The 113,941-nt window shown below is 71.8% G+C and carries 106 protein-coding genes and 1 riboswitch (2 of these 107 running past the window's edge); of the genes, 39 read left to right on the plus strand and 67 right to left on the minus strand.

Annotated elements, in window-relative coordinates; genetic code table 11:
* Positions 1-1,162: the 3' portion of an MFS transporter gene (locus tag ABD286_RS13450; protein ID WP_344194290.1), read on the plus strand. 239 nt of this gene lie to the left of the window's left edge; only the last 1,162 of its 1,401 coding nucleotides appear in the window; its start codon lies beyond the left edge, outside the window; it ends in the stop codon at positions 1,160-1,162.
* A gap of 4 nt (positions 1,163-1,166) precedes the next feature.
* On the opposite strand, the gene purD is transcribed toward ABD286_RS13450, so the two are convergent.
* Positions 1,167-2,450 carry a phosphoribosylamine--glycine ligase gene (purD, locus tag ABD286_RS13455; RefSeq protein WP_344194292.1) on the minus strand — a complete coding sequence of 428 codons (1,284 nt, stop codon included), beginning with the start codon at positions 2,448-2,450 and terminating at the stop codon, positions 1,167-1,169.
* Positions 2,451-2,739: 289 nt separating this feature from the next.
* Between purD and ABD286_RS13460 the strand changes: the two genes are divergently transcribed.
* Positions 2,740-3,741, plus strand: a complete 1,002-nt coding sequence (locus ABD286_RS13460) for a helix-turn-helix transcriptional regulator (protein ID WP_344194294.1) — start codon at positions 2,740-2,742, stop codon at positions 3,739-3,741.
* 168 nt (positions 3,742-3,909) lie between these two features.
* Entirely contained in the window at positions 3,910-6,144 is a 2,235-nt protein-coding gene (locus ABD286_RS13465) for a HelD family protein (RefSeq protein WP_344194297.1), read from the plus strand.
* A gap of 107 nt (positions 6,145-6,251) precedes the next feature.
* Here the strand turns inward: ABD286_RS13465 and ABD286_RS13470 are convergent, their stop codons facing one another.
* Together ABD286_RS13470 and ABD286_RS13475 are read right to left on the minus strand one after the other, a co-directional pair.
* Positions 6,252-7,553 carry an adenylosuccinate synthase gene (locus tag ABD286_RS13470; RefSeq protein WP_344194299.1) on the minus strand — a complete coding sequence of 434 codons (1,302 nt, stop codon included), beginning with the start codon at positions 7,551-7,553 and terminating at the stop codon, positions 6,252-6,254.
* Positions 7,554-7,638: 85 nt separating this feature from the next.
* Complete coding sequence (locus ABD286_RS13475; protein WP_344194301.1) at positions 7,639-8,478, minus strand: helix-turn-helix transcriptional regulator; 840 nt, start codon at positions 8,476-8,478, stop codon at positions 7,639-7,641.
* 349 nt (positions 8,479-8,827) lie between these two features.
* Here ABD286_RS13475 and ABD286_RS13480 point away from each other — a divergent pair, with 349 nt between their 5' ends.
* Positions 8,828-9,385, plus strand: a complete 558-nt coding sequence (locus ABD286_RS13480) for a hypothetical protein (RefSeq protein ID WP_344194303.1) — start codon at positions 8,828-8,830, stop codon at positions 9,383-9,385.
* Between the two features lie 84 nt (positions 9,386-9,469).
* Here ABD286_RS13480 and ABD286_RS13485 read toward each other — a convergent pair whose 3' ends face one another.
* The 5 genes from ABD286_RS13485 to ABD286_RS13505 form a co-directional block, all read right to left on the minus strand.
* Positions 9,470-9,874 carry a DUF3151 domain-containing protein gene (locus tag ABD286_RS13485; protein WP_344194305.1) on the minus strand — a complete coding sequence of 135 codons (405 nt, stop codon included), beginning with the start codon at positions 9,872-9,874 and terminating at the stop codon, positions 9,470-9,472.
* Complete coding sequence (gene fbaA, locus ABD286_RS13490; RefSeq protein WP_344194307.1) at positions 9,871-10,896, minus strand: class II fructose-bisphosphate aldolase; 1,026 nt, start codon at positions 10,894-10,896, stop codon at positions 9,871-9,873. Before fbaA ends, ABD286_RS13485 begins: the two co-directional genes overlap by 4 nt.
* Positions 10,897-10,982: 86 nt before the next feature.
* Positions 10,983-12,242: an RNA polymerase sigma factor gene (locus tag ABD286_RS13495; RefSeq protein ID WP_344194309.1), complete on the minus strand. Its 1,260-nt coding sequence runs from the start codon at positions 12,240-12,242 to the stop codon at positions 10,983-10,985.
* The gene (locus tag ABD286_RS13500; protein ID WP_344194311.1) at positions 12,239-12,601 is read right to left on the minus strand and encodes a YciI family protein; all 363 of its coding nucleotides are present in this window, start codon (positions 12,599-12,601) and stop codon (positions 12,239-12,241) included. The genes ABD286_RS13495 and ABD286_RS13500 overlap by 4 nt, the downstream gene beginning before the upstream one ends.
* Positions 12,598-12,960 carry a YciI family protein gene (locus tag ABD286_RS13505; RefSeq protein WP_344194313.1) on the minus strand — a complete coding sequence of 121 codons (363 nt, stop codon included), beginning with the start codon at positions 12,958-12,960 and terminating at the stop codon, positions 12,598-12,600. Before ABD286_RS13505 ends, ABD286_RS13500 begins: the two co-directional genes overlap by 4 nt.
* Before the next feature lie 139 nt (positions 12,961-13,099).
* Here ABD286_RS13505 and ABD286_RS13510 point away from each other — a divergent pair, with 139 nt between their 5' ends.
* Together ABD286_RS13510 and ABD286_RS13515 are read left to right on the plus strand one after the other, a co-directional pair.
* Positions 13,100-13,636, plus strand: a complete 537-nt coding sequence (locus tag ABD286_RS13510; protein WP_344194315.1) for a SigE family RNA polymerase sigma factor — start codon at positions 13,100-13,102, stop codon at positions 13,634-13,636.
* Positions 13,633-15,045 (plus strand): hypothetical protein, encoded by a 1,413-nt coding sequence (locus ABD286_RS13515; protein ID WP_344194317.1) that lies wholly within the window; start codon positions 13,633-13,635, stop codon positions 15,043-15,045. The genes ABD286_RS13510 and ABD286_RS13515 overlap by 4 nt, the downstream gene beginning before the upstream one ends.
* Here ABD286_RS13515 and ABD286_RS13520 read toward each other — a convergent pair.
* Positions 14,993-15,688: a TrmH family RNA methyltransferase gene (locus tag ABD286_RS13520; protein ID WP_344194319.1), complete on the minus strand. Its 696-nt coding sequence runs from the start codon at positions 15,686-15,688 to the stop codon at positions 14,993-14,995. The two genes, ABD286_RS13515 and ABD286_RS13520, sit on opposite strands and share 53 nt — an antisense overlap.
* Before the next feature lie 124 nt (positions 15,689-15,812).
* On the opposite strand from ABD286_RS13520, the gene ABD286_RS13525 reads away from it, so the two are divergent.
* Complete coding sequence (locus ABD286_RS13525) at positions 15,813-16,502, plus strand: DedA family protein (protein WP_344194737.1); 690 nt, start codon at positions 15,813-15,815, stop codon at positions 16,500-16,502.
* A 14-nt stretch (positions 16,503-16,516) separates the two neighbouring features.
* On the opposite strand, the gene ABD286_RS13530 is transcribed toward ABD286_RS13525, so the two are convergent.
* The 7 genes from ABD286_RS13530 to ABD286_RS13560 form a co-directional block, all read right to left on the minus strand.
* A complete protein-coding gene (locus ABD286_RS13530) occupies positions 16,517-17,161 on the minus strand; it encodes a response regulator (protein WP_344194321.1) in 645 nt (214 codons plus the stop codon).
* Positions 17,158-18,381, minus strand: a complete 1,224-nt coding sequence (locus tag ABD286_RS13535) for a sensor histidine kinase (RefSeq protein WP_344194323.1) — start codon at positions 18,379-18,381, stop codon at positions 17,158-17,160. Before ABD286_RS13535 ends, ABD286_RS13530 begins: the two co-directional genes overlap by 4 nt.
* Positions 18,382-18,388: 7 nt before the next feature.
* Positions 18,389-19,192, minus strand: a complete 804-nt coding sequence (locus ABD286_RS13540) for an ABC transporter permease (protein ID WP_344194325.1) — start codon at positions 19,190-19,192, stop codon at positions 18,389-18,391.
* A complete protein-coding gene (locus ABD286_RS13545; protein ID WP_344194327.1) occupies positions 19,189-20,088 on the minus strand; it encodes an ABC transporter ATP-binding protein in 900 nt (299 codons plus the stop codon). The genes ABD286_RS13540 and ABD286_RS13545 overlap by 4 nt, the downstream gene beginning before the upstream one ends.
* Positions 20,089-20,258: 170 nt before the next feature.
* Positions 20,259-20,957 carry a LemA family protein gene (locus ABD286_RS13550; RefSeq protein WP_344194329.1) on the minus strand — a complete coding sequence of 233 codons (699 nt, stop codon included), beginning with the start codon at positions 20,955-20,957 and terminating at the stop codon, positions 20,259-20,261.
* A 41-nt stretch (positions 20,958-20,998) separates the two neighbouring features.
* Positions 20,999-21,553: an orotate phosphoribosyltransferase gene (gene pyrE / locus ABD286_RS13555; protein WP_344194331.1), complete on the minus strand. Its 555-nt coding sequence runs from the start codon at positions 21,551-21,553 to the stop codon at positions 20,999-21,001.
* A gap of 83 nt (positions 21,554-21,636) precedes the next feature.
* A complete protein-coding gene (locus ABD286_RS13560; RefSeq protein WP_344194333.1) occupies positions 21,637-22,422 on the minus strand; it encodes an SDR family NAD(P)-dependent oxidoreductase in 786 nt (261 codons plus the stop codon).
* 37 nt (positions 22,423-22,459) lie between these two features.
* Here ABD286_RS13560 and ABD286_RS13565 point away from each other — a divergent pair, with 37 nt between their 5' ends.
* Positions 22,460-23,242: an exodeoxyribonuclease III gene (locus ABD286_RS13565; RefSeq protein ID WP_344194335.1), complete on the plus strand. Its 783-nt coding sequence runs from the start codon at positions 22,460-22,462 to the stop codon at positions 23,240-23,242.
* A gap of 1 nt (position 23,243) precedes the next feature.
* The gene (locus tag ABD286_RS13570; RefSeq protein ID WP_344194337.1) at positions 23,244-24,101 is read left to right on the plus strand and encodes an alpha/beta fold hydrolase; all 858 of its coding nucleotides are present in this window, start codon (positions 23,244-23,246) and stop codon (positions 24,099-24,101) included.
* Positions 24,102-24,228: 127 nt separating this feature from the next.
* Here the strand turns inward: ABD286_RS13570 and ABD286_RS13575 are convergent, their stop codons facing one another.
* Together ABD286_RS13575 and ABD286_RS13580 are read right to left on the minus strand one after the other, a co-directional pair.
* A complete protein-coding gene (locus ABD286_RS13575; protein WP_344194339.1) occupies positions 24,229-25,884 on the minus strand; it encodes an MFS transporter in 1,656 nt (551 codons plus the stop codon).
* The gene (locus ABD286_RS13580; protein WP_344194341.1) at positions 25,865-26,560 is read right to left on the minus strand and encodes an LppX_LprAFG lipoprotein; all 696 of its coding nucleotides are present in this window, start codon (positions 26,558-26,560) and stop codon (positions 25,865-25,867) included. Before ABD286_RS13580 ends, ABD286_RS13575 begins: the two co-directional genes overlap by 20 nt.
* 106 nt (positions 26,561-26,666) lie before the next feature.
* Between ABD286_RS13580 and ABD286_RS13585 the strand changes: the two genes are divergently transcribed.
* Positions 26,667-27,500 (plus strand): C40 family peptidase, encoded by an 834-nt coding sequence (locus tag ABD286_RS13585; protein ID WP_344194345.1) that lies wholly within the window; start codon positions 26,667-26,669, stop codon positions 27,498-27,500.
* A 73-nt stretch (positions 27,501-27,573) separates the two neighbouring features.
* Here the strand turns inward: ABD286_RS13585 and ABD286_RS13590 are convergent, their stop codons facing one another.
* From ABD286_RS13590 to ABD286_RS13600, 3 genes are all read right to left on the minus strand, one after another.
* Positions 27,574-28,023: a hypothetical protein gene (locus ABD286_RS13590; protein WP_344194347.1), complete on the minus strand. Its 450-nt coding sequence runs from the start codon at positions 28,021-28,023 to the stop codon at positions 27,574-27,576.
* 17 nt (positions 28,024-28,040) lie between these two features.
* Positions 28,041-30,644 (minus strand): ATP-dependent chaperone ClpB, encoded by a 2,604-nt coding sequence (clpB, locus tag ABD286_RS13595; RefSeq protein WP_344194349.1) that lies wholly within the window; start codon positions 30,642-30,644, stop codon positions 28,041-28,043.
* A gap of 107 nt (positions 30,645-30,751) precedes the next feature.
* Positions 30,752-31,027 (minus strand): ribonuclease E inhibitor RraB, encoded by a 276-nt coding sequence (locus ABD286_RS13600; RefSeq protein ID WP_344194351.1) that lies wholly within the window; start codon positions 31,025-31,027, stop codon positions 30,752-30,754.
* A gap of 33 nt (positions 31,028-31,060) precedes the next feature.
* On the opposite strand from ABD286_RS13600, the gene ABD286_RS13605 reads away from it, so the two are divergent.
* On the plus strand, positions 31,061-32,335 hold the full coding sequence (locus tag ABD286_RS13605; protein ID WP_344194353.1) for an MFS transporter: 1,275 nt from the start codon (positions 31,061-31,063) through the stop codon (positions 32,333-32,335).
* A 68-nt stretch (positions 32,336-32,403) separates the two neighbouring features.
* Here ABD286_RS13605 and ABD286_RS13610 read toward each other — a convergent pair whose 3' ends face one another.
* The 6 genes from ABD286_RS13610 to ABD286_RS13635 form a co-directional block, all read right to left on the minus strand.
* Complete coding sequence (locus ABD286_RS13610) at positions 32,404-32,868, minus strand: heat shock protein transcriptional repressor HspR (RefSeq protein WP_344194355.1); 465 nt, start codon at positions 32,866-32,868, stop codon at positions 32,404-32,406.
* A gap of 6 nt (positions 32,869-32,874) precedes the next feature.
* Positions 32,875-33,906: a DnaJ C-terminal domain-containing protein gene (locus ABD286_RS13615; RefSeq protein WP_344194357.1), complete on the minus strand. Its 1,032-nt coding sequence runs from the start codon at positions 33,904-33,906 to the stop codon at positions 32,875-32,877.
* A gap of 119 nt (positions 33,907-34,025) precedes the next feature.
* The gene (grpE, locus tag ABD286_RS13620; RefSeq protein ID WP_344194359.1) at positions 34,026-34,652 is read right to left on the minus strand and encodes a nucleotide exchange factor GrpE; all 627 of its coding nucleotides are present in this window, start codon (positions 34,650-34,652) and stop codon (positions 34,026-34,028) included.
* Positions 34,649-36,547, minus strand: coding sequence for a molecular chaperone DnaK (gene dnaK / locus ABD286_RS13625; RefSeq protein WP_344194361.1), 1,899 nt, complete (start codon positions 36,545-36,547; stop codon positions 34,649-34,651). The genes grpE and dnaK overlap by 4 nt, the downstream gene beginning before the upstream one ends.
* Positions 36,548-36,872: 325 nt before the next feature.
* Positions 36,873-39,422, minus strand: coding sequence for a glycoside hydrolase family 65 protein (locus ABD286_RS13630; protein ID WP_344194363.1), 2,550 nt, complete (start codon positions 39,420-39,422; stop codon positions 36,873-36,875).
* Entirely contained in the window at positions 39,419-40,138 is a 720-nt protein-coding gene (locus ABD286_RS13635; protein ID WP_344194365.1) for an HAD family hydrolase, read from the minus strand. Before ABD286_RS13635 ends, ABD286_RS13630 begins: the two co-directional genes overlap by 4 nt.
* A gap of 230 nt (positions 40,139-40,368) precedes the next feature.
* Between ABD286_RS13635 and ABD286_RS13640 the strand changes: the two genes are divergently transcribed.
* From ABD286_RS13640 to ABD286_RS13650, 3 genes are read left to right on the plus strand one after another with little or no spacing between them, the layout of a single operon-like run.
* Entirely contained in the window at positions 40,369-40,875 is a 507-nt protein-coding gene (locus tag ABD286_RS13640) for a 2Fe-2S iron-sulfur cluster-binding protein (RefSeq protein ID WP_344194367.1), read from the plus strand.
* On the plus strand, positions 40,872-41,921 hold the full coding sequence (locus ABD286_RS13645) for an FAD binding domain-containing protein (RefSeq protein WP_344194369.1): 1,050 nt from the start codon (positions 40,872-40,874) through the stop codon (positions 41,919-41,921). The genes ABD286_RS13640 and ABD286_RS13645 overlap by 4 nt, the downstream gene beginning before the upstream one ends.
* Positions 41,918-44,116, plus strand: a complete 2,199-nt coding sequence (locus ABD286_RS13650) for a xanthine dehydrogenase family protein molybdopterin-binding subunit (protein ID WP_344194371.1) — start codon at positions 41,918-41,920, stop codon at positions 44,114-44,116. Before ABD286_RS13645 ends, ABD286_RS13650 begins: the two co-directional genes overlap by 4 nt.
* A gap of 158 nt (positions 44,117-44,274) precedes the next feature.
* Here the strand turns inward: ABD286_RS13650 and ABD286_RS13655 are convergent, their stop codons facing one another.
* Positions 44,275-46,545 (minus strand): ATP-binding cassette domain-containing protein, encoded by a 2,271-nt coding sequence (locus ABD286_RS13655; protein ID WP_344194373.1) that lies wholly within the window; start codon positions 46,543-46,545, stop codon positions 44,275-44,277.
* 13 nt (positions 46,546-46,558) lie between these two features.
* Positions 46,559-47,272 (minus strand): ECF transporter S component, encoded by a 714-nt coding sequence (locus ABD286_RS13660; RefSeq protein WP_344194375.1) that lies wholly within the window; start codon positions 47,270-47,272, stop codon positions 46,559-46,561.
* A 99-nt stretch (positions 47,273-47,371) separates the two neighbouring features.
* Positions 47,372-47,474: riboswitch (TPP riboswitch) on the minus strand.
* An 82-nt stretch (positions 47,475-47,556) separates the two neighbouring features.
* Between ABD286_RS13660 and ABD286_RS13665 the strand changes: the two genes are divergently transcribed.
* Positions 47,557-47,835, plus strand: a complete 279-nt coding sequence (locus ABD286_RS13665) for a DUF4235 domain-containing protein (protein ID WP_344194377.1) — start codon at positions 47,557-47,559, stop codon at positions 47,833-47,835.
* Here ABD286_RS13665 and ABD286_RS13670 read toward each other — a convergent pair.
* The 5 genes from ABD286_RS13670 to ABD286_RS13690 form a co-directional block, all read right to left on the minus strand.
* Entirely contained in the window at positions 47,832-48,227 is a 396-nt protein-coding gene (locus ABD286_RS13670) for an ankyrin repeat domain-containing protein (RefSeq protein ID WP_344194379.1), read from the minus strand. The genes ABD286_RS13665 and ABD286_RS13670 overlap by 4 nt on opposite strands.
* Positions 48,224-49,420 carry an imidazolonepropionase gene (gene hutI, locus ABD286_RS13675; RefSeq protein ID WP_344194381.1) on the minus strand — a complete coding sequence of 399 codons (1,197 nt, stop codon included), beginning with the start codon at positions 49,418-49,420 and terminating at the stop codon, positions 48,224-48,226. The genes ABD286_RS13670 and hutI overlap by 4 nt, the downstream gene beginning before the upstream one ends.
* The gene (locus tag ABD286_RS13680) at positions 49,417-50,742 is read right to left on the minus strand and encodes a formimidoylglutamate deiminase (RefSeq protein WP_344194383.1); all 1,326 of its coding nucleotides are present in this window, start codon (positions 50,740-50,742) and stop codon (positions 49,417-49,419) included. The genes hutI and ABD286_RS13680 overlap by 4 nt, the downstream gene beginning before the upstream one ends.
* Entirely contained in the window at positions 50,739-51,953 is a 1,215-nt protein-coding gene (locus ABD286_RS13685) for an allantoate amidohydrolase (RefSeq protein ID WP_344194739.1), read from the minus strand. The genes ABD286_RS13680 and ABD286_RS13685 overlap by 4 nt, the downstream gene beginning before the upstream one ends.
* A gap of 171 nt (positions 51,954-52,124) precedes the next feature.
* Entirely contained in the window at positions 52,125-52,517 is a 393-nt protein-coding gene (locus ABD286_RS13690) for a DUF2237 family protein (protein WP_344194385.1), read from the minus strand.
* Positions 52,518-52,597: 80 nt separating this feature from the next.
* Between ABD286_RS13690 and ABD286_RS13695 the strand changes: the two genes are divergently transcribed.
* Positions 52,598-53,071 (plus strand): aminoacyl-tRNA deacylase, encoded by a 474-nt coding sequence (locus tag ABD286_RS13695; protein WP_344194387.1) that lies wholly within the window; start codon positions 52,598-52,600, stop codon positions 53,069-53,071.
* Positions 53,072-53,120: 49 nt separating this feature from the next.
* Here the strand turns inward: ABD286_RS13695 and ABD286_RS13700 are convergent, their stop codons facing one another.
* From ABD286_RS13700 to ABD286_RS13745, 10 genes are all read right to left on the minus strand, one after another.
* A complete protein-coding gene (locus tag ABD286_RS13700; RefSeq protein WP_344194389.1) occupies positions 53,121-54,158 on the minus strand; it encodes a metallophosphoesterase in 1,038 nt (345 codons plus the stop codon).
* Between the two features lie 76 nt (positions 54,159-54,234).
* Positions 54,235-55,722, minus strand: coding sequence for a metallophosphoesterase (locus ABD286_RS13705; RefSeq protein ID WP_344194391.1), 1,488 nt, complete (start codon positions 55,720-55,722; stop codon positions 54,235-54,237).
* A 249-nt stretch (positions 55,723-55,971) separates the two neighbouring features.
* Positions 55,972-58,227 (minus strand): right-handed parallel beta-helix repeat-containing protein, encoded by a 2,256-nt coding sequence (locus ABD286_RS13710; RefSeq protein WP_344194393.1) that lies wholly within the window; start codon positions 58,225-58,227, stop codon positions 55,972-55,974.
* Between the two features lie 229 nt (positions 58,228-58,456).
* Positions 58,457-60,115 carry a urocanate hydratase gene (gene hutU / locus ABD286_RS13715; protein ID WP_344194395.1) on the minus strand — a complete coding sequence of 553 codons (1,659 nt, stop codon included), beginning with the start codon at positions 60,113-60,115 and terminating at the stop codon, positions 58,457-58,459.
* 28 nt (positions 60,116-60,143) lie between these two features.
* Positions 60,144-61,727 (minus strand): histidine ammonia-lyase, encoded by a 1,584-nt coding sequence (hutH, locus tag ABD286_RS13720; protein ID WP_344194397.1) that lies wholly within the window; start codon positions 61,725-61,727, stop codon positions 60,144-60,146.
* A gap of 73 nt (positions 61,728-61,800) precedes the next feature.
* Positions 61,801-63,207, minus strand: coding sequence for an aldehyde dehydrogenase family protein (locus ABD286_RS13725; RefSeq protein WP_344194399.1), 1,407 nt, complete (start codon positions 63,205-63,207; stop codon positions 61,801-61,803).
* Entirely contained in the window at positions 63,204-63,638 is a 435-nt protein-coding gene (locus ABD286_RS13730; protein ID WP_344194400.1) for a cupin domain-containing protein, read from the minus strand. The genes ABD286_RS13725 and ABD286_RS13730 overlap by 4 nt, the downstream gene beginning before the upstream one ends.
* Positions 63,631-64,707 carry an isocitrate/isopropylmalate dehydrogenase family protein gene (locus ABD286_RS13735; protein WP_344194402.1) on the minus strand — a complete coding sequence of 359 codons (1,077 nt, stop codon included), beginning with the start codon at positions 64,705-64,707 and terminating at the stop codon, positions 63,631-63,633. Before ABD286_RS13735 ends, ABD286_RS13730 begins: the two co-directional genes overlap by 8 nt.
* Positions 64,704-65,027, minus strand: coding sequence for a putative quinol monooxygenase (locus ABD286_RS13740; RefSeq protein ID WP_344194404.1), 324 nt, complete (start codon positions 65,025-65,027; stop codon positions 64,704-64,706). The genes ABD286_RS13735 and ABD286_RS13740 overlap by 4 nt, the downstream gene beginning before the upstream one ends.
* Positions 65,024-66,160, minus strand: a complete 1,137-nt coding sequence (locus ABD286_RS13745; RefSeq protein ID WP_344194406.1) for an Ldh family oxidoreductase — start codon at positions 66,158-66,160, stop codon at positions 65,024-65,026. The genes ABD286_RS13740 and ABD286_RS13745 overlap by 4 nt, the downstream gene beginning before the upstream one ends.
* Before the next feature lie 101 nt (positions 66,161-66,261).
* Here ABD286_RS13745 and ABD286_RS13750 point away from each other — a divergent pair, with 101 nt between their 5' ends.
* Positions 66,262-66,921, plus strand: coding sequence for a GntR family transcriptional regulator (locus ABD286_RS13750; protein ID WP_344194408.1), 660 nt, complete (start codon positions 66,262-66,264; stop codon positions 66,919-66,921).
* Between the two features lie 7 nt (positions 66,922-66,928).
* Here the strand turns inward: ABD286_RS13750 and ABD286_RS13755 are convergent, their stop codons facing one another.
* Both ABD286_RS13755 and ABD286_RS13760 read right to left on the minus strand, forming a co-directional pair.
* The gene (locus ABD286_RS13755) at positions 66,929-67,603 is read right to left on the minus strand and encodes a response regulator transcription factor (protein ID WP_344194410.1); all 675 of its coding nucleotides are present in this window, start codon (positions 67,601-67,603) and stop codon (positions 66,929-66,931) included.
* The gene (locus ABD286_RS13760; RefSeq protein ID WP_344194412.1) at positions 67,600-69,255 is read right to left on the minus strand and encodes a sensor histidine kinase; all 1,656 of its coding nucleotides are present in this window, start codon (positions 69,253-69,255) and stop codon (positions 67,600-67,602) included. Before ABD286_RS13760 ends, ABD286_RS13755 begins: the two co-directional genes overlap by 4 nt.
* A gap of 145 nt (positions 69,256-69,400) precedes the next feature.
* Here ABD286_RS13760 and ABD286_RS13765 point away from each other — a divergent pair, with 145 nt between their 5' ends.
* From ABD286_RS13765 to ABD286_RS13795, 7 genes are all read left to right on the plus strand, one after another.
* A complete protein-coding gene (locus ABD286_RS13765; protein ID WP_344194414.1) occupies positions 69,401-70,405 on the plus strand; it encodes a Bug family tripartite tricarboxylate transporter substrate binding protein in 1,005 nt (334 codons plus the stop codon).
* A complete protein-coding gene (locus ABD286_RS13770) occupies positions 70,405-70,911 on the plus strand; it encodes a tripartite tricarboxylate transporter TctB family protein (RefSeq protein WP_344194416.1) in 507 nt (168 codons plus the stop codon). The genes ABD286_RS13765 and ABD286_RS13770 overlap by 1 nt, the downstream gene beginning before the upstream one ends.
* Positions 70,911-72,476 carry a tripartite tricarboxylate transporter permease gene (locus tag ABD286_RS13775; RefSeq protein WP_344194418.1) on the plus strand — a complete coding sequence of 522 codons (1,566 nt, stop codon included), beginning with the start codon at positions 70,911-70,913 and terminating at the stop codon, positions 72,474-72,476. The genes ABD286_RS13770 and ABD286_RS13775 overlap by 1 nt, the downstream gene beginning before the upstream one ends.
* A 2-nt stretch (positions 72,477-72,478) precedes the next feature.
* Positions 72,479-72,886, plus strand: coding sequence for a universal stress protein (locus ABD286_RS13780; RefSeq protein WP_344194420.1), 408 nt, complete (start codon positions 72,479-72,481; stop codon positions 72,884-72,886).
* Positions 72,883-73,362 (plus strand): ribonuclease E activity regulator RraA, encoded by a 480-nt coding sequence (gene rraA, locus ABD286_RS13785; RefSeq protein ID WP_344194422.1) that lies wholly within the window; start codon positions 72,883-72,885, stop codon positions 73,360-73,362. Before ABD286_RS13780 ends, rraA begins: the two co-directional genes overlap by 4 nt.
* Positions 73,363-73,461: 99 nt before the next feature.
* Positions 73,462-74,223, plus strand: coding sequence for an IclR family transcriptional regulator (locus tag ABD286_RS13790; protein WP_344194424.1), 762 nt, complete (start codon positions 73,462-73,464; stop codon positions 74,221-74,223).
* 108 nt (positions 74,224-74,331) lie between these two features.
* Positions 74,332-74,970: a D-alanyl-D-alanine carboxypeptidase family protein gene (locus tag ABD286_RS13795; RefSeq protein WP_344194426.1), complete on the plus strand. Its 639-nt coding sequence runs from the start codon at positions 74,332-74,334 to the stop codon at positions 74,968-74,970.
* A 71-nt stretch (positions 74,971-75,041) separates the two neighbouring features.
* On the opposite strand, the gene ABD286_RS13800 is transcribed toward ABD286_RS13795, so the two are convergent.
* Positions 75,042-76,619: a PhoX family protein gene (locus ABD286_RS13800; protein WP_344194428.1), complete on the minus strand. Its 1,578-nt coding sequence runs from the start codon at positions 76,617-76,619 to the stop codon at positions 75,042-75,044.
* Positions 76,620-76,711: 92 nt separating this feature from the next.
* On the minus strand, positions 76,712-76,936 hold the full coding sequence (locus ABD286_RS13805) for a hypothetical protein (protein ID WP_344194430.1): 225 nt from the start codon (positions 76,934-76,936) through the stop codon (positions 76,712-76,714).
* 108 nt (positions 76,937-77,044) lie between these two features.
* Here ABD286_RS13805 and mobA point away from each other — a divergent pair, with 108 nt between their 5' ends.
* The 9 genes from mobA (at position 77,045) to ABD286_RS13850 (ending at position 86,235) form a co-directional block, all read left to right on the plus strand.
* Positions 77,045-77,638 (plus strand): molybdenum cofactor guanylyltransferase, encoded by a 594-nt coding sequence (gene mobA, locus ABD286_RS13810; RefSeq protein ID WP_344194432.1) that lies wholly within the window; start codon positions 77,045-77,047, stop codon positions 77,636-77,638.
* A 9-nt stretch (positions 77,639-77,647) separates the two neighbouring features.
* Positions 77,648-78,625: an NAD(P)H-quinone oxidoreductase gene (locus ABD286_RS13815; RefSeq protein ID WP_344194434.1), complete on the plus strand. Its 978-nt coding sequence runs from the start codon at positions 77,648-77,650 to the stop codon at positions 78,623-78,625.
* Positions 78,626-78,657: 32 nt separating this feature from the next.
* Positions 78,658-79,020: a DUF1304 domain-containing protein gene (locus ABD286_RS13820; protein WP_344194436.1), complete on the plus strand. Its 363-nt coding sequence runs from the start codon at positions 78,658-78,660 to the stop codon at positions 79,018-79,020.
* Positions 79,021-79,202: 182 nt separating this feature from the next.
* Entirely contained in the window at positions 79,203-80,480 is a 1,278-nt protein-coding gene (locus ABD286_RS13825; protein WP_344194438.1) for an MFS transporter, read from the plus strand.
* 114 nt (positions 80,481-80,594) lie between these two features.
* Entirely contained in the window at positions 80,595-81,254 is a 660-nt protein-coding gene (locus ABD286_RS13830; protein ID WP_344194440.1) for a PadR family transcriptional regulator, read from the plus strand.
* Entirely contained in the window at positions 81,251-81,991 is a 741-nt protein-coding gene (locus ABD286_RS13835; RefSeq protein WP_425565383.1) for an ABC transporter ATP-binding protein, read from the plus strand. The genes ABD286_RS13830 and ABD286_RS13835 overlap by 4 nt, the downstream gene beginning before the upstream one ends.
* A gap of 9 nt (positions 81,992-82,000) precedes the next feature.
* On the plus strand, positions 82,001-84,853 hold the full coding sequence (locus tag ABD286_RS13840) for an ABC transporter permease (RefSeq protein WP_344194442.1): 2,853 nt from the start codon (positions 82,001-82,003) through the stop codon (positions 84,851-84,853).
* An 87-nt stretch (positions 84,854-84,940) separates the two neighbouring features.
* Entirely contained in the window at positions 84,941-85,549 is a 609-nt protein-coding gene (locus ABD286_RS13845; RefSeq protein WP_425565384.1) for a bacterial proteasome activator family protein, read from the plus strand.
* Between the two features lie 170 nt (positions 85,550-85,719).
* Entirely contained in the window at positions 85,720-86,235 is a 516-nt protein-coding gene (locus ABD286_RS13850) for a DUF2306 domain-containing protein (RefSeq protein ID WP_344194446.1), read from the plus strand.
* Here the strand turns inward: ABD286_RS13850 and ABD286_RS13855 are convergent.
* From ABD286_RS13855 to ABD286_RS13870, 4 genes are all read right to left on the minus strand, one after another.
* Positions 86,190-87,476, minus strand: coding sequence for an MFS transporter (locus ABD286_RS13855; RefSeq protein WP_344194448.1), 1,287 nt, complete (start codon positions 87,474-87,476; stop codon positions 86,190-86,192). The two genes, ABD286_RS13850 and ABD286_RS13855, sit on opposite strands and share 46 nt — an antisense overlap.
* Complete coding sequence (locus ABD286_RS13860; protein WP_344194450.1) at positions 87,473-88,369, minus strand: DUF6498-containing protein; 897 nt, start codon at positions 88,367-88,369, stop codon at positions 87,473-87,475. The genes ABD286_RS13855 and ABD286_RS13860 overlap by 4 nt, the downstream gene beginning before the upstream one ends.
* Positions 88,370-88,507: 138 nt before the next feature.
* Positions 88,508-90,163, minus strand: coding sequence for an FAD-binding dehydrogenase (locus ABD286_RS13865; RefSeq protein ID WP_344194452.1), 1,656 nt, complete (start codon positions 90,161-90,163; stop codon positions 88,508-88,510).
* Positions 90,164-90,173: 10 nt separating this feature from the next.
* Positions 90,174-90,866 (minus strand): HAD-IA family hydrolase, encoded by a 693-nt coding sequence (locus ABD286_RS13870; RefSeq protein WP_344194454.1) that lies wholly within the window; start codon positions 90,864-90,866, stop codon positions 90,174-90,176.
* A 110-nt stretch (positions 90,867-90,976) separates the two neighbouring features.
* On the opposite strand from ABD286_RS13870, the gene ABD286_RS13875 reads away from it, so the two are divergent.
* Positions 90,977-92,557: a metallophosphoesterase family protein gene (locus ABD286_RS13875; RefSeq protein WP_344194456.1), complete on the plus strand. Its 1,581-nt coding sequence runs from the start codon at positions 90,977-90,979 to the stop codon at positions 92,555-92,557.
* A gap of 35 nt (positions 92,558-92,592) precedes the next feature.
* Positions 92,593-93,240, plus strand: a complete 648-nt coding sequence (locus ABD286_RS13880) for a DUF5701 family protein (protein WP_344194458.1) — start codon at positions 92,593-92,595, stop codon at positions 93,238-93,240.
* Positions 93,241-93,286: 46 nt separating this feature from the next.
* Here the strand turns inward: ABD286_RS13880 and ABD286_RS13885 are convergent, their stop codons facing one another.
* From ABD286_RS13885 to ABD286_RS13900, 4 genes are all read right to left on the minus strand, one after another.
* Complete coding sequence (locus ABD286_RS13885; protein WP_344194460.1) at positions 93,287-94,204, minus strand: ferredoxin family protein; 918 nt, start codon at positions 94,202-94,204, stop codon at positions 93,287-93,289.
* Complete coding sequence (locus ABD286_RS13890) at positions 94,201-95,415, minus strand: cupin domain-containing protein (RefSeq protein ID WP_344194462.1); 1,215 nt, start codon at positions 95,413-95,415, stop codon at positions 94,201-94,203. Before ABD286_RS13890 ends, ABD286_RS13885 begins: the two co-directional genes overlap by 4 nt.
* A 60-nt stretch (positions 95,416-95,475) precedes the next feature.
* Positions 95,476-95,781 carry a hypothetical protein gene (locus ABD286_RS13895; RefSeq protein WP_344194464.1) on the minus strand — a complete coding sequence of 102 codons (306 nt, stop codon included), beginning with the start codon at positions 95,779-95,781 and terminating at the stop codon, positions 95,476-95,478.
* Positions 95,782-95,895: 114 nt separating this feature from the next.
* Positions 95,896-96,303, minus strand: coding sequence for a YkvA family protein (locus ABD286_RS13900; protein ID WP_344194466.1), 408 nt, complete (start codon positions 96,301-96,303; stop codon positions 95,896-95,898).
* 120 nt (positions 96,304-96,423) lie between these two features.
* Between ABD286_RS13900 and ABD286_RS13905 the strand changes: the two genes are divergently transcribed.
* Positions 96,424-97,506: an SGNH/GDSL hydrolase family protein gene (locus ABD286_RS13905; RefSeq protein ID WP_344194468.1), complete on the plus strand. Its 1,083-nt coding sequence runs from the start codon at positions 96,424-96,426 to the stop codon at positions 97,504-97,506.
* A 69-nt stretch (positions 97,507-97,575) separates the two neighbouring features.
* Here ABD286_RS13905 and ABD286_RS13910 read toward each other — a convergent pair whose 3' ends face one another.
* The 11 genes from ABD286_RS13910 to ABD286_RS13960 form a co-directional block, all read right to left on the minus strand.
* The gene (locus tag ABD286_RS13910; RefSeq protein ID WP_344194470.1) at positions 97,576-98,853 is read right to left on the minus strand and encodes a sugar ABC transporter permease; all 1,278 of its coding nucleotides are present in this window, start codon (positions 98,851-98,853) and stop codon (positions 97,576-97,578) included.
* Complete coding sequence (locus tag ABD286_RS13915; RefSeq protein WP_344194472.1) at positions 98,850-99,719, minus strand: ATP-binding cassette domain-containing protein; 870 nt, start codon at positions 99,717-99,719, stop codon at positions 98,850-98,852. The genes ABD286_RS13910 and ABD286_RS13915 overlap by 4 nt, the downstream gene beginning before the upstream one ends.
* Before the next feature lie 100 nt (positions 99,720-99,819).
* Positions 99,820-100,905, minus strand: coding sequence for an ABC transporter substrate-binding protein (locus ABD286_RS13920; protein WP_344194474.1), 1,086 nt, complete (start codon positions 100,903-100,905; stop codon positions 99,820-99,822).
* A gap of 94 nt (positions 100,906-100,999) precedes the next feature.
* A complete protein-coding gene (locus ABD286_RS13925; protein WP_344194476.1) occupies positions 101,000-102,196 on the minus strand; it encodes an ROK family transcriptional regulator in 1,197 nt (398 codons plus the stop codon).
* A gap of 68 nt (positions 102,197-102,264) precedes the next feature.
* Positions 102,265-104,124, minus strand: coding sequence for a glycoside hydrolase family 3 protein (locus ABD286_RS13930; protein ID WP_344194478.1), 1,860 nt, complete (start codon positions 104,122-104,124; stop codon positions 102,265-102,267).
* A 171-nt stretch (positions 104,125-104,295) separates the two neighbouring features.
* Entirely contained in the window at positions 104,296-105,966 is a 1,671-nt protein-coding gene (locus tag ABD286_RS13935; protein ID WP_344194480.1) for a glucoamylase family protein, read from the minus strand.
* Between the two features lie 96 nt (positions 105,967-106,062).
* Positions 106,063-107,001: a carbohydrate ABC transporter permease gene (locus tag ABD286_RS13940; protein ID WP_425565385.1), complete on the minus strand. Its 939-nt coding sequence runs from the start codon at positions 106,999-107,001 to the stop codon at positions 106,063-106,065.
* Between the two features lie 5 nt (positions 107,002-107,006).
* The gene (locus ABD286_RS13945; protein WP_344194482.1) at positions 107,007-107,969 is read right to left on the minus strand and encodes a carbohydrate ABC transporter permease; all 963 of its coding nucleotides are present in this window, start codon (positions 107,967-107,969) and stop codon (positions 107,007-107,009) included.
* A gap of 2 nt (positions 107,970-107,971) precedes the next feature.
* Positions 107,972-109,252 (minus strand): sugar ABC transporter substrate-binding protein, encoded by a 1,281-nt coding sequence (locus ABD286_RS13950; RefSeq protein WP_344194484.1) that lies wholly within the window; start codon positions 109,250-109,252, stop codon positions 107,972-107,974.
* An 84-nt stretch (positions 109,253-109,336) separates the two neighbouring features.
* The gene (locus tag ABD286_RS13955; RefSeq protein ID WP_344194486.1) at positions 109,337-110,389 is read right to left on the minus strand and encodes a LacI family DNA-binding transcriptional regulator; all 1,053 of its coding nucleotides are present in this window, start codon (positions 110,387-110,389) and stop codon (positions 109,337-109,339) included.
* Between the two features lie 110 nt (positions 110,390-110,499).
* Positions 110,500-111,441, minus strand: coding sequence for a sugar-binding transcriptional regulator (locus tag ABD286_RS13960; protein WP_344194488.1), 942 nt, complete (start codon positions 111,439-111,441; stop codon positions 110,500-110,502).
* A 148-nt stretch (positions 111,442-111,589) separates the two neighbouring features.
* Here ABD286_RS13960 and ABD286_RS13965 point away from each other — a divergent pair, with 148 nt between their 5' ends.
* The 3 genes in view from ABD286_RS13965 to ABD286_RS13975 are tightly spaced (each overlapping or abutting the next) and all read left to right on the plus strand, a layout consistent with a single transcriptional unit that may run on beyond the window.
* Positions 111,590-112,954, plus strand: a complete 1,365-nt coding sequence (locus ABD286_RS13965; RefSeq protein ID WP_344194490.1) for an ABC transporter substrate-binding protein — start codon at positions 111,590-111,592, stop codon at positions 112,952-112,954.
* Positions 112,954-113,898 carry a carbohydrate ABC transporter permease gene (locus ABD286_RS13970; RefSeq protein WP_425565386.1) on the plus strand — a complete coding sequence of 315 codons (945 nt, stop codon included), beginning with the start codon at positions 112,954-112,956 and terminating at the stop codon, positions 113,896-113,898. Before ABD286_RS13965 ends, ABD286_RS13970 begins: the two co-directional genes overlap by 1 nt.
* On the plus strand, positions 113,895-113,941 hold the 5' end (the start) of the coding sequence (locus ABD286_RS13975; protein ID WP_344194492.1) for a carbohydrate ABC transporter permease. 868 nt of this gene lie beyond the right edge of the window; 47 of the gene's 915 nt are visible here — the first part of the coding sequence; its start codon is at positions 113,895-113,897; its stop codon lies off the right edge, out of view. Before ABD286_RS13970 ends, ABD286_RS13975 begins: the two co-directional genes overlap by 4 nt.

Here is a 113,941-nt window from a genome sequence, read left to right on the forward strand (position 1 = left end):
GTGGGCGGACCATCGCGGACCGGTGCGCCCGCTCCAGGCCGGGATGGTGGTGTTCGTCGCCTCCCAGGTCCTCATGGCGGTCGCACCGGGCATGGCGCTGTTCACGATCGGGCGGTTCGGCTCAGGGATCTCGGAGGCGCTGCTCGACGTGTCCCTGACGGTGCTGCTCGCCCGGGCGCTGCCGGAGGCGTTGCGGGCCAAGGTGTTCGCCGCCTTCGCCGCCGCGTGGGTGCTCCCGTCGCTGGTGGGACCGCCCATCGCCGGGGCCCTGACCGAGGTGTGGTCGTGGCGGTCCGTGTTCGCGATCGGCGTCGCGCTGCTCGTTCCGGCGGGGCTGCTGCTGCGACCGTCGATGCGAGCCTCCGCGGCGCAGACCGGCACCGCGACACGCTGGACTTCGAGCGAGCACCGCGCCGTACGCGCGGCCGCCCTCGCCGCCACCGGTCTCGCGGCGCTGACCGCCGGCGGCTCGCTGCTCGGACGCAGTGGCCCGGTCCGCGCCCTCGGCATCGTCCTGGTGGTCGCCGGGCTCGCCGCCACGGCGCCGGCGGTCCGCGCCGTGCTGCCGGCCGGGACGCTTCGGCTCGCCCGCGGCATACCCGCCCTCGTGGCCCTGCGTGGTCTCGTGTCCGCGGCCTTCGGCACCGCGGGAAGCCTCCTACCGCTCATGCTCACGACGGTCCACCACCTCGGGCCGGCCGCAGCCGGCGCGAGCCTGACGGTGACCGGGCTTTGCTGGGCAGCCGGGTCCCAGCTGCACGGGCTCGACGCCGTGCAGCGCCGCGTGGGGGCGGTGCGACGGCTCCAGGTCGGCTTCGCCCTCATCACCGTCGGCATCGTCGGACCGGCACTGACCAGCCTGGCGCTTCTGCCGGTGGTCCCGGGGCTCGTGCTCTGGGGCGTCGCCGGGATCGGGATGGGGATCGTGTCGCCGACCCTGTCCACCCAGCTGCTGCACCTCGCCCCCGTGGCCGACCAGGGGCGCATCACCGCGGCGTCCAGCCTCACGGCCTCGGTGGCGGGCGCGGTGGCCCTGGCAGCCGCCGGTGCCCTCATCGCGTGGCAGGCGCCGGCGCTGCCGGGATGGCTCTTCGCTGCGGTGATGGTCGGCAGCGCCGCGATCGGCGCCCTCGGCTGGGCCGCCTCCCGCCGCGCGGGCTGAGCCGTCAGCCGACGTGCAGCTCGTCCCGCTCCGCCGCGAGGGCGATGTCGGTGCGGTGGTGGGACCCGTCGAGCTCGATGGAGCCGATCCCCTCGTAGACGCGCTCGCGGGCCTGGGTGAGGCTGTCGCCCAGGGCGACGACCGACAGGACCCGTCCCCCGGCCGACACCAGCGTGCCGTCGTCGGCCCGGCCGGTGCCGGCGTGCAGGACGTAGACGCTGGGCACCTCGGTGGCGTCCTCGATGCCGGTGATGGGGTCGCCGGTGCGCGGGGTGTCGGGGTAGTTGTGCGAGGCGACGACGACGGTGACGGCGTGCTGCGGAGACCAGTGCAGGGCACCGACCTCGGCGAGCCGCCCCGTGGCGGCGGACAGCAGCAAACCGCCGAGGGGCGTCTGCAGCCGGGCGAGCACCACCTGCGTCTCGGGGTCGCCGAAGCGGGCGTTGAACTCGATCACCCGCGGTCCCCGTGAGGTCAGGGCCAGGCCGATGAAGAGCACCCCGACGAAGGGCGTCCCGCGGCGACGCATCTCGTCGACCGTCGGCTGGGCCACCCGCGTGACGAGCTCGTCCACCATCGTCGGGGGCGCCCAGTCCAGCGGGGAGTAGGCACCCATCCCTCCGGTGTTGGGGCCACGGTCCTGGTCGAAGACGCGCTTGAAGTCCTGGGCGGGAGCGAGCGGGACGACGTCCACCCCGTCGCAGAGCACGAACAACGACACCTCGGGGCCGTCGAGGAACTCCTCGATCACGACGCGACCGTCGTCCTTGGCCAGACAGCCCCGGGCGTGCGCCAGCGCGGCGTCGCGGTCGTCGGTGACGACCACACCCTTGCCTGCTGCCAGTCCGTCGTCCTTGACGACGTACGGCGCCCCCATGGCATCCAGCGCCTCGGCCACCTCGTCGACGGTCGTGCAGACGCGGGCCAGTGCCGTGGGCACCTCCGCAGCCGCCATGACCTCCTTGGCGAAGGCCTTGCTGCCCTCGAGCCGCGCAGCCTCTGCCGACGGACCGAAGACGGCGAACCCCGCGTCCCGCACGACGTCGGCGACTCCTGCGACCAAGGGCGCCTCCGGGCCGATGACGACCAGATCGACACCGTGGTGGCGGGCGAGCTCGGCGACGCCCTCCCCGTCGAGCAGCCCGGCCGGCAACGGCTCGCACAGGGCGATGGCATCCATGCCGGGGTTGCCGGGAGCGACCACCACGGCATCGACGTCCGGGTCGGCGCCCAGGGCCTTGACGATGGCGTGCTCGCGAGCACCGGATCCGACGACGAGAACCTTCACACGCCCAGCGTAGAGACCCGCGGGGGGAATGAGTGCGCGGCGTCCCGGGGAGGCAGGGGGGACATTCTCCCCGGGACGCCGCGCAGCCGACGTGCGGTCGCCTGGCGGGGGAACCGGCAACCGGGCACGTGGGTCGACACAGTCGACTTCGACCAGAGTGGACCATGACCGGTCCGCACGTAAAGTCCCTGAGTGGCGGACTTGCGCCATTGACGGAATCTCGCCAGCACACCAGCATGGGTGCCGGCCACTTCCTTCAGGACGAGGAGCAGCGCATGGGCGGGAACTCGTGAGCGACGCTGCGGGCCCCCTGGGCCTCGATCGCCAGGACGGCGACGGGGACGGGGTCGTGACGCGGGTCTACCTCGCGGCACTCCAGCACCCCGAGCCGACGCGGTCACTGCTCGTCGCCCAGGGCATGAAGGCCCCGCTGGTCGACCACTCCCTCGAGGTGCTGCAGGAGCGCGGCCTGGTCCGCCTGCAACCGGGCGGCGTCATCGAGGTCATCCCGCCCGACATCTCCCTGCCGACCCTGGCGCTCAGCTACGAGCGGCGCGCCCGCGAGACCCGGTCGGCGGCGCACGAGCTCTCCCAGGTCTTCTTCCAGGCGAGGGCGGCGACGACCACCCCGGACGCGGGCACCATACGGATCCTCAACTCCCTGGACGAGATGGCGGCGGTGACGGCCGAGGCGATCGCGACCGGCACCGAGATCGTCCGGGTCTTCCGCGCTCCGTCGCCGCGCACCGACGCGATCTTCGACAGCCCTCTCCACAGCCACGAGGAGCCGAGCCACGGTGCGGGCGGCATCGTCCTCGACATGGCCTCCGTCTACGACTCGCGTGTCCTCGACCTGCCGGACGCCCTCACCGTCCTCGAGGCCCGCGAGCGGGGCGGCGAGCGCTTCCGGCTCACCACGAGCGTGCCGTTCTCCTGCGTCATCGTCGACGACACGGCAGCCATCGTCGACGTCAGCGCCTTCGACCCGACGGGGTTCGGGTCCGCCCTGGTGCGGGCGCGGGCGATGGTCCTGGCGCTGATCGCGTTGTTCGACCACTTCTGGACGCTCGGCTCACCCCTCCAGCGGGCGGGGTCGGGCAGCGCGGCCGAGCAGCGCGACCAGCTCATCCTGTCGCTGCTCGCCGCCGGCGCCCCCGACGCCACGATCGCCCGGCAGACCGGGGTCTCCCAACGGACCGTCGAGCGCCGGGTCCGCGCCCTGATGGACCAGCTCGGGGCCGGCACGCGGTTCCAGGCGGGGGTCCAGGCCGGGCGGCGTGGCCTGATCTGAGCGGGCCGGTACGGCGCCGCGGGCACCCCTCCCGCGAGCTGGTCGCCGGACCCTCGCGAGGGCCCCGGAACCCGTGGGGTGGGATGGCGCCCTGAGGCGGCTGGGGCGGGGCTAGACTCGTGCGTTCTCTGCGGGACGAGCAGGCCGTTCGACAAGAAAGTCACCACCGTGACCGCTCCGGATCACCAGCCCACCACCTCCAACAAGGCGACCACCGCCGAGGTGGCACGCGAGATCGCCGTCGAGCAGGCGCACGTGGACGTCGTCTACGCCGAGCTGGCCAAGGCCAAGCTCCGGGCCGGGCTCGTCGAGACCGACGGCCTCGCCCGCGGACGCACCGACCGCACCGGCGACGTCCGCGACGAGGAGCTCACCGGGCTCTTCGAGCGTGACGCCCTCGTCTTCAACGCGGCCCGTCGTCGCTCGACCCTGGACACGCAGTTCGAGGGACTGGTCTTCGGGCGGCTGGACCTCGACCACGCCCTGTCCCGGGACGGCGCGGACAGTGACCGCGAGACCCGCTACATCGGGCGCCTCGGCGTCCGCGACGACGACTACGAGCCGCTCGTCGTCGACTGGCGCGCCCCGGCCGCCGCGGCGTTCTACCGCGCGACCCCCGTCGAGCCGATGGACGTCCTGCGCCGCCGGGTGCTGCGTTGCAAGGGTCCCGACGTCGTCGGCGTCGAGGACGACCTGATGGTCGCCGAGGCACCGGACGACCTCGTCATCGTCGGCGACGGCGCGCTCCTCGCGGCCCTGACCCGCAGCCGCGGCGCGCAGATGCGCGACATCGTCGCCACCATCCAGCGCCACCAGGACGAGGCCATCCGCGCCTCGGCCCGCGGCATCACCGAGATCACCGGCGGACCCGGCACCGGCAAGACCGTCGTCGCCCTGCACCGCGCCGCCTACCTGCTCTACTCCGACCGGCGACGCTTCGAGAACGGCGGCATCCTCGTCGTCGGTCCGTCCTCGGCCTACACCGCCTACATCGAGCGGGTGCTGCCGTCGCTGGGCGAGGAGTCGGTGACGCTGCGCTCGCTCGGAGACGTCGTCGACGGGGTCACCGCCGTACGGCTCGACTCCCCGCAGGTAGCCGCCGTCAAGGGTTCGCTGCGCGTGCGGCGCCTGCTGTCGCGCGCCGCCGCCGACAGCCCGCCGGGCGCTCCGACGCAGTTCCGCGCCTTCGTGAACGGCAAGGCCGTCCGCGTCGACACCCCGGCCCTGGACCGCATCCGCGCCCAGGTCCTGCGTGGGCACCAGCGCAACCTCGCGTCCAAGGCCGTGCGCGCCCAGCTCGCCGAGGCCGCGTGGAACACCGTCCGCGAGGGTGACCGCAACGAGTTCATGGACCACTTCGAGGACCACCTCGAGGTCGACGCCTTCCTCGAGCGCTGGTGGCCGCAGGTCGACCCGCGCGAGGTGCTGCTGTGGCTCGCCGACCCCGACCTCGCCACCCGTCATGGGCGCGGCGTCCTCACCGCGGAGGAGTCGGTGGCGTTCGCCGCGTCGATGCGCGACGCCCTCGAGTCCGGCACCTGGTCGGTCGCCGACGCGGCCCTCGTCGACGACCTCGCCGCCCGGATGGGTCCGGTCCAGGAGGGGCCGGTCGAGGAGCGCGAGTTCTACGAGATCGAGGAGCTCGACGACGTCTCGCAGTTCGGCGTCGCCGAGGTCCGCGCGACCCGGCAGTCCGGCGCCGGCTCGGCGAACGGCTCCTCCCGCATCGCCCTGACCGATCCGCGCGACCGGCTCCTGCAGGGACGCATCGACGGGCCGGGCGAGTACGCCCACGTCCTCGTCGACGAGGCCCAGGACCTGTCCCCCATGCAGTGGCGGATGCTCGGACGCCGTGGGCGCTACTCGTCGTGGACCGTGGTCGGTGACGCCGCCCAGGCGTCGTGGCCCGATGCGCAGGAGTCCGGACGGGCGCGCGAGGAGGCGTTCGGCACCCAGGAGCGCCGGCTGTTCCACATGGACACCAACTACCGCAACGCCCGCGAGATCTTCGACTACGCCGCCACGGTCGTGAAGGCCCAGGTGCCCGACGCCGACATCCCGCAGGCGGTCCGCGAAACGGGCGCCCACCCCGTCGACCTCACGGTGGCGGGCAGCAACTGGGCCGCGGTCGCGACCGAGGCCGTCGAGGCGCTGCTCGGGGAGGTCGAGGGCTCGATCGCCGTCATCGCCCCGGAGCGACACCGCGCCGCGCTGGCTGCCGTCGGCGAGCTCGGGGAGCGCGTCGTCGTCATCGACCCGATGTCGACGAAGGGTCTGGAGTACGACGCCACGGTCGTGGTCGACCCCGACGCCATCACCGAGGAGTCACCCGGTGGCGTGCGCGTGCTCTACGTCGCGCTGACGCGGGCCGCGCACCGCATGACGGTCCTGCGCCCCGCCTGACCGTCGCTCAAACGCTCCCGCTGCAGCAACCTCTGCTAGCAGGGGTTGCTGCAGCGGCGGCAGGTTGCTGCCTGCCCGTGGGGCAGCGACCTCTGCTGAGTCGGCTGTCAGTCGCCGAGCAGGGAGTGGCGGCTGATGATCTCCTCGCGGCCGGGGCCGACACCGATCGCCGAGACGCGGGCGCCGATCAGCTCCTCGAGGCGCAGCACGTAGGCCTGGGCGTTCGCCGGCAGGTCCTCGAAGGTGCGGCACTCGGTGATGTCCTCCCACCAGCCGGGCAGCTCCTCGTAGATCGGCTTGGCGTGGTGGAAGTCGGTCTGGTTGACCGGCATCTCGTCGTGGCGGACGCCGTCCACGTCGTAGGCGACGCAGACCGGCACCGTGTCGAGACCGGTCAGGACGTCGAGCTTGGTGATGACGAAGTCCGTGGTGCCGTTGATCCGCGTGGAGTAGCGGCCCACGACCGTGTCGACCCAGCCGCAACGCCGCGGGCGACCGGTCGTGGTGCCGAACTCCGCCCCGGTCTTGCGCAGGAACTCACCGTTGGCGTCGAAGAGCTCGGTCGGGAACGGCCCCTCGCCGACCCGGGTCGAGTACGCCTTGAGGATCGCGATGACGCGGTCCACCCGGGTCGGCGGGATGCCCGACCCGGTGCACGCGCCACCGGCGGTTGCGTTGGAGGACGTGACGAACGGGTAGGTGCCGTGGTCGACGTCGAGCAGGGTCGCCTGACCCGCTTCGAGCAGCACGGTCTTGCCCTCGTTGAGGGCCTTCTCGAGCACCAGGGAGGTGTCGGCGACCATGGGACGCAACCGCTCGGCATACCCGAGGAGCTCGTCCATCACCTCGTCCACCTCGACGGCGCGGCGGTTGTAGATCTTGGCGAGGATCTGGTTCTTGAAGGCGAGGGCGGCCTCGACCTTCTGGCGCAGGATCTTCTCGTCGAAGAGGTCCTGCACACGGATCCCGTTGCGGGACATCTTGTCCGCGTAGGTCGGCCCGATGCCGCGACCCGTGGTGCCGATCTTGCGCGACCCGAGGAAGCGCTCGGTGACCTTGTCGAGGACCCGGTTGTACGGCGCGATGATGTGCGCGCTCGCGCTCACCAGGAGGCGGGAGGTGTCGACCCCACGGGCCTCGAGGCCGTCGAGCTCCTCGAAGAGCACGGCCAGGTCGACGACGACACCGTTGCCGATGACGGGGGTGCAGGTCGGCGTGAGGATGCCGGAGGGGAGCAGGTGCAGCGCGTACTTCTCGCGCTTGCCGTCCTTCTCGATGACGATCGTGTGGCCGGCGTTGTTGCCACCGTTGAACTTGACGACGTAGTCGACGTCGCTGCCCAGGAGGTCGGTCGCCTTGCCCTTGCCCTCGTCGCCCCACTGCGCGCCCACGAGCACGATTGCCGGCATACCAGCACCTCTTCCATCACCACGGTTGTCCTACGGCCATGCAGCGGGCCCCTCGCGTACCGCGCGGGGCCCGTACCGGTGAAGGCTACCGGTCCGTGGAGCGGTCGAGGGCGACGAGTCCGGTGCGCGCAGCGGCGACACCGAGCTGGAACCGGGTCTGGACGCCGTACCGGTCCATGAGCTGCGCCACGCGGCGGCGGACCGTGCGCAGGCTACAGCCGAGGTAGCGGGCGATGGACTCGTCCTTGAGCCCCAGCTCGAGCAGGCGGACCAGCTCGGCGTCGTCGTCGGTGCCGTGGCCCTCGGGCGTGATCGGCAGCGCCCGGGCGAACGAACGGTCGAACAGCGAGGTGAAGGCGGCGATGACCATGGGGTCGCGGATGAGGACGTAGTCGGCGGCCGGGTTGGCCCACTCGGCGACGGCCACCACCGCCTGGTCGTCGAAGATCGCGAACTCGCTCGGCGGCACGAGGCTGACCCGCTGCTCCTCCCCGGCATCGGCCCAGGACCGGACCCAGGCGCGACCGGGCTCGGTGTCGAGGATGTCCATCGGGTAGATCGTCTGCTGGCGGAAGGCACCCTCGCCGATGCGGGCCTGGGTGTTGCGGATGTTCTCGGCGTCGGTGCCCGAACCGATGTCGATGCTCAGGGCGCAGTTGCGCACGACGGTCGTCGTGGTGTCGACGAGGTGTCGGAGCAGGGGTGGGGCGACCTCGGCTGGGAGGGACTCCAGGACCACCTGGCCGCGCACCGTCGAGGCCGCCGGGTGGGCCGCCAGCTCGAACAGGGCATAGCGGGCGTCGGCGAGCTCGGCCCGCCGCACCTCGAGGTGGCGCTCGCCCCGCTCGAGGATCTTGTGCAGGCGTTCCAGCGGATCGGAGAAGAGTGCTTCGAGCTCGTGCGGCGGCACGTCCTTGCTGGTCACGGGCCCCTCCCCCGACAATTCGTCATCATCTGGCCAATGTCACCATAGTGCCACCTTCAGGACGCATCGGCAGGGCACAATGAGTCCCGCGCGCTCGTCGACTCGGCAGGGGACGAACAGACGAACCGCGCGCAGGGCGGCTCTCGAGTCCGTCCGCAGGGGGCGACGCCGGGGGGTGGGATCGACGAGATCCCACCCCCCGGCTTCACTGTGTGGGGCCCGACCCCTGACCGTGGCCAGCACGCGGTGGAGCCACCGAGTGAGCTGCGCAGCCAACCCGGCGAGGTCGTATGGCGTCGTCAGGGGTGAGGGCGCAGCCGCCCGGGACACCACGAGACAGGGGAGCTCGATGACCACCACGCGCACGACCACCGTCCTGACCGCCACCGCAGGCCTGCTGGGCCTCGGTCTGCTCGGTGCCTGCGGGAGCACCGACACCACCAGCGCCTCGGGCACGACCTCGACGACACCCACCTCGAGCACGACCTCGAGCACGGAATCGACCTCGACCTCGCCGGACCCCACCACCGTCACCGTGACGACGACGGCATCCCCCAGCTCGACGACGCGCAAGCCCCAGGTCGACTCCTCACCCACGACGCCACCGCCCGGCAAGGACGCCCCCGCCATCCCCCGCTCGGCGCAGGACTACGGGACGGCGTTCGTCGCGGCCTGGGTGGAGGGAGACCGCACCCGGGCGACCCAGCTCGGGACCGAGGCCGCCGTCAAGGCCGCCTTCGCGAGCACGGTCGACACCATGCCGCGGTTCGTGCGGTGCGAGGGCGCGGCCGGGTCGAGCTACTGCACGTGGGAGGGCAACGAGTACACGCTGCAGGTCAGGCTCCGGAACGAGATGGCCTCCCTCGGGCAGCCCCACGCCGTCACCGAGGTCGTGTTCCAGCACTGAGGGGCGCAGGCGCCATACGCCCACGCCCCTCGTCGACCCCGTGGGGTCGGTGACCTACCCGGTCAGCACCTGGCAGAGCGGAACCTACAGGCCGAGCTCGCGCGCCCCGGCGGTCGAGGAGTCGCGCAGGAACTCGGTGCAGCGGTGCTGCTCGTCGGTCTCGCCGATCGCGCCGGCCGCCTTGGCCAGGGCTGCGAGCGCCCGCAGGAAGCCGCGGTTGGGCTCGTGCTCCCACGGGACCGGGCCCTGGCCGCGCCAGCCGTTCTTGCGCAACGAGTCCAGCGCGCGGTGGTAGCCGGTCCGGGCGTACGCGTAGCCCTCGACGGTACGGCCGTCGGCGAGCGCGTCCTCGGCGAGGGTGGCCCAGGCCAGCGACGACGTCGGGTGGGCGGCTGCCACCTGGTCGGCGGCCACACCGTCGTCCAGCAGACGGGCTGCCGGGTCGACGGGGAGCCGGGTCTCGGGGATGCCGAGCAGGTTGTCGCTCACGCGTGGGTGCCTGCCGATCGCAGGTGCTCGCAGGCCTCGACGATGCGGGCGGCCATGCCGGCCTCCGCCTCCTTGCCCCAGGCGCGCGGGTCGTACTGCTTCTTGTTGCCGACCTCGCCGTCGATCTTGAACACGCCCTCGTAGTTGGTGAGCATGTAGCCGGCGACGGGGCGGGTGAAGGCGTACTGGGTGTCGGTGTCGATGTTCATCTTGACGACGCCGTAGTCGACCGCGGCGGCGATCTCCTCGGCCGTCGAGCCGGACCCGCCGTGGAAGACGAGGTGGAACGGCTTCGCGTCGGCGGTGCCGAACTCGCGGTGCACGGCGTCCTGCGCGGCCTTGAGCACCTCGGGCTTGAGCTTGACGTTGCCCGGCTTGTAGACGCCGTGGACGTTGCCGAAGGTCAGGGCCGTCATGAAGTAGCCGTTCTCCCCGGTGCCGAGGGCCTTGGCCGTGGCGATGGCGTCCTCGGGCGTGGAGTACAGCTTGTCGTTGATCTCGTTGGCGACGCCGTCCTCCTCGCCACCGACGACGCCGACCTCGATCTCGAGGATGACGTGGGCGGCCTTGCAGGCGTCGAGCAGGTCGCGCGCGATCTCGAGGTTCTCGTCGAGCGGCACGGCCGAGCCGTCCCACATGTGCGACTGGAACCACGGGGTGCCACCGGCCTTGACGCGCTCGGCCGACGCGGCGAGCAGCGGGCGGACGAACCCGTCGAGCTTGTCCTTGGGGCAGTGGTCGGTGTGCAGCGCGATGTTGACGTCGTAGTTCTTGGCGACCTCGTGCGCGTAGGCGGCCAGCGCCAGCGAGCCGCTGACCATGTCCTTGACGGTCGGGCCGGAGAGGTACTCCGCGCCGCCGGTCGAGACCTGCACGATGCCGTCGCTGCCGGCCTCGGCGAACCCGCGGATCGCGGCGTTCAGCGTCTGCGAGGACGACACGTTGATGGCCGGGTACGCGAAGGAGCCGGCCTTCGCGCGGTCCAGCATGTCGGCATACACCTCAGGGGTGGCGATGGGCATGGACTCTCTCCTTCGAAAGACATGGCACGGGGTCTTGCGTCGTCGCCGATCCTTCCACGTCCGTCGCCGCCGGCGACACCCGTGTCTCAGCCGGGCGCGGCGCCCAGCGCGTCACGGCGCTCGACGAGCAGCGCGAGCTCGGCGTCGTTGGCGCACCGTTCGATCGCGAGCCCGTATGCAGCGCGCGCACCGTCGGCGTCGCCCGCGCGGCTCAGCAGCTCGGCCCGGACGGCGGGGAGGCGGTGGCTGTGCGGCAGGTCCGCGTCCAACCCGTCCAGGGCTGCCAGCCCCTCCTGAGGACCCCGCGCCTCGGCGACCGCGACCGCCCGCGCCAGCCGGGCACTGGGCGTGGGGGCGAAGCCGAGCAGGGTGTCGTAGTGGTGCACGACCTGCTCCCAGTCGGTGTCGGCGGCCGTCGCGGCGGTGGCGTGCACGGCCGCGATCCGGGCCTGGACGGCGAACCCGGCGGCAGCGACGTCGATCGGGCCGGTGAGCACGAGCGAGCCGAGCAGCCCCAGCGCCTCGGCCACCTCGTCGTGGCGCCACCGGGACCGGTCCTGGTCGGGCAGCAGGACGATCCGGCCCGTGTCGTCGACCCGCGCGTCGCGACGGGAGTGCTGGAGCAGCATGAGGGCGAGCAGGGCGACGAGGACGGGTTCGCCGGGTCGCAGGCCGTCGACGAGGCGCACCAGCCGGATCGCCTCACCCGCGAGCTCGGTGCGCAGCGCATCCGGGCCGCTGCCCGGCGCGTAGCCCGCGGTGAAGGCGAGGTAGGCGGTCTGGGCGACGACGCCGAGCCGCTCCGGCAGGTCGTCGGCGGACGGGACGGAGAACGGGATGCCCGCGGAGACGATCTTCTTCTTGGCCCGGGTCAGCCGCGCCGCCATCGTCGGCTCCGGCACGAGGAAGAGCCTGGCGACGTCGTGGGTGGTGACACCGAGGACGAGTCGCAGCGCCAGGGCGCTCGCCGCGGACGGGTCGAGCGCCGGGTGCGTGCACATCAGGACGAGCCGCAGCCGCTCGTCCTCGACGAGACCACCCGGATCGGCACGCACGACGGCCTCCTGTCGTTCGGCATCGACGACGAGCAGCGGCGCCTTGCGCTGGGCCATCGCCTCGGCGCGCATCCGGTCCAGCACCCGTCGGCGGGCGGCGGTGTGCAGCCACGCTGCCGGGTTGTCGGGCGTGCCGTCCCGGGGCCACCGACGGGTGGCTGTCTCGACGGCGTCGGCAAGGGCGTCCTCGACGAGGTCGAGCCGCCGGAACTGCGCGAGGAGCAGGGACACCAGTCGCCCCCACTCCTCGCGCACCGTGCCGGCCAGCACGTCCTGCGCCGTGGCGGTCACAGGCTCTCGTAGCCCTCGACCCCGACGACGGGGCGGACCTCGACGGTGTAGCTGGTGGGCAGCAGCTTGGCCGCGGCGATCGCCGTGTCGAGGTCCGGCAGCTCGACGTCGTAGTAGCCGCCGACCTGTTCGGTCAGCTCGACGAAGGGGCCGTCGGTGACGACCGCAGCACCGTCCTCACCGTGGCGGATCGTCGTGGCCAGGTCTGCGTCGCAGAGCGCCGCACTCTGCAACCGTCGACCGTGCTCGTCGACGAACCGCTCGAACGCGTGGTGGGCGTCGAAGAACTGTTGCCGCTCCTGCGGCCCGGCCTCCTCCCACCGCCCGGGAACGTAGGCGATGAGGACGACGTACCTCACGAGGGACGGTCCTCGGGCCTGACCACCCGACGCACCTCGATGCCGTCGCCGAGGGCGGCGATGATCTGGCAGCAGTCGAGGAGGTCGTCGAGGTCGTCGGTCTCCACCTGGTAGAAGCCGCCGACCTGTTCGGTGACCTCGGCGAACGGTCCCTCGGTCGGGGTCCCGCCACCGCCGGGGATGCGCCGCGCCTCACCCATCCCGTGCAGCTCGGCGCCGCCGGTGATCTTGTGCCCCCGCTGGGTCAGCTCGCCGGCGAACCGGTTGTACTCGGCATACCCGGCGGTGCGCTGCTCGACGCTCATGGTGGTCCACCAGCGGTCGGCGTCCCCCACGATCAGCACGACGTACTCGGTCATCGGTCTCTCCTCACTCTCGGTGGCCGCGGGCGCGACCTCACCCCTGTGACGGACGAGGACACCCCGGATCGACAGCCTGCCGGAAACTTCTCGGAAAAGGCTGTCCCCGGACACACCCGAACCGGCACCCTTCGACGTCATGGGGGGTGTGGAGCTGGAGGGCATGGCCGGGTTCGAGCGCTTCGTGCAGTCGCGCTCGCACGTCCTGCTGCGCACCGCCTACCTCCTCGCCGGCGACCGGCACCTCGCCGAGGACCTCCTCCAGGACACCCTGAGCAAGGTCGCCCAGCACTGGGAGGTCGTTGTCGCAGAAGGAAACCCAGAGGCGTACGCGCGCACCGTGCTCTACCACCGGGCCGTCGACACCTGGCGCACCCGGCTGCGACGCCCCAAGGTCGTCGGTGACGTGGTCCGGGAGCCCGCCGAGCCGTCCGACCTCTTCGGCGACTCGGACCGGCGGATGCTCCTGCGATCCGCACTGGCGCGTCTGACCGCCAGACAGCGGGCGGTGCTCGTCCTGCGGTTCTACGAGGACCGGACCGAGGCCCAGGCCGCAGAGGTGCTCGGCTGCTCGGTCAGCACGGTCAAGACCACGACCCGGGCGGCGCTCGAGCGCCTGCGGGTCACCGCCCCCGAGCTCGCCGAGCTCACCGACCGGATGGTGGTGTCCCCATGACGACCGAGCTCACCGACGCCCTGGACTCCCTCGCCGCCGATGTCGACGTCACACCACCCCGGACCGATCTCGCGACGGCCGCGTGGACCCGGGGGCGGCGGGCCCGCACGCGTGCCCGGGCGAGCAGGGTCGCCCTCGCGGCCGCGGCAGTCGTGACCGTGGTGGCAGCCGTCCTGCCCGGGTCGTGGGACCGCTCGGCGCTGCCCTCCAGCTCCAGGGAGACCTCGTCCACCGGCTACCCCGTCCGGATCACCAAGCCGTGGACCACCGAGGACCTGCCCCTGCGCGGCGAACCGCTGGCCGGCGTGCTCCTGTCCGAGGCCCGCGGCTACACCGGCTGGTATGCCGTCACCAAGGACGGCGACCTCCGTCGCCTCCCCGTGAGCGGCGGGTTCATGCGTGGGAACGTCCCCACTCTCTCGGACGACGGGCGGCTGATCGGCTACGTCGACTCCAGCAGCGGGCAGTACGTGCTGCACGACGTCGTCTCCGGTCGGGTCACCTCGTTCCCTGACGTGCGCGCGGAGAACTCCACGGACCCTCAGGCGGAAGCGCCGGCGCCGTACAGGGTCGGTCCACAGATCCCCGGCTACGTCTCCCCCGACGGGGTGCACGTCGCCGTCCCGGGCACGACGGGGACCGACGGCACGACTGCGATCCTCGTCCTCGGCACAGACGGCTCGGTGCGTCCGGTCGCCGTCGGCGGCGAGGACGGCCTCGTCGGGTGGCTCGACGACCAGACGCTGCTGACCATGAACAGCAAGGACTCAGGTCCCGACGACGCCGGGGTCTCGACCCTCACCCCCGTCGCCATCGGGCTCGACGGCACGACCCGCCGCCTGCCCACCCTGCGCCCGTCGGAGCCCGTCGCCGCGTTCAGCTACAGCCAGTGGAGCCCGGCCCTCTCGCCGGACCACCGGTCGCTCGCCATGGGCCTCTCGGACCACGGAAGACCTTCCTCCCTGGTCTTCGACCTCGCAGATGGGCGGGAGGTCGAGAGCCGGCGCGATTCGACCATCCTGCCGGGCTCTCCGACGGTGAACGCCTCGACGTCGGGGATGAAGCACATCGAGTGGGCCGGGAGCACCTGGTACGGCGTGCTCCCGGGCCCGGCGGTCCGCGCCATGGCACCACAGTCCTCGACGGACGACCCCGCGATCGTCGTCGACCCCCGGCTCGACACCGCATGGCTCGACCTCGCCGACGACGCCCTCTCGGGTCCGGCCCACGGCAACGTCCTGGGCACCGCCGACACGTGGGTCGCGTGGCACTGGCGCGAGGTGCTCATCGCAGCGGGCGTGCTGATCCTCGTCGCGCTCGGCCTCCACCTGACGGCCGGACGGAGCCAGCAACCGGTCAGGCGTTCGCCGACCCGGCCCCGGGGACCTGACCGAAGGCGTGACGCCTGACCCACGCGTGCATGGCGACAGCTGCCGCGGCACCGGCGTTGATCGAGCGGGTCGAGCCGAACTGCTCGATGTGCAGCACCACGTCGCACGCCTCCCGCATGTCACCCGAGAGCCCCGGCCCCTCCTGACCGAAGACCAGGACGCACTCGCGCGGGAGGTCGTGGGTCTCCAGCGGCACCGAGCCGGGCAGGTTGTCGATACCTATGAGCGGTATGGCGCGTGGCCGGCCCGCGTCGTCGCGTCCGGCGGTCGCGGCCCAGGCGACGAGGTCGTCGACGGTCGGGTGGTGGTGCTCGTGCTGGTAGCGGTCGGTGACCATGGCGCCCCGGCGGTTCCACCGGCGCTTGCCGACGATGTGGAAAGCCTTGGCGTTGAAGGCGTTCGCTGTCCGGATCACCGAGCCGATGTTGAAGTCGTGGCCCCAGTTCTCCACGGCGACGTGGAACTCGTGGCGGTGGGTGTCGAGGTCGGCGACGATCGCGTCGTGCCGCCAGTAGCGGTAGGCGTCGACGACGTTGCGCCGGTCGCCGTCCCGGAGCAGATCGGGGTCCCAGTGCTCCCCCGACGGCCACTCGCCCTTCCACGGGCCGACGCCGACCGCGTCCTCCGCGGGCTGGTGCTCCGCCGGCGCCTGTTCGCTCACCGGGCCACCCTAGGCGCACGCCGCCACGCGGCGGCCGGTCGGCAGCAGGTCCCGCAGACTCACACCATCCGCACAGGCGAGGATGCGGGCGGACCACGGCGGGCGGCATACCCTTGTCCGCGTGATGACACCCTCGCTCGGCCCCGACTGGATGGACCCCCAGTGGCTCCTCGCACGCTTCGGGTCCCAGTTCTTCTGGGTCAGCGCCGCCATCGTCTTCGTCGAGTGCGGCCTGCTCTTCCCGATCCTCCCGGGTGACTCCCTGCTCTTCGCGGTGGGACTGTTCATCGCCGAGGGCTCGATCAAGATCAACATCGCGCTGGCCTGCCTGGTCCTCACGCTGGTCGCGTTCGCGGGCAACGTCGTCGGCTACGAGATCGGCCGCGCGCTGGGCGCGCCGCTCTACGAGCGCGAGGGTCGTTTCCTCAAGAAGAAGTACTTCGACCAGACCCACGAGTTCTTCGAGCGCCACGGCGCCAAGGCCCTGGTGCTGGGCCGGTTCGTCCCGATCGTGCGGACCTTCATCACCGTCGTCGCCGGGGTCGGCCGGATGGACCGCCGCCACTTCTTCGTGTGGAGCGCGGTGGGGTCGGTGCTCTGGGCCAGCGGCCTGACCCTGATCGGCTACTTCCTCGGCCAGGCCTTCCCGGTGCTCAAGGACCACCTCGAGGCCGCGATCCTGGCGATCGTCCTCGTGTCGGTGATCCCGATGGCCATCGAGGTCGTCCGGGCCCGGCGCGGCCACACCGCGAGCGAGGTCATCCTCGAAGAAGCCGGGGAGGCCTTCGACGACGTCAGGGACGACCGGGCCTGAGGCCCCGCCGGGAGCTACAGCTCGATGATCCCGGCGCGCAGGGCAGCGGTCACGGCTGCCGTGCGGTCGGTGACGCCGAGCTTCTCGAAGGCCCGGAGCAGGTGCGTCTTCACCGTGGCCTCGCCGATGTGCAGCTCGCGGCCGACGGCGGCGTTCGACAGGCCCTTGGCCACGCAGCGCAGCACCTCGGTCTCCCGCTCGGTCAGCGACGGACCGGCCGGCGCACGCATGCGGCTGGCCAGCCGGGCGACGACCGGCGGAGCGAGCACCGTCTCGCCCCGAGCCGCGCGACGGATCGCGTCCGCCAGCACCTCGCGCGGCGAGTCCTTGAGCAGGTAGCCGTTGGCCCCGGCCTCCACGGCCCGCACGATGTCGGCGTCGGTGTCGTAGGTCGTGAGGACGAGCACCGCCGGCGCACCGGCCGAGCCCCGGAGCCGCGCGGTCGCCGCTGCACCGTCGAGCACGGGCATCCGCAGGTCCATCAGGACCACGTCCGGCGAGAGGCGCTCGGCCAGCAGGACCGCCTCGGCTCCGTCGGCGGCCTCGCCGACCACCTCGAAGTCGGCGTGCTCCGACAGCATCGCCACGAGTCCCATCCGCACGACGGGGTGGTCGTCGACGACGAGCAGCCGCAGGGATGTCGACGGCTCGGCGGTCATCGCGGCACCTCCATCCGCAGACGGGTCCCCGACCCCGGGGCGCTGTGCACCTCGAACCGACCGCCGACCTCGTCGGCGCGCGCCGTGGCGCCGTCGAGCCCGTAGCCACGGTCGGGGGTGTCGGGAGCGAACCCGACCCCGTCGTCGGCGACCTCGAGGGACACCGGGGAGTCGGCGGCATACGTGAGGCGCACCTCGAAGCTGCCCGCGTGGGCGTGCCGTCGGACGTTGGCCAAGCCCTCCTGGGCCGTGCGGAGCAGGACCACCTCGGAGTTGGCGGGAAGCACGGTCGGCTCGCCCTGGACCACGAGGCTCCCGCGCATGCCGGACTCGGCGGCCACCGCGTCGACGAGCCGGCCGAGGGCCTCGGACAGCGTGCGGGACTGGAGGTGTCCGGGGGTCGTCTCGGCGACGATGAGGCGCGCCTCGGAGAGGTTGTCGGCAGCGGTCTGCTCGATGAGGCGCACCCGCTCGCGCACCACGTCCAGGTCGCCGCGGTCGAGCGCCGCCTCGGTCGCGCGGGCCAGCGTGACGAGCGAGGTGAAGCCCTGGGCGAGGGTGTCGTGGATCTCGCGGGACATGCGTTCGCGTTCTCCTGCAACGCCCTGGGCGCGTTCGGCGGCGGCCAGCTGGGCCTGGGTCCGCCGCAGCTCGTCGATGGTGAACGCCCGGCTGTCGGCCTCGTTGATGATCTTGTGGATGAACAGGCCCAGGGCCAACGAGATCGACAACGTGATGACGGTGCTGATGGCGATGCCGACGGCGTCGTCGCCGGTGCGGGGGGCCTGCCACAGCCGCACCGCCCCGATGGCCACGACCGCGGCGACCACGACGGCGGCGGCCCGGTTGCGCGGCAGCATCGCCCACGTCTGCGGGAACAGGCCGAACGTCAGGATCCACGCCGTGCCCGACCCGTCGAGGGCCATGAGGGCGACCAGTCCGACCCAGGCGACCGTCAGGTAGAGGTTGGCGGCCCGGGGAGCCTGCTCGCCGATGCCGCGACGGCCCCAGACGGCGTAGGCCGCCGCGATCACCGCGAGGCCCACGAGCGACCACCCGACGTGGTCACCGTCCTCGGCCAGCAGGACCGCAGCCGTCGTCGCGACGAGGACCCCGAAGAACAGGTGCCACCAGACGAGCTGCCGGCGCCACATCTCGTCGAGCTCGCCGGACGACGTCCCGGGCTCGGGGCGGCAGTCCGAGGGCTGGTCGGCGCTCATCGCCCCATCATGTCGTGCCGCGCTTGGTCCAGCGGAAGGTCCTGGCGCACAGGAGGAGTCCGGCGACGAGCCAGACAGCGAGGACGAGCGCGGTGCGGCCGTGCTCCCAGACCCCGGCCATCTCCTGGGTCTGCCAGTCGTCGGGGAAGAACACCGAGCGCATCCCCTGCGCGATCCACTTCAGCGGGAAGACGCTCGCCACCTGCTTGAGCCAGTCGGGCAGGTCGGTGAAGGCGAAGTAGACGCCCGAGATGAACTGCAGGACCAGTGTCGGGGCGATGACGATCGCCCCGACCGAGCGCGACGAGGAGGCCATGGAGGAGTAGGCGATCCCGAGCACCGTGCCGGTCGCCACGCCGAGCAGGAAGACCCAGAGGAACGTCACCCAGTTGCCGGCGCTCGTGGGGAGCTGCACCCCGAACCCCACCTTGGCGATGAGGATGAGCAGGACGAACTGCGCCAGTGAGGTGACGGCGACGAGCCCGACCTTGCCCAGGAAGTAGGCGACGGGCGGCATCGGTGTCGACCGCAACCGCTTGAGGGTGCCGTCGTCGCGTTCGACCGCCACGCTCAGCGCCATCGACTGGAAGCTCGTCAGCATCACACCGGCCGCGACCATGCCGGGCAGGAAGAACCGCGCCGCGTTGACGCCGGACTGCTCCTCGTTGCCGAACTGGTCGCCGAAGATCGTGGCGAACATCGAGAGCATGAGGATCGGGAAGACGAAGGAGAAGAAGACGGCCTCCTTCTCGCGGAAGTACATCTTGAGCTCGAGGATGGTCCGGTCCCACCCGATCGCTGCGGTGTTCATGCCGACACCGCCACGGCGTCGGCCGCACCGGTCACGCCGGCGACGCCGGCTTCGTCGAGGTGCGGGGCGATGAGTCCCAGGTAGGTGTCCTCGAGGGAGGGCCGACTGACGGTCAGCCGTGGGACCTCGCCGCCCAGCCGGGCCGCCAGCCCTGCGACGTACTGCGTCGGCATGCTGGTCCGCTCGCTGCGGCGGCTCCCGTCCTCCTCCCACGACACCGTGGCCTCCGAGGAGGCGCGTCCGCCGAGGTTCGCCGGGGTGTCGAGGGCGAGCATGCGACCGGCGGCGATGACGCCGACCCGGTCGGCGAGCTGCTCCGCCTCGTCGAGGTAGTGGGTCGTCAGCAGGATCGTCGTGCCGCCGTCCGCGAGGGAGCGGATGAGCTCCCAGAAGTCGCGGCGCGCCTGGGGGTCGAAGCCTGTCGTGGGTTCGTCGAGGAAGAGCAGCTCCGGTCGCCCGACGATGCCCAGCGCCACGTCGAGACGGCGGCGCTGACCTCCGCTGAGCTTGCCGATCCGGTCGTCGGCCTTGTCCTCCAGGCCCACCGCTGCGATGACCTCGTCGACGTCGCGCGGCGTGCGGTAGACCTTGGCGTTGCTGGAGATGACCTCTCGCGGCGTGAGCAGCTCCAGGCCCGTCGAGGTCTGGAGCACGATGCCCACGCGGTTGCGCCAGTCGAGGCCCGCGGTCTCGGGGTCGGCGCCGAGGACCGTGACCTCGCCGCCGTCACGGCGCCGGAATCCCTCGAGGATCTCGACCGTGGTGGTCTTGCCGGCGCCGTTGGGACCGAGCAGGGCGAACACCTCGCCCGCCTCGATCGTCAGGTCGAGGCCGTCGACGGCCTCACGGTTCCCGTAGGTCTTGCGCAGTCCGGTGACGGAGATCGGTGCGTCCATGGGACCACCCTCCCGCGCGGGGCACCGGTCGTGGCAGCGTCAGCCGGTTGATTCGGCGTCCACCGACCGGTGGACCCGCGTCAGCCCCATTCGCGACCTCGTGCCCGGTGTTCCGGTCAAGACAGCCGTATGGCGCCGTGCAACCGGCTCTGCGGGTACGAAGTCGGGGCTCAGGACTGGGTGGGAGGCTGCGCGGGGGGCGCGGGCGGGGATGCAGGCGGGCTCTCCGGCGCAACCACGGGCGGAGCCGCGGGGACACCGGCCTCGGTGCCTGCGGCATACCCGCTCGGGGGCGGGATGGACGCGTCGCGCTGGCCGAAGTCGACCTTCACCGGGTCGCGCTCGGCGCCCTCGGCCTCGAAGTACTCCTCGCGCTTCACCTGGGCGAGCCCCGCGATGATGTTGGAGGGGATGGTCTCGACCTTGGTGTTCAGCTCGCGGACGTTGGCGTTGTAGTAGCGCCGGGCCGAGGCGATGCGGTCCTCGGTCGAGGTGAGCTCGGTCTGGAGGGCGAGGAAGTTCTGGTTGGCCTTGAGGTCGGGGTAGGCCTCGGCGACGGCGATGAGGCGGCCGAGCGCCTGGCTGAGCAACCCCTCGCTCTGCGCCTGCTGGGCCGGCGACTGACCGCCGGCCATGGCGGCGGAGCGCGCCTTCATGACGTCCTCGAGGGTGCCGCGCTCGTGGGCGGCATACCCCTTGACCGTCTCGACGAGGTTGCCGATGAGGTCGTGGCGACGGGTGAGCTCGACGTCGATCTGGCGCCAGGCCTCCTGCACGAGGTTGCGCAGCTTGATCAGGCCGTTGTAGATGCTGACGCCCCACAGGACCAGCAGCACGACGATGACGACGATGACGATCGCGGTGATCATGGAACTCCCCTTGGCTCGGTCGTGACGGTCCTGGGCCGAGCCTAGGCGAGTCCGAGCTCCTCGAGGCCGTAGACGGAGCGGTACTCGATGCCGGCGTCGGCGAACCGCTTCTCCGCGCCGGTCGCGCGGTCGGCGATCGTGGCGATGGCGACGACCTCTGCCCCGGCCTCGCGGGCGGCGTCGACGGCGTCCAGCGGCGAGTTTCCGGTGGTCGTCGTGTCCTCGACGATGACCACGCGACGGCCCTCGATCGACGGGCCCTCGATGCGCTGCTGGAGACCGTGGGCCTTGCCCGCCTTGCGCACGACGAAGGCGTCCTTGCGGTCACCGGCGGCTGCGCTGGCGTGCAGGATCGCGGTGGCCACCGGGTCGGCGCCGAGCGTCAGGCCGCCGACGGCGTCGTAGTCGAGGTCGCCGATGAGGTCGCGCATGACGATCCCCACCAGCGGCGAGGCCTCACCGTCGAGGGTGATGCGGCGCAGGTCGACGTAGTAGTCGGCCTCCTTGCCGGAGGAGAGGGTGACGCGGCCGTGGACGATGGCCTTGTCCTTGACGATCTCGAGCAGGCGGGCGCGGGCGGCGGTGGAGTCGGTCACGGCTCAGCAGCCTAGCGAGGACCGTCCCGCGAACGGTCGTGGCGCCGAACCGTGGGCGCCGGGGACGGCGCCATACGCAGGGCTCAGCGACTGCCCTTCGACCCGTCCTTGGGGCGGTGCACGGTCCTGGCCCGCGAGCGGACGAGGCCGCGCGGCACCAGCCGGAGGAGCGCCACGATGGCCTTGTACTGGCCACCGGGGACGGACACGACCTTGCCCTTGGCCACGTCGTCGAGGCAGTCGCGGACGAGGCGGTGGGCGTCGAGCCACATGAACTCGGGAATGCCCGACATGTTGATGCCGGCTCGGTCGTGGAACTCGGTGTGCGTGAACCCCGGGCACAGCGCCGTCGCGGTGACGCCGGAGCCGGCGAGCTCGCCGGACAGTCCCTCGGTGAAGACGGTGACGAAGGACTTCTCGGCCGAGTAGGTGCCGGACGTGATGAAGCTGGCGACGGAGGAGACGTTGACGATGGCGCCGTGACCGCGCTCGCGCATCGCCCGGGCGGCGGCGTGGGAGAGGACGAAGACAGCCCGGCAGAGCACGTCGAACAGCGCCTCCTCCTCGGTGATGTCGTTGTCGAGGAACCGCTTCTTCAGCGAGTACCCCGCGTTGTTGACGAGCAGGTCCACCGGCCGCGCAGCGTCGGAGAGTCGCTCGGAGACCTGGCCCGTGTCGGCGCGGTCGGACAGGTCGGCGACGAGGATCTCGGTGCCCACCTTGTACTTCGCGCGCAGCTCGTCGGACAGGTTCTCCAGCCGCACGCGGTCCCGGGCCACGAGGACGACGTCGTGCCCCCGCTCGGCGAGCTGGTGGGCGAAGGACAGTCCGATGCCGGCGGTGGCGCCGGTGACGAGGGCGGTGCTCATGGAGCCCACTCTAGGTGCGCCCCATAAGGTTGGCATCGTGCGAATTGCGACGTGGAACGTCAACTCCATCCGATCCCGGATCGACCGCGTCGAGGCGTGGCTCCAGCGCAGCGACGTCGACGTCGTGGCCATCCAGGAGACCAAGGCAAAGGACTCGCAGTTCCCGTTCGACCGGCTCCAGGCCCTCGGCTACGAGGTCGCCCACCACGGCCTCAACCACTGGAACGGCGTGGCCATCGTGTCCCGCGTCGGGCTCACCGACGTCGTCCCGTCGTTCGCCGACGCCCCCGGGTGGGGCGACCCGGAGGTCGTCGAGGCCCGCGCGCTGACCGCCACCTGTGGCGGGGTCAAGGTCACGTCGGTCTACGTCCCCAACGGCCGCCAGCTCGAGGACCCGCACATGGCCTACAAGCTCTCGTGGCTGGCCGCGCTGCGCTCGGAGGCGGAGCGGTCGGCTGCGGCTGGAGAGACCGCCGCGATCATGGGCGACTGGAACATCGCGCCGCAGGACGAGGACGTCTGGTCGATGGAGTACTACCTCGACAAGAGCCACGTGTCCGAGCCCGAGCGTGCGGCCTTCCGGGCCGTGCTCGACGCCGGGTTCGTCGACGTCGTCCGCCCCCACGTCGAGCCGGGTGCCTTCACCTACTGGGACTACACGCAGCTCGCGTTCGCCAAGCGGCGCGGCATGCGGATCGACTTCATCCTCGGCACCCAGCCGTTCGCCGACCGGGTGCTGGGTGCGGCGATCGACCGCGAGGAGCGCAAGGGCAAGGGCGCCTCCGACCACGCCCCGGTGGTCGTCGAGCTGGCCGACTGAGGTGCCGACCCCCTCGATCCTGACCGTCGCCGCTCCTGACGGGGTCCGTCTGCGCGTCCAGGTGTATGCCGCGTCGGCACCTCCGCCTGCGGCCGCACCGACCGTGGTCCTCGCCCACGGGTGGACCCTGACCCACGCCTCGTGGCTGCCCGTCGTGGAGCAGCTGACCGCGCAGGGGCTCCGCGTCGTGACCTGGGACCAGCGCGGCCACGGCCGTTCGGGGGCGCTTCGCGGGGCGACCTCGGTCCGTTCGCTGGGTGACGACCTCGCTGCGGTGCTGGCGGTCGTCGCGCCCGAGGGACCCCTGGTGCTCGGTGGCCACTCCATGGGTGGCATGACGGTGATGGCGTATGCCGGCCTGCACCCGGAGGCGTTCGCCTCACGGGTCCGCGGTGTCGTGCTCGTCTCGACGATGGCGGAGTCGTTCGACCGCCCCGTCCCGATCCGACAGCGCCGCGCGATGGGACTGATGGCCCGCCTCCCGCGGATCCGGGCCGGGCGCTTCGTCACGCTCGACAGCCAACGGAAGCTGCTCTTCGGGAGTGCTGCCGACGATGCCTCCGTGGCGCTGACCCGAGACATGGTCGCCGCGACCACCCTGCCCACGATGGGCCGCTTCTACCGAGCCATCCAGGAGCTCGACGAGGCCCGGGCACTGAGCCACTTCGACGGCATACCGACCGTGGTCCTGGTCGGCGAGCAGGACCGGCTCACTCCCCCGCGCCAGTCGCAGCGGATCGCCGAGCTCGTGCCGCACGCCGAGCTGCGGCTGCTGCCCGGCCTCGGGCACATGCTCGCCTACGAGGCGACGGACGAGGTCGTCGCCGCGTTCGAGACGGTGCTGCACCGCTCGGCCTGACGCACCCCGGAGTCGGCCGCCTCGGCACCTGGCGACAGGAGCGCGGCAAAACGGTGGTTGCTCGACGACACGGGGGTCATGACAGCCGTTTCGTCGAGCAACCACCGTTGTGCGGGGTGGAGGCGGGTCACAGTGGTGGGATGGCACCGACCGGCCGCTGGTTCCGGCGGAGGCCGAGGCCGATCGAGGCCAGCGCCCCGAGGAGGGCGGCGACGGCCGCGCCGGTGAACACGGTCTGCACCTGGACGATGCCGGCGGCGGCCAGGGCCTTCGTGTCGGTCTGGTCGGGCAGGGCCGCAACGGTCTCGTAGTAGCGGTGCAGGCCGATCGCGGTCAGCAGGGCCAGACCGACGACCATGCCGACCATCCGCGCGACGACGACCAGTGCCGAGGCGACACCGTGGGCATCGTCGGGGGCGGCGGCCAGGGCCGCGTTGTTCACCGGCGCGAGGGCCAGGCCGATGCCGAGACCGACGAGCGCCAGGACCACCGTGGCGGAGAACCCGTCGAGCGATCCCTCGCCCCACCGGCTCATCGCGAACAGCCCCACCGCCGCCAGCGCCAGGCCGGCGCCGCTGACCACCCCGTCCCCGAGGCGGCGCAGCGACCATCCGCCGAGCAGGGCTCCGACGGGCACCGCCACGAGGAACCGCACGAGGACGAGAGCCGCCTCGGTCTGCGAGTCGGTGAGGGTGAGGCGGGCGAGGACGGGCACGTCGACCACGACCGAGACCAGCGCGGCCCCGACGAAGACGCTCACCAGCAGCGCGAAACGCGCACGACCCCGGACCACGCCGCGCGCGATGAGCGGCTCGGCAGCCCGCCGGTGTCGCCAGACGTAGAGCCCGAAGGCCAATGCCCCCAAGGGAAGCAGCGCGAACCCCCACGGTCCGACGACCTCACGCTCGGGGTCGCTCGCCGCGAAGGTCAGGACGACGCTGCCGAGCGCGACGCCGAGCAGCAGCGCCCCCAGAAGGTCGGCTCGACCGAGCACCTGCCACCACCCGCGGGCACTGGCGGTGAACCATGCCAGCACGAGGACCAGTGCCACGACCCCGATCGGCGTGGCCAGCCTCGAGGTCGATCCCTCGAACGGCACGAACGGCACCCCGAGCGAGATGTCGGTGACGAGCCGCTGCGGAGCGGCGAGCGCGAGCACCGTGACCGCGAGGGCGAGGAGTCCCAGGACGAGCGGTATGGCGCGTGGCCGGGGCGGGCGTTCACCTCCGGCCACGACGACGGCCGCGGCAAGAACCACCCCGGCGACCACGTTGAGCCAGAAGATCATCCGCCAGTCCGAGACCGCGAGGACCGCGGCTCCGAGCACCGGGCCCAGCACGCTCCCCAGCTCCTGCACGGCACCGACGACACCCAGCGGCATACCCCGCTTCTCGGCCGGCCAGAGGTCGGCGACGAGGGTCAGGGTCGCGGGCACGAGCCCACCGCCACCGACACCCTGGAGGACCCGGCCGGACACCAGCACCGGGAGCTCGACGGCGAGCGCCGTCACTGCTGAGCCGACGACGAAGATCGCCAAGCAGGCCAACAAGATCCGTTGGCGCGAGGCGAGGTCGGCGAGGCGACCGATGAGGGGCAGCACGGCGATGTAGCCGAGGAGGAAGCCCGAGATGATCGGGGTGGCCTTCTGCAGGGCGTCGATGCCGAGACCGACGCCGGTCATCATGTCGGTCAGTGCCAGCACCACGACATAGGTGTCGGCCGCGGCGAGCGCCACGGCCACCGAGGCGGTGGCCAGCAGCGCCCTAGGGGCGGGTGATCGCAACGGGCTGGGCCAGGCTCTTGAGGCGCAGGGTGTAGGTCGAGGTGGCACCGGCGTAGAAGGGGCCCTTGATGACGACGCTGCGCAGCTCCTTGCCGGACTGGGTCACGCCGTAGGTCACGTCGAAGGTGCTGTTGCGGTCGCCGACGACGAGCAGGTCGGCGACTGCCGCGCCGGGCAGCTTGCCGGTGAAGGTGTTGAGGACGTCGGCGCCGTCACGAACCGTCGAGGCCTTCGTCGGGCTCTGGGTCTTCGTGATCAGGGCGGTGATCCCGGTGTCCTTGTTGAAGAGCTGGGCGGGGTTCGGCGCGCCGTAGGTCGCGGGGTCGATCTTGTTGAACGTCGGCGTGAAGAACTTCATGTAGACGTCCTGCTCGACGGCGACGACCTCGACCGTGCCGGTGACGCCCTTGATCGAGGCGTTGAGCGTGCCCTGGAAGGACGGCGGCGTGAACAGCCCGGTCCCCTTGGCCCCCGAGACGCCGACTGCCTTGCCCGGCAGGCCCTCCGACTCGAGGGTGAAGGTCACGGCCGGGCTCTTCTCCAGCGTCGTGCGCGCGGCCGCGAGCTGCTCGGCCGGCGGGAGCTCGGCGGCAGCCTCGTCGGACCCCCCGGAGCACGCCGACAGCGCCAGCATCGTGACGAGTCCGGCGATGGCGAGGGAACGGGTGGTGCGCACAGGGCCACGGTAACCGGGGACTGCTCCCCATGGTCGGGAAGCCGCGCCGCTCCTAGCGTTCCGACCGAGCCGGCACCGCGTCGGTCGAGATCCGAGGGGGATTCCCATGCAACTGCTCAGCACCCGGCGTCGCAGGCTGGCCACGGCCGCCGCGTCCGTGATCCTGGTCGGCGCCCCGCTGGTCGGCACCGTCGCCGCCCAGGCCGCCGACACCGCGACCGGCCGCGTCAACACCAGCGGCGCTCCGCTCAAGGTCCGCTCCGCCCCCACCACCGACTCCGGTGTGGTGGGCACCCGCGCCGACGGCGCTCGCGTGACCATCGTCTGCCAGACCTACGGCCAGCAGGTGTCCGGCACCTACGGCACCACCAAGGTCTGGGACAAGCTCAAGAGCGGCGGCTTCGTCAGCGACGCCTTCGTCAAGACCGGCTCCGACGGCCTCGTCGCCCCGCTGTGCAAGGGCACGACGACGCCTCCTCCCGCCACCGGCCAGTCGGCCAGGGTCAAGGCCACGATCGCCGCGGCCAAGGGAATGCTCGGCAAGTACCCCTACTCGTGGGGTGGCGGCAACTACTCCGGTCCCACCAAGGGGATCTGCTGCAGCCCGAGCGGGATCGACGACCGCGACACCGTCGGCTTCGACTGCTCCGGCTTCATGGAGTACGTCTTCCACAAGGGTGCCGGCCTGCGCCTGTCGAGCACCTCGCGCAGCCAGTACTCGGACGGCCCGCGCGTCTCCATCTCCCAGCTCAGGGCCGGCGACATGGTCTTCTGGTCCAACTCGAGCAGGACCGCGTCCGGCATCCACCACGTCGCCCTCTACATCGGTGACGGCAAGATCGCCGAGGCCAACCGCGTGAGCGGCCCCGACGTCCGCATCCGCTCCTTCTCCAAGGGTGAGTCCGGTGTCATGCCCTACGTGGTGCGTCCGATCCGCTGACCCCACCGCACGAGCGAGGGGTATGGCGCGTGGTGACCACGCGCCATACCCCTCGTTGTTGTTCTCCCCGAGATCAGTCGGGGGTGGCTGCGTGCCCCGCGCGACCGTCCGTCCGACGGTCCGCCTTCATCTCCGCCTCGAAGACGTGACGCCGGCCGTCCATCAGCTCGTCGCGCACGACCTCCTCCAGGCGCTGGAAGTCGGCGTAGTAGCCGTCGTCGAACTCCTCGACGAGCTGGAACGTCCACCGGCCCTGGATGAAGTTGCGCCCGACGAGCTCGGTCTCGAGACGGTCGGCGAGGTCGTCGTGACCGGCCTTGCGCAACAGCTCGCACGCCTCGCCGAGCGCGAGGTCGGCCGAGCCGGTGAGGCGGTGCAGGCCGTACAGCCGGCCCCGCACCTCCTCGATCGTCTCGAAGGCCTCGCTCAGCTTGCCGACCGCCTCGACGGTCGCGTCGTCGACACCGTCGGGGCGGCGGTCGAGCCCGCGCTCCCCCGGGTTGGCTGCACCCTCGTCACTCATCTGGCCAGTCTGGGTCGTCAGGCCGACGCGCGCACGACGAGGTGGTCCACCTCGGGGTCGCGGTCGATGACGACGGCCTCGCCGTCACGGACCTGGCCGGAGAGGACCGCCTTGGCGAGCCGGTCACCGATCTCCTTCTGCACCAGACGTCGCAGCGGCCGTGCGCCGTACGCCGGGTCGTAGCCGGTGATGGCCAACCACTCCCGGGCCGCGGGCGTGACCTCGAGGCTGATCCGACGGTCGACGAGGCGGCTGGCCAGCTCGCGGACCTGGAGCTCGACGATGTGGGTGAGCTCCTCGGAGCTGAGCGGGTCGAAGATGACGACCTCGTCGAGCCGGTTGAGGAACTCGGGCTTGAAGCTGGCCCGCACCACGCCCATCACGGCCTCGCGCTTGGCCGACTCCTCCATCAAGGGGTCGACGAGGAACTGGCTGCCGAGGTTGCTGGTCATCACGAGGATGACGTTGCGGAAGTCGACGGTGCGGCCCTGCCCGTCGGTCAGGCGACCGTCGTCGAGCACCTGGAGCAGGATGTCGAACGTCTCCGGGTGCGCCTTCTCCACCTCGTCGAGCAGCACGACCGAGTAGGGGCGCCGACGGACGGCCTCGGTGAGCTGACCGCCCTCCTCGTACCCGACGTAGCCGGGAGGCGCACCGATGAGGCGCGCGACCGAGTGGCGCTCGGAGTACTCGCTCATGTCGATGCGGACCATCGCCCGCTCGTCGTCGAAGAGGAAGTCGGCCAGGCTCTTGGCGAGCTCGGTCTTGCCGACACCCGTGGGCCCGAGGAACAGGAACGAGCCGGTGGGGCGGTTCGGGTCGGAGAGCCCGGCGCGCGAACGACGCACGGCATCGCTGACGGCCTCGACCGCGGCGCCCTGGCCGATGAGGCGCGAGCCGATGATCGACTCCATCGACAGCAGCTTCTCGGTCTCGCCCTGGAGCAGGCGGCCGGCCGGGATGCCGGTCCACGCCGAGATGACCTCGGCGATGTCGTCGGCGCCGACCCGCTCCTTGACCATCAGCTCGTCAGGCTGTCCGCCGTGCTCGCGGACCGCGAGGGCCTTGCTGCCCTCGGCCTCCTGGGCGCTCCGGAGGGACTTCTCGAGGGCGGGGATGTCGCCGTAGAGCAGCTTGGACGCGCCCTCGTAGTCACCCTCGCGCTGGAGCCGCTCGGCCTGGCTGCGGGCCTCGTCGATCTGCGACTTGAGGTCGCCCACGCGGTTGAGGCCGGACTTCTCCGACTCCCAGCGGGCGTTGAGCGCGGCGAGCTCCTCGCTCTTGTCGGCGAGGTCCTTGCGCAGCCGCTCGAGCCGGTCCACCGACGCGTCGTCGGTCTCGCGGGCAAGGTGCAGCTCCTCCATGCGGAGGCGGTCGACGGCGCGGCGGAGCTGGTCGATCTCGACCGGCGAGGAGTCGATCTCCATGCGCAGCCGGGACGCCGCCTCGTCGACGAGGTCGATCGCCTTGTCGGGCAGCTGGCGGCCACTGATGTAGCGGTCGGACAGGCTCGCTGCGGCGACCAGCGCGGCATCCTCGATCTCGACCTTGTGGTGCGCCTCGTAGCGCTCCTTGAGCCCGCGCAGGATGGCGATCGTGTCCTCGACGGACGGCTCGCCGACGAAGACCTGCTGGAACCGGCGCTCCAGCGCCGGGTCCTTCTCGATGTGCTGGCGGTACTCGTCGAGCGTCGTCGCGCCGACGAGACGCAGCTCGCCGCGGGCCAGCAGCGGCTTGAGCATGTTGCCGGCGTCCATCGCGCCGTCGCCGGAACCGCCCGCGCCGACGACCGTGTGCAGCTCGTCGATGAACGTCACGACCTGGCCGTCGCTCGCCCGGATCTCCTCCAGGACCGCCTTGAGCCGCTCCTCGAACTCACCGCGGTACTTCGCGCCCGCGACCATCGCGGCGAGGTCGAGGCTGATCAACCGCTTGTCCCGCAGCGACTCCGGCACGTCACCGTCGACGATGCGCTGGGCGAGCCCTTCGACGACCGCGGTCTTGCCGACACCGGGCTCGCCGATGAGGACGGGGTTGTTCTTGGTGCGGCGCGAGAGCACCTGCACGACGCGGCGGATCTCCGAGTCCCGGCCGATGACCGGGTCGAGCTTGCCGTCGCGCGCCGCCTGGGTGAGGTCGGCGCCATACTTCTCCAGCGCCTCGCCGCCCTCGACGGGCAGCTCGCTGTTCACCTTGCGACCGGCGCGCAGGGCGTCGATCTTGGCCTCCATGTCCTTGGCGCCACGCTTCTGGACCGCGGCGAGGTGCCCGGTCTCGGCGAGCGCGAGGAGGAGGAGGTCGCCGGCGAGGTAGGTGTCGCCCTTGGCGCGCATCAAGGTGTCGGCCTGCTGGAGGACGGCGATGGCGTCGCGACCGAAGGTCGGCGGCTGGGTGGCCCCGGTGGTGGTGGGCAGCGTGCGCAGCCGCGCATCGGCCTGGCCGAGGACGTGGCCGGCGCCGGTCCCGGCGGCCTGCAGCAGGACGTCGGCCTGCGCGGTCTCGAGCTGGACCAGCGCGCTGGTGAGGTGGTCGGGGGTGATCTCGGGGTGGCCCGCGGTCTGCGCGGCGCGCTGGGCGAGGGCCAGCGCCTCGGCGACCTTGGCGGTGGGCTTCAGATCCATGCCTGGGTGCTCCTGGGTGTTCGGTCTACCTGTTCGTGGGAGACAACCGCTCCAAAGTTGAGTGTATTCCGCTCAACCTTGGGTTCGCACAGGCCATTGGTCCCCTCCTACAGGACGCGGGGCGTCGGCTCCGGGTCGTACCAGCCGCCGTGCTCCTCGGCCAGCGCCTGGAACCGGTCGCGCAGACCGCCCTCGACCGGCCCCGACTCGTCGGCGACCATCTCCTCGACGACGTGAACGGCCCACTCGTGTGCCTCGGAGTCGTCCTCGCCCGCGAGCGCCTCACGCACGACCCGCACGCCGGTGAACCCCTCCTCGGACAGCTCGGCAGCCACCTCGTCGGCGGTGTCACGCTCGGGGAAGACCAGCAGGTGCTCGCTCACAGGCCGAGTATGCCGCGTGCTTGGATGGCCGTGATGCCCCGCCACCCCGACGCGCCCAGGTCCGACGACCCGTGGGAGGGGTACCGGTCCGGGTCGGCCGGCTACCGCCGGATCTCCGCCTCGGTGTTCCTCGCCGGGATGGCGACGTTCGCGCTGCTCTACACGACCCAGCCGCTGCTGCCGCTGCTGTCGCGCGAGTTCGACGTGTCACCGGCGCAGAGCTCGCTCACGGTCTCGCTGTCCACGATCGGGCTCGGCCTGGCCATGCTCGTCGCCGCTCCGGTGTCCGAGCGCTTCGGTCGCACCACGATGATGCACGTCTCGCTGCTCGGTTCGAGCATCGTGTGCGCCCTCGCGGCCTTCGCTCCGACCTGGTCGACCCTGCTCGGGCTACGGCTGCTGCTCGGCGTCGTCCTGGCCGGCCTGCCCGCCGTCGCGATGGCCTACCTCACCGAGGAGCTCCACGGCAGCGCGGCCGCCCAGGCCGCAGGCCTGTACATCGCGGGGACCGCGCTCGGCGGCATGACCGGCCGTCTCCTGGCCGGCCTGCTCGCCCAGCTCTGGGACTGGCGCGCGGCGCAGCTCGGGATGGGTGGGCTCGGGATCCTCTGTGCCGCAGCGGTGCTCGCGCTGCTTCCGAGGTCCCGGCGCTTCACACCGGCCCCTCCCGGGTTGGGCGAGGCGGTCCGCAGCACCCGGGCGATCTTGCGCGACCCCGCACTGCTCATGCTGTTCGGCATCTCACTGACGGCCATGGGCGCCCAGGTCGGCATCTACAACACCATCGGGTTCCGGCTCGAGGCCCCGCCGTACGCCCTGCCGGTGGCGCTGGCCTCGCTCGTGTTCCTCGTCTACCTCGGCGGGTCGGCGGCCTCGACGATCGCCGGCAGGTGGTCCTCCAGGGTCGGTCGCCGCACGGTGGCGCCGGTCGCCGCGGTGGTCATGCTCCTGGGCGTCGTGCTGTCGCTCGCTCAACCGCTGTGGCTGGTCGTCGTGGCCCTGGCGGTCAGCACCGCGGGGTTCTTCGCGCTGCACGGGGTGGCCAGCGGCTGGGTGCCGGTGCGGGCGCGACTCGGCCGTGGCGGCGCCGCGCAGGCGAGCTCGCTCTACCTGTTCGCGTACTACCTGGGCTCGTCGGTGTTCGGCACGGCAGCGGGGTCGGCATGGGAGGCCGCCGGTTGGGCACCGGTCGTGGCGCTCTGCGGGGGCCTGGTCGTCGTCGCCCTCGGGCTCACCCTGCTCCTGCGCCGGACGCACAGCCTCGAGCCCGGAGGCGGCACCGGCCCGGGGCCTCAGACCGCCGGCTGACCTCGCCGGCACGCAGTTCGTCGAGCGCGGGCACTGTGGGCAGGGGTGTCCCTGCGCCGGTCCCGGGCTCAGCGGTGGGACGGTCGCCAGACGACGAGGGCCTGGGAGCGTCCGCTGCGCGGGCGCTCCCCCGCCCGGACGGCGATCACGTCGCCGGTCGGGCCGACCGCGAAGACCCGCGAGCCGAAGGTGCCCCGGGTCGCCATCCTCAGGCTGTCGACCTCGTCGGAGAGCTCGCGGACCCGCGCGCGCAGGGCGTCGACCTGGTGCTCGAGCTCGAGGATGCGCTGGATGCCGGCGAGGCTGATGCCCTCCTCCTGGGAGAGCCGCTGGACCTCGCGCAGCATCGCCACGTCGCGCCCGGAGTAGCGACGACCGCCACCCCGGGTGCGCGACGGGCTGACGATGCCGAGCCGGTCGTACTGCCGCAGCGTCTGCGCGTGCATCCCGGCAAGCGTGGCCGCCACGGAGATGACGAAGACGGGGGCCTCGTCGTCAGGCGAGAAGCCGGGACCGGGGGCTGCGGGCGCCACGGAGGGTCACCGTCCTGCGTTCTCGAAGAGCTCGGCGCGGGGGTCATGGCCCTCGTCCAGAGTCTTGAGCACCTCGACGGCCTCCCGGGCCTCGTCGGTCAGCCGCTGCGGCACGACCACGACGACGCGGGCCATGAGGTCGCCGGGCGCCCCCTTGACCTGGACCCCGCGTCCCTTGACACGCAGCACCCGACCACTCGGGGTGCCGGGGGCGATGCGGACCTTGACGGGTCCACCGGTCAGCGTCGGGACCGACACCGTGGCACCGAGGGTCGCCTCGGCGAAGGTGACCGGCAGGTCGATCGCGAGGTTGTCGCCCTCGCGGGTGAAGACCGGGTGCTTCTCGACGCTGACGGTGAGGATGAGGTCACCCGGGTCGGCGCCGCGGTCGCCGGGCTGGCCCTTGCCACGCAGACGGATCTTCTGGCCGTCCTTGACCCCGGCGGGGATCCGCGTGGTGATGGTGCCGCCACCGGCGACACCGAGGGTGACGGTCGCACCTTCGACCGCGTCGCGGAACGGCAGGCTGGTGCGGGCGGTCAGGTCACCGCCCTTGCGTGGTCCGGTCGGGGCCCGGAACCCGGCCCCGCCGCCATACGACTGACCGGCGCCTCCGCCGCCCCCGAACATGCCGAAGAGGTCCTCGAGGTTGGGCTGGCCGGCGCCGCCGGCACCACCGGTGGAGTAGCGGACGCGCTGGCCCCCACCGCCCCCACCTCCGAACATCGAGGAGAACACGTCGTCGAACCCGCCTCCACCGGCCGGCCCGCCTGGGCCACCTGCGGTGAAGCGGGCGCCGCCGCGGGCCATCTGGCGCACGGCGTCGTACTCGCGGCGCTTCTCCGGGTCGGACAGGACCGAGTTGGCCTCGCCGATGTCCTTGAAGCGCTGCTCTGCCGCCGCGTCCCCGGGGTTCTGGTCGGGGTGGTGCTTGCGGGCGAGCTTGCGGTAGGCCTTCTTGACCGCCGCCTCGTCAGCGTCCTGGGGGACGCCGAGGATGGCGTAGAAGTCCTTCTCGAACCAGTCCTGGCTGGCCATGTCCGGGTCCTCCTCTCAGCGGGTGGGGCGGGCGGGTGGTGCGTCCGTGGTGGGCGGGGGCCCGGCCAGATCGTATGGCGCGGACCCCCGGACCACGGTGTCGTGCAGTCTTGCTCGGGTCACTCGGGGTCCGCCACGGCGACACGCGCCGCACGCAGGACCTGCTCGCCGGCGCGGTAGCCGGGCTGGAGCACCTGGACCACCGTGGTCGACCCGGTGGAGGTGACCGAACCGTCCTGCGGCCAGGCCGTGTGCATGAGCGCCTCGTGGAGGTTCGGGTCGAACTCCTCGCCCACGGCGCCGTACCGCTCGAGACCGAACTTGCCGAGCGTGGACTCGAGCTTGTCGGCGATCGAGGAGAACGGGCCGCCCTCGAGGTCGCCGTGCTCGCGCGCGGCCTGGATGTCGTCGAGCACCGGCAGCAGCGCCTCGACCACGGACCGGGCGGCGCGCTCCTGCACGACCGCACGGTCACGGTCGACGCGACGCTTGTAGTTGACGTACTCCGCCTGGAGGCGCTGCAGGTCGACGAGCCGCTCCGCCGCGAGGGCGGTGTCGGGGTGGCCACCGGCAGCATCGCCGTCGGTGGGCACCTCGGCCCGGTCGGTCACCAACTCCTCGACGAGGTCGCCCTCGAGCGGGGTCTCGGCGCCCGCGGGGGCGGTGGGGCCGGCCTGCTGACCGGCACCCACCTCCTCCTCGCCGTCCGGGCGGGTGCCCTCGGGCCGGGAGCTGTGCTCCGTCACTTCTTCTCCTCGTCGTCCTCGACGACCTCGGCGTCCACGACGTCGTCGTCGGAGGAGGTGTCACCGGCGGGCGCGCCGTCGGTGGAACCCGCACCGTCACCGGCGCTGCCGGCCTGCTCGGACTCGGCCGCGGCGGCATACATCGCCGTGCCCAGCTTCTGCGACTCCTCCGAGAGCTTCGAGGTCTTGGCGGAGATGTCCTCCGGCGTCGCACCCGAGTCGGCCTTGAGGGCGTCCTTGAGGTCGGCGAGCGCCTCGTCGACCGGACCGCGACCGTCGGCCGGGATCTTGTCGGCGCTGTCGGTGAGGAACTTCTCCGTCGAGTAGACGAGCTGCTCGGCGGTGTTGCGGGCCTCGGTCTCCTCGCGGCGCTTCTTGTCCTCCTCCGCGTGGGCCTCGGCCTCCTTGATCATCCGCTCGATGTCCTCCTTGGCGAGGGCAGAGCCACCGGAGATGGTGATCTTCTGCTCCTGGCCGGTGCCACGGTCCTTGGCGGAGACGTTGACGATGCCGTTGGCGTCGATGTCGAACGTCACCTCGACCTGGGGCACGCCGCGGGGGGCGGGCGCGATGCCGCTGAGCTCGAAGGTGCCGAGCTGCTTGTTGTGCTGGGCGATCTCGCGCTCACCCTGGAACACCTGGATGAGGACGCTCGGCTGGTTGTCCTCGGCGGTGGAGAACACCTCGGAGCGCTTCGTCGGGATCGCGGTGTTGCGCTCGATGAGCTTGGTGAACAGGCCACCCTTGGTCTCGATGCCGAGGCTCAGCGGCGTGACGTCGATGAGCAGGACGTCCTTGCGCTCACCCTTGAGGACACCGGCCTGCAGGGACGCGCCGACGGCGACGACCTCGTCCGGGTTGACGCCCTTGTTGGGCTCCTTGCCACCCGTGAGCTCCTTGACGAGCGCGCTCACGGCGGGCATGCGGGTCGAGCCACCGACGAGGACCACGTGGTCGATCTCGGACAGGGAGATGCCGGCGTCCTTGATGACGTTCTGGAACGGCTGCTTGGTCCGGTCGAGGAGGTCCTTGGTGAGCTGCTCGAACTGCGCGCGGCTCATCGTCTCCTCGAGGTGGATCGGGCCGTTCTCCGACATCGAGAGGTACTGCAGGGAGATGTTGGTGCTCGTCGAGGACGAGAGCTCCTTCTTGGCCTGCTCCGCCGCGTCGCGAAGACGCTGCATGGCGATCTTGTCCTTGGACAGGTCGACGCCCGAGGTGTTCTTCACCGTGGTGAGCAGGTGGGACACGATGCGCTCGTCCCAGTCGTCGCCACCGAGCTTGTTGTCACCGCTGGTCGAACGGACCTGGATGGTGGAGAAGCCGTCGTCGGGGTCCTTGCCGACCTCGAGGAGGGACACGTCGAAGGTGCCACCACCGAGGTCGAAGACGAGGATGAGCTCGTCCTCCTTGCCCTTGTCGAGGCCGTACGCGAGGGCCGCGGCGGTGGGCTCGTTGATGATGCGCAGGACGTTGAGGCCCGCGATCTCACCGGCCTCCTTGGTGGCCTGGCGCTCGTGGTCGTCGAAGTACGCGGGGACGGTGATGACGGCGTCCGTCACGTCCTCACCGAGGTAGGACTCGGCGTCGCGCTTGAGCTTCTGCAGGATGCGGGCGCTGATCTCCTGGGCGGTGTACGCCTTGCCGTCGATCTCGGCGGACTTCCAGTCCGTGCCGATGTGGCGCTTGACCGACCGGATGGTGCGGTCGACGTTGGTGACGGCCTGGCGCTTGGCGATCTCGCCGACCAGGACCTCACCACCCTTGGAGAACGCGACGACCGAGGGGGTCGTGCGACCGCCCTCCGCGTTCGCGATGATGGTCGGCTCGCCGCCCTCGAGGACGGCGACAGCCGAGTTGGTGGTTCCGAGGTCGATGCCGACCGCACGTGCCATGGTGATGCTCCTGTGGTGCTCGGGGTTGAGTTGCTTCCACTCAAGTTAGGACGACGTCCCGGTGGGTGCAAATCCGGGATCGCAAACTTGAGTTCATCAGGCTCAACTTCGTGCGTGGAGACTTTGTTCCCGCCCGTATGCCGCCGTGCCCGACACCGCGCCGAGCCGCGCCCCCGCGGGGTGGCGGGCAGGCGGCATACCCCGCCGTCCTCGCCGGTGACCGCGGCAAAACGGTGGTTGCTCGACGAAACGGGCCCCATGTCCGCCGTTTCGTCGAGCAACCACCGTTTCGCGGGTCGGAGGCCAGGCCGGCGGCCGCTGGGCGTCAGGTGGGCTTGTGGTCCTCTTGGCGCTTGCGGCTGCGGGGGTCGGGGACCCCTGCGGTGTAGACCATCTCGTGCTCGTCGCCACGGCCGACGACGGGCATGCTGCCGAGCTCGCGCGTGATGACCGGGCCCTGGTCCTGCAGGGGCACGACGGTCGGCTCGCCGGGGTCGACCCGCACGCGCTCGCCGCGCACGACGAACTCCAGGCCGTCGCCCTCGACGAGGGTGAAGGCGATCTGGTCCGGCAGGATCTCGACCCGGACCCGGTTGCCGCGCACGCGGAGCCGGAACTCCAGCCGCGGCCAGCTCGCCGGCAGCCGCGGGTCGAAGGTCAGGGTGCCGTTGTGGTCGCGCATGCCACCGAACCCGTAGACCGAGGCGTTCCAGACCCCGCCGCAGGACGCGATGTGCACGCCGTCGGCGGCGTTGCGGTGCAGGTCGGCGAGGTCGACGTAGAGGCCGTCGTGGAAGTAGCGCAGCGCCAGGTCCTGGTACCCGACCTCGGCGGCGATGATCGACTGGACGACGGCAGACAGGGTCGAGTCGCCCGTGGTGATCGGGTCGTAGTACTCGAAGTCGGCGCGCTTCTCCTCGACGCTGAACAGGTCGCCCTGGAGGAACAGCGCCGCCACGACATCGGCCTGCTTGAGCACCTGGAACCGGTAGATGACGAGCGGGTGGTAGTGCAGCAGCAGCGGTCGCTTGTCGGGCGGGGTCGCGGCGAGGTCCCACACCTCGCGCTCGAGGAAGTGCTGGTCCTGGGGGTGCACGCCCATCGCCTCGTCATAGGGGATGTGCATCCCCTCGGCGCAGTGCCGCCACTCCTCGATCTCGGCGTCCTCGACCTCGAGCCGGGCCATCATCCGGGCGAACTCGGCCGGCCGGCGCTCGCGCAGGATGTCCGACCACCGGGCGGCCTGGCGCAGGTTGTCGCGGGCCATGACGTTGGTGAAGAGGTTGTTGTTGACGACGGTCGTGTACTCGTCCGGGCCGGTGACGCCGTGGATGTGGAACCGAGGCTCCTTGCGCCCCAACCAGAATCCGAGGTCGGCCCACATGCGCGCGGTCTCGACGAGCACGTCGATCCCCTCGCGCATCATGAAGTCCTCGTCACCGCTGGCGCTGACGTACTTCGAGAGCGCGTAGGCGATGTCGGCGTTGATGTGGAACTGCGCGGTGCCGGCGGCGTAGTAGGCCGAGGCCTCCTCACCGTTGATGGTCCGCCACGGGAAGGCCGCCCCTGACTGGGACAGCTCGCGCGCACGACGGCGGGCGGCCGGGAGCATCTGGTAGCGGAAGCGCAGCGCCCCGCGAGCCATCCACGGCGAGGTGTAGCTGAGGAACGGCAGGACGTAGGTCTCGGTGTCCCAGAAGTAGTGCCCCTCGTACCCGGAACCGGTGACGCCCTTGGCCGGGATGCCGGCCTGCTCCACGCGACCCGAGGCCTGCGCGAGCTGGAAGAGGTTCCAGCGCACCGCCTGCTGCACGTCGGGGTGGCCGTCGACGACCACGTCCGAGTCGGCCCAGAACCGGTCCATCCAGCGCCGCTGCTCGGCGAACAGCTCGTCCACGCCGGCCTCGCGGGCTCGGTCGAGGGTGCGTCGACCGCGGTCGACCAGCTCGCGCACAGGCACCCCGCGCGACGAGTGGTATGCCGCGACCTTGGTGATCGTGATCGGCACGCCTTCCTTGGCCGTGACCCGGTAGACCTTCTTGGCCAGGTCCTCCTCGGCGTGCGCCAGCTCCTCGAACTCGTTCTCGGTGCGGATCTCGTGGTCCACGGCGACGGCGACCGTCATGCCCGAGCTGGCGCAGCGGTAGCCGAGGATGGCACGGCGCTCGCTGCACCAGTGGCTCTGCGGGAGCAGGACCCGCTCGGTGAACTTCGCCGCCTTGCGCGGGTCGAAGCCGGCACCCATCGCGGCGGACTTCACGAAGTACTCGTCCTGGCCGTCCTGGCGGTTGAGCACCTGCGAGGAGATCGCGATGGGGGCGTCGCCGTCGAGCAGGGTGACCTCGAAGGTCATCACGGCGAGGTGGCGCTGCTCGAAGGACACCATCCGGCGCGACTCGACCTTGACCCGCTTGCCCGACGGGGTGCACCAGACCAGCGACCTGCTCAGGACGCCGTCCGCGAAGTCGAGCGTGCGGTCGTAGTGCTCGAGGTCCGCGACGGACAGCAGCAGCGGCTCGTCGTCGACGTAGAGCTTGATCGTCTTGACGTCGGGGACGTTGACGATGGTCTGGCCGGTCTGCGCGAAGCCGAAGGCCTCCTCCGCGTGCCGGATCTTCCACGTCTCGTGGAAGCCGTTGATGAAGGTCCCGTGCGCGTGCGTCTCGCGCCCGTCCTCGGGGTTGCCGCGCATCCCGAGGTAGCCGTTGCCGACGGCAAAGACCGTCTCGGTGACGCCGAGGTCCTCGTTGGAGTAGTAGGACTCGGTCCAGCGCCACTCGTCGACGGGGAACCTCGTGCGGTCGACCGGGTCGGCAGCGCCCACCCGCCCCGGTGTCGCGGCGTGCCCGTCCTGCTCCGTGTCGACGTCGGTCATCGACCGATCAGCTCGTCGAGCTCGGCCACGACGACGTCGGCGCCACCGTCGAGCAGCGGCTGGGCTCCGGCGCCCCGGTCGACCCCGACGACGAGCCCGAAGTCACCGGCCCGGCCGGACTGCACGCCGGACAGGGCGTCCTCGAGCACGACCGCACGGTCCTTGGTCACGCCGAGCTGCTCCGCGGCATACAGGTAGGTGTCGGGGGCCGGCTTGCCCGGCAGCCCGGCGGCCGACGCGACCTGGCCGTCGACGACGACCTCGAAGCGGTCGGCGAGGCCGGCGGCGGCGAGCACGGCAGGAGCGTTGCGGGAGGAGGAGACGACGGCCACGGCGGTGCCGCGCTCGCGCAGGTGGTCCAGGAGGGCGACCGAAGCGGGGTAGGGGGTGACGCCCTCGTCGCGCAGGACCGCGGAGAAGGCGGCGTTCTTGCGGTTGCCGAGGCCGCAGACGGTCTCGAGCTCGGGGGCGTCCTCGGGCGTGCCGTCGGGCAGGGTGATGCCCCGGGAGGCGAGGAAGGAGCGGACCCCGTCGTAGCGCGGTTTGCCGTCGACCCAGGCGAAGTAGTCCTCGTCGGTGTACGGCTGCTGGTCGTCGTCGCGCTCGTCGAGGTAGGCGTTGAACATGACGTCCCACGCCCGCATGTGCACCTCGGCGGTGGGGGTCAGCACCCCGTCGAGGTCGAAGAGGGCAGCGTCGTAGTCGGTCCAGTCCACCGGACAAGGCTAGAGGCCGTCCGGGGCGGCGGTCGCACAGGTCCGGCACCCTCCCCGAAGTCCGCCCGGAGTCGACCCGTTCGGCCCCCGACGGACCCGCTCCTACCGGGGCAAATGGGTGCCGGCTGGCACGGCTCCGGGAGTCCTGCAGGAATTGCGGGGGCCTCCCGACGGACGTTGACTGAGAGAGTCGCCGACCTCGCGGCGACAGGACGGAAGGCTTCCCCCGCATGCAGTCCGAGATCACCCTCGTCGTCGACGGAGCCGAGCGCACCGTCGAGGTGGACCACCGCAGCACCCTGCTCGACACCCTCCGCGACCGGCTCGGGGTGACGTCGCCCAAGAAGGGGTGCGACCACGGGCAGTGCGGCTCGTGCACGGTGCTCCTCGACGGTCGTCGCCACCTCTCGTGCCTCACCCTCGCAGTGGCCCAGGACGGCGCGGAGGTCACCACCGCCGCCGGGCTCGGCGACGGGGACTCCCTGCACGCGGTGCAGGAGGCGTTCCTCGCCGAGGACGGGTTCCAGTGCGGCTACTGCACACCGGGCCAGGTCTGCTCCGCCGTCGGCATGCTCGAGGAGGCCAAGCAGGGCAACCCCAGCCACGTCACCGACGACCTCGTCGGCGACGTCGAGCTCACCGACGAGGAGATCCGCGAGCGGATGAGCGGCAACCTCTGCCGCTGCGGCGCCTACGTCAACATCGTCGCCGCGATCCGAGAGGCGGCCAAGGCATGAGGGCCCACACCTGGGAACGCGCGACCGACGCCGCCTCGGCCGTCGAGCGCGTCAGCTCCGCCCCCGACGCGCAGTTCATCGCCGCCGGGAGCAACCTCGTCGACCACCTCAAGCTCGGCATCGCTCGCCCTGACCTCCTCGTCGACGTGAGCCGCCTGCCGCTGGACCAGATCGACCACTCCGAGGCGGGCGTGCGCATCGGGGCCAACGTCCGCAACAGCGACCTCGCCGCCGACGCGGGCATCCGTCAGGGGTATGCCGTGCTGTCCCGGGCCCTGCTGTCCGGGGCTTCCGGCCAGATCCGGAACCAGGCCACCACCGCGGGAAACCTGCTGCAGCGGACGCGCTGCGTCTACTTCCAGGACGTCACGACGCCGTGCAACAAGCGCGAACCCGGTTCGGGCTGCTCGGCGCTCGAGGGGTACGGCCGCTACAACGCCATCCTCGGAGCCTCGTCCGACTGCGTCGCCGTGCACCCGTCGGACCTCGCCGTCTCGCTCGCTGCGCTCGACGCCACGGTGACGGTGCTCGGCAGCGAAGGCGAGCGGGAGGTGGCGTTCGAGGACCTGCACCGCCTCCCCGGCGACCACCCCGAGCGGGACACGACTCTGCGCCACGGCGACCTCGTCACCGGCGTCTTCGTCCCCGCGCTCCCTTCCGGCACGCGGTCGACCTACACCAAGGTCCGCGACCGGGCGTCGTACGCGTTCGCCCTCGTCTCCGTCGCGGTCGTCGTGAGGGTGGCCGACGACGGCACGCTCGACGACATCCGCATCGCCTGGGGTGGCGCCTCGCACAAGCCGTGGCGGGCCCGTCGCGCCGAGGACCTGCTGCGCGGCAAGGAGCCCAGCGCCGAGAACGTGCGGGCCGCGCTCGACGCCGAGCTGGCGGAGGCGAAGACCTCCGCCGACACGGCCTACAAGGTGCCGATGCTCCTTCGCACCACCGCGATGACGCTCGTGCAGCTGACCTCGCCGGGCTCGTCCCCGTTACCCACGTCGTCCACCACCTCGACCACCACGTCGACCGAGGAGGCCTCCGCATGAGCAGCCACGACACCGGCAGCACCCGGCCTGCGCCGACCACCGACTCCGGCGCCCTCGAGGTCGCTGCCATCGGGCAGGGCACCCGTCGAATCGAGGGCCGCCTGAAGGTGACCGGTGACGCGACGTACGCCTACGAGGCCGACGTCGAGCGACCGCTCTACCTGCACCTCGTGCAGTCGACCATCGCCAAGGGCACCGTCACCGGGATCGACAGCACCACGGCGCGCGCACTCGAGGGGGTCGTCGCGGTGCTCGACCACACCAACGCTCCACGTCTGGAGTCGACCGAGGACGCCGAATACGCTGCGCTGCAAGGTGATTCGGTGGGCTTCCGCGGGCAGGTGATCGCTGTGGTCATCGCCGAGAGCGTCGAGGCGGCCCGCGAGGGCGCCCTCCTCGTCGAGGTGACGTACGACGAGCAGGAGCACCGGGCCGACTTCGTCGCCGACGACCCCGAGCTCTACAAGCCTGAGAAGGTCAACCCTGCCTTCCCGACCGACAGCAACGTCGGCCGGATGGACCGGGCGCTGGAGAACGCCGATGTCGTCGTCGACCAGACGTACCGCACGCCGTTCGAGCACAACAGCCCGATGGAGCCGCACGCGCTGACAGCACGGTGGGACCACGAGGCGGCCGAGGGCGAGCCGGTGCTCTTCATGCATGCCTCGACCCAGGCGGTGCACGGTGTGGTCAAGACGCTGGCACCGTTGTTCGGGCTGGACGCGACCCAGGTGCACGTCGTGTCACCGTTCGTCGGTGGCGGGTTCGGCAGCAAGGGACTCCCCCACGTCCACGACGTGGTGGCCGCCCTTGCGGCGCAGACCACCGGTGGCCGTCCGGTGCGGCTGGCGCTGACCCGTCAGCAGCTCTTCGCCCTGGCGGGCTACCGCACCGCGACGATCCAGCGGTTCCAGCTCGCGGCCGACTCGACCGGTCGGCTCGTCGGCATCAACCACGAGGTCATCGAGCAGACCTCTGCCATCAAGGAGTTCGCCGAGCAGACCGCGATCGCCACGCGCCACATGTATGCCGCGCCGAACCGGCACACGTCGCACCGGCTCGCGCCGCTCGACGTCGCCGTCCCGTCGTGGATGCGGGCACCGGGCGAGATGCCGGGGATGTTCGCCCACGAGGTCGCGATGGACGAGCTCGCCGAGGCCGTCGGCGTCGACCCGGTCGAGCTGCGCATCCTCAACGAGCCGGAGACCGACCCCGAGACGGGACAGGAGTTCGGGCACCGCAAGCTCGTCGAGTGCCTGCGCGAGGGTGCGTCCCGCTTCGGCTGGGCCGACCGCGACCTGCGGCCCGGCGCCACCCGTGACGGCGACTGGCTCGTGGGCACCGGGGTCGCGGCGGCGACCTACCCCTACTACCAGCAGCCCGGCAACCGGGCCACGATCCGCGCCCTCGAGGGTGGCCGCTACGCCGTCGAGATCGGCGCTGCCGACATCGGCACCGGTGCCCTCACGGTGCTGAGCCAGATCTCGGCCGACGCCCTCGGGGTGCGCCTCGGCGACGTCGAGGTGGCCATCGCGGACAGCCGGCTCCCGGTCGCCACCGTCGCCGGCGGCTCTGCCGGCACGGCCTCGTGGGGCTCGGCCATCGTCGGCGCCTCCCGGGCGTTCCGCGAGGAGCACGGCACCTCGCCGTCGGTGGGTGACGAGACCACCGCGGGACCGGCGGGCAACCCCAACATGGGCAAGTACTCGCTGCACTCGTTCGGGGCGCAGTTCGTCGAGCTCAGGGTGAACATCTGGACCGGCGAGCTGCGGGTGGCCCGCGCCCTCGGTGTCTTCTCGGCGGGCCGGATCATCAACCCCGTCACGGCGCGGTCTCAGCTCATCGGCGGCATGACGATGGGCCTGTCGACAGGGCTGTTCGAGGAGTCGGTGCGCGACCCGCGCTTCGGCCACATCGTCACCCAGGACCTCGCGAGCTACCACGTCGCCTCGCACGCCGACATCCCGGAGATCGAGGCGGTCTGGCTCGACGAGACCGACCCGCTGACCAACCCGATGGGCTCGCGCGGCATCGGCGAGATCGGCATCGTCGGTGCTGCCGCGGCCGTGGCGAACGCGGCCTGGCACGCGACCGGGGTGCGGGTGCGCGACATCCCGCTGACGGCCGACAAGTTCCTCGACCTCTCGCCCGAGCTCCCCGCGCTCAAGGGTCACCCGGCAGCCGCTTTCGCCTGACGGCTCCCGCCCGCAGCGCGAGGTATGGCGCGACGCCCACTCGGCGCCGCGCCATACCTGTGCTCGGGGAACGACCATCGGTGGCCCAGGAGCCACGAATGGTCCGGTCCGCAGGGTGACGACACTTCGTGGCCCGCCGGCCACGAAGTGTCGCGTGGCTAGGTCGCGAGGACCGCGACGGCGACCGGGAGCAGGGACAGCAGGAGCACGAGGGAGTCGGCGAGCCGCCACGGCGCGGGCTGGGCCCAGGTGCGACGCGAGGCCGTCGCGAAGCCGCGCGAGTCCATCGCCACGGCGAGCGCTGCGGCCGCCTGGAGCGAGCGCACCAGCATGCCGAGCGTGAGCGCCCAGACCTCGCCGAGCACCGACCTCGGGGACCGTGCCGTCGCGGCGATCCCGCGCACCCGTCGGGCCCGGGCGATCTCGGCCCAGACGTCGCCGAACGTGTGGACCCGCTGGAGGGCCGCGGCCAGGGCCACGACCGGCCGGGCCGGCAGGCGCAGCTGCTGGGCGAGGTGGTCGCCGAGGGCATCGGCGTCGACGTGCTGGATGAGCACGGCCGACGGCAGCACGATGATGAGGACCCGCAGCCCGGCCGTGGCGACCACGTCGAGGTCACGGGTGCCGAGCAGCCAGGTCGACCAGGCCACCGACACCGCCCCAATGAGGCCCGGCACCAGGCGCAACGCGACGCCCCGGGTCCGGCCCGCCGGACTGACGCCGCGACCCGGCGCGGACAGGGCCAGGACCGCGAGCACGAGCTGGGTGGCGAGGACTGCGAGGCTGGTGCGCCAGTGCGGTGCGGCCACCCCGGCCGGTATGGCGAGCATCGAGGCGCCGAGGAGCGCGAGCGGGCCCGCTCGGGAGACCAGCGGTCGTCGGGGGGCCGGTGGGGTGGGCGGCTGGACGGGGCGTTCGATCGTCGTGACGCGGTCCGCTCGGGCCACGACCCCGTCGTCGTGGGTCGTGACCACGACGGCCGAGCCCGCGTCGCGCAGCGCCTCGAGGATGCCGGTCACCGCGGCCCACGTGTGCCGGTCCTGGCCGACCGTGGCCTCGTCGGCGAGCAGGACCGCCGGCTGGTGGGCGACGGCCGAGGCCATCGCGAGGCGGCGTTGCTCACCCCCGGACAGGTGCCGTGGGTCGGCCTGTTCGAGGTGGTCGAGCCGTAGGACGGCGAGCAGCGTTCGGCACCGGGCCAGGGCCTCGGACTCCACCAGTCCCAGGGCGCGCGACGTCGTCATCACCTCATCGAGCACGGTCGACGCGACGAGGGTCGAGCTCGCCCACTGCGGCACCCAGGCCAGGGTGCGCGCGACGTCGAGGGTCGACCAGTCGCGTGGGTCGCGGCGGCCGTCGACGGCGAGGTCGGGGTGGACCCGGACCTCGCCGCCCTTGCGGTCGACCAGGCCGGCGAGCGCGAGCACCAGAGTGGACTTGCCCGCGCCGGAGGGCCCCACGAGCGCGTGCGACTCGGCGGCGCGCAGCTGGAGCCACTGACCGTCGACGGCCACGCTGGTGCGGGTCGACCCGTCCAGCCGTCGCACCGAACGCTCGACCCGCAGGTCGACGGCGTCGAGCGCCACGACGTGGGCACCGAGCCGTCCCGACGCGAACGTCCCTGCCGGGACGGGTCGGGGGTCGGGGTCCGGGACACCCGGCACCCAGATCCCCTGTGCGGCGAGGGACTCGCTCCGCTCCGCCAGGACCTGACGGGGGTCGCCGTCGGCGACGACCCGGCCACCGTCGTCGAGGACGACGAGCCGGTCGGCGAAGTCCACCCACGGCCCGAGCCGGTGCTCGACGACGACGGTGGTCAGGTGGCGTGACGCGGTGACGTCGGCGACGACGTCCCGGACGGAGGCGGCGTTGTCCGGGTCGAGCATCGCGGTGGGTTCGTCCAGGAGCAAGAGGCTCGGCTCGAGCGCCAGCGCCCCGGCGAGCGCGAGCCGCTGCTGCTCGCCCCCGGACAGGGCGTGCGTCGGGGTGTCCTGCGGCATGGTCAGGTGGACCGCAGCCAGCGCGACGGCGACGCGCGCGGGCATGGCCGCGCGCGGCATACCGGTGTTCTCCAGGCCGAAGGCGACGTCGCGCCCGATCGTCGCGGACACCACCCCTGCCCCCGGCTCCTGGAGGACCAGGCCGACCGCACCGGCGCGGGCGCCCGGCTCGGCACCGTCGAGGTCGACCGAACCGGATCGTTCCCCGGAGTCGGCGACCTCGAGCACCCCCGCGAGCGCACGCAGCAGGGTGGACTTGCCGGAGCCGCTGGGGCCCACGAGCAGCACCCGCTGCCCGGCGGGGACGACCAGGTCGATGCCGCGCAGGACGGGCTCACGGCGACCGTAGGGGCGCCAGGTGAGGTCGTGGACCTCGACGCGTCCGGGGTGTCCCCCGGCGACGGCGGGACCGTCGCCGGGGGTCAGCACCGGGCCGACGACGTCAGACAGCGTGGGACTCCCTGGCTTCCTGGCCGGCCGGGAAGGCCCCGAGCGCGCCGGCCCTCGCGAGCGCCCGGGTGAGCAACCAGCCGAGTCCACCGGCGATGACGGCACCGGCGGCCGTGAAGATGACGAGGTAGACGACCTTGTAGTCCATCGCCCAGTCAGTCCAGTAGACCTGCCACTCGTAGAGCGCCTCGAGCGGGGCGCTGAGGGCACCGGCGAGCATGGCGGCGCCGAGGCCGAAGGCGCCGTAGCCGAGCAGGAGGAAGGCGATCTCGGCGCCGAGGCCCTGGAGGATGCCCGAGATCAGCACGGTCGCTCCCCACTGCGTGCCGGGGAGCATGGAGACGAGCGCCGCGATGACCTCGCAGAGCAGAGCTGCGCCGGGGCGCCGCACGACGAGGCCACCGACCACGCCGGCGATGAGCCAGGGGGCGGCGGTGATGCCCTGGAGCGGGGGGAACGCCTTGGTCAGGGCCTCGGCGGGCACGCCGTAGGCGAGGCCCCAGCCCCAGTAGGCGATGCCGAACGCGGCGCCGAGGAAGGCGACGGTCAGCAGGTCGACCGTTCGCCACCCCATGAGGGAGCCGCTCGCGCGGATGCTGCCTCCTCGACCGCGCGGGGACGGGCTGGAGCTGGTGGTGGTCTGCGTGGTGCTGTTCTTGGTGGTGCTGCTCTCGGCCGAGCCGGCCGGGGTGTTGGTGGTGCTCATGGTGGTGCCTCCCGAGGATCCGTTGGATTCCGAGGGGGTTGCCCCTGCCGACCGGACGCACCCACGGGCACGAGGCTCGACGGCTGCGACGGTCGACAGGTGCGTGAGAACTCGACTCCCTACGCCGGTGCGAACCGGATCAGGTGTGAGGGTCTGCGGTGGGCCGCACTCTCAGCGCTTGCGCGCTCCCCTGTCGTGACGTCTGCAGGCTACTCCACCCTGTGCAAGGCTGGACAGGACGATGGCGCAGAGATCTGCGACCTGCACGACGACTGGAGGACGACATGGGCCCGATGGTGTGGAGAATTCTGGGATCGGGATCTGCGGTCCTTGCCGGGGTCGTGGCGAACAAGCTCGTCACGACGATCTGGAAGAAGGCCGGCAAGGACTCGACGCTGGACCCGCGCGATCCGCGCACGCCGTGGAAGGACGCGGTGGCGTTCGCTGCGCTCACCGGCCTGGCTGCCGGCGCCGCGAAGGTCGCGATGACCCGCAAGGCCGCCCAGTACTACGAGAAGTCCTCCGGTCACCTGCCGCAGGCCATGCAGGAGGGCGACGCCTAGGGCTGCTCGGGCGGCAGCAGGTCGGTGCGGCCGAACATCTCGGCGGTCGCCCGCGCGCTGGGCGTTCCCAGCTCGGGGTCGGCGCCGTGCTGCAGCAGCGCCCTCACCACGTCGTCCTCGCCCTTGAAGACGGCCCCGGCCAGGGGCGTCTGACCGCGGTCGTTGGTGCGGTCGACCTCGGCGCCGGCAGCAGCCAGGCCGAGGACCGCGTCGGCGTGCCCGTGGTAGGCGGCGAGCATGAGGAGCGTGTTGCCACTGGCGTCCGTGAGGTCGACCGGCACCCCTGCCGCGACGTAGGCGAGCAACCTCGGCGTGTCACCGTGGCGCGCGAAGTCGAAGCAGGCGTGCGCCACCTCGACCAGCTCGGGGGCTGGGGTGGTCGGCTCGGTCATGAGGGTCCTCCGGACGGTGCGGCGAGGTCGAGCGCCCGGGCGATGGGCACGCCTGCACGGTAGGACAGGTGGACGTGCGACGGCGCGTCGAGGACGGTGAGGTCCGCCCGGGACCCGACCCGGATCTGCCCGATGTCGCTGCGGCGCAACGACTTCGCGGAGCCGGCCGTCGCGGCATACACGGCCTCGCCGGGCGTGAGGCCCATCTCGCGGACGGCGAGCGCGACGACGAACGGCATCGACGACGAGTAGCAGGTGCCGGGGTTGCAGTCGGTGGCCAGCGCGATGTCGACGCCGGCGCGCAGCAGCCCCGCGGCGTCGGGGTAGGGCGAGCGGGTCGAGAACTCCACCCCGGGCAGCAGGGTCGCCACCGTGGTGCCGGCGGCGTCGGCGAGGGCGGTGACGTCGTCGTCGGACAGGTAGGTGCAGTGGTCGACGCTCGCGGCGCCGAGCTCGACGGCGAGCTGGACCCCCGGGCCGTGGCCGAGCTGGTTGCCGTGGACGCGCAGGCCCAGACCTGCGTCGCGCCCGGCGACGAGGACGGCGCGCGCCTCGTCGGCAGTGAACGCGTGCGCCGAGTGGGGTTCGCAGAAGACGTCCACCCACCGCGCGTGCGGTGCCGCGGCAGCGAGCATCCGCCCGGTCACGAGATCCAGGTATGCAGCGCGGTCGGCTGCGTGCTCGGCCGGCACCACGTGCGCCCCGAGGAAGGTGGTCTCCGTGGTGAATTCGGCAGCGATGCGCAGCGACCGCACCTCGTCCTCGACCGTCAGTCCGTAGCCGCTCTTGACCTCCACGGTCGTCGTGCCCTGGGCCCGCATCTCGGCGAACCGGGCAGCCACCAGGGACCGCAGCTCGTCGTCGCTGGCGGCGCGGGTGGCCGCCACCGAGACACCGATGCCCCCACCGTCGTAGGGAGTGCCCGCCATCCGCGCGGCGAACTCGTCACCGCGGTCGCCGGCGAAGACGAGGTGGGCGTGCGAGTCGACGAAGCCCGGCAGCACCGCCCGGCCCCCGACATCGACCCGACGGTCAGCAGCCGGGGCGTCAGCCGAAGGCCCCACCCACGCGACCAGCCCGTCCTGCACGACCACGGCCGCGTCGTGACGAAGTCCGAGGCGGTCGCCGACCGGCCCGTCGTTGCCGTCGCACGTGACGAGCTCGCCGATCCCGGTCACGACGGTGCTGCTCACCGGTGCTCCCTGACGTCGGCGAGCGAGGTCGTCAGCAGGTCGGCGACGTCGCCGAGCTCGTGCCGGCCGTCGCGCACGATGGTGCGACCACCGACGACCACGAGGTCGACGTCGGATCGCGTTGCGCTGTAGAGGATCTGGCCTGCCTTGGACCCGACGGTGTTGACGGTGTCGGTGCGGACGAGGACGAAGTCGGCGACCTGCCCCTCGGCGATCTCGCCGATGTCGTGCCACCCGAGGCTGCGGTAGCCGTCGACGCTCGCCGCCCGCATCAGGTCGTCGCCGGTGAAACGACCCCGTTCGTTGCTCGTCAGGCGCTCGTGCATCTCGAGTCCCCGCACCTCCTCGAACGGGTCGATGACGGCGTGCTGGTCGGAGCCGAGGGACAGTCGGGCCCCGGCCTCGGCCAGCGCCCGCGCCGGACCGATGCCGTCGGCCAGGTCGCGCTCGGTGGTCGGGCAGAAGCAGGCGGTCGCGCGCTCGTGCCCCAACGAGGCGACGTCCTCGTCGGTGAGGTGGGTGGCGTGCACCGCGGTGAACCGCTCGTTGACCAGGCCCGCCTCGGCGAGCATCGCCGTCGGGGTGGCGCCGTAGAACATCTGGGTCGCGAGGTTCTCGGCCGGCTGCTCGCTCACGTGGGCGTGCACGATGCGGCCCCGGGTCACCTGGGCCATGGGTTCGAGCTGGTCACGGGGGATGGCCCGCACCGAGTGGACGGCCGCACCGATGCGCGTCGTCAGGCCCGGCTCGAGGGCGGCCACGCGGGCCGCCCAGGCGTCGACGTCACCGTCGGAGAACCGCACCTGCACGTCGTCCAGCGGGAGGTGGCCGTCGCCGGTCAGGCCGCCCGCGAGGTAGCAGGTGTCGAGCAGGGTCAACCGGATCCCGACCTCCTGCGCCGCGGCGATGAGCGACAGTCCCATCGCGTTCGGGTCGGCGTACCGCGTCCCGCCGGGGGCGTGGTGCAGGTAGTGGAACTCCCCCACCGCGGTGATGCCCGCGAGCGCCATCTCCGCGAACACCGCTCGCGCCAGGGCGAAGTAGGTGTCGGGCGTGAGGTGCCGTGTCACGGCATACATCTGGTCGCGCCAGGTCCAGAAGTTGCCGCCGTCGACGTGCGTGCGGCCGCGCAGCGCGCGGTGGAAGGCATGGCTGTGGGCGTTGGCGAGCCCGGGCAGGACGACGCCGTGGAGGCGTTCGTCGCCGGGAGCCGGGCGGGCCTTGCGGTGGACGGCGACGAACCGCCCCTCCACCACCTCGAACCGCACGTCGGTCGCCAGTCCCGTGGGCAGCCAGGCGTGCTCGGCCCAGTACGTCGTCATGCCCCATCCCCTGCGTCTCCCGCAACGTCTCCCGCGAGGTCCTCCAGGACCGCCGTCAGGGCGGCGACGCCCTCGAGGCAGTCGGACAGCTCGGCGTGCTCCGCGGGCGAGTGCGAGACCCCGGTCGGGTTGCGCACGAACACCATCGCCGTGGGGACGCCGGCGTTCGCGAGGATGCCGGCATCGTGCCCCGCACCCGTGCCGAGGGCCGGTATGCCGCCGAGCCGGGTCGCGATCCGCGCGGACAGTTCGCCGTCGAAGGGGGTGGAGGGCGTCCAGGACTCCTCGGTCACGTGCCCACCGGCCTGCTCGACCATGCCGCTCACGTCGGCGACGGCACGACGCACCGCCCTGGGCTTCGCCCCACGCGCGTCCAGCCAGCCGGTGACCGCGCTCGGCACGGCGTTCACCCCGCCGGGGGTGACCGCCACCTTGCCGACGGTGGCGACGCAGCCGTGGGTGATGGCGGCCTCGCGGGCGGCCAGGACCGCACCGGCGAACCCCAGCATGGCGTCCTGCCGGTCCTCGAGGCGGGTGGTCCCGGCGTGGTTCGCCTCGCCGGGGAAGTCCAGGCGCCACCGGCCGTGCGGCCAGATGTCGGTGCCGACCGCGACGGCGTGGCCGAGGTCGATGAGCCCGCGCCCCTGCTCGACGTGCAGCTCGACGAAGGCCCCGATCCGCCCGACGGTCTTGTCGTCGCGACCGATCTGGTGCGGGTCCCGCCCGGCTGCGAGGAGGGCGTCGGCCATCGTCGTGCCGTCGGCGTCCGTGAGGCTGCGTGCCCGGCGGGCCGTCATCGCCCCCGTGATGACGCGTGAGCCGGCGCAGGCCACCCCGAACCGCGCACCCTCCTCGTCCACGAAGTTGACGATGCCGATGGGTCGGCGGGGGCTGAAACCGTTGTCCCGCAACGCATCGACCGCAGCGAACGCACTCACCACACCGAGGGGGCCGTCGAAGGCACCACCGTCCGGGACGCTGTCGAGGTGGGAGCCGGTGACCACACCCTTGTCGCCGTCACGGGTCGCCCGGTCGGGGTCACCCCACCACGCCCACTGGTTGCCCATCCGGTCCTCGGTGAGGTCGAGACCGCGACGGGCCGCCTCGCCGGCGAACCACTCGCGCAGGTCGTGGTCCTCACGCGTCCACGCGAAGCGTCGGTATCCCCCCGAGGAGGCGCTGCGCCCGACGGGCTGCAGGTCCGCCCACATCGACTCGAAGCTCACGCTGCCCTCTCGACTGGGGTGACCGGACGACTGGTCGGCGTCCGGGACGACCGAGGTGCCCGGGAGGGTCCCGGATCGACGACCTGACCATTCCACACCCGGGCGGCGCACGGGGACCCTCCCCCACACGGCTTTGTGTCTCGCATGGGAGACGCCCTACGGGTCGAGCGAGCTCAGGTCCGACGGCACGTCGACGGCGTGCTGCTGAAGGACCGTCAACGGCACCAGCGACAGGACCGAGTCGTGGGTGGAGGCGAGCACCACCGGCGCGGCGACCCCGTCACTGTAGGCACGGGCCCAGTTCAGCGCCGTGACGCACCACCGGTCCCCGGGCGCCAGGCCTGGGAAGCCGTACTCGGGCAGCGGGCTCGACAGGTCGTTGCCGATGCCGCGCTGGTGGTCGAGGAACTCTGCTGTCGCCACCGCGCAGATCGTGTGGCTGCCGAGGTCCTCGGGACCGGTGCGGCAGCAGCCGTCCCGGAAGAACCCGGTCATCGGCTCGGTCCCGCAGGGTTCGAGCTCGCCGCCGAGGACGTTGCGTTCGTTCACGGCCCCAGCATGCACCCCCTGCGGACGGACCGCTGGGCGCACCGCTGGGCCGTGGCCCGACCCACGCCTAGGCTGGCGCCATGACTGACGACGGCGCCGAGCGGGCGGCTGCGGCCCTGGCCGCCAGCGGGATCGACCACACGATCACCCGGCACGGACGGGTCGGTTCCCTCGAGGAGGCCGCAGCCGCCCGCGGTGTGCAGCCCGACGACATCATCAAGACGCTCGTGGTCCGTCGCGCCGAGGACGACTACCTGTTCGTCCTGGTCCCCGGCGGTCGCGAGATCTCCTGGCCCAAGCTGCGGGCGCTGCTCGGCGTCAACCGGATGTCGATGCCCGACGCGGCCACGGCCAAGGACGTCACCGGCTACGAGCGCGGGACCATCACCCCGTTCGGCTCGACGACCCCGTGGCCCGTCGTGGCCGACGCCACGGTGGCGGGCCGCCTGGTGTCGATCGGCGCCGGCGCCCACGGCGTGGCCGCGACGGCGCAGGCCGACGACCTCGTCCGCGTGCTCGGCGCCCAGGTCGCCGACGTCACCGAACCCGCCTGAGCCGAGCCCGTCCCAGCCGTACCTGACGGACCGGCACCGGACCCGCGGCTCACGGCCGGACGAACCGCATACCGGTGATCGTCGCGGAGTAGGGCAGGACCTGCTCGACGTCGCGCCGGCCCTCGGGCCGGGACCGGTCGTAGCTCGAGCGCACCTGCGTCCGGAGGGTGCCCGTGGCGGTGTCGACGGTGACGAGGCGGACCGGGTTGGTGTCGGGGGCGTGCATCGCCTGGAGGAACATCGCGACCGGGTGCCCGTCGGCCGCCGGCCTCGTCACGCTGACCGCCTGGCCGGTGTGGCCGCTCACCGTCATCACCACGTTGGGGAAGGTCCTGAGCGCCTCCCACAGCCGGGCCGGGTTGGTCGCGCCGTAGCCCCCGTTGGTCTGCGAGATCGAGCCGTCACCCTCGAGGAACATGTGCGTCAGCACGATGACGTTGTGCCGCGGGTGGGAGGCCACCACCCCCGTCGCCCACGTGACGACCTCGGTGCGGGGCCACAGCTCGAGGGCCAGGACGAGCCAGTCGACGCCCCCCGCGCGGAAGGTGCGGAAGCCGTTGTCGGACCTCCCCGGCTCGGCCAGGCCCTCGAAACCGAAGGAGGACGGCGGGTAGTAGGTGTTCCACAGGGTCGTGTCGCGGACGGTGACCGAGGTGTCGGCGCCGGGGCAGGCCGAGCCCCCTTCGCACACCGCGGCGGTGTCGTGGTTGCCCGGCGCCGCGACGAACGGCAGGCCGGCGGCCGCCAGTGCCCGGAACCGGGTGCTCATGGTGACCCACTGCTGGTGGTCGGGGGTGTCCCAGTCCTGGATGTCGCCGCTGTGCAGCACCCACTGGAGGTTGAGCTCCTCGCGGTGCGCGACCAGCCAGGCGTTGCGGGCGTCGGTGCGCGGGTCGTCGGCCCGGACCTCGGGCTGGGTGTCCGGCACGACCGCGAAGGTGAAGGTCGTCGCCGGCCCACTCGAGGGGGCCGGCTCCGTGGCGCCTCCCGTGCAGGCTCCCAGCGTGACGAGGGCGGCCGACACCACCGCGAGGACCGGCCGCATCCCGCGCCGCCCCGGCACCGCGCGCCCGTCCCGTCGCCCCATCGCCACCCCCGTGCGGTGAGCGTATGCCGCGGGGTGACCCCGCGGCATACGTCACCGGACGTAGGCCGTGCGGGCGTCAGCGGACCCAGCGCATCCCGGTGACGGTGGCGGTGTAGGGGTAGACGCGGATGACGTCCTGCTCACCCGCCGGCAGGGCACGGTCGAAGTTCGACCGCACCTCGGTCCGGATGCTGCCCGCCGCGGTGTCGACGGTGACGATGCGGACCGGGTTGGTCGTCGGCGCGTGCATGGCTTCGAGGAAGGTCGCGACCTTGTGCCCGTCCCTGGCCGTGAGCGAGGTGTTGGCGACCTGTCCGACGTGACCGGAGAAGGTCATCACCACGTTGGGGTAGTCGTCGAGGGCGGCCCAGAGCGTGGCGGGACTGTTGGCGCCGTACCCGCCGTTGCTCGTCGACACCTCGCCCGAGCCCTCCAGGAAGGAGTGGGTGAGCACGATGACGTTGTGGTCGGGGTGGGTGGCCACGACGTTCTTGGCCCAGTTGATCACCGAGGTCCGGGGCCAGAGCTCGAGGTTGAGCACCAGCCAGTCGACGCCACCGGCGGCGAAGGTGCGCCAGCCGTTCTCGGAGTGCCCCGCCTCGAAGACGCCCTGCAGGCCCATCCGCGACGGCGGGTAGTAGGCGTTCCACGTGCTGGTGTCGCGCACGGTCACGCTGGTGTCCGCACCCGGGCAGGCCGACCCACCGGGGCAGACCGCACCGGTGTCGTGGTTGCCGGCAGCGGCGACGAAGGGCAGGCCTGCCGCGGTCAGGGGCTCGAGGCGTTGGCTCATGGCGGCGAACTGCGCGTGGTCCGGCGTGTCCCAGTTGTGGACGTCGCCGGAGTGCAGCACCCACCTCAGGTCGAGGGCCTTCTTGTTGTCCACCAGCCAGGAGACCCGTGCGGGCATCCGCTGGTCGGTGGGGCCGACCTCGTTCTGGGTGTCGGGCATGACGGCGAAGGAGAAGGTCGTGTCGGTGCCCGCAGGCGGCGGCGGGGGCACCGGCGCCGGCTCGACCACCGGTGTCGAGGGCGCCGCGTGGAAGGTGGTGCCGGCCTGCGTCCAGCCCTGGGCCACGAGTGCCGCGACCTCGCCGGGGAGCGCGTACTGGTGGTGGCCACCCTTGGTGAGGGACGACACCGCGACGGTGCAGCCGGCGATGGCAGAACGCGAGGCGAAGAAGTTGACGCCCTGGTCGGCGTACCCGGCGGCCTCCGCCGACTCCTTGGCCGCGGACCCGGCGAACTGCCACTGGAAGTCACGGGTGTCGCGGTCGTACAGGCGGTGGACGGCGACGAGCTCGTCGGCCGGCCCGGTTGACGCCTTGAACGGCGTGCCCTCGATCTCCGTCCATCCGTAGCTCGCCGCGTTGTCGGCCTCCTGGGACCACGGCGTCAGCAGCGAGCTCCCGGTCGACGGGTTGACGACGTGCCACGTCGGGCGGTCGAGGTCGGCACAGGAGGCGGCTGCGTGGGCCGGGGCAGCAGACAGCCCGGCCCAGCAGATCGCAGCGACCACGCCGAGCGCGACCGTCCCGGACCTCGTCGTTCCAGGGTGTCTCATGGGGGGCTCCTCCGGTCATGACCCAGGTGCCGTGCGGTCGACCACGGGGGTTGGTGGAGACGCTGTCGGGCTGGGCGCGCAGCCACCGTTTGGGGCGGTATGGCTGCTCTCGGGGCAAGGTACCCACGGCTGTGGGAAGGGACAACCCTCAGGAGACGGGTATCTCGGACGGTCTTTCGCCGCCTTCAGCCGCCCGACGAGAGACCCGCCAGGGCCTCACCAGCGCCTCACCAGGCCTTCACCAGCCCTTCACCAGAGCCCCAGGCGGACACTTCCTGCCGGACGGCCGATGAGCGAGGCGACGTCCGACGGCAGTGGTTCGGCGGTCGTCGGGGCCAGGGCTGCGACGGCAGCAGTGGGGACGCCGGTGGCGCTGAGCACGGCGGCGCCGACCAGCTCGCGACCCCGCCGCTCCTGTCCCGTGGTCGACGACATCTGGGCGAGGCTCGTGAAGACGTACGGGTTCCCGGCGCCTCGCGACCACACCACGAGCCATGTGGGGGTGGCGGTGTCGCGGCGGTGGTAGACGTTGCCGTTGGCCGAGATCCCCATCTGCTCCGCAGAGCGCTGACCGCTGTAGTCCTCGACGCACAGGACGCAGTTGCTGCCGGTGGTGGGCTGCGACACGACGTTGTTGCGCACGACGACCGGGCCCAGGGTCCACGGCATGGCCGGGTCCGGGAAGGCCACTCGGGGGTCGACGGCCGGGTCGTTGGGGTTGGTGTTGCGGCGGCTGTCCTGGACGAGGTTCAACGGCCGACCGGCGCCGATGAACGAGTTGTTCCAGATCTTGACGTTGCTGGTGTTGTTGACCTTCATGCCCGCCAGGCCGTTGCGGGCGAACAGGCTGTCACCCACGACCACCTTCGCCGAGATCTCCAGGAACAGGCCGTCGCCGGTGTTGTCGGCGAAGTGCGACCCACGGACGACGGTGTCGTAGACCGACATGTCCTCCCAGAGGCCGGGGCCGTAGTTGCCCGAGAAGGTGCTGTCGCGCACGGTGACGCCGCGCGTCTGGCCGAGCTTGGCGCCGCCGGAGACCGGGGCGATGTTGAAGCGCTCGATGTTGTTGCGCACGGACTTGACCGCGGAGAACAGGATCCGGTCGGCGAAACGGGCGTGGATGCCCAGCATCCCGCTGCGCTCGATCGTGACGCGGTCCAGCACGGCGTCCTCGCGCAGCACCGAGACACCGGTGGTCGCGCTGTCGTTGACGACCACGTTCTCCAGGCGCACCTTGGGCGCCTCGACGGTGACGGCCCCCATGTGGAAGACCGACGGGGAGAACCGGCGGATGCCGATGCCGCGGACGACCGAGCCCGCACCGCGGATGCTCAGGGCCTTGATCTGGGTGCTGGCCTCGACCGTGTGGCCGGAGGGCTGGTTCCCGATGTACAGCCGCGAGGTCGCCTCGTCGAGGAAGAAGGTGCCGGCCGTGACCTGGCTGCGGTACTTCACCTGGCGCAGCGCCGTGCCGTCGACGAAGACCTGGTCGGGGTGGGCGGCCATCGGGTAGGTCTGCGGGTTGACGAACTGCCAGTACGGGGTCGTCGAGTCCGGTGCACCCTGCGTGTAGGTGGGGCTGTGGTCGAAGCGGGTCGTCCAGCCGTCGCGACGCCAGGCGGTGCCGTCCTGCACCCAGCCGTCGACGCGCTGCGACCCGTCGAGCCACACCGCCTGCCCGGGCGCGTTCTGGATCGTGACCGTCTTGCCCGAGATCGTCAGGGACTCGCGGTACGTGCCCCCAGCGACGACGACGGTGCCGCCCGAGGGTGCCAGGGCGATGGCACGCGCGATGGTGCGGACGGGCGCCGTCGCGGTCCCGGCGGCAGCGTCGTTGCCCGAGGTCGTGACGTGCACCGCGCCGCTGGGGACGGCATACGAGGCGGAGCCGACGGCCACGGACCCTGCCGCAGCGGCGCCACCGGTCGCGGGCGTCGGGGTCGTGGGCGTGGGCGTCGTCGGGGTCGGGGCGGTCGCGGCCATGGTGGGCACGTAGAACGCGGTCCCCTTGAGCGACCATCCCTGCGTCACGAGGGTGCTGCCGGCCGTGGCCAGCGCGAGGCGGGTGACGGCCCCCTTGCCGTAGACCTGCACGGGTTCGGTGCGGTCGGCCAGGTCGGTCGCCGAGGCGTAGAAGCTGGTGCCCTGGTCGGTGTAGCCGGCCGAGCGCAGGGTGGACAACTGCGTGGAGCCCTCCAGCGCCCAGGCGAAGTCCGAGGCCGAGGCCTTGAACAGGCGGTGCACCGGCGCCAGCCCGGCCACGGCCGTGGTCGAGGCCCGGAACGGCTTGCCCAGGTCGGTGGTGTAGCCGTAGGACGTCGCGGCCGTGGCCGCCTCGTCCGCCCACGGCGTGACGAGGCTGGCCCCCGTCGCCGGGGCGACCCGCTGGTACAGCGCGTCGTCCATGGCGGCCACGGGATCGACCGCTGCACCAGCCGGCGCGGTGGCCAGCGGGGCGGCGAGAAGGGCGAGGACCAGTGCGGGCAAGGTCGGGGTCAGCATGCGCCAAGAGGGCATGGGGCTCCTCGGTTCGAGACCGGAACGACTGATCGTGCGACACGAGCCCCTGCTGCGCGCGCACACCGAGCAGGGTCCCGACGGGGGGTCAGGGTGGTCGGTAGCTCCCCGCCCCGTGCCGAGTCCCCCGAGGGGGAACCACCACGCGACGAGGTCGCCGTACCCTAGCCCGCCCCGGTCCGGAGGCCAAACGGGAGAAATCGTGACGCGGGACTCACTCCTCGCGCATCGGGATGCGGACCCCCTGCTCGGCAGCGGTCCGCTCGGCGATGTCGTAGCCGGCGTCGACGTGCCGGATGACGCCCATCGCGGGGTCGTTCGTGAGCACGCGGGCCAGCTTCTGGGCGGCGAGGTCGGTGCCGTCCGCGAGCGAGACCTGGCCGGCGTGCAGCGAGCGCCCGATGCCGACGCCGCCACCGTGGTGGATGGAGACCCAGGACGCGCCCGACGAGGTGTTCACGAGGGCGTTGAGCAGCGGCCAGTCGGCGATCGCGTCGGAACCGTCGAGCATCGACTCGGTCTCCCGGTAGGGGCTGGCCACAGAGCCGGTGTCGAGGTGGTCGCGGCCGATGACGAGCGGGGCGCTGACCTCACCGGTGCGGACCAGCTCGTTGAACGCGAGGCCGGCCTTGTCGCGCTCGCCCTGGCCGAGCCAGCAGATGCGGGCGGGCAGGCCCTGGAACGCGATCCGGTCCTGGGCGCCGCGGATCCACTTGTGCAGGCGGTCATTGTCGGGGAACAGGTCGAGGACGGCCTTGTCGGTCGCCGCGATGTCCTTCGGGTCGCCCGAGAGCGCCGCCCAACGGAACGGGCCCTTGCCCTCGCAGAACAGCGGCCGGATGTAGGCCGGGACGAACCCGGGGAACTCAAAGGCGCGGTCGTAGCCACCCTGGCGGGCCTCGTCGCGGATGCTGTTGCCGTAGTCGAAGACCTCGGCCCCGGCGTCCTGGAACTCGACCATCGCCTGGACGTGCTTCGCCATCGACTCGCGCGCCCGGTCGGTGAACTCCTCTGGCTTCTTCTCCGCGTACTCGTGCCAGTCGCCGACCTCGATGCCCTCGGGCAGGTAGGACAACGGGTCGTGGGCCGAGGTCTGGTCGGTGACGATGTCGATCGGGACCCCACGGCGCAGCAGCTCGGGGAAGACCTCGGCGGCGTTGCCGACGACGCCGACCGACCAGGCGCGGCGCTCGTTCTTGGCTGCGACGGCCTTGTCGATCGCCTCGTCGAGCGATCCGGCGACCTCGTCGAGGTAGCGGTGCTCGACCCGACGGCGCAGGCGCGACTCGTCGACGTCGACGATGAGGCAGGCGCCCTCGTTCATCGTGACGGCCAGCGGCTGCGCGCCACCCATCCCACCGCAGCCGGCGGTCAGGGTCAGCGTCCCGGCGAGCGTGCCACCGAACTTCTTCTCCGCGATCGCGCCGAACGTCTCGTAGGTCCCCTGCACGATGCCCTGCGTGCCGATGTAGATCCACGAGCCGGCGGTCATCTGGCCGTACATCGTCAGCCCCAGGTGCTCGAGGCGGCGGAACTCCGGCCACGTCGCCCAGTCGCCGACGAGGTTGGAGTTGGCGATGAGGACGCGCGGCGCCCACTCGTGGGTCTGCATGACACCGACGGGACGACCGCTCTGCACGAGCATGGTCTCGTCCTGCTTCAGGGTCGACAGGGTCCGGACCATCGCGTCGAACGACTTCCAGTCACGCGCCGCGCGACCCGTCCCGCCGTACACGACGAGGTCGTCGGGACGCTCGGCGTTCTCGGGGTCGAGGTTGTTCATGAGCATGCGCAAGGGCGCCTCGGCGCCCCAGTGCGTGGCGTGGGTCAGCTGGGTGCCGCGTGGTGAGCGGACGGGACGGGCGCCTTCCATGTCGTTCTCCTTCTCGTATGCCGTGGGGTCAGGCGAGGGGGCCGGTGACGGCCTCGACCGCGGCCAGCGCCTCTCCGCTGGCGACGAGCTGGACCGCGGTCTCGATCTCGGGGGCGAGGAACCGGTCGGTCCCGGGCGCGGGAGCGCCCGCGGCGCGCAGGGCGGCGACGACAGCGGCGGTGGCCGGGGCCGGGGTCAGGGGCGCGCGCAGGTCGAGCGCCCGTGCCGCGGTGAGCAGCTCGACCGCGAGGACCCGGGTGAGGCCGTCGACCGAGCGACGAAGCTTGCGCGCCGCCGACCAGCCCATCGAGACGTGGTCCTCCTGCATGGCGCTGCTCGGGATCGAGTCGACCGACGCGGGGGCGGCGAGACGCTTCATCTCTGAGACGATCGCGGCCTGGGTGTACTGCGCGATCATGTGGCCGCTGTCGACGCCGGGGTCGTCAGCGAGGAACGCGTGCAGCCCGTGGTTGCGCGAGACGTCGAGGAAGCGGTCGGTCCGACGCTCGGAGATCGAGGCGAGGTCCGCCGCCACGATGGCGAGGAAGTCGAGCACGTAGGCGACCGGCGCCCCGTGGAAGTTGCCGTTCGACTCGACGCGGCCGTCCGGCGTGACGACGGGGTTGTCTACGGCCGAGGCCAGCTCGAACCCGGCGACGGTGGCAGCGTGCTCCACCGTGTCGCGGACGCCACCGGCGACCTGGGGCGAGCAGCGCAGGGAGTAGGCGTCCTGAACGCGGGTGCAGGCATCGGGGTCGCGGTGGCTGTCGCGGATCCCGCTGTCCTGCATGACCTTGCGCAGGTTGGCGGCCGAGAGCGCCTGGCCGCGCTGAGGGCGCAGGGCGTGCAGGTCGGCGGCGAACACGTCGTCGGTGCCGAGCTGACCCTCGACGCTCATCGCCGCGGTGACGTCGGCGACCTTGAGCAGCATCCGCAGGTCGGTGATGGCGAGGACGAGCATCCCCAACATGCCGTCGGTGCCGTTGATGAGGGCCAGGCCCTCCTTCTCCCGCAGCTCGACCGGGGTGATCCCGGCAGCGGCGAACGCCTCGGCCGTGGCCATCTTCTCTCCCGCGCCATCGCGGACGACGCCCTCACCCATCAGCGCCAGCGCGCAATGCGACAGCGGCGCGAGGTCGCCGGAGCAGCCGAGCGAGCCGTACTCGTGGACGACCGGGGTGATGCCGGCATTGAGCATCGCGACGTAGGTCGACAGCGTCTCCTCGCGGATGCCGGTGCGGCCGGTGGCGAGCGTCGAGATGCGCAGCAGCATCAGCGCCCGCACGACTTCCCGCTCGACCTCGGCGCCCGAGCCGGCGGCGTGGGAGCGGACGAGCGAGCGCTGGAGCTGGGCCCGCAGCTCGACAGGGATGTGGCGGGTGGCCAGGGCACCGAACCCCGTGGAGACGCCGTAGTGCGGTTGGGCGTCGTCGGCGAGCGCCTCGATGACGGCGCGGGTGCGCCGCACCTCCTCCAGCGACTGCGGCGAGATCTCGACGCGGGCGTCGTGCCGGGCGACGGCGACGACGTCCTCGAAGGACAGGGCGCCGATCCCGACGGTGACCGCGGCGACCGAGGTGTCGGCGCCGGAGGGAGGTGCGGTGGTGGTCATGGCTCCATCACAGCGGAGGTATGCCGCCCGCGGGACTCCCGCGGGCGGCATACCGTCTCGGATGCGAGACCAGTCAGGCGGAGGCGACCCAGTAGGTCCGCTGGTTGGTGAACTCCAGCACGCCGGCCTCAGCGAGCTCCCGCCCGTACCCGCTGCGACGGGTGCCACCGAACGGCACGCGGGGGTCCGAAGCCACGACGGCGTTGACGAACGCCGCGCCCGAGGTGATCCGGCGAGCCACATCGATCGCCCGCTCGGTGTCGCGGCTCCAGACGCTGAGACCGAGCCCGTACTGCGTGGCGTCGGCGAGGGCGACCGCATGCTCCTCGTCGCGGGCCACCGCGACCGCCGCCACCGGCCCGAAGGTCTCCTCGTCGAACACGGCCATGCCCGGGTGGACGTCGAGCAGGACGGTCGGTTCGTAGAAGCAGCCCGGTCCGTCCACGCTGCGCCCACCGGCGGCGAGCGTCGCACCAGCGGCGACGGACTCGTCGACCTGGCGCTGGAGCGCGTCGCGCAGGTCGGCCCGGGCGAGGGGGCCGACCGTCGTCGCGGGATCGGTCGGGTCGCCGAGCACGAGTGCGGCCACGCCCTCGAGGAAGAGCCGGGTGAACTCCGCGGCGACCGGCTCCTCCACGACGAACCGCTTGGCGCAGACGCAGCTCTGCCCGGAGTTGGTGAAACGGGCCCGCACCGCCGCCGCGGCAGCAGCCGGGACGTCCGCGTCGGCCAGCACGACGAAGGCGTCCGACCCACCGAGCTCGAGCACCGACTTCTTCGACGCACGACCCGCGGCGGCACCCACCATCTCCCCGGCGCGGTTGCTCCCGGTCAGCGTCACAGCGGCGATCCGCGGGTCGGCGATCAGCCGGCCGACCGTCTCCGGCACCTCGGGCTCGGCGACGACGAGGGTCGTCACCAGGTGCTCGGGGAAGCCGGCGGCGACGAAGGCATCGGCCAGCGCGAGCGCAGACCCGGTGACGTTGGGCGAGTGCTTGAGCAGGACACCGTTCCCGGCAGCCAGCGTCGGGATGGCGAACCGCATGACCTGCCACACCGGGAAGTTCCACGGCATGACGGCCAGGACCAGACCCAGCGGCTCCGGCTGGACGAACGCGGAGACGTTTGCAGGAGAGTCGATCTCGACGGCCCGTCGCCGGAGGATGTGCTCCGCGTGACCCGCGTAGTAGTCGGCGGTGACTGCCGACTTCTCGACCTCACCGCGGGCTTCGGCCAGCGGCTTGCCCATCTCGGCGGTGACGAGCGCTGCATACCTCTCGGCGTCCGCACGCAGGTGGGCGGCGAGCCTCGTCAGGCCGGCCGCCCGATCCGCCACGGGGACGAGCCCCCAGGCCGCGGCCGCTCGGTGCCCGGAGACCACGGCGGCCTCCACGTCGTTGGGTCCCATGGCGGGGTAGGTGGCGAGAGGGCTGCCGTCGACCGGGTTCGACGTGGTGACCGCGTCGGTGCCCGCACTCATCGGGCGCCCAGCCCGCCACGGTCACTGTCGGACAGGTGCTCGAAGGTCTCGCCGGTCGCGGTGATCGTGCGCGTGACGTCGCGCCCCCCGTAGACCCAGTAGATGCGCATCGTCCCCGCGCCGCGGTTGAGGAAGCGGTGCGGGATCCCGGCCGGAACCCAGGTGGCCTCCCCGGCCACGAGGTCGAAGCGCTCCTCGCCGATCTCCGCCACCGCCTCACCCTCGAGGACCAGGACCGACTCCTCGACGTTGTGGCTGTGCAGCGGCAGCCCGGTGCCGGGGGCGAACTGCGTCTGGCCCGTGGTCACGGTGTTGGTCTCGCAGTTCCACCGCCCGACGTAGGGGATCGTGACGACGCCGTTGCCACGGTCGAACGGCTCGACGTCGTCGGGGCGGATGAGCAGGTTCGGCGCGAGCGGCTGGTCAGACACGGGCGAGCTCCTTGATGAGGGTTTCGATGAGGGCGCTCGTGAACGCGGCGGTGCCGAGGGTGCCGCCGAGGTCCCGCGTACGGGTGGTCGGGTCGCCGACGGTGGCGCCCACCGCGGTGTCGAGCAGCCGCCAGGCCTCGCGCAGCTCTGCGCGGCCGGACCGGGCGCCGTGCCAGTCGAGGAGCATGCCCGCCGACAGGATGAGCGACACGGGGTTGGCGACGCCGAGCCGGGCGATGTCGGGGGCGGAGCCGTGCTGGGCCTGGGCGACGCACAGGTCCTGCCCGGCATTCACCGCACCGCCGAGGCCGAGGCTCCCGCAGAGCTCCGACGCCTCGTCGCTGAGGATGTCGCCGAACATGTTCGTGGTGACGATGACGTCGAACGAGCCCGGGTCGCGGATCAGCCGGGCCGCGGCAGCATCGACGATCAGCTCGCGGAGCTCGACGTCGGGGTACTCGGCGGCGACCGACCGGACGGACTCGAGGAAGAGGCCGTCCGACAGCTTCAGGACGTTGGCCTTGTGGACCGCGGTGACGTGGCAGCGCCGGCTGCGAGCCAGGTCGAAGGCCGCGCGTGCGACGCGCTCGGAGCCCCGGCGGGTGATCTTGCGCAACGAGAAGGCGGAGTCCGCATCGGGCATGAACTCGCCGCTGCCCGCGTGCATCGACCGGTCGGAGTAGAACCCCTCCGTGTTCTCCCGCACGATGACGAGGTCCATCGGGGTCCGCAGGACGCTGAGGTCGTCCACCGAGCGGCAGGGGCGGATGTTGGCGAACAGCTCGAACTTCGTCCGCAGCTCGGCGGAGGGGTTGATGCCTCCCTCGGAGCGGGGCGGGTAGTCGTAGTGCGAGACCGGCCCCAGGATCGTCCCGTCGACCTGCGTCACCCTCGCCAGCACCGCGTCCGGCAGCGTCGAGCCGCTTGCCGCGAGCGACGCCAGGCCGATGTCGTGCTGCTCCAGCTCGAGACCCAGGCCGAGGCGGGCGTCGAGGGCCTCCAGCACTTCGAGCGTCGCGGCCGTGATCTCCGGCCCGATGCCGTCACCCGGGAGGACGAGGATCCTCATGATGCGCCGCCGGTGATCGAGGTGTGGTGGAACCGTTGCGTGGCAAGGGTGTTCACCTGGCTGCCGGGGACGACGCAGCGCTCCGCAGCGGCACGCCACACGGCGAAGTGCGGTGCCGCACGGTGGGCGGCGACCGCCTCCTCATCGGCGTAGAGCTCGTAGAACACGAAGTGGTGGTCGTCGGCGAGGTCCTCGGTGACGTCGAAGTGCAGGCACCCCGGCTCGTCGGTGAACGACCGCTCGGCGTTCTCCGCGATGGCGGCGAGGAACTCCTCCCGTCGTCCTGGCTGGACCTGCAGGGACACGAGGAGCGCGATCACGGGTGGACCTCCGGTGTGGTGTCGGACGTGGTGGGCGTGGAACCCGCCCGGGCGGCGGTGACGGTGGGCGAGTGGTGTGGGGGCAGAGCGGTCCCGGACTCCTGCGCGAGGACCGCCAGGCTCGCCCACGTGGTGTCCGCGAGAGGTATGCCGCCCGCCTCCAGCCGCTCGCGGGTGCGGTCCTCGAGCTGGCCGGGGACGAGGATCTCGTCGGCCCAGGAGGCCAGCGGCGCTCCCTGCGTCTGGTCGACCAGCTGCTCCATACGGGTGGCGAACTCCGACGGGTCGCCGAAGGCGCCGACGTCGAGGGTGATGAGGAGGTGGCCCGCCCCGCTGCGCCGGTCCGAGTCATAGGGACCGGCCACCGCATCACCGAATGCGCTCCCGGTGAGGACCCCTGCGAGGACGTCCATCATGAAGGAGATGACGTAGCCCTTCGGCCCGGCCATCGGCATGATCAGCCCGTCGATGGCGGCGGCAGGATCAGTCGTGGGCACCCCGTCGGCGTCGGCCGCCCACGTCGCCGGGATCGGCTCGCCCCGCTCGGCCGCGAGGTAGACCTTGCCGCGGGCCACCGCGGTGTTGGCCAGGTCCATGACGACGACACCGTGCCGCCCGGCGGGGGCCGCCAGCGACCAGGGGTTGGTCCCGATGCTCTTGACCCGGCCACCCCACGGCGCCATCGCCGGGCTGGCGTTGGTCGAGAGCAGGGCCACGCAGCCGGCCTCGGCCGCTCGCCGGGTGAACCACGCGGCGGTCCCGAAGTGGCCGGAGCTGCGGACCGCGACGCCGCTGATGCCGTGGGTGCGGGCGCGTTCGACGCCCAGCTCGACGGCCCGGGCCGTCAGGACCTGGCCGATGCCGTGGCGACCGTCGAGGACGACGACGGCGCCACCGTCGTGGACCACCTCGGGGGCCGTGACCCGCTCCATGGCACCGGAGCGCAGGCGGGTGACGTACCAGGGCAGCCGCAGCATCCCGTGCGAGGCATGCCCCCACAGCTCGGCGGTGACGAGGGTGTCGGACAGCAGCTCGGCGTCGACGGCAGGCACTCCCTCCGCCTCGAGCACCCGGGCACCGAATCGGCGCAGGTCGACGGCCTGGACGAGCCGGTCGGGCGGGACGGTGACCATGGAGTGCTCCTCGGGAGGGACAGCCGGACTGGTGTGCCGGTGTGCGAGACTGGAGCCAGAGAAGCATACTTGTATACAAGTATGCAAGAAGGGAGCACATCGTGGACCGCCCACGCCGCGCCTCGGGAGGCCAGCTCGTCTACACCGAGCTGCGCCGACGCATCCTCGACCTCGATCTCCAGCCCGGCCAGCGGCTCTACGAGCCCGAGCTCGCGGCCGAACTCCAGGTGAGCCGGACCCCCCTGCGCGAGGCACTGCGCCTGCTGCTCGCCGAGGACCTCCTGGACCAGCTGCCGACCGGAGGCATGGTCGTCCGCCAGCTGTCCGCGGGGGAGATCGAGGAGCTGTACACGGTCCGCGCCGCCCTCGAGGGCCTGATGGCCGCCGAGGCGGCGCGCCGGATGGACCCGGTCACCCGGTCACGGCTGACCGCCCTCGTCGACCGCAACGCCAAGCTCGTCGAGCTCCCCGACGACGCGATGAACGCAGGCCACGACTTCCACCTCGCGATCGCCGAGGTGGCCGGTCACGGCTGGGCCTCCCGGCTGCACGGACAGGTGGACGGCCAGATGGCGCGCTACCGCGCCTTCACCAACCACTCGCAGGAGCGCCGCACCGCCGCCCTCGCCGAGCACCGAGGCATCCTCGAGGCGCTCATGGCGGGCGACGTGGACCGGTCCCGGTCCCTGGCCGAGGCGCACGTGCTCGCGGCCCGCGACGTGGCGCTGTCCGCCATCGGCGAGCGCCTCGACGCCCGATAGGCGGCACTCAGCGCAGCCGGTACCGGCGCTCGGGTCGTCCGGCGGCGCCGTACCGGGGTCGCATCTCGGCCGAACCCGTGCTCACGAGGTGTTCGAGGTAACGGCGCGTGCTGCTGCGGGACAGGCCGGTGATCTCACCGCACTCGGTGGCGGACAGTCCGTCCTCGTCGGCAGCCTGCAGGGCTGCGGTGACGAGCTCGGTCGTCTCCGCACTGATGCCCTTGGGGAGGCTGGCGCTGGCCCTGGCTGCCTGGGCCCGGAAGACCCTGTCGACGTCGTCCTGGCGGACGTCCGTGAGGTCGGCGAGGTCCGCGCGGTGGGCGGCGTACTCGGCGAGGCGGCTGCGCAGGGACTCGACCTCGAACGGCTTCACGAGGTACTGGAACGCGCCACCGTGCAGGGCCTGCCGCAAGGTGTCGAGGTCCTTGGCGGCGCTGATGATGATGACGTCGACGGCACTCCCCGAGGTCTCCCGCAGCTGGCGCAGCACCTCGGTGCCGTTGAGGTCGGGCAGGTAGACGTCGAGCAGGACGAGGTCCGGCTTCGTCACGGCGACCGCCTCGAGGGCGTCCTTGCCCGTGCTGGCCACCCCGACCATGACGAACCCGGGTTGGGCGGCGACGACGCTGGAGTGCAGTCGCGCCACCATGAAGTCGTCGTCCACGACGAGCGTCCGGATCACGGCGCGCCCACGCTGGTGCGGACCGGCAGGGTGGCCACGAACACCGCCCCTCCGTCGTTGCGCACGGTCACCTGTCCCCCGCGCTTGCGACACACGAGCCGGACCAGGGCCAGGCCGATGCCGCGCTCGTGGCCGGGGCCGGCCTTGGTCGAGAACCCCCGCGCGAAGACGCGCTCGCCGATGTCGGTGCCCACACCCTCGCCCGAGTCGCGCACGGTGATCGTCACGACCCCGTCGGCCTCGACCACCTCGACGGCGACAAAGGGGTCGGCGGCACCGACGGCGGCGTCGAGCGCGTTGTCGACGAGGTTGCCGAGGACGGTGTTGACGTCGGCGGCGAGCCCCTCGTCGAGGCGCGCGAGGCGGGTCGAGCCCTCGATGATGAGGTCGACACCGCGCTCGGTGGCCTGGCTGGACTTGGCGATGAGCAGGGCAGCCACGGCCGGGTCGTCGATGTGCGACGTGACGCTGCTCGACAGCTCGGTCTGGTCGGCGGCGATCTGCTGGACGTAGGCACGGACGTCGTCGTACTCGCCGAGCTCGATCAGCCCGCTGACGACGTGCATGCGATTGCTGAACTCGTGGGCCTGGGCCCGCAACGTGTCGGTGGTGCTGCGGGTCAGGTCGAGCTCGCGCTGGAGCTCGAGCATCTGGGTGCGGTCGCGCAGCGTCGCCACCCAGCCGATGTGGCGGCCGCGGCTGAAGACGGGCATCCGGTTGACCGTGACGAGCCTGCCGTGGAAGGGCACGACTCGGTCGGTGACCTCCTCGGTGCCCTCGAAGATGCCCTCGAGCCGGCCCGCCTCGTCGACGTCGGCGACCAGTCGTCCTGTAGAGGTCTGCGGTATGCCGAGCAGGTGCGCCGCCTCGTCGTTGACCATGGTGATCCTGCGGTCGAGGTCGATGGCGAGCAACCCCTCCTTGATGCCGTGCAGGAGGGCCTCGCGCTGCTCGACCAGGCCGGTGATCTCGCGAGGCTCGAGACCCAGGGTCTGGCGCTTGACGCGCCTCGCGAGCAGGAGGGATCCGACGACCCCGAGGAGGCTGGCGATGCCGAGGTAGGTCAGCAGGTTGGGCAGGGCGGCGTGCAGGTTGTCCAGGACGGTCGGGTAGTTGCGCACGACGGCGACCACCCCGTCGGTCTCCCGGGTGTCGACGTTGATGATCGGCGCCATCGCCAGGGCTGCGCCGGTGCCCTGCTCCTCCCCCACCCAGGAGCGCCCGCCGAACGCGTCGGTCTGCTGAAGGTAGACCGCGCCGTCCCGGGGGAGGGGGTCGGTCGACGCGATGACCTTGCGGTCCTCGGTCGCGATGATGACCTTCGTCGAGCCCGAGAAGGTGCGGCCCGACTCGACGACCGACTGCGCCTGGCTGAGGAACGCGAGCCCGCCGGACGACGCCGCGGCCTCACGGACACCGGCCGTCACGGCCAGGCGCTCGGCGACGGCGAGCGCCCGCCGGCCCTCCGTGTCGCGGAACCGCGCGTTGGACTGGGCGAGCGACACGGCGGCCACCCCGACGAGGACGACGAGCACGATCGCGAGCTGCAGGGCCAGCATCCGGCTGGCCAGCGTCCACCGTCGGCGGGGCCGCGCGCGGCCGACCAGGCCACGCGCCATACCGCGCATCGACTGGCGCCCTGGCACGTCCACCCCCTGATTGTGTCGAGTGCGACGACGACGGGCCACCACCGCGTGAGCACAAAGAACGAAACTCACTTTGCGCGGCTAACGGTGACAGGCCTCCCGGGGCCGGGCACGGTGTGCGTGAAGCACCCCCCAGACAAAGGAGTCTCCCGTGCGAGTTCGCACTCCGCTCAAGGTCACCTCGGCCGTCCTCACCGCCGGGCTCGCCCTGTCGGCCTGTGGCGTCAGCTCCGACGACAGCACGGCCGGCGACGCCACCGCCTCCGGCCCCGTCAAGGGCCTGCGCATCCTCGTCCCCAACTCGCCCGGCAGCGGCTACGACGTCACCGCCCGCGCCGCCGCCAAGGCGATGCAGGACGCCAAGCTCACCGAGACCATCGAGGTCTTCAACTCGGCCGGTGCCGGTGGCACGGTCGGCCTGCAGCGCCTGGTCAACGAGAAGGGCCAGGACGACATCCTCATGCAGATGGGGCTCGGCGTCGTCGGGGCCGTCTACACGAACAAGTCGCAGGCCACCCTCAACGACACCGTCCCGATCGCCAAGCTCATCGAGGAGTCCGAGGCCATCGTCGTGCCGAAGGGCTCGCCATACGACACCCTCGACAAGCTCATCGCTGCCTGGAAGGCCGACCCGGGCAAGGTCCCCGTGGGTGGTGCGTCCAACGCCGGTGGCCCCGACCACCTCACGCCGATGTTGCTGGCCAAGGCCGTCGGCGTCACCCCGAAGGACGTCAACTACGTGGCGTACGACGGTGGCGGCGAGCTCCTCACGGGCATCCTCGGCAAGAAGGTCGCCTTCGCCGCGACCGGCATCAGCGAGGTCGCCGAGCAGGCCAAGGACGGCGAGGTCAAGATCCTCGCCGTGACCAGCGCCGACCCGGTCGAGGGCGTCGACGCCCCCACGCTGAAGAGCCTCGGGGTGGACATGGAGTTCACCAACTGGCGCGGCATCGTCGGCCCGCCCGGACTCTCCGACGAGAAGAAGAAGCAGTACGTGGACCTGCTCACGCAGATGCACGCCTCGGAGCAGTGGAAGCAGACCCTGAAGACCCAGGGCTGGACCGACTCCTTCCAGACCGGTGACGAGTTCAAGACCTTCCTCACCGAGCAGAACGACAGCGTGGCTGGGGTCCTCAAGGACCTCGGGCTGGCCTGATGTCCAGCAGCACCACCGCGGCAGAGAAGGGGGGCCGCTCCGAGTACGGGGTGGCCCTCCTCCTGCTGGGCCTCGGCGCCTGGGCGATCCAGGACGCGTTCGGCGTGACCGACGCGGCCTCTCGCGGCCCGGTCAACGCCCGCACCGTCCCGATCGCCGTCGGCCTGCTGCTCATCCTCGTGGCCGTGCTGCTCACCGTGGACGTCTTCCGCGGCGGACGCGGCGAGGCCGAGGGTGGTGAGGACGTCGACCTCAGTCACGGGAGCGACTGGCGCACCATCGGACTGCTCGTCGCGTCCTTCGCGGCCAACGCCCTCCTCATCGAGCGGGTCGGCTGGCCGATCTCGGGAGCGATCCTGTTCTTCGGCACCACCTACGCCCTCGGCGCCCGGCACTACGTGCGGATGGCGATCATCTCGGTGGTCCTGGCGGTCGGCTCCTGGTACCTCTTCTTCCTCGGCCTGGGCATCAAGCTCCCGGTCGGCCTCCTCAAGGGAATCCTGTGATGGACGGCATCAATGCCCTCATGGACGGCTTCGGCACCGCGCTGACGCCGCAGAACCTCCTCTACGCCGTGATCGGTGTCGTGCTCGGCACGGCCATCGGTGTCCTGCCCGGCATCGGGCCGGCCATGACGATCGCGCTGCTGCTCCCGCTGACCTTCACGCTGGAGCCGACCCAGGCCTTCATCATGTTCGCCGGCATCTACTACGGCGGCATGTACGGCGGATCGACCACCTCGATCCTGCTCAACACACCAGGGGAGAGCGCGTCGGTCATCACCGCCATCGAGGGCAATCTCATGGCGAAGAAGGGCCGAGGCGCGGCAGCGCTCGCGACCGCGGCGATCGGCTCCTTCATCGCCGGCACCCTCGGCACCCTGGCCCTCGCGCTGGTCGCCCCCCAGGTCGTCCGCCTGGCCATCCAGCTCGGCTCCCCCGACTACTTCGCGATCATGATGCTCGCCTTCATCGCCGTCACCACGGTGCTGGGCGCCTCGAAGATCCGCGGACTCGCCTCCCTGGGCATCGGCCTCCTGATCGGCACCATCGGCATCGACCCGACCTCGGGTCAGCAGCGGTTGACGCTCGGACTCCCCGAGCTCGCCGACGGCATCGACGTCGTCGTGGTCGCGGTCGGGCTGTTCGCCGTGGGCGAGGCCCTCTGGGTGGCGGCCCACCTGCGCCGCAGCCCGGCGGAGATCGTCAAGGTCGACGGCGCCCACATGAACCGCGAGGACTGGCGCCGCTCGTGGAAGCCCTGGCTCCGCGGCACCCTCATCGGCTTCCCGTTCGGCGCGATCCCCGCCGGTGGTGCCGAGATCCCGACCTTCCTGTCGTACGCGACGGAGCGAAAGCTCAGCAAGCACCCGGAGGAGTTCGGCCACGGTGCCATCGAGGGTGTCGCCGGCCCGGAGGCGACGAACAACGCCTCGGCTGCCGGTGGCCTCGTCCCCCTCCTGACCCTCGGCATCCCGACGACCGCGACCGCCGCGGTCATGCTCGGCGCCTTCCAGAGCTACGGCATCCAGCCCGGACCGCGCCTGCTGCAGGACCAGGGCGACCTCGTCTGGGGCCTGATCGCGTCGCTCTTCATCGGCAACGTCATCCTGCTCGCCCTCAACCTGCCGCTCGCTACGGTCTGGGCCAAGCTGCTCAACATCCCGCGCCCGTACCTCTACGCCGGCATCCTGTTCTTCGCCAGCATCGGCGCCTACGCCGCGAACACCTCGACGTTCGACCTGTGGCTGCTGCTCATCATCGGTGGGCTCGGGTTCTTCATGCGCCGCTTCGGGCTGCCCGTGGTCCCGGCCATCATCGGGATCATCCTCGGGCCGGTGGCCGAGGAGCAGCTGCGCCGGGCCCTGCAGATCAGCGACGGCGAGCTCTCCGGGCTCATCAACACTCCGTTCTCCAAGGTCGTCTACGCCATCGTCGTCATCCTCCTGGTCGCCCCGGCGGTCATCGACCGAATCCGCTCCCGGCGGTCCGGTGACGGCGGGACCGGCACGGGCGAAGGACACGGCGTGCCTCCGCTCGCCCCCCAGCACGCCAACCAGGAAGGTCAGTGACCATGGCGATCGTCGTGGGGTTCGTCCCCAGCCCCGAGGGCCGCGCGGCCCTCACCCGCGCCATCGAGGAGGCCCGGCTCCGGGGACGGCGGCTCATCGTCCTCAACGCCAGCCGCGGTGACGCGCTCGTGGACTCCCGCTACGCCTCGTCCTCGGACTGGGATGCGGTCAAGACCCAGCTCGAGGAGTCGGGCGTCGAGCACGAGGTCACCCAGCACGTCGAGGCCAAGGACCCTGCCGACCAGATCCTCAAGGTCGCGGCGCAGACCAACGCCGAGCTCATCGTCATCGGGCTGCGTCGGCGCACCCCGGTGGGCAAGCTCATCATGGGCAGCGCGGCCCAGACCATCCTGCTCGAGGCCGATGCACCGGTGCTCTCGGTCAAGGCAGCACGCGAGGACGAGAAGTGACCGTCACCCCGACCGCCGACCTCGTCGACGAGCACGGCGAGGACCTCCAGTCCTGCTCGCTCCAGCTGCGGCAGTACGGCGCCCGCACCGCCTTCGCGGGGACGGTCACCACCATCCGCTGCCACCGTGACAACGCCCTCGTCAAGGCGACCCTGGCCCAGCCGGGCGCGGGCAAGGTGCTCGTCGTCGACGGCGATGGATCGCTGGAGTCGGCGCTCATGGGCGACCTCATCGCTGCGAGCGCCGTCGCCAACGGCTGGGAGGGCGTGGTGATCCACGGCGCCATCCGCGACGTGGCGGCCATCGGCGCGCTCGACCTCGGGGTCAAGGCGCTCGGCTCCAACCCCCGCAAGAGCGCGAAGGACGGCGTCGGCGACACCGACGTGGTGGTGTCGTTCGGTGGGGTCGACTTCGCCCCCGGCCTGCTCCTCACCAGCGACGACGACGGCATCGTCGTCACGCGGCCGACCGACTGAACCCGCCTCCCCGCCACGAGCCCGCCCGTCCGCGAGGACCGGCGGGCTCGTGCGCGTCCACCCGCCTCGTGACGCCGTCGCGCCTGACACACTGACGACGTGGCCAACGCCCCTGCCGCCCGGCACACCCTGGAGCTCCTGACGCTCCTCGCGCGCCACACCGAACCGCTCCCGGCCGGCGCGATCGCGCGCGAGCTCGGCCTCCCCCGCTCGTCGACGTACCACCTGCTCGCCGTCCTGCGGGACCACGGCTTCGTCACGCACCTCGAGGAGGAGCGCCGGTACGGCCTGGGAGTCGCGGCCTTCGAGCTCGGGTCCGCCTACCAGCGCCAGGCACCGTTGCAGCGCATCGCGCGACCGCTGCTCGGACGGCTCGTCGACTCCACGACCCACAACGCGCACCTCGCCGTGCTGCACGGCCGGGACGTCCTCTACGTCATCGAGGAGCGCGCGCCCGGGCGACCCCTGCTGGTGACCGACGTGGGCGTGCGCCTGCCCGCGTCCCTCACCGCGAGCGGGCTCGCGATGCTCGCCGAGCTCCCGGCCGCCCAGGTGCGCGCGCTGTTCCCGCACCGCGACTCGCTCGTCCAGCGCGACGGGCACGGGCCGACCACCGTGGGCGAGCTGCGGCGTGAGCTCACGGCGGTGCGCGCCCGCGGCTACGCCGTCGAGGACGGCTCGGTCAGCGCCGGACTGTCCTCCGTCGCGCGGGCGGTCCTCGACCACACCGGTCACCCCGTGGCAGGCATCGCCCTCACCTTCCCGCGTGACGAGGTCGACGAGGCCGAGCGCGCCCGACTGGTCGCCGCGGTGGGTCGGGCCGCGGCGACGCTCACCGCCCGCATCGGCGGGGTCCGCTGAATCCGGCTCTCCTGCTGGCACACTCACGTCGAGGGACCGCGACACGAGGTGACGGCGACCCGACCGGGGACTGACGAGGGGGTGGGCTCGGTGGCGACCAGGCGACCGATGTCGGAGCAGCGTCGCGAACGGCTGCGCCGGACCGTCGTCGTCCTCCTCACCCTCGTGGCCGTCTCCGGCGCGACGGCGTATGCCGCGACCCGGGGAGACGACCCGGCCCCCGTGCGGTCGGCGACGGCTGGGCAGGCCCCGAAGAAGGCCGACACACCCGCACCCGCCACGACGGCGGAGAACGCTGGGGCACAAGGGTTTGCGCCCGTGGTCACCGACCGGATCCCGGCACCCACCAAGAGCATCTCTCTCGACGCGCCGGTCCCGGGCACCACCAACATGCAGCCCGGCGCGGCCGCTGCCTTCAAGGCCGCGTTCGCCGGGGCGAAAGCTGCCGGACTGTCGCCGCAGATCAAGTCGGCCTGGCGCAGCGAGCGCTACCAGCAGGTGCTCTTCGACCGCGCCGTGACGAAGTACGGCTCCCGTGCCGAGGCAGCGAAGTGGGTGCTGCCTCCGCTCTCCTCGGCCCACGTCAAGGGGTATGCCGTCGACGTCCGGCCCGAGAACGTCGCCGCTTGGCTCGAGGACAACGGGGCGCAGTACGGCGTGTGCCGCGCCTACGACAACGAGTGGTGGCACTTCGAGTACGTCGCGAGCAGCACCTGTCCGCCTCGCAAGCCCGACGCCGCCGGCTGACGGACGGCTGACAGCGCTGGCCGACGCGGGGCCGGACGACCCGGCCCCGCGCCATACCGATCAGACGCGGGTCAGACGCCGATCGACTTCCACGGACCCCAGATCGCGAAGCTCATCCCCGCACTCGCCTGGATGTTGACGAACAACGTCTGACCGTCCGGGCTGAACGTCGACCCGGCGAACTCGTCGTCGTAGCGCGGCAACCCGGTGCGCGAGCTCTCGACCCGGTTGAGGGCGATGTCCCACAGCTGACCGCGCGGGCTGAGACCCCGGACGTAGTTGTCCTCGTCGTCGTCCTCGCAGACGACGAGCGTGCCGCGGTTGCTCACGGTGATGTTGTCCGGGAAGTCGAAGGTCGCCTTGCCCGGGGACTGGTAGACGAGCCGCAGCCGCTCGGACCTCGTGTCGTAGGCCCAGACCTGGCCGAAGCCCCTGCCGTACCCGTCGACGTTGTCCGGTCCGGTCATGGCCTCGCCGCCACCCTGGGTGGAGGTGAAGTAGATGACGCCGTCGTCGTAGACCTGGCCCTCGAGCCGGGAGAACCCGGCGGCGCCCTGCGCCCGTCCCTGGTCACCGACGTGGACGATCGCCTGGTCGTTGGTCGTCGGCGCGACCTGTCCCGGCGTGTAGGGGAAGGTCGGGTCCGGGTCGTCGATGTCGACCCACTGGACCTTGTAGCTCGCCCCGCGGCGCTGCTCCGCCTCGAGGTGGGCGTTCGGCATTCCCTTCACCGCGAGCATCTGCAGCTGGCCGTCGTTGTCGAGGTGGCCGCTCTTCATGGGGTGCCGCTTGGGCTTGTAGCGGTAGTAGCCCGAGGGGAACGCGAAGTTGTCCTCGGTCAGGTAGAGGTAGCCGTCCTTCGGGTCGAAGGCCACTGCCTCGTGGGCGAAGCGGCCGGCCCGCGTGATCGGTCGGCCGGAGGCGCGACCGGTGGTCGGCACCTCGAAGACGTAGCCGTGCGGCTTGGTCAGCGGGATGTTCGACGCACCGGTGAAGTCCGGGCCGACGTCGGGGCCGTTGACCGTCTCCTCGCAGGTGACCCAGGCGCCCCACGGCATCTGGCCGCCGCTGCAGTTCATCATCGTGCCGTTGAGGCCGGTCCAGCTCCGTCGGACCTCGCCCCGGGTGCTGACCTCGATGACGGTGCAGCCTCCCTTGGCCATCGGGTCGTAGGTGTGGTCGCCGACCGGGCCGAAGGCCGGACCGGGGTTGTTCACCTCGTGGTTGCGGACCAGCACGACCGTGTCGTCGTCGTGGTCCTTGCCGCCGCCGCGCCGGTCACCGGAGTCGGGGTCGTCACGGTGTCCGTCCTTGCGACGACGGGGACGGAACGCCCCCATGCCGTCGTGCCGCCCCGGCAGGGCGGTGCCGTCGTCGAGGGTCACCGGTGACTCGGTGTCGTGGAAGGACCGGTAGGAGAAACCTTCCGGCAGGTGCAGCCGCACCTTCCCGTCGCGCAGGTCCGGCGTGGGGCGCAGGCCACGGAAGGCCGCACCGCCCCGCCCCGTCGATCCCGCGGCGCCGGGTGCGGCGCCGGGCGTCGCTCCGGCCGCCGGTCCGGCCACGAGCCCGCTGAACGGTCCGGCCAGGGCCAGGCCGCCGGCGGTGGCGGCGCCCCCCTTGAGAAATGTGCGTCGTTCGACTGCCATGGTCTCTCCCTTCAAAGAGTCCGCGAGTCTGCGAATCTCGCCAACCTAACGGGCTGGTCGCAGCGCGGGAACCCCCTCGGGAGAGCGCCGCCTCAGCTGTGACCAGCCGCGTCGTGGTCACCGGACGCCGGTGCCGACGCCCCGACGAAACCGCGACCGAACGCCCACCAGAACCCGGTCACGACCGCCGGGATCGCGATCGTCCACGAGGGGATGTCGGTGTTGCCGGCCGTGATCGCCCACACCACGAGGACGAGGGTGAGCACCCACGCGATGTTGAGGTAGGTCTGCTGCGGGCTGCGTGTCGAGTTCGCCATGCCCCCAGTCAACCCGGCGCGGCATCCCGTCCACCTCCACCACCCGGTTGACCCGGACGGAAGGCACCAGCGCCTGCACGAGAGGTCCGCGCCGACCACAATGACGGGGTGACCCAGTCCCCCGAACGACCCCTCGACCCCACGGCCGTCGTCCTGTGCGGCGGTGCCGGAGCCCGGTTCGGTGGCGACAAGACGCAGGCGCCGCTCGGCGACGGCACCGTCCTGGACCACCTCCTCGACGGACTCCCCGATGGCTGGACGATCATCTGCGTCGGGGCCCCGCGCCCCACCCACCGCACCGTCGCGTGGTGCCGCGAGGTCCCGCCCGGCGGGGGTCCCGTCGCGGGACTCGCCGCTGCCCTCCCCCACGTGCGGACCGACCTCGTCGTCGTCCTGGGCGGTGACATGCCGTATGCCGCCGCGCCCGCTCCCGGCCTCGCCGCCACCCTCGAGGCCGAGCCGGAGCTCGACGCGGTGGTCGGCCGTGACGGTGACGGTCGCCTGCAACCGCTGCTCGCGGCATACCGGACCGGGGCGTTGCGTGCCGCCCTCCCGGACCCGCCCGCGGGCACACCGCTGATGCGCCTGCTGGACGCGCTCCGTTCGGTCGTCGTGCCGCTGGACGACCCGAGCACCCTGGACGTCGACACCCCGGACGACCTGGCCCGGGCGGCCGCTGCCGGTGGCGGCGGTCCCGCCTAGGCTCGGACCATGAAGGCCATCACCCTCCCCACGCCCGGCGACGCCGACGCCCTCGTCCTCGCCGAGGTCCCCGACCCCGAGCCCGCCGCGGGCGAGGTGCGCGTCAAGGTCGCCGCCGCCGGTGTGAACCGCGCCGACGTCATGCAGCGGATGGGGCACTACGACCCGCCGCCCGGCGCCTCGGCGTACCCCGGCCTGGAGGTGAGCGGCACGATCGACGCCGTCGGCGAGGGTGTGGACGGCTGGTCGGTGGGCGACCAGGTGTGCGCGCTGCTGTCCGGCGGCGGCTACGCCGAGCTGGTCTGCGTGCCCGCCGGCCAGCTGCTGCCCGTCCCGTCCGGCATCTCGCTGGCGGACGCCGCCGCGCTGCCCGAGGTGGTCAACACGGTGTGGAGCAACGTCTTCATGACCGCCAACCTCCTGCCGGGCCAGACCCTGCTCGTCCACGGCGGCTCGTCCGGCATCGGGACCATGGCCATCCAGCTCGCCCGCGAGGTCGGGGCCCGCGTCATCGTGACGGCCGGGTCCGCCGCCAAGCTCGAGGCGTGCCGCGAGCTCGGCGCCGAGGTGCTCGTCAACTACCGCGAGCAGGACTTCGTCGAGGAGGTGAAGGCTGCCACCGGTGGTGCTGGCGCCGACGTCATCCTCGACAACATGGGCGCGAAGTACCTCGCCCGCAACGTCGAGGCCCTCGCCACCAACGGTCGCCTCGTCGTCATCGGGCTCCAGGGCGGCACCAAGGCCGAGCTCGACCTCGGGCTGATGCTGCGCAAGCGCGCCGCCGTCATCGCCACGTCGCTGCGCGCCCGCCCCGCCGACGAGAAGGCCACCATCGTCGCCGCGGTCCGCGAGCACGTCTGGCCGCTGGTCGAGGCAGGCCGGGTCCGCCCCGTCATCCACTCCCGCCACGCGCTCGCCGACGCCCCCGCGGCGCACCGCGAGCTCGAGGAGTCCGGCCACATCGGGAAGATCCTGCTCACCCCCTGACAGCCCAGCCCGCCACCTGCCACGCTGCGGGGGTGAGCACCGTCGCCGTCGTCCTCGTCGCCCTCGTGGCGACTGTCCACGTCTACATCGTCGTCCTCGAGATGGCGTTGTGGACGACCCCCCGAGGGCGTGCCGCGTTCGGGCTGACGCAGGAGTTCGCCGAGTCGACCAGGGCGCTGGCCGCGAACCAGGGGCTCTACAACGGGTTCCTGGCTGCCGGCCTGCTCTGGGGACTCGTCGGTCCGGCCGAGCACCGGTTCGCGTTCCGGGTGTTCTTCCTCGTCTGCGTCGTCGTCGCAGGGCTCTACGGCGCGGCCACCGCGAGCCGCCGGATCCTGCTCGTCCAGGCCCTGCCGGGTGCCGTCGCGCTGGTCGCGGTGCTGCTCGCGCGATGACGTCCCGGGACTGCGCCGCCCGCCGGTAGACTGGGCCCGTCCGGTTCGACCGACTCCAGCCCTGTGCTGTCGTCGTCGCCCGGAATGTTCAGGGTTCCTGTGCGCCTCGGAGGTGGGTTCGGCGCACGCCTGCTGTCGTCGTGCCCCGGCACCGGCGGCCCGAGAACCTGGACGAGGACCCCGTGTCACCCATCGCCTCCTACCGCCACCTCCTGCGGCTCGCCGGACCCTTCTACGTCGTCATCGCCTTCATCGGACGACTGCCCCTGGCCATGAGCCAGATGGGCGCCCTCCTGCTCGTGTCCGGCACGACCGGTTCGTATGCAGCCGGCGGCCTGGCGGCCGGCGCCCTCGCGGTCGCGAACGCCGTGTGCTCCCCCGTCGCCGCCGTCCTGTCCGACCGGGTCGGCCAGCGCCCGGTCGTGCTGGTGCAGTCGCTGCTCGGTGGACTGGGGCTGCTCACCCTCGTCCTGCTGGCGAACCGCGACTCCTCTGGAGCCGTCCTCGCCGCCACCGCCGGCGCGACAGGCGCCTTCCTGCCGCAGATCGGGCCGCTGGCCCGGGTGCGCTGGCGCCCGATCACGCGCCACAGCGGGTCCCGCCAACCTCGGCTGGTCGAGGCCGCGTTCTCCTACGAGGGCGCCGCCGACGAGGCCACCTTCGTCCTCGGACCGGCGCTGCTCGGCCTGCTCCTGCTCGTCGCCGACCCGGGTGCCGGGCTCGTCGTCGCGTCCGCGCTGCTCGTCGTGTTCGGGTGCGCGTTCGCCCTGCACCCGACCGCCGAGCTGGCCCGGGCACCGCGCCGCACCGACCAGCAGCGGGTCCGCGTCCTGTCGGCGACGCTGGTGCTGCTGATGGTGGCGCAGGGTCTCATCGGCGCGTTCTTCGGCTCTGTGCAGACCGGCACGAGCGTCCTCGCGACGTCGGTCGGCCAGGCCGGGATCGCCGGGCTGGTCCACGCGGTCCTCGGCGTCGGCAGCGTCGCCGCCGGCCTGGCCATCGCCGGGCTGCCCGAGCGGTTCACCTTCCCGCGCCGCATGCTGGCCGCCGCGGCAGGCCTCTTCGTCCTGTCGCTGCCGTTGCTGCTCGTCGACTCGCTGCCCGCACTGGTCCTCGTCGTCCTCGTCCTGGGCTTCGTCGTGGCTCCCTACATGATCAGCAACTTCACCATGGGTGAGCGCAGCGCCCCGGCCGCCAAGGTCGGCACGGCGATGACCCTGCTGGCTGCCGCGACCGGCCTCGGGTACGCCGTCGGCTCGGCGGTGGCCGGGCGCCTCGCCGACGACCACGGCCACACCGCCGCCTTCGCCGTGACGGTGTCCGCCGCTGCCGCAGCCCTCCTCCTCTCGGTCGCCAGCCAGCGGTTGCTCCGTCGACCGCAGCCCGCAGGGGCGGTGGACGCGCCCGTGCAGCCCTCTGCCGAGGTCACCGGCGCCACGGCCGGCACCATCCACGCCTGATGCTTGACGCCACCGGCTGATACTCGGTATACCTATCCTCACCAGTGGCAATACTGGGTATGTAGGGGACAAGGACCGGGGCGACCCGGACGGGGATCACGGGGAGGGGCGCCGATGTCGGTCCGCCAGGGGCTGCTGGCCCTGCTCGCACAGGAGCCGATGTACGGCGCCCAGCTCCGCACGGAGTTCGAGGCCAGGACCGGGGGGACCTGGCCGCTCAACGTCGGGCAGGTCTACACGACCCTGGCCCGGCTCGAGCGTGACGGCCTCGTCGAGGCGGCCGGCGCCGACGACGAGGGACGGATCAACTACCGCCTGACTCGGACCGGCCGCGCCGAGGTCGCCCAGTGGTGGATCTCGCCCGTCGACCGGGAGACCACCCCCCGCGACGAGCTCGTCATCAAGCTGGCGCTCGCGGTCACCGTCGACGGGGTGGACGTCCACCGCGTCGTCCAGACCCAGCGCACCGCGACGCTGCGCCACCTGCAGGACCTCACCCGCCTCAAGCAGCGGGCCACCACCAGCCTCGAGTCCGACGAGGCGAGCGGCAGCGTCGACCTCGCCTGGCTCCTCGTCCTCGAGAACCTCATCTACGCGGGCGAGGCCGAGGTCCGCTGGCTCGACCACGTCGAGGCACGCCTCATCCGCGAGGCGAGCCGGCCGCGCAGGCAGCCGCGCGCCATACCCACGACCGACAGTGAGGGGTCCGGCGCCGCCGGGACGCCCTCGGACCGGCACGACACCATCTCCACCACGCTCAGGGGGGCACCGTGAACACCATCGACCGAAGCACCGACCCGATCCTTCGTCTGGACAACGTCACCCGCGTCCACGGCACCGACGCCGCGGCCGTTCGGGCCCTGGCCGGGGTGAGCCTCGACGTCCACGCCGGCGAGCTCGTCGCCGTCATGGGACCCAGCGGCTCGGGCAAGTCGACGCTGCTCAACCTCGCGGGCGGTCTCGACGCCGCGACGAGCGGGCAGGTGCTCATCGAGGGCCACAGCGTCGGCACCCTCAAGGGCGACGCGCTCGCCAAGCTGCGTCGACGGCGCGTCGGGTTCGTCTTCCAGGACTTCAACCTCATCCCGTCACTGACCGCGATCGAGAACGTCGCACTGCCGCTGGAGCTCGACGGCCTCCGCGTCGGCAAGGCGCGTCGGCTCGCCAAGCACGCCCTCGAGCTGGTCGGCGTCGCCGAGCTGGCCGACCGCTACCCCGACAAGATGTCCGGCGGCCAGCAGCAGCGCGTGGCCATCTCGCGAGCGCTGGTCGGCGACCGTCGTCTCGTCCTCGCCGACGAGCCCACCGGCGCCCTCGACTCCCACACCGGCGAGGGGGTGCTGCGCGTCCTGCGCGAGCGCTGCGACGCCGGCGCCGCCGGGCTGCTGGTGACCCACGAGGCGCGGCACGCCGCCTGGGCCGACCGGGTGGTGTTCCTGCGCGACGGGGTCGTGGTGGACAGCACCGGCTCGGCGCAGACGGCCGAGGCCCTGCTCGACCCCGCGGTCTGAGGCCCGGCGATGACCACCCTCACCGAACCCACCACGCAGACGCCCGCCCCCTCACCGCACCACGAGCCGGAGCCGTCCGGCTCACGCCTCTCCCGCTGGAAGGCCTCGTGGCGCGTCGCCCTGCGCATGGCGCGTCGCGATGCCCGCCGCTACAAGGGACGCAGCATCCTCGTCCTCGTCATGGTGGCCCTGCCGGTCGGCGTCCTCGTGGGGACGCTCGTCTTCGCGACCTCGTCGTCGGTCACGAGCATCGAGCGTCTCCCGACCGCGCTCGGGAGCGCCCAGGCCATGATCCAGGGGCCCAATGACCGCGTCGTGCTGCAGACCGCAGACCCCGACGAGGGCTGGGCCTCGGACTCCGCCAGCGAACCGCCCGCCTCGACCCCCATCCCCGGGTACGACCTCGACGTGAGCCCCGGCGCGCCGTCCAACGTCGCGGCGCTGCAGAAGATCACGGGGGGTCGGGTGGTCCCCGTCGGCGACACGACCGTGCGCCGGGTCATCGACGACCGGCGCTCCCGAGGCATGCAGGTCGCAGTCGTGGATGCTGCGTCGGTCGACCTCGGGTCCAAGGCCCGTCTGGTCTCCGGCCGCTGGGCCACCACCGCGGGAGAGGTCGTCGCGACGCCGTACGGCCTCGACCGCGGCATGCCCCGCAGCGGTCCGGTGGAGCTGCGCTCGTCCGGGAAGACGATCACGGCCACGGTCGTCGGGGTCGCCAACTACTTCAACAGCTGGGGCGGTCAGCCCGACGCGGTCGCGGCCCGCCCGCTCGACCAGGACGCCCTGCTCGACTGGCGGTACCTCCTGGTGCGTGACACGGGCGTGCCGTACTCCGAGGTGAAGGAGCTCAACGCGTACGGCCTCCAGGTGACCAGCGCCGAGGCCCTGCGCAACCCTCCGAGCTCGGCCGAGCTCCCGCCGCTGATGCAGCGGATGGAGAGCTACGCCAACCGGGACGTGCAGACGATGGTGGTCGTCGGCGGGGTCATGCTCCTCGTCGTGACCACACTCCTCGTCGCGCCTGCCTTCGCGGTGAGCGCGTCACGTCAGCGCCGGACCCTGGCCCTCGCCGCGAGCAACGGCGCCGAGACCCGGCAGCTGCGCCGCAAGGTGCTCGCCCAGGCACTCCTGCTGGGTGCCCTCTCGGCCACCGTCGCCGCGGGACTGGCCGTCCTCGCCGTCCGCGTGGTCATGTGGGTGGTGGTGGCGCGGCGACCCTGGACGACGTTCCGGTTCTTCGAGGTGCCGTGGTGGGCGGTCGTCGCGGTCATCGTCATGGCCGTCGTCAGTGCACTGGTGGCCGCGCTCATCCCCGCCCTGCGTCTTCGTCGCCTGGACATCGTGGGCGTGATGAAGGGCCAGAACGTGTCGCCCCGGCTCAACCGCGTCGTGCCCGTCATCGGCGTGCTGTTCGCCGTCGCCGGGGGCGTCGGGCTCGTGGCAGCCGTGGCCGCGAAGCAGAGCGACTACACGGTCGCGGGTCTGGCCATCGTGCTCACCGTCGGCGCCCTCATGCTCGTGCCGCTCGTCCTCGTGGCAGCGGGGCACCTCGCCGCCCGGCTGCCGGTCGCCGCCCGCATGGCGACCCGCGACGCCGCACGGCACCGCGCCCGCTCAGTGCCGACCGTGGCCGCCATCATGGCCGGGGCCATCGCCCTGACGGCGTTCAGCATCGGCTTGGCCAGCGACACCGAGCAGTCGCTGCGCGAGTACGTCCCGCAGCAGCGTGCGGGCGAGGGCTCGATCTACGTCGTCAGCGACATGGCAGCGGTCGGCACCGGGAAGGTGGACCCCGCCCTGGAGGCTGCAGAGGACCTCGTCCGTGGACTCACGCCAGACCTCGTGACCACGCGGATCGCGACCGTCACCACCCCGTACGACCCGGCCAAGCCCGACGCCCCGAGCTGGTTCATGGCCGTGGTGAAGCCCGGGTGCACGGTCCAGCGCGCCATCTTCGACGTCGAGGCCGGCCCGACCAACGGACCGCCTCCTTGCCAGTCGATCAGCACGCAGACCGGCCTCTCCCTCGCGGTGCTCCCGGCCGCGGACATCTCCAGGCTCGCCGACCTCTCGCCGGCCGCCTCCGCCGTCATCGCCGGTGGCGGCGTCATGGTCGCGGACCCCCGGCTCCTGGACGCCGGCACCGTGACGGTGGCGAGCGGCCCGCTGTCCGTGGACCCGAACACCGGAGCCGCCTCGCCGCTCGGGACGGCGCGCACCGACCGTGTCCCCGCCACCGTCGGCAGTCTTCCGCTGACGCCCGGGCAGTACGGCGGCGCCATCACCCCGCAGACTGCGCAGCGGCTGGGGCTGGTCGTCGGCAACGAGAGCCTCCTGCTGCGCAACCCCGACGGGCCCATCAGCAAGGCCGACGAGCAGGCCCTGTCCGAGCAGCTCGGCGAGGAGGGCGGCGTCTACGTCGAGCGAGGCTTCGTCCGCGACGACATCGTCGTCATGCGCATCCTGTTCGCGGCGTTCAGCCTCCTCCTGCTGATCGTCACCCTCATCTCGACCGCGCTGGCGCTGGCCGAGCAGCAGGGCGACATGGGCACCCTCGCTGCGGTCGGCGCCACGAAGGGCACCCGGCGCAAGCTCGCGGCGGCCCAGGCGGCGACCGTGGCGTTCATCGGCGCCCTTGTCGGCATCGCCGTCGGGCTCGCGCCGGGGATCGCGGTGACGTATCCCCTGACCGGGTCCTCCTACGACCCGGTGAACGGACAGCAGCTCCCGTCGGACCCGATCACCATCATCCCGTGGCTGCCCCTTGCCCTGGTGCTCGTCGGCGTACCGCTCGTGGCCGGCCTCCTGTCCGCGGCAGGCATCCGCCGGGCGCCGGTGATGAGTCGTCGGGCCGACTGAGACCGGTCCACCGTGGGTGTCCGGTCGGGGGACGCCCGCACCCACGGTGGACCACCAGCCGGGCCAGCCCCACGGCGCTGGGGCAGGATGGGAGCCATGAGCCCCCTGACCCCGAACACCCCCGACGACACGGCGACCGGCTCCGGCGACCAGGCCTCCCCCGGAGGCGAGCAGCAGCGCGTGGTCGTCGTGACGCAGGACGGCATGGGCGTCCACCCGCACGACGGTGACGAGGACGGTCCGACCAACCCGGCCGACCTCGTCGAGCAGCCGGCCAAGGTCATGCGGATCGGCTCGATGATCAAGCAGCTGCTCGAGGAGGTGCGCAACGCGCCGCTCGACGAGGCCGGCCGCGTCCGCCTCGCCGAGATCCACCGTCGCTCCATCAAGGAGCTCGAGGACGGCCTGGCCCCGGAGCTCATCGAGGAGCTTGAGCGGATCGCGCTGCCGTTCGAGGAGGGCCACGCCCCCACCGACGCGGAGCTGCGGATCGCGCAGGCCCAGCTCGTCGGCTGGCTCGAGGGCCTGTTCCACGGGATCCAGACGGCGTTGTTCGCCCAGCAGATGGCGGCCCAGCAGCAACTCGCCCAGATGCGTCGCGCCCTGCCGCCGGGGTCGCAGGGCCACCCCGACGAGGCCCACCCCGGGATGCCCGGCGGCGACGCCCCCGGCGGCCCGACCGGCCAGTACCTCTAGCTCTGTCCCCACCCGGCAAGACGCTGGTTGCGCGGCATACCTCGGGTTGACAACCCGACTATCGCCGCGCAACCAGCGTTTTTCGTCGCTGCGGTGAGGTGAGGGTCTTGCGCCCAGCAGCGTCGCGGCATACCGTGGATAGCGTCACTATCCAACAAGGGGAGCCCGCCATGTCGACCGACCACTCGTGGAACGCACTCATCGTCGTCCACGCCCTCGCGGCGTCCTTCGCGATGGTGTTCGGGGCGGTGCAGATCATCCGGCGGCGCAAGGGCGACCGCCCGCACCGCGTCCTCGGGTGGACCTGGCTGGCCTGCATGTACTTCACGGCCTTCAGCTCGTTCTGGATCCAGCAGCTGCGACCCGGCAACTTCTCGTGGATCCACGGGCTGAGCGCCTTCACCATCGTGACGCTCTCGCTCGGCCTGTGGAACGCCCGTCGGGGCAACATCCGCGCGCACGCCGGCAACATGATCGGCACCTACGCCGGGCTGTGGGGCGCCTTCATCGGGGTGGTCGCCGTGCCGAGCCGCCTGGTGCCGCAGGCGTTCCAGTCCAACTGGCTCGCGATGTCGGCCCTGACCCTGGGCATCGTCGCCGTCGGCCTCGCAGCGGTGGCCGTCGTGACGCGGCTGCTGGGTCAGGCCGGGATGCCCTCGACGACCCGCGAGCCCGCGGCGATCTGACGCAGCGGCGACGCCCACGCGAAGACCGCGGCCAGCACGCCCACGCAGACCAGGGTCACCATCGCCGGCTGCACCGAGGTCGCCGCCGCGAGGGTGCCGCCGGCGACCGAGCCGATCGTCCAGCCCAGTCCCCAGGAGAGCATCCGGCCGGCGGTGTTGACCCGGCCGAGGAGCCGCTCGGGCGTGACCTGCATGCGGTAGGTCATCGAGGTGATGAGGACGAGCTGGTAGGCGATCCCCCAGATCACCATCCCCACGCAGGCCAGCACCCAGTCGGTGACCAGCGCGGTGCCGATGCCCGCCACCGCCGAGACCGGTATGGCGCTGAGCGTCACCCTCGCCACGGGGTAGCGCCTCAGGAGCGGCGGCACCAGGGCCGAGGCGAGGATGCCGCCGAGGCCCCAGACGGCGAACAACAGTCCGAACCGCCACCCGGAGGTGCCGATGTGCAGGACCTGGTCGGCCCACGGCACGAACAGGGCGACGAAACCGGCCCCGGCGATCGACTGGAGCGTGCCGATGGCGGTGTTGGACCGCACCCCGTCGTGGCGCCAGAGGAACCGCACCCCCTCCTTGACGTCACGCAGGACGACGGCCGGGCGCAGCGGCTCGAGGTCGTCGCGCACCGAGGACAGGGCACGCCGGATCGAGCGCACGAGCAGGGCGGAGACGAGGAAGGTGAGGGCGTCGACGACGAGCAGCGTCGAGGGGTGCACGACCGCGAGGGCCACCCCGACACCGGCGGGGACGGCGAGGTCGAGCACCCCGCCGACACCCCAGATCGCGGCGTTCGCGTCACCCACCCGCTCGCGACCGACGAGGACCGGCAGCGCCCCGAAGTTGGCTCCGTCGAAGAAGGTGAACAGGCACTGGGCGACGAACCCGACGACGAGCACGTGCGGGACGGTCAGCACGTCGAGGAAGTGCGCCACCGGCACCGAGCCGATGACGACGACGTTCGCCAGGTCTGCGGCGACCATGACGCGCTTGCGGTTCCACCGGTCGCTGAGGGCCCCGGCGAACAAGCCGATCAGCAGGTAGGGCAACGCCTCCAGCGTCGCGGTGAGGGCGGTCAGCGCAGCCGAGCCGGTCAGGCGGTAGACCAGCACCGGCATGACAACGACGGTGATCAGCGACCCGCTCAGCGAGATGATCCGGGCCAGCCAGTAGAGCCGGAAGTCGCGGTCGTCGAGGAGCCGTGGGCGCGTGGGGCCCTCGGCTCCCGCCACGTCGTCCGTCATGGGGTGGAGTCTGCACCACGTCCCGCAGGTCGCTCCGCCGGGGCGACGTCCGGGGCGACGTCCGGGGCGACCTCCGGCGCGAGGTCAGGGGTGGCCGGCACCTGACCGGTCCGGGACGTCCGGTGGGCCCGCAGGTGCAGGACGGCGTCGAGCACAGTCTTCAGCGCGATGAGCAGGACGCCCGGCAGCACCGACGGCGACGCGGGTGCGGTGTCGAGCGGACCACCGGGGAGCAGGGACGCCGAGCCGCCGGTGGCGAGGGGGCCCAGGACGAGGAAGAAGCTGCCGATGACGGCGACGTGCAGGACGAGGATGCGGCCGTAGGGCTGCTTCATCGTCGACATCAGGCCGTTCTCGCGCCGCTCGCCCCGGGCGAACCAGTGGATCGCGGTCGACAGGCCGTGGCTGAGGAGCAGGACGAGGAAGACGAGCGCGAAGCTGCGGATGCTGCCGCTCGTGCCGCTCTGCCGGGCCAGGATGAACGTGAAGACCCCGTGCACGAGGGTGAAGATGCCGTAGTGCACGGCGAAGAACCCGGTCACGAAGATGCGGGCCAGCGGGCCGGCGAACTGGACGGGTTGTCCGTTGACGTCGGCGGTGATCGGCCCCGTCTCGAGCGCCCCTCGCCGGCTGCCGGCCCGACCGGTCACGGGGTCGCAACCCTGCGCGGTGAGCAGCTTGACCACCTGCCAGGTGCCGACCGCGACGTTCTCCAGCCAGTAGGTCACCAGGACGTCACCGGCCTGCCAGGCCCCGGTCAGCAGCGCCACCAGCGGGAACAGGTTGGCCCCCACGAGCATGACCAGGGTCAGCGCACGCGCGGTCCGCGCGGGCATCGTCCCCACCAGCACGGCCAGGGCCTGCAGCCCCAGCACCCTCAGCAACACACCCATCGCCGTCCCCCTCCGGTATGCAGCCGCGAGGCTAGCGCGCGCAGGCCACCGTGCGTCGCCGGTTCCGGACGACCCCGGCCCTTCGGCCGGGCACTGCCGCGTCGACGGGGCGGCGAGGGGAGAGGTCGGGCGACGGCGTCAGGCGACGGCGGCTGCTGCGGCCCGACCGGCCACGCGTCCGGAGAAGATGCAGCCACCGAGGAAGGTTCCCTCGAGGGCGCGGTAGCCGTGCACACCACCGCCGCCGAACCCGGCGACCTCGCCGGCGGCATACAGGCCGGGCACCGGCTCACCCGACGCGGACAGGACTCGGGCGGAGAGGTCCGTCTCGAGCCCACCCAGGGTCTTGCGGGTGAGGATGTTGAGGCGGACCGCGATGAGCGGGCCGGCCTTCGGGTCGAGGATCTTGTGGGGCGTGGCGGTGCGGATCAGCTTGTCACCGCGGTAGTTCCGCGCACCATGGATGGCGCTGAGCTGCGCGTCCTTGCCGAAGTCGTTGTCGACCTGGCGGTCGCGCGCCACGACCTGGCGCTCGATGTGGGCGGGGTCGAGAGGGGCGTGCGGGGTGAGGGCGTTCATCTTGGCGACGAGCTCACCGAGGGTGTCGGCGCTGACGAAGTCGGCACCCCGGTCGAGGAACGCGCGCACCGGCGCGGGCATGTCGGCGCGGGCACGGCCGAGGACGTCCTTGACCGACTTCCCGGTGAGGTCGGGGTTCTGCTCCGAGCCCGACAGCGCGAACTCCTTGCCGATGATCTTCGACGTGAGGACGAACCAGCTGTGGTCGTGCCCGGTCTGCCGGAGGTGGGCCAGCGTCCCGAGGGTGTCGAAGCCGGGGAACAGCGGCGCCGGGAGCCGGTCGCCGTTGCCGTCGAACCACAACGAGCTCGGCCCGGGCAGGATGCGGATCGCGTGGTCGGGCCAGATCGGGTCGAAGTTCTCGATGCCCTCGACGTAGTGCCACATGCGGTCGCGGTTGACCAGACGACCGCCGGCGGCCTCGGTGATGGCGAGCATGCGCCCGTCGACGTGGGCCGGGACGCCGGTGAGCATGTGGGCGGGTGGCTGCCCCAGGCGCGAGGGCCAGTTGGCACGGACGAGGTCGTGGTTGGCGCCGATGCCTCCGCTGGTGACGACGACGGCCTGGGCCGACAGGTCGAACTCCCCCACCTCGTCACGGGAGGTGGGGCGACCACGCGACGCACCGTCGTCGGCGAGCACGGCGCCCCGGATGCCGGTGACGGCACCGTCGTGCGTGACGAGCTCGTCGACGCGGTGGCGGTGCCGCAGCTCGACCCGGCCGGCGGCAACGTGCTCTCGCACCCGGCGCAGGAAGGGCTCGACGACACCGGGGCCGGTGCCCCAGACGATGTGGAAGCGCGGCACCGAGTTGCCGTGCCCGGTCGCCGAGCCGTCGCCGCGCTCGGCCCAGCCCACCACGGGGAAGAACCGCATCCCCTGGTCGTGCAGCCAGGAGCGCTTCTCCCCCGCCGCGAAGTCGACGTAGGCCTCCGCCCACCGGGCCGGCCACCGGTCCTGGTCCTCGAGCCGGTCGAATCCGGCCGAGCCCAGCCAGTCGGCCATCGCGAGCTCGCGCGAGTCCTTGATCCCCATCCGGCGCTGCTCGGGGCTGTCGACGAGGAACAACCCTCCGAACGACCAGAACGCCTGGCCCCCGATGTTCACCGGGCTCTCCTGGTCGACCACGAGGACACGCCGGCCCGCGTCTGCGAGCTCTGCGGTGGCGACCAGCCCCGCCAGTCCTGCCCCGACCACGATGACGTCAGCGTCCATGCCGGCCAAACTACGCGTCGGCGTCGACGCCCGTCACGCGAACCCGTCCACCGACCACGGAGAAGCGCACGTCGCCCAGCGTGCCGACCACCGCGTCGGCGATGAGGTCGGCCGGTGCCGTCGTCGTGGTGACGGCGAGGGTGGAGCAGCCCGCGGCTCGCGCGGCCTCCAGCCCACCGGGGGCGTCCTCGACGACGAGGCACTCCCGCGGATCGACGCCGAGCAGCTCCGCGGCGAGCAGGAACGGGTCGGGGTGCGGCTTGCCCTGCGCGACGTCGCTGGCCGTGACGACCACGCGTGGCGCCGGCAGCCCGGTCGCCTCGATCCTGGCGGTCGCCAACGGACGGGTGCAGGACGTCGCGATGGCGCACAGGTCGCGACGCTCGGCGCCCGCCGCGGTGAGGGTCGCGAGTGCCTGGACCGTCCCCGGCAGGATGGTGATGCCGTCGGTGTCCGCGGTCTCGATGGCCTCGATCCGGTCGACGGCGGCGTCCACCCGCTCGGGCGGCAGCAGCGTCGCCGCGATCCCCCGGGCCGGGACGCCGTGGAAGCCGACGAGCCGTTCGGGGTCCACGCCCTCCTCCTGCGCCCACCGGAGCCAGCTGCGGACCACAACGGGGATCGAGTCGATCAGCGTCCCGTCCATGTCGAACAGCACGGCGGCGAAGTCTCGCCCGTCCAGCGTTCCAAGGGTGCGCGGCATACCGACCAGCGTAGGCAGCGCGCCCCCGCCTGCCACGCCCGGTGTGCCGACCCCGTTACGGTGAGGTGGTGAGTCCGTCCGCCGAACGCCCACCACGTCGGCGGCGGCGTGTGCCCCTCCGCCTGCTGCGCCTCGGTGGGGTGCTGGCGCTGGTGGCGGCCTCCATCGTCGGCGGGGTCGCGGCGACGACGTTGTTCCCGACGTCCGTGGACACGCTCAACTACGGCGCGAAGCTGCGCCTGTCGATCAACCCCACCGACCTCGGCACCATCCAGAGCCCGACGATCTTCGGGGAGATCCACCTCGACTTCGCCGGCCCCGTCCCGGCCCCCGGCGTGATCGCGAACGTCCAGGTCAAGGAACGCATCACCGACCTGCTCTCCCGCCCGAACATCTCGATCAGCTCCCTGCAGCCCGGTCCGCTCGAGCTCGAGCGCGCCGCCCGCGACGCCGGCATCGGCCTGGCCCTGCGCTTCGCCGCCGGTGCCCTCGTCGTGACCCTCCTCGCGCTCGGCTCGTATGCCGCGTGGGCACGACGGCGTCCCCGGGCCAGTCGGCTCGGGGTCGCCGCCGCCTGCTGGGTCATCGCGTGCGCCGTGACGTTCGCCAGCATCGGGTTCGGCTACCGGCCCGAGCGGCTGGACCGCTTCACCACCACCGGGATCCTCGGCGCGGTGCAGCGCAACGCCGACCTCCTGGCCGGGGTGGAGACGCGCGCCGAGCAGACGACGCCGTACCTGAAGAACCTGCTCGCCCTCTCGTCCGCCTTGCAGGACAAGTACTCCCCGCAGTCGCTCGGCGAGCCGGTGGCGGCCCGGGTGCTGCTGGTCTCCGACATCCACGGGGCGAACCAGTACCCGCTGATGAAGACGATCGTGGCGCAGGAGCAGATCGACGCGGTGATCGACGCAGGCGACCTCGTCAACTTCGGCACCCTCGCGGAGGCCCAGGCGTCGGGCGTCCTGGACGGCATCCGGTCGCTCGACGTGCCCTACGTCTTCGTCAAGGGCAACCACGACGCCCGGTCCGCCAGCGACACCGAGCTGTTGCGGGCGCTCGCGAAGATCCCCAACGTCGTCCTGCTCCAGCCGGACGACGACACCTACACGGTGCAGAGCATCGGTGGAATCCGCATCGCCGGGTTCAACGACCCCCGCTGGTTCGGCGACGACAACCGCGACAACGCCGCGAAGCAGAAGGCGCCGGCGGCACGGTTCGCGTCCGCGATGGCGGACCTCGCCCCGCCCGACGTCCTCGTGGCCCACGAGCCGGGTGCGGTGGACGCGGTCGAACAGCGGTCGGGCATCAAGGTCCACGGCCACCTGCACTCCGACCGCCTTGACGGCAACACCATCGGGGTCGGGACCTTCACCGGCGGTGGAGCGTTCAGCCACTTCCTCCAGGCGGGCGAGGGCGAGGAGCTCACGGGTCAGCCGTCGTCCTTCGACGTCGCGGTGTTCGGTGAGGACTGCGCCCTCACGTCCCTCACGCGGTACCAGTTCCGCAACGTCATCGAGGGCCGACCGGCGTACGACGACGTGACCCTGATCAACGGCTCGCGGATCGAGTCGCAGCTGCCGCCGGTGCCTGCACCGGCGAGCACCGGCGCCACGGCCGAGCCCAGCGCCCCCCGCACCTGCTCCGCGGACGCCGAGCCCACGACGGAACGCGTGGCGGCTCCCCCGCGTTGAGATGTGGCCACTGCGCCACCGTCGCGAGGAGAAGCATGACCACGACCGAGTTCGACCGCCAGCTCCGGACCTACCTGGACACCGGGTGGCCCGACCTCTCCGGCTTGTCCGTCGAGGACTTCGCCGCGATGGTGGAACCGTTGCGGGACAAGGCAGCTCAGCTCGAGGCGACGGTCTCGGACGAAGGCTCCAGCGTCGGCACCGGCCCGGTCGACCCGCCGATCCCGTTCGCCCTCGTCGTCACGTCGCAGGTCGTGACCGCCGACCGTGCCCTGCCGTCCATCCACTGGCGCACGACGACCGGGTGGACGGAGTACTCCGCGGACGAGCTCGCCGCCTACGCACCCGTCGACGGCGTCGAGCTCCCGCACCCGACGGCATACCTCGTCACCGGGGTGGACACCGGGAAAGGGACCCTCGACGTGCGCGCGAAGGACGCCGTGCCGATCATCGAGGCACAGGGCCGCAGCCCGCTGACCGTCGACGAAGGGGTCTGCCTGCTGGCGCTCTTCCCCGGGATCCTCAAGGACCGCAACGCCTTCTTCCTGCCCGGGTCCCGCGACACGACCAAGCGGGTGGCCGCTCTGTGGGTGAGCAAGGGGCACCCCCGGCTGGGCTGGTGCTGGGAGGGCAACCCCCACACCTGGCTGGGCTCGGCGTCCTGCGTCGGACGGGTGGCCTGAGGCCGCCGTCGCGGCCGCCGCTGCCGACTCAGATCCAGGACCGGGGTCAGGGGGCGTGCTCGACGCCGGGGATGCGCAGAGCCCCGACCGACCAGCTCCAGGCGCTGGACCCCGACTCGGCCCGGCAGGTCAGCCGCGCCGGCGGGGCCACGGTGCGGGTCACGTCTGCCTGCACGAGCACCGGGAGCCGCCCGGTGCCCAGGACCGTGACGCGGAAGGAGTCCTTGCCGGTGCTGTCGCACAGGGCGTCGCGGACGTCGTCCAGGCCGGCTGGTCCGTAGCTCGACAGCACGGCGGACAGCGCGGCCTGCACGGCCGGCGGGCGGGTAGAGACCCCGCGGAAGTAGCGGGCCGTGACGGTGCCGCGCAGGTGCGCCTCGACCACGTCGAGGGCCGAGCTCACGTCGAGGTTGCCGTAGTAGGCGCCGTCGGGCAGCAGCAGGACGTTGGGCGCGAACCGGTCGCCGCCGATGTGCGAGCACTCCCACGTGCGGTCGGCCCACCGGGCTGACAACGCCGCCACGACCGGGCGACCGCGCACCGCGCAGCAGACGTCGTGGCGGCCGTGGGCGCACACGAGCACGAGCGGCGGGGTGGAGCGGGCCCGGGCGGTCGCGGGGGGCTGCGGCCCGGCACGCATGACGTCGGCCGCGACGAGCAGGTCCTCGGCGTGCCGCCAGGTGCCCCACTCCTGGGTCCCCGTGTGGTCGACGACGGCCCAGGACCGGACCACCCGGTGAGGTCGTCGGCCGGGGCGGCGGATGAGGAGCGCGCGACCCTGCACCGCCATGGCCGCCTCGTGCAGGGCGCGACCGACCGGCCCCACGAGGCCTGGGCTGTCCAACGCGGTGGGCAGCCACGGACCGTCGTGCTCGACCAGCAGCCAACGCTTCGCGGGCGCCGCCGAGGCGGTGAGGGAGTCCCCCCGGACGCGCGCCTCGGTCGCGCAGTGCGGCGTGGTCACGCCGCGACGGCGATGCCGGCCAGGACCAGCCGCCGCGCGAGGTCGGTACCGAGCTCGCCCGCCGTCGCCCCGCCCTCGTCGAGGAACGCCTTGACGGTGGTGAGCTCATCGCTTTCTAGGCGCAGGGTGCCGGCCCGAGTCGTCAGGACGGCGTACCCGTCGTGGTCGGCCAGCTCGGGCGTCAGGTGCGCTCGAACGACCAGCGCGGTGTCGTCCTCCAGTGCGTGGGCGAGCGCGTGCTGGGCCAGCGGCGCCACCGGCGCGGCGCGCTGGGCTCCGCGAGCGGAGGACGACAGGGCGGTGACGAGGTCGGAGGCGTCCAGCTCGGAGACCGCGCGCACGAGGGCGGCTCGGACGAGCTCGACGTCGGCTGCGCGGGCAGCGGGGTCCGCGAGGGAGGTACCCAGCGGGAGCGAGGCCCGCACGGAGGGGTCCTTCGCCGCGGAGGACAACGCGACCTTGAGCATCTCGTCGGCGAGGTGGTGGCGGGTCCAGGAGTGCACCCCGATGGTGAGGTGGGTGCTCACGCCGCCCTGGGCGGTCGCGGAGTGCAGGTAGCCGCGCGGCAGGTAGAGGCAGTCGCCCGGCTCGAGGGTGGTCTCGAGCATCGGCACCTCCTGCGCCGCGGCCTCGACGGCTGCACGCCGGTCGGTCCAGGGCTCGGTGCGCAGCGGGCTCTCGTGGACGGGGCGGCGGATCCGCCACCGCTTGGCGCCGGAGATCTGCAGCACGAACACGTCGTGCACGTCGTAGTGGTCGCTGAAGCCGGTGTTCTGCGGCGGGGTGACGTAGGCGTTGACCTGGGTCGGGTGCCCGAGGTCGGCGGCCAGCTGCTGGGCGAACTCGACCACCGGCGCCCACGTCCGGTGCAGACCCTGGAGCACGAGCGTCGCGCCCTCGGCGAACTGGCGCAGGACGAGGTCGTCACTGGCCTGGTCGGCGATGGCCGCACCGGTGCCGCCCCCGCGGGTGAATGCGCGGTCGGGCAGCGTCGAGCCCTCCTTGGCCATGCGCAGGAAGGGGGTCCGCAGGCCACGCGTGGAGATCAGCTCGTCCACCGCGGACTCGGAGAACAGGTCGTCGAAGGGCAGCGGCAGGTCACGGGCCCGGGTGAGCAGCGGCTCGCTCCCCCAGTGCTCCCCCGCGAACGTCTCTGCGTCGACGGCGATGAGCCGACGCAGCGCAGGATGACCGCTCGGCGGAGCGGTCATCCTGCGGCTGGTCGTTGCTGTCATCCTCGGGAGGGACTCGGGTCCGGAAGGACCGTGGTCCTAGCTGGCTCCGCCGTCGGCGCCACCGTCGTGTCCGCCCGGGTTGGCACCACCGTCAGCCGGGCCCTCGCCCGCGCCGCCGTCGGCTCCACCGTCAGCGCCGCCGTCAGCTCCGCCGTCGGCACCGCCGTCCGCGCCACCGTCGTGTCCGCCGGGGTTGGCACCACCGTCAGCCGGGCCCTCGCCCGCGCCGCCGTCGGCTCCACCGTCAGCGCCGCCGTCGTGTCCGCCCGGGTTGGCGCCGCCGTCGGCCGGGCCTTCGCCGGTGGCCTCGGGGTCCACGGGGGTGAGAGGGGTCTCGCTCATGGCTGTGCTCCCTTGTCAGTCGTCGTGCCTGCTGGGCGACAGCACACCTGCCGCCTCGTCCTTCCTATTGCACTTCACCGCACGGCGCCACCCCTGCAGCCACATCCGTGCAGGTCAGGGCCGCGGCACCAGGCCCGCGACACGGCACAGGGCAGCGAAACCGTCGTCGCTCCCCCGCCAGTGCCGCCGCAGCTCGTCGAGGCCGACGGACCGCGCCACCGAGCGCAGGGTCCACACGACGACGACCACGTCGTCGGCATACCCGATGACGGGGAGGAAGTCGGGCACGAGGTCGAAGGGCATCGCGAGGTACCCGAGCAGCAGCCCGAGCCGCACCCGCACGCCACGGGGTTGGGACGAGTCCGCCGCCACGTCGCGCAGGAGCCGCAGGAGGTCCGGCAGCAGGCGCAGCGACTCGGTGAGCAGCGACCCCTTGGGCCGGACCAGGAGCAGCGCCACCAGCAGGGCGAGCCACGTGACGGCGAGACCCGCGGCCAACCCCAGGAGCAGTTCACGCCACATGGATCGCGAGTCTGTCAGGGCGCGGTAAGAAGTTGGCAAGGGTTCGGTGCCGAACCGTCACGAAGCACCCGCCCGCCCTACTGTGCGAGGCACCGATCAGTGGACCTCAGGGAGTAGTCAATGGCGATGACCCGGACGTTCGGCGCGATCACGGCCCTGATGGCCGGCACCGCGCTCACGTTGTCAGCAGCACCCGCTCAGGCAGCGGGTTCCTATGTCGCACTAGGCGACTCGTACTCGTCAGGCACGGGCACCCGCAGCTACATCAACGACGGGACGGCCTGCCAGCGGTCGGTGTACGCCTACCCCTCCCTCGTCTCCGCGAGCAAGGGCCTGACGCTGAACTTCCGGGCCTGCTCCGGCGCGACCGTCGCCGACGTCACCAACACCCAGCTCAGCGCGCTCTCCTCGTCGACGACCCAGGTGAGCATCTCGGTGGGCGGCAACGACGCCGGGTTCGCCGACGTCCTCACCGAGTGCGCCCAGCCGGGATGGGCCAGCGACTGCGACGGCGCCATCGACGACGCCCAGGCGATCGTCAACACCACGCTCCCCGGCCGGCTGTCGACGCTCTACTCCTCGATAAGGTCCAAGGCCCCGAACGCCAAGGTCGTCGTCGTCGGTTACCCCCGCATCTTCATGGGCGAGGACTGCAACGCGTTGACGTGGTTCTCCCCCGCGGAGGAGGCCCGGCTCAACGCGACCGCCGACCTGCTCAACAGCAGGACCGCCTCGGCTGCCGCAGCGAAGGGGTTCACCTTCGCCAACCCCACCAGCCGGTTCACCGGGCACGCGGTCTGCGACTCCGTCGAGTGGCTCAACGGCCTGTCGAACCCGATCAGCGACAGCTACCACCCCAACGTCGCCGGGCACCGCGACGGGTACGCCCCGCTCGTCAGCACGCCGCTGACGGGCAGCACCCTCAAGATCTCCTCCACCACCCTGCGCACCGCCGAGGCCAGCAGCACCCGACTCGCCGACCAGCAGAAGCGTTACGCGGCAGCGGATTCCACGATCGAGCCGAAGGTCTTCCGCGCCCCCGACCTGAGCTCGCCAGAGATCAGGGCAGCAGCGAAGCGCGCCGGTGTCGACCTGTCCAGCCGGGCCAGCATCGACGCGGCCGACCGCGAGTGGTCGCAGCGCCAGGCCCAGCAGCAGGCGCAGGAGCAGGGCGCCACCGAGCAGGAGTCGGCCACCCGCTGACGACGGGACCCCGCACGCACGGACGCGGCGCCATACCTGTGAGGTATGGCGCCGCGTCGGCGTTCGGGATCAGGCGCGACCGTGGGCGGCGCGGCTGCGACGGCTCAGGGAGTCGACGATGACCGCGAGCAGCAGGACGCCACCGGTGATCATGTAGCGCTCCGGGGAGCCGAGGTTGACCAGGCTGAGGCCGTTCGAGATCGACTGGATCACGAGGATGCCGAGCAGGGCCGAGTAGGCCGTGCCGCGGCCACCGAAGAGGCTGGTGCCACCGATGACGGCCGCGGCGATGGCGTTGAGGTTGGTGTCGACGCCGCCGCTGCCCTGGTTGGCCGACGCGAGTCGACCGGCCGCGAGCAGGCCACCGAGGGCCGCCAGCGTGGAGCAGAACACGAAGACCGTGACGTAGACGCGGCGCACGTTGATGCCCGCGCGGCGGGCTGCCTCGACGTTGCCACCGATGGCGAGCACCGAACGGCCCCAACGGGTCCGGCGGATCACGAAGTCGAAGACGACGACCAGCGCGACGAACAGCAGGAACATGTAGGAGACGCCGCGGTCACGGTTGAGGACGTACACCGGGATGCCGAGGAGGACGAGCAGGGCCACCGCACGCAGCGCCAGGGTGACCACGGGGGTCGTGGACAGGCCGGCAGCGGTGCGGCGCTGGTTGGCGCGCAGCCGCGTCGCGACATACACACCGACCACGACGAGCACGAGGACGTAGGCGACGGCGTCCGAGAGGAAGCTCGCCTGGGCGAACTTCACCAGGCCGGAGTCGAACGGGATGTTGATCGACCCCTCCTTGCCCAGCACCTTGAGCTGTAGTCCGAGGAAGGCGAGCAACCCGGCCAACGTGATGACGAAGCTCGGCACACCGAACCGGGTGTAGAGCAGTCCGTAGATCGCTCCGATGACCGCGCCGGAGGCCAGGGCGGCGAGGATGGCCACCCACAGAGACCAGCCGTGGCCGACGAACCCGACGGCGAGGATGGCCGCGGCCAGTCCGCTCATCGAGCCGACCGACAGGTCGATCTCACCGAGCAGCAGCACCAGGACGATGCCGAGGGCGATCGTGCCGGTGGCTGCACTCTGCTGGGTGAGGTTGACGAGGTTGCGGCTGGAGAGGAACGCGTCGTTCGCGATCTGGAAGACGCCCCAGATGACGATGAGGCCGACGACGACGGGCAGCGACCCGAGGTCACCACTGCGCAGCCGGGACAGGAACGCGCGCAGGAAGCCGCCGACGCCCTGGGACGCGATGAGCCGCTCGTCCTGCAGGTCCGCGGGCAGGGCGGCCGTCGCGTCGGCGGACTGCACCTCCGGGGTGGGGGTGGACGCGCTCATGACTGCTCCTCCTGCGTGGACGCGCTGGCGTCCGATCGGGTGTCCGGGGCCTGCGCGGCCGGGGCGGTGTCGCCGTCCGTGGACTCGCGGCGGGCCGCCCGCTTCGACACGGCGTTGGTCGTCGCGCCCGTGATGGCGGCGATGATCTCCTGGCTGGTGGTCTGGCTGACGGCGAACGTGCCGTTGTTGCGCCCGAGGCGCAGCACGCTGACACGGTCGGCCACGGCCATGACGTCGGACATGTTGTGGCTGATGAGGATGACGCCGAGGCCGTTCTCGCGCAGGCGCTCGACGAGGTTGAGCACCTCGGCGGTCTGGGCGACACCGAGCGCCGCGGTCGGCTCGTCGAGCATGACGACCTTGGGTGCCCCGAGCAGCGACCGGGCGATGGCCACGGTCTGGCGCTGGCCGCCGGAGAGGCTCGCGACGGGGATGCGCACGGACGGGATCTTGGCGCTGAGCTGGCGCAGCAGCCGCCAGGACTCCTGCTCCATGGTCACCTCGTCGAGCGCGCGACCGGTGTAGAGCTCGCGGCCGAGGAAGAGGTTGGCGACGACGTCGAGGTTGTCGCACAGGGCGAGGTCCTGGAAGACCGTCGCGATGCCGAGGTGCTGCGCCTCGGCGGGGCTGGAGACGCTGGCCTCCTTGCCGTCGAACAGCATCGTGCCGCCGTCGGGGGTGTAGACCCCGGCGATGGTCTTGACGAGCGTGGACTTGCCCGCGCCGTTGTCACCGACGAGGGCGACCACCTCCCCGGCGTGGACGTCGAAGTCGATGTCCTTGAGTGCCTGCACGGCACCGAAGCGCTTGCTGACTCCGGTCAGCGACAGCACAGCCGTCGTGGCCGGCGAGAGGGTGGCGGTCATGTCCGTCCTTCGGTGGTTCTGGTGGGGCCGGTTGTGCCTGCGGGTGGGAACGCGCCGGTCGGCGCGTTCCCACCCGTGAGGGCGATCGGTGCTCGCTGGGTCAGCTGATGCCGGCAGCGGTGCACGCCGCGGCGAACGAACCGGTGCAGATGTCGGCGACCTTGTAGACGTTGTCCTTGATGATCGTGTCCTTGATCGTGTCCTTGGTGACGGCGATCGGGTCCAGGATCGTCGAGGGGACGCCCTCGGTGTCGGCCGTCGAGGCCGGCTTCTGCTTGTTGGCCAGGGCGATCGCGGCCTTGGCAGCAGCCTCGGCCTCCGGCGGGATCGGCTTGTAGATGGTCATGGCCTGGTCGCCCGAGAGGATCCGCTGGATGGCGGCGAGCTCGGAGTCCTGACCGGTGACCGGCGGGAGGGGGTTGACGCCGCCTCCCTTGAGGGCAGCGATCGCGCCGCCGCCGGTGCCGTCGTTGGCGGCGTAGACGCCGACGAGGTTGCCCTTGACCGCGGAGATCTGCCCCTCCATCCACGCCTGGGCCTTGTCGGGGCTCCAGTCCGGGGTGTCGTACTCCGCCGCGACCTTGAAGCCGCTCGTGTCGATGACGCTGTGCGCGCCCTTCTTGAAGCTGGCGGCGTTGGGGTCGGTCGGCGAACCGTTGATCATGACGATGTCGCCGGAGGTCTTGCCGTCCTTCTTGAGGATGTCGACCAGGGTCTGGGCCTGGAGCTTGCCGACGCTCTCGTTGTCGAAGGAGACGTAGTAGTCGACACCGGCGATGAAGCGGTCGTAGGCCACGACCGGGACACCCTGGCCCTTGGCGCTGGCGGCGATCGCGGCGGCAGCCTTGCCGTCGACCGGGTCGAGGACGAGGACGTTGGCGCCCTGCGTCAGCGCGGCCTCGGCCTGCTGCTGCTGCTTGCTCGCGTCCTGGTCGGCGTTGCTGTAGATGATCTCGCAGGCGGCGCAGTCCTTCTTGACCGCGGCCTCGAACAGCGGGCGGTCGAAGGTCTCGTAGCGCGTGGTCTTGGACTCCGGCAGCAGGAAGGCGATCTTCTTGGCCGAGTCGCCACCGCCCGAGGACGAGGAGCCGGACGAGTCGTCACCGCTCCCACAGGCGGCGATCGTTGCGAGGCCGAGGCCAGCCACCAGAGCGGCCCCGGCGAGACGAACGGAACGGGTGGGCATAGCTGAACTCCCTTGGTCAGACACCCTCATCCACGGTGGTGCGGGCTATGGGTTGAGTTAAGCGCCGCACACCCATTGGCGTCAAGAGTTGAATTCAAGAAATAGACGCGGCACCCACGAGGACACCCTCGTTGGCCGGCAACAGAGCCGCCGCGGAGACCAGCGCACCCACCACGTCGGCATCGGTGTCGAGCTCCCCGAGGACCACCTCGACCGAGGCGGCGGCACTGGGTATGGCGCAGCGCTCCAGGGAGGCGCGCAGGGGCCCGGTGATGATCGTCCCCACCTTGGCGAGCTGTCCCCCGAGCACGACGACCTCGGGGTTGACGAGGTTGACCACGCCGGCCACGGCCACTCCGAGGTGGCGCCCGGCGTCCTCCAGGACGCGTCGACACCCCGGGTCGCCGTCGAGCGCCCGGTGGATGACGTCGCGCAGGCTGAGGGGGCCGTGCGAGGCGGACAGCACCTCGAGCAGGCCACGCGACCCGATGTAGGTCTCGAGGCAGCCGCGGTTCCCGCAGCGGCAGACCGGGCCGTTCTCGTCGATCGTCATGTGGCCGATCTCGCCCGCCGTCCCGGCCGCGCCGCGGAAGATCTCGCCGTCGAGGATGAGTCCGGCGCCCACACCGTGCGAGAGCTTGATGTAGACCGCGTGCTGGATGCCCTGCAGCACACCGCACCTCAGCTCACCGAGTGCCGCGAGGTTGGAGGTGTTGTCGACGATGACCGGCGCCTGGAGACGGCCGGCCATCTCGTCGGCGACCGCGACCCCGCGCCAGCCGGGCAGGATGCTCTGGCTGCCGACCTGGCCCGAGATGCGGTCGACCGGGGCCGGGATGCCGACACCGACGGCGCGCACGTCGTCCATCGTCTTGCCGGCCTTCTCGACGAGGTCGAGGAGCAGGCGGGACGCGCGCTCCATACCCTCGTCGGCGGCGTGGTCGGCGGGCAGCGGCATGCGCTGGCGCCCCACGATGTCGCGCGGTCCGGTGCCGATGGCGACGCGCACGTCACGGTCGCCGAAGGCGATCGCCGCGAGCAGCGTGTTGCCGGTCGCGAGCGAGACCAGGACCGCCCGTCGCCCGTTCCGGATGCTCGGCTCGAGCTCGACCGCACCGGCGGTGTCGAGGTCGCGCACGAGGTTGGAGACGGTGGCCGGGCTGAGGCCGGTGAAGCCCGCGATCTCGACCTGCGTCATCGCCCCCTGGTCCCGCAGGGCCTCGAGGACGCGAAGGCGGTTGGCTTCACGCAGGGACGCCTGCGAGCCGGGTGCCGCCTGGGATGGGTTCACGGCTTAAACATAAAGGGACGAGTGCTCGAATGGGTAGACCCGAAGGGTCCGAGCCGGTCAGGTGCCGGTCAGGCCGGTCCGGCGCCCGAGTCGAGGGGCAGGCCGTGGCCGAACGCGAACAGCGGGTCCTCGAACCCCGGCACGTCCTCGCCGTGACGACGCACGTCCTCCATCGAGCGCGGCAGGTCGAAAGGCAACCGGCCCTGCGGCGCGACGGCACCGGTGAGCGCGTCGAGCAGCGCCGTGTCGCTCGAGCCGTAGCTGCCCACCACGGCCGAGGCGAACGGCAGCAACGGCGTGAGGATGGCGGGCCGGTCGAGGACGACGTCGATGACCAACGGGCACTGCGCGGCGATGCGGGCCAGGCGCGCGACCAGGCCGGGCGGGAAGTCCAGGGAGCCTTGGTGGAACCAGGACTCGAGGAAGAGGTCGCTGCGCGCCTCGAACGGCGCGAGCAGCCGCACGACCGCGACATCGGCGTCAGCCGGGCTGGCGACGGGCACGCCGACCGCCTTGACCGCCGACGTCGACACGTTCTCGGCGTAGATGCGCGCGCCGGGGGCGAAGGGCAGCGCCGGCGCCCGCGATCCCGTGCCGTTCTGGAGGACGGTGACGGAACGGGCCTGGGCGGCGTGGCCCGCGGCGCGGAAGTCGGCCCGGCCCACGGTCTGCCCCGCCGCCTCCTCGTCGACGTAGGGGTCGTCGAACAGGCCGAGGCGGAACTTCACCGCGAGCAGGCGGCGGGCGGACTCGTCGATGCGCTCCTCGGTGACACGACCGTCGGCAACCAGCTCGAGGAGGATGTCGACGCACTCCTCGCCACCGAACTGGTCGGCCCCGGCGTGCAGGATGAGCTCCATCCGGCCGTGCGGGTCGAGGTGCTCGACGCCCCAGGCGCGGGCGGGCAGCACCTGGTCACCGACGTGGTTGTCGTTGACGAGCTCCCAGTCGGTGACGACGACTCCGTCGTAGCCGAGCTTCTCGCGCAGCAGGCCGGTGACGATCTGGCGGTTGTAGCCGAAGCCGACCTCCTCGATCTTCTCGCCGTCGATCTCGAGGGCGATCGGCATGCCGTAGTAGGGCATGATCCCGGCCGTCCCGGCCTCGATCATCGGGGGGAACGGCTTGAGGTGGTCGGCGAAGCGCCCGCCGGGGTAGACCTGCTCACGGCCGTACGGGAAGTGGGCGTCCTCGCCGTCCTTCTGCGGTCCGCCTCCGGGGAAGTGCTTGCTCGTGCAGGCGATGCTGTCCGGGCCGAGCGAGTCGCCCTGGAACCCCTTGAGGTAGGCGACGCCCAGCTCGGTGACGAGGTCGGGGTCCTGCCCGAAGGTCCCGGCCTGGCGGGCCCACCGCGGCTCGGTGGCGAGGTCCAGCGTGGGGTGCAGCGCCGCGCGGATCCCGACGGCGCGGTACTCCTGGCGGGCGATGTCACCGAACTCCCGGACGGCGTCGACGTCGCGCAGGGCGGCGAGGCCGAGGGGCTCGGGCCACTGCGAGAACGCCTTGGCGGAGAAGGAGACCCCGGCGTTCTCGATGAACGCGTGGCGGGGGTCGGTCGAGACGGTGACCGGAATGCCGTGCGGCGTCTGCTCGGCCAGCGCCTGGAGGGCGTTGTGCCACCGCGCCGCCATCGTCGCGTCCTCGAGGGCGTGCACGTTGAAGTGCGTGAGGTGCTTGGCCAGCACGACCTCGCTGGTCGCCGACTTGCTGATCGCCCCCGGCTGCTCCAGGACGGTGCCGTCGGCCCCTGCCTCGATGACCGTCTGGAACATCAGACCGGCCTTCTCCTGCAACGACATCCGTCCGAGGAGGTCCTCGACGCGCTGCTCGACGGACAGGCGCGGGTCCTCGAACGGGTCCATCCGGCCGTTGCCGTTGAGGTCGCGGTACTCGACACCATCGGGTGAGGTCTTGCGGGCCGGCTGCATGGAGGGTTCCTCTCGGGGGTTCAACGTGGTGACGGGGTGGGACCACGCTCTCAGGCGCGGTCGCCACCCCGGGTCAGGGGGTGCGCGGCCGAGGTGGGGGGAACCCCGGCCGCGCACCGGTCACTGGGTCGTGCCGGTCACTGAGTCGTGCCGGTCACGCGGTCGCACTGCTCAGGCGATGCCGGCGCCGAACTCCTCGGCACCGATGACCGGACGCAGGCGGCGCTCGACGTCGCGGGTGCTGAAGGCACGACGGATCACGTTGTCCGCCAACACGTTGCCGATGGCACCCATGACCATCGCCTGGTCGAGGGACAGATAGCGCCGGGCGATCGTGCCGGAGTGCACGGCGACGGCGTCGAAGAAGCCACCCTTGCCGTAGGCCTTGAGCTCGTCCTCGATCTTGGCGAGGTTGGTGAAGGCGTGCCCGGGCTCGTGCATCATCGCGAGGAACGACGCGTGCGGGGTGACGACGCCGTCGCCGAACTTCGGGTCGGGGTTGGTGCCCTCACGGCACTCGCCGAAGCCCACGTCGACGTTGGTCTTCTCCTTGTCGGAGAAGTAGCCCTCCGGGTTCATCCCGAGGCGGTCGACGCCGTACTCGCGGTAGCCGGCGAACGGGTCGCTGGACGGGGAGAAGCCCCAGTAGCCGTACCCGGCCTCGTCGAGGCCGTGCTCGCGCTGGGCCCGGACGTGCAGGGGGTGGTTGAGGCCCCAGCTGCGGGGTGCCCAGCTGGCCTCGGGGACGAAGACGTCGGGCATGAGCTCCTCGAACATCGAGCCGCCCCAGCCGGGGACGATGTGCATGCCGCGGTAGGTGTAGGCGCCCTCGAAGACGTCGAGGCCCTGGTAGGTGCGAGTCTCGCCGACGGGCTGCGACTCGGGCCAGGCCCAGTCGCAGGACGCCGGGAAGGTGCGCCAGGACGCGAAGTAGTGCTTCGCCGGGACCTGGCCCGTCGCGATGCCGAGGTAGCTCGTGATGCGGGTCTCCGACACGGTGGTGTCGTAGTGGTGCTTGGAGAGCCAGACGTCCGGCCCGACACCGATGTGGTTGCCGAGGAACGCGCCGTCGGGGTTCTGCGGCGGCTCGGGGTTGAACCCACCGTGCATGAGCCCGCCGGGACGGTTGCCCGGGTTGGTGGGATCGGGGTCGTAGAAGGCGTCCCAGCGCATCCGCGCGAACAGCTTCTTGGCCAGCGGCGCTGCACCGGGGTCGGCGGTGATGACGACCTTCAGGGCCGCACCGAGCCAGCCGTTGTCGACGCTCGACAGGAACGGGTACACCCGGTCGCCGCTGCCCGGCCAGGACGTGAGCTTCTCGCCCGTGGCCTCGTCGTACCAGTTGTAGTACATGCCGCTGGGCTCGTGGTGCTCCATGCGCAGCAAGGTGCTCAGCGTCTGGCGGAGGCGGCGCGTGCACTCCCCGCGCGTGATCAGGCCGAGGTCCCGCGCCACGATGGCCGACCAGAGGTATCCACCGATGTTGGTCGGCGAGGTGTAGCCGGAGCGGTCACCGGCGGTGAGGCCCTCGTTGATGTTGTCGGCCACGAGCCCGGTCTTCGGGTCGGTCATCGCGACCATGCTGTGCCAGGTGTCCTTGGCCCAGCGGCGGACCCGTTCCCGCTGCACACCGGCTCCGGCACCCGCACCGAGCAGGACCGGGGCTGACGCCGCGGGGACGGCCGAGGCGCGCTGGGCGGTGAGGCCGACGGCGGCTGCCGCAGTCGCGCCGACGAGCAGCTGGCGGCGGCTCGGGGAGACACGGCCCGCGGCCGCGAGGGCCGAGGACGCCGTCGGGGGCGTGGCGAGGGGGGACGAGGTGGGGAGGTGAAGCTTGGCCATGGGTGATGCTCCTTGGTTGGGATTGGTCACTTCGTGCCGTACAGGTGGTCGGGGCCCGGGCGACCGACGGGTCGCCCGGTAGGTCGCAGGGGCTGCCTACTTGATGCCGGTGGTGGCGATGCCCTCGATGAACTTGCGCTGGAAGGCGAGGAAGACGGCGAGGACGGGCAGCACGACCACCGTGGCGCCCGCGAGGAGCAGGCCGTAGTTCGTGCTGTTCTGCCCCTTGGAGTAGAGCGCCAGGGCCACCGGGAGGGTGTAGCTGTCCTCGGACTGCGCCACCACGAGCGGCCACAGGAAGTTGTTCCAGCTGCCGAGGAAGGTGAGGATGCCGAGGGTCGCCAGGGCCGGGCCGCACAGCGGCAGGATGATCCGCGCGAAGATGCGCAGCTCGCCCGCGCCGTCGACGCGACCGGCGTCGAGCAGGTCCCGGGGGAGCCCGGAGATGAACTGCCGCATCAGGAACACGCCGAACGGGCTCACGAGGAACGGCAGGATCAGGCCGGGCAGGCTGTCGATGAGCCCGGCGTTCGCCACGAGGACGAACAGCGGCACGAAGGTCACCACGCCGGGGATCATCAACGTCGCCATGACGATGGTGAACAACGCCTTCTTGCCCTTGAAGTCCAGCATCGCCAGGGCGTACCCGAGCATCGAGCAGAAGAGCAGGTTGCCCGCGGTCACGAAGACGGCGACGACGATCGAGTTGGTGAAGTACGTGCCGAAGTCGAGGCGTGAGAACAGCTGCGTGTAGTTGTCGAGCGACGCGGTCTCGGGCCACCAGGTCGGGGGCGTCTTGCGGAGCTCGCCCTCGCTCTTGAAGCTGCCGAGCACCATCCAGACGAACGGTGCGACGACACCGACGAGGGCGGCGACGAGCAGGCCGTAGAGCCACCAGCGGCTCGACTGCTTGCTGCCGGCCATCGTGGCGTTGGTGCCGGCGGGGGCGGCGCTCCCGCCCGACCGGCCGAAGCGCCCCTTGGGGGCCTTGGGCGCGGGTGCGAGCGTCGAGGTCTTGTCTGCAGTCGTGGTCATGGCGATCAGTCCTTCTCGCGCAGCAGTCGGAACTGGATGGCGGTGACGACCGCGATGACGATGAAGATGATGTAGCTGAGCGACGCGGCATACCCGTAGTTGCCGAAGCCGAACTGCTTGTAGGTGTACATCGACATGGAGATCGTGCTGTTCAGCGGACCACCGTTGGTCATCACGAAGGGCTCCTCGAAGAACTGGAGGTAGCCGATGCCGGTGGTGACAGAGACGAAGAGGATGGTCGGTCGCAGCATCGGCAGGGTGATGTGGCGGAACCGCTGCCACACGCTGGCGCCGTCGATGGCGGCAGCCTCGTGGAGCATCCACGGCACGGCCTGGAGGCCGGCGAGGAAGATGATCATCGCGGTGCCGAAGTTGCGCCACGACGCCATCATGATCAGCGCCGGCATCGACCAGTTCGGGTCGCCGAGCCAGTTGGGCCCGTCGATGCCGATCCAGCCGAGCGCGGTGTTGATGAGGCCGTACTCGTCCTGGAGCAGGAACCGCCAGACGACGGCGACCGCGACGATCGAGGTGATGACCGGGAGGTAGAACCCGAGGCGGAACACCGAGCGGAACTTGGTGATCCCGCGGTCGAGGACGACGGCGGCGGCCAGCGCCATGGTCAGGGTGAGCGGCACCCCGATGAGGACGAAGTAGGCGGTGTTGCGGGCGGACTGCAGGAACTGCTCGTCCGAGAGCGCCTTGGTGAAGTTGTCCAGCCCCACGATGTCGACGGCGAACGGGGTCTTGAGGTCCCGCGACCGCGTGTCCGTGAAGCTCATGAACAGGGACTGGATGACCGGCCACACCGTGAAGGTGAGGAACAGGAGGCAGAACGGCAGGGCGAGGAGCCAGGCGGCCCGGCCCTCACCGAAGGCGCCTCCGCGCGTCTTCGCGGCCCCCCCGCGGGGCGACGGACCGGTCTGGTCGGCCTCCCCGCGAGTGGTGACCTCTGATGTGGCGGCCATGACTACTGGCCGGTCCCGATGGACTCCGCCTGCGACTGCACGGCCTTGAGCGCAGCGCCGGGGTCGGAACCCTGCTTGGTGACCTTCTCGAGCTCGGTGTCGAACTGCGCGACGACCTGCTCCCACGTCGCGAACGACGGCGGGGCCTGGGCGGTCTTGAGCTGCTCACCGAAGACGGCGAGCTTCTTGTCGGCGCTGATCGACGGGTCCTGCCACGCGGTCTGCACGGACGGCAGGTCGGTGGACTGGGTGTACCACTTGGCCTGGGTCTTGGGGTCGGCCAGGAACTGCACGAACTTCCACGCGGTGTCGCGCTGCTTGGAGTTCTTGAAGACGACGAAGTCGGAGCCACCGACGAAGGACGAGGACGTCTTCTTCGTGGGCATCGGCGCGACGGCGTACTTGTCCTTGAAGCCCTCGCCACCGACCTTCTCGACCGCGGACATCATCCACGGGCCGGAGATGAACATCGGGACCTTGCCGCTGGCGAAGTCCGGCTCGGTGGTCGGGGTCGCGGGGGCGGCCTTGTCGGCGATGCCCTCGTCGAAGTAGCTCTTGTAGTACTCGACGGCTTCCTTGATCTCGGGGCTGTCGAAGTTGTAGCCCTTGCCGTCGTCCGTGGTGAGCTTCGCACCGTTGGACCAGGCGAACGGCATCACGGTCTGCCAGGAGCCGGTGCCACCGGCCTGCAGCCCGATGCCGTACTTGGCGCCGGCCTTGTCCTGCATGCCCTTGGCCATCGCCTTGAGCTCCTCCCAGGTCTTGGGGGCCTCGGTGAAGCCGGCCTTCTCGGCCAGGTCGGTGCGGTAGTAGACGAGGCGGGTCTCGACGTACCACGGGATGCCGTAGGAGGTGTCGCCCACCTTGGTGGTGTTCTGGGCGCCCTCGAAGAACTGCGTGGTGTCGATCGACTTCGGCGTCGGGTCGAGCGCGTCGAGCCCGGCGAACTCACCCATCCACGTGGTGCCGACCATGGCCGCGTCCGGCGTCTTGCCGGCCGTGATCGCGGTGGTGAACTTGTCGTGCGCGGCGTCCCACGGGATCGCGGTGACGTTGACCTTGGCGCCCGGGTTGGCGGCCTCGAAGTCCTTGGCGAGGGCGGGGAGCTTCTCGCCCTCGGCGCCCATCGCCCAGACCGTGATCGTGCCCGTGGCCTTGCCGGCGCTGATCTCCTTGCCGGTCTCGGCGGCGGCGTCACCGCCACCGCTGTCACGTCCGCACGCGGTGAGCGTGAGGGCGGCGGCGGTCATGGTGGCGACCGCGATCGCAGAGGTGCGTCTCATCGGGGTGTCTCTCTTTCATCGGGGTGAGGGGAACGGACGGGTATGCAGTGGGGGTGCGCCCTGCTCGGGCGGCACCGGGTGCCGCTAGGGCAGGGCGCGCACGGCCACCGGCGGCGGCGGGCACCCGCAGGAGGAGCGGATGACGAGGTGCGTCGGGATCACCTGCGCGCCACGCGGGGCGGCCGAACCGGTGATGCGCTCGTGCAGCAGGTCCGACGCCCGCGCCCCGAGCTCGCGGACGGGCTGACGGACCGTGGTGAGCCCTGGCTCGACGTAGCGGGCGGTCATGACGTCGTCCCAGCCGACGACGGCGACGTCCTCGGGGACGCGCAGGCCGCTGCCGCGCAGCCGCACCATGACGGCGAGGGCGAGCTCGTCGTTGGCGCAGACGAGGGCGTCGGCCTCGAGGTCGCCTCGCAGCAGCCGGTCGGCCAGCGCCGTGCCGTCGGCCTCGCGCAGCGACACCGTGACCGCCTCGGCGGCGACGATCCCGGCGGAGGCGTGGGCGGCCACGAAGCCGGCGTAGCGGTCGCGGATGTCTGGGCTGACCGTGGGGTCGCCGACGAACAGCAGGCGGGTCCGGCCGTGGCCCAGCACGTGCGCGGTGATCTCGCGGGCGCTCGAGGTGTTCTCCGAGCTCACGGTGTCGACGGTGGCCTTCTCGTCGCCGGCGATGAGGACGACGGGCTTGCTCCCCCCGAGGGCGGAGACCGTCTCGTCCGGGATGGCCGAGGAGCCGAGCATGGCCAGTCCGTCGACGCGGGTGGCGAGCTTGCGCACGGCCCGGGGCAGGTCGGCCTTGCCCTCGGCGAGCATGAGCACCACGCTCTGCCCCAGCTCGGCGGCGCGGTACTCGAAACCCATGAGGAGCTCGGAGTAGTAGGGACCCGAGAGCTCGGGGAGGACGAGGCCGTGGGCCTCGTGGTGGCGGACGGCGAGGCTGCGGGCGGCGGCCAGGGGCACGTAGTGCAGCTCGTCGGCGGCCTCGAGAACGCGCTTGCGGGTCTTCTCGGAGACGGCCTGACTCCCCTGGAGGACGCGGGACACCGAGGCGATCGAGACGCCGGCACGCTCGGCGACGGAGTAGATCGTCGCCCCAGCGGGGTGTCTCGTCGGGTGTCCCGAACCGGTGGCCATCAGGTGCCTTCCTCGTTGAAAGCGCTTACAAAGCTGGTTCGACCATGCCAGAGGACCCCGGACCTGCGCAAGGGCCCGGGCGTGTCGCGCCGGCCGGGGAGAGGGTCGGCTCAGTCGGCGAGGAGCGCCTCGGCCAGCTCGTGGTCGACGACGAGACCCTGCACCAGACGGCCCTCGAGAGCGGCCCGCACGGCCGACCCCTTCGCTGCGCCGGAGGCCACCGCGATGACCTCCGGTATGGCGTCGAGCGTGTCTGCGTCGATGGTGATCAACCGCGCAGCGACCTTGGGGCGCAACGCTTTTCCGTTGCCGTCGAAGAACACCCCCGCGAGCTCGCCCACGACGCCGCGCCCTGCCAGCTCCCGTTGCTCGCGGGCGTCGAGGAGATCGTGGATGGTCGAGCCACCAGAGGTCCAGTGGCCGATCCCGACGACGGCGTGCGTCACCGCGGAGGCCCGCGACAGGCCCTCCGCCACCGCCGGCTGGCGGCGCAACGCATCGGCGCTCGCCTTGGTGTCCAGGACAAACGGCGCGTAGAAGACGCGGGCGCTTCCGCCCCCGAGACGGGCGGCACGCCTGACGACGTCCACGGCGCTGCTGTCGAAGTCGGGGAGGGCGATCGCGCCGGTCAGCTGCACCACCTCGACCCGGGGCAGCGAGGTCAGCGCGCCCACCATGGCGTGCACGTTCCGGGACCAGGGCAGTCCGAGGACGTCGTCCTCGACGAGCACCTCCGAGAGCAGGTCGGCCGCGGCGCGACCCAGCTGCTGCCGGACCGCGCCCGGGTCGGCGTCGGCCGTGTCGACGACCACGGCGTGCGTCAGGCCGAACCGTTCCTGCAGCCGCGCCGAGGCATCCACGTCGAGCGAGCCCTGGCGGACGATCTCGATGCGGACCAGGCCTCGTTCACGCGCCGACTCGAGCAGCCTGGCCACCTTGAAGCGGCTGATCCCGAGCTCGTCGGCGATCTCCACCTTGGACTGGTGGTGCAGGTAGTGGCGGCGCGCCACGGCAGCGAGCAGCACCAGCTCCGCGGGTCCGTCGTCGGCCACGACCACCCCTTCCGTCGATTCGCGCCCACCCCGGTGCCGTTGACAGGCACCAGTTGCGTCGATTTACTCAAGATACTCGTTTGGGCATCATCGCGCTCATATGAGCGCGAGTCAAACGAGAGCCGTCAAAGGCGACGGAGGAGGACGCGTGCGTAGTCGAAGCTCCCGGGCCGCGCTGGTCGCATCAGCGACCGGCCTGGCCCTCAGCCTCACGGCCTGTGCCGGGTGGGGCGGTGGCGGAGCAGGTGGCGGCGGGGCCGACAGCATCAACGTGCTGATGGTCAACAACCCGCAGATGGTCGACCTGCAGAAGCTCACCGCAGACAACTTCACCAAGAAGACGGGGATCCGGGTCAACTACACGGTGCTCCCCGAGAACGACGTCCGCGACAAGATCAGCCAGGAGTTCTCGAGCCAGGCCGGGCAGTACGACGTCGCCTCGCTCAGCAACTTCGAGATCCCGATCTACGCCAAGGCCAAGTGGATCGCCCCGCTGGACGACTACCTCGCCAAGGACACGGCCTTCGACCAGGACGACATCCTGAAGCCGATGACGACCTCCCTGTCGAGCGAGGGCAAGGTCTACGGCGAACCGTTCTACGGCGAGTCCTCCTTCCTGATGTACCGCAAGGACGTCCTGGAGAAGAAGGGCGTCACCATGCCCGAGAAGCCGACCTGGCAGGAGGTCGCCGACATCGCGGCCAAGGTCGACGGCGCCGAGCCGGGGATGAAGGGCATCTGCCTGCGCGGCCAGCCCGGCTGGGGCCAGCTGTTCGCCCCCCTCACCACGGTCGTCAACACCTTCGGCGGGACGTGGTTCGAGAAGGACTGGACGCCTGGCGTGAACTCACCGGAGTTCAAGGAGGCCGTGCAGTTCTACGTCGACCTCGTCCGCGCCCACGGCGAGAACGGCGCACCCCAGGCCGGCTTCACCGAGTGCCTCAACAACCTCGTCCAGGGCAACGTGGCCATGTGGTACGACGCCACCTCCGCCGCCGGTTCGCTCGAGGCGGACGACTCCCCCACCAAGGGCAAGTTCGGGTACGCGCCTGCCCCGGTCGTCAAGACCGACAGCGCGGGCTGGCTCTACGCCTGGTCCTGGTCCATCCAGCAGGCCAGCACGAAGAAGGACAACGCCTGGAAGTTCATCTCCTGGGCCAGCAGCAAGGAGTACGAGGAGCTCGTGGGCACCCAGCTCGGCTGGACCAAGGTGCCGGCCGGCAAGCGGGCCTCCACCTACGAGAACGCCGACTACCTCAAGGTGGCCTCGGCCTTCGCGGAGCCGACGAAGTCCGCGATCGAGGCGGCCGACCCGGAGAACCCCGGCGTCCAGCCGCGACCCGCGATCGGCATCCAGTTCGTCGACATCCCGGAGTTCCCCGACCTCGGCACGCAGGTCAGCCAGGACGTGAGCTCGGCGATCGCCGGCAAGACCACCGTCAACGAGGCCCTCGACAAGGGCCAGAAGCTCGCCGAGGACGTCGCCGAGCGCTACCAGTCGAGGGGGCAGTGATGTCGTCGAGCACCGCGACGAAGCCACGGGCCGAGCAGGTCCGCGGACCCGAGCCCAGTGCGGCCCTGCGCCGCATGGGCGACTGGGCGAGGCGGGCACCGCTGCTGCCGGCGCTCATCTTCGTGATCGTCATGACCCAGCTGCCGTTCGTGGCGACGCTGGTCATCTCCTTCATGAACTGGAACGCCTACTACCCCGAGGAGCGGGGGTTCGCCGGCTTCGACAACTTCGCCCGGGTCTTCACCGACACCAACACCCGGCAGGCCGTCTTCGTGACGATCCTGCTCACCGTCTCGGTGGTGCTCGTCAGCCTGGTGCTGGGACTCGGCATCGCGCTCCTGCTGGACCGCAAGTTCCGGGGCCAGGGGATCGTCCGCACGATGATGATCACGCCGTTCCTCATCGTCCCCGTGGCTGCCGCCCTGCTGTGGAAGCACGCGCTCTACAACCCGGAGTACGGCCTCTTCAACGGACTGCTCAAGGCCGTGTTCGGTGAGAACGCACCCCAGCCGGACTGGATCACCAACAACCCGCTCATCGCCGTCATCGCCGCCCTGGTGTGGCAGTGGACGCCGTTCATGATGCTCATCCTGCTGGCCGGGCTCCAGAGCCGACCCCTCGACGTCGTCGAGGCCGCTCGCATCGACGGCGCCAGCTCGCTGCAGATCTTCCGGTCGATGACGCTGCCGCACCTGCGCCAGTACATCGAGCTGTCCGGGCTGCTCGGCGCCATCTACGTGGTGCAGAACTTCGACCACGTCTTCACCATCACCAGCGGTGGTCTGGGCACGGCGAACCTGCCGTACTTCATCTACCAGACCTTCTACACCGCTCAGGACTACGGACGGGCCTCCGCGGCCGGTGTCGTGGTCGTCATCGGCACGATCCTCATCGCGACCGCAGCCCTGCGCACCGCGTTCAGCCTCTTCAAGGAGGACGCATGAGCACCACCGACACCACCGGCACGGGCACCACCGGGGCCGGGAC

The organism is Pedococcus aerophilus, from assembly GCF_039532215.1.
In the GTDB taxonomy this organism is placed as follows: domain Bacteria; phylum Actinomycetota; class Actinomycetes; order Actinomycetales; family Dermatophilaceae; genus Pedococcus; species Pedococcus aerophilus.

Excerpts from the sequence above, each read along its gene's own strand:
- ABD286_RS13840 (WP_344194442.1), top strand. The coding sequence starts at position 82,001 with ATGACCACCCTCACCGAACCCACCACGCAGACGCCCGCCCCCTCACCG.
- ABD286_RS13855 (WP_344194448.1), bottom strand. The coding sequence starts at position 87,476 with ATGACGGACGACGTGGCGGGAGCCGAGGGCCCCACGCGCCCACGGCTC.
- ABD286_RS13540 (WP_344194325.1), bottom strand. The coding sequence starts at position 19,192 with ATGAACACCGCAGCGATCGGGTGGGACCGGACCATCCTCGAGCTCAAG.
- ABD286_RS13805 (WP_344194430.1), bottom strand. The coding sequence starts at position 76,936 with ATGGCGAACTCGACACGCAGCCCGCAGCAGACCTACCTCAACATCGCG.
- ABD286_RS13745 (WP_344194406.1), bottom strand. The coding sequence starts at position 66,160 with ATGGTCACCGTCCCGCCCGACCGGCTCGTCCAGGCCGTCGACCTGCGC.
- ABD286_RS13735 (WP_344194402.1), bottom strand. The coding sequence starts at position 64,707 with ATGAGGATCCTCGTCCTCCCGGGTGACGGCATCGGGCCGGAGATCACG.
- ABD286_RS13470 (WP_344194299.1), bottom strand. The coding sequence starts at position 7,553 with ATGCCGGCAATCGTGCTCGTGGGCGCGCAGTGGGGCGACGAGGGCAAG.
- ABD286_RS13665 (WP_344194377.1), top strand. The coding sequence starts at position 47,557 with ATGGGCCCGATGGTGTGGAGAATTCTGGGATCGGGATCTGCGGTCCTT.
- ABD286_RS13770 (WP_344194416.1), top strand. The coding sequence starts at position 70,405 with ATGTCCAGCAGCACCACCGCGGCAGAGAAGGGGGGCCGCTCCGAGTAC.
- ABD286_RS13910 (WP_344194470.1), bottom strand. The coding sequence starts at position 98,853 with ATGAGCGCGTCCACCCCCACCCCGGAGGTGCAGTCCGCCGACGCGACG.
- ABD286_RS13970 (WP_425565386.1), top strand. The coding sequence starts at position 112,954 with ATGTCGTCGAGCACCGCGACGAAGCCACGGGCCGAGCAGGTCCGCGGA.
- ABD286_RS13915 (WP_344194472.1), bottom strand. The coding sequence starts at position 99,719 with ATGACCGCCACCCTCTCGCCGGCCACGACGGCTGTGCTGTCGCTGACC.
- ABD286_RS13780 (WP_344194420.1), top strand. The coding sequence starts at position 72,479 with ATGGCGATCGTCGTGGGGTTCGTCCCCAGCCCCGAGGGCCGCGCGGCC.
- ABD286_RS13615 (WP_344194357.1), bottom strand. The coding sequence starts at position 33,906 with ATGGCCAGCCAGGACTGGTTCGAGAAGGACTTCTACGCCATCCTCGGC.
- ABD286_RS13705 (WP_344194391.1), bottom strand. The coding sequence starts at position 55,722 with ATGAGACACCCTGGAACGACGAGGTCCGGGACGGTCGCGCTCGGCGTG.
- ABD286_RS13945 (WP_344194482.1), bottom strand. The coding sequence starts at position 107,969 with ATGGCCGCCACATCAGAGGTCACCACTCGCGGGGAGGCCGACCAGACC.
- ABD286_RS13930 (WP_344194478.1), bottom strand. The coding sequence starts at position 104,124 with ATGCAGCCGGCCCGCAAGACCTCACCCGATGGTGTCGAGTACCGCGAC.
- ABD286_RS13775 (WP_344194418.1), top strand. The coding sequence starts at position 70,911 with ATGGACGGCATCAATGCCCTCATGGACGGCTTCGGCACCGCGCTGACG.
- ABD286_RS13640 (WP_344194367.1), top strand. The coding sequence starts at position 40,369 with ATGCAGTCCGAGATCACCCTCGTCGTCGACGGAGCCGAGCGCACCGTC.
- ABD286_RS13535 (WP_344194323.1), bottom strand. The coding sequence starts at position 18,381 with ATGAGCGCCGACCAGCCCTCGGACTGCCGCCCCGAGCCCGGGACGTCG.
- ABD286_RS13815 (WP_344194434.1), top strand. The coding sequence starts at position 77,648 with ATGAAGGCCATCACCCTCCCCACGCCCGGCGACGCCGACGCCCTCGTC.
- dnaK (WP_344194361.1), bottom strand. The coding sequence starts at position 36,547 with ATGGCACGTGCGGTCGGCATCGACCTCGGAACCACCAACTCGGCTGTC.
- ABD286_RS13880 (WP_344194458.1), top strand. The coding sequence starts at position 92,593 with ATGACCACGACCGAGTTCGACCGCCAGCTCCGGACCTACCTGGACACC.
- ABD286_RS13530 (WP_344194321.1), bottom strand. The coding sequence starts at position 17,161 with ATGACCGCCGAGCCGTCGACATCCCTGCGGCTGCTCGTCGTCGACGAC.
- clpB (WP_344194349.1), bottom strand. The coding sequence starts at position 30,644 with ATGGATCTGAAGCCCACCGCCAAGGTCGCCGAGGCGCTGGCCCTCGCC.
- ABD286_RS13890 (WP_344194462.1), bottom strand. The coding sequence starts at position 95,415 with ATGACCGCTCCGCCGAGCGGTCATCCTGCGCTGCGTCGGCTCATCGCC.
- ABD286_RS13940 (WP_425565385.1), bottom strand. The coding sequence starts at position 107,001 with ATGACCACGACTGCAGACAAGACCTCGACGCTCGCACCCGCGCCCAAG.
- ABD286_RS13480 (WP_344194303.1), top strand. The coding sequence starts at position 8,828 with ATGACCACCACGCGCACGACCACCGTCCTGACCGCCACCGCAGGCCTG.
- ABD286_RS13660 (WP_344194375.1), bottom strand. The coding sequence starts at position 47,272 with ATGAGCACCACCAACACCCCGGCCGGCTCGGCCGAGAGCAGCACCACC.
- ABD286_RS13630 (WP_344194363.1), bottom strand. The coding sequence starts at position 39,422 with ATGACCGACGTCGACACGGAGCAGGACGGGCACGCCGCGACACCGGGG.
- ABD286_RS13560 (WP_344194333.1), bottom strand. The coding sequence starts at position 22,422 with ATGAGCACCGCCCTCGTCACCGGCGCCACCGCCGGCATCGGACTGTCC.
- ABD286_RS13700 (WP_344194389.1), bottom strand. The coding sequence starts at position 54,158 with ATGGGGCGACGGGACGGGCGCGCGGTGCCGGGGCGGCGCGGGATGCGG.
- ABD286_RS13545 (WP_344194327.1), bottom strand. The coding sequence starts at position 20,088 with ATGGACGCACCGATCTCCGTCACCGGACTGCGCAAGACCTACGGGAAC.
- ABD286_RS13850 (WP_344194446.1), top strand. The coding sequence starts at position 85,720 with ATGTCGACCGACCACTCGTGGAACGCACTCATCGTCGTCCACGCCCTC.
- ABD286_RS13950 (WP_344194484.1), bottom strand. The coding sequence starts at position 109,252 with ATGAGACGCACCTCTGCGATCGCGGTCGCCACCATGACCGCCGCCGCC.
- ABD286_RS13605 (WP_344194353.1), top strand. The coding sequence starts at position 31,061 with ATGCCCCGCCACCCCGACGCGCCCAGGTCCGACGACCCGTGGGAGGGG.
- ABD286_RS13900 (WP_344194466.1), bottom strand. The coding sequence starts at position 96,303 with ATGTGGCGTGAACTGCTCCTGGGGTTGGCCGCGGGTCTCGCCGTCACG.
- ABD286_RS13645 (WP_344194369.1), top strand. The coding sequence starts at position 40,872 with ATGAGGGCCCACACCTGGGAACGCGCGACCGACGCCGCCTCGGCCGTC.
- ABD286_RS13860 (WP_344194450.1), bottom strand. The coding sequence starts at position 88,369 with ATGGGTGTGTTGCTGAGGGTGCTGGGGCTGCAGGCCCTGGCCGTGCTG.
- ABD286_RS13905 (WP_344194468.1), top strand. The coding sequence starts at position 96,424 with ATGGCGATGACCCGGACGTTCGGCGCGATCACGGCCCTGATGGCCGGC.
- ABD286_RS13515 (WP_344194317.1), top strand. The coding sequence starts at position 13,633 with ATGACGACCGAGCTCACCGACGCCCTGGACTCCCTCGCCGCCGATGTC.
- fbaA (WP_344194307.1), bottom strand. The coding sequence starts at position 10,896 with ATGCCCATCGCCACCCCTGAGGTGTATGCCGACATGCTGGACCGCGCG.
- ABD286_RS13830 (WP_344194440.1), top strand. The coding sequence starts at position 80,595 with ATGTCGGTCCGCCAGGGGCTGCTGGCCCTGCTCGCACAGGAGCCGATG.
- hutU (WP_344194395.1), bottom strand. The coding sequence starts at position 60,115 with ATGGAAGGCGCCCGTCCCGTCCGCTCACCACGCGGCACCCAGCTGACC.
- ABD286_RS13920 (WP_344194474.1), bottom strand. The coding sequence starts at position 100,905 with ATGCCCACCCGTTCCGTTCGTCTCGCCGGGGCCGCTCTGGTGGCTGGC.
- ABD286_RS13505 (WP_344194313.1), bottom strand. The coding sequence starts at position 12,960 with ATGACCGAGTACGTCGTGCTGATCGTGGGGGACGCCGACCGCTGGTGG.
- ABD286_RS13955 (WP_344194486.1), bottom strand. The coding sequence starts at position 110,389 with ATGGCCACCGGTTCGGGACACCCGACGAGACACCCCGCTGGGGCGACG.
- ABD286_RS13695 (WP_344194387.1), top strand. The coding sequence starts at position 52,598 with ATGACTGACGACGGCGCCGAGCGGGCGGCTGCGGCCCTGGCCGCCAGC.
- ABD286_RS13680 (WP_344194383.1), bottom strand. The coding sequence starts at position 50,742 with ATGACGACGTACTGGGCCGAGCACGCCTGGCTGCCCACGGGACTGGCG.
- ABD286_RS13550 (WP_344194329.1), bottom strand. The coding sequence starts at position 20,957 with ATGATCACCGCGATCGTCATCGTCGTCATCGTCGTGCTGCTGGTCCTG.
- ABD286_RS13670 (WP_344194379.1), bottom strand. The coding sequence starts at position 48,227 with ATGACCGAGCCGACCACCCCAGCCCCCGAGCTGGTCGAGGTGGCGCAC.
- ABD286_RS13800 (WP_344194428.1), bottom strand. The coding sequence starts at position 76,619 with ATGGCAGTCGAACGACGCACATTTCTCAAGGGGGGCGCCGCCACCGCC.
- ABD286_RS13510 (WP_344194315.1), top strand. The coding sequence starts at position 13,100 with ATGGGGGGTGTGGAGCTGGAGGGCATGGCCGGGTTCGAGCGCTTCGTG.
- ABD286_RS13585 (WP_344194345.1), top strand. The coding sequence starts at position 26,667 with ATGCAACTGCTCAGCACCCGGCGTCGCAGGCTGGCCACGGCCGCCGCG.
- hutH (WP_344194397.1), bottom strand. The coding sequence starts at position 61,727 with ATGACCACCACCGCACCTCCCTCCGGCGCCGACACCTCGGTCGCCGCG.
- ABD286_RS13795 (WP_344194426.1), top strand. The coding sequence starts at position 74,332 with ATGTCGGAGCAGCGTCGCGAACGGCTGCGCCGGACCGTCGTCGTCCTC.
- ABD286_RS13845 (WP_425565384.1), top strand. The coding sequence starts at position 84,941 with ATGGGAGCCATGAGCCCCCTGACCCCGAACACCCCCGACGACACGGCG.
- ABD286_RS13685 (WP_344194739.1), bottom strand. The coding sequence starts at position 51,953 with ATGTGGGCGGACCTGCAGCCCGTCGGGCGCAGCGCCTCCTCGGGGGGA.
- ABD286_RS13710 (WP_344194393.1), bottom strand. The coding sequence starts at position 58,227 with ATGCTGACCCCGACCTTGCCCGCACTGGTCCTCGCCCTTCTCGCCGCC.
- ABD286_RS13725 (WP_344194399.1), bottom strand. The coding sequence starts at position 63,207 with ATGAGTGCGGGCACCGACGCGGTCACCACGTCGAACCCGGTCGACGGC.
- ABD286_RS13525 (WP_344194737.1), top strand. The coding sequence starts at position 15,813 with ATGACACCCTCGCTCGGCCCCGACTGGATGGACCCCCAGTGGCTCCTC.
- ABD286_RS13935 (WP_344194480.1), bottom strand. The coding sequence starts at position 105,966 with ATGGCCAAGCTTCACCTCCCCACCTCGTCCCCCCTCGCCACGCCCCCG.
- ABD286_RS13870 (WP_344194454.1), bottom strand. The coding sequence starts at position 90,866 with ATGCCGCGCACCCTTGGAACGCTGGACGGGCGAGACTTCGCCGCCGTG.
- ABD286_RS13650 (WP_344194371.1), top strand. The coding sequence starts at position 41,918 with ATGAGCAGCCACGACACCGGCAGCACCCGGCCTGCGCCGACCACCGAC.
- ABD286_RS13895 (WP_344194464.1), bottom strand. The coding sequence starts at position 95,781 with ATGAGCGAGACCCCTCTCACCCCCGTGGACCCCGAGGCCACCGGCGAA.
- ABD286_RS13865 (WP_344194452.1), bottom strand. The coding sequence starts at position 90,163 with ATGGACGCTGACGTCATCGTGGTCGGGGCAGGACTGGCGGGGCTGGTC.
- ABD286_RS13590 (WP_344194347.1), bottom strand. The coding sequence starts at position 28,023 with ATGAGTGACGAGGGTGCAGCCAACCCGGGGGAGCGCGGGCTCGACCGC.